Annotated in this window: 98 protein-coding genes, 1 tRNA gene and 1 pseudogene (1 of these 100 running past the window's edge); 22 read left to right on the top strand and 78 right to left on the bottom strand. The window is 34.2% G+C overall.

Annotated elements, in window-relative coordinates:
* The 8 genes from bglX to MQX03_RS15685 form a co-directional block, all read right to left on the bottom strand.
* Window positions 1-1,093 carry the start of a beta-glucosidase BglX gene (gene bglX / locus MQX03_RS15720; RefSeq protein WP_242804190.1) on the bottom strand. Its footprint begins 1,235 nt before the window's first position, so the window shows 1,093 of its 2,328 coding nt (coding positions 1-1,093); it begins with the start codon at window positions 1,091-1,093; its stop codon lies off the left edge, out of view.
* 36 nt (window positions 1,094-1,129) lie between these two features.
* Window positions 1,130-2,329: a hypothetical protein gene (locus tag MQX03_RS15715; protein ID WP_242804188.1), complete on the bottom strand. Its 1,200-nt coding sequence runs from the start codon at window positions 2,327-2,329 to the stop codon at window positions 1,130-1,132.
* A gap of 5 nt (window positions 2,330-2,334) precedes the next feature.
* Complete coding sequence (locus MQX03_RS15710; RefSeq protein WP_242804187.1) at window positions 2,335-3,042, bottom strand: carboxylesterase family protein; 708 nt, start codon at window positions 3,040-3,042, stop codon at window positions 2,335-2,337.
* Between the two features lie 220 nt (window positions 3,043-3,262).
* On the bottom strand, window positions 3,263-4,636 hold the full coding sequence (locus tag MQX03_RS15705; protein ID WP_242804185.1) for a glucoamylase family protein: 1,374 nt from the start codon (window positions 4,634-4,636) through the stop codon (window positions 3,263-3,265).
* A gap of 203 nt (window positions 4,637-4,839) precedes the next feature.
* On the bottom strand, window positions 4,840-6,231 hold the full coding sequence (locus MQX03_RS15700; protein WP_242804183.1) for a glucoamylase family protein: 1,392 nt from the start codon (window positions 6,229-6,231) through the stop codon (window positions 4,840-4,842).
* A gap of 67 nt (window positions 6,232-6,298) precedes the next feature.
* The gene (locus MQX03_RS15695; RefSeq protein WP_242804181.1) at window positions 6,299-7,063 is read right to left on the bottom strand and encodes a LamG domain-containing protein; all 765 of its coding nucleotides are present in this window, start codon (window positions 7,061-7,063) and stop codon (window positions 6,299-6,301) included.
* Between the two features lie 19 nt (window positions 7,064-7,082).
* Window positions 7,083-8,504 (bottom strand): RagB/SusD family nutrient uptake outer membrane protein, encoded by a 1,422-nt coding sequence (locus tag MQX03_RS15690; RefSeq protein ID WP_242804179.1) that lies wholly within the window; start codon window positions 8,502-8,504, stop codon window positions 7,083-7,085.
* Between the two features lie 11 nt (window positions 8,505-8,515).
* Window positions 8,516-11,338 carry a SusC/RagA family TonB-linked outer membrane protein gene (locus MQX03_RS15685; protein WP_242804177.1) on the bottom strand — a complete coding sequence of 941 codons (2,823 nt, stop codon included), beginning with the start codon at window positions 11,336-11,338 and terminating at the stop codon, window positions 8,516-8,518.
* A gap of 437 nt (window positions 11,339-11,775) precedes the next feature.
* Between MQX03_RS15685 and MQX03_RS15680 the strand changes: the two genes are divergently transcribed.
* Both MQX03_RS15680 and MQX03_RS15675 read left to right on the top strand, forming a co-directional pair.
* Window positions 11,776-12,459 (top strand): DUF4197 family protein, encoded by a 684-nt coding sequence (locus MQX03_RS15680; protein WP_242804175.1) that lies wholly within the window; start codon window positions 11,776-11,778, stop codon window positions 12,457-12,459.
* A 38-nt stretch (window positions 12,460-12,497) separates the two neighbouring features.
* The gene (locus MQX03_RS15675) at window positions 12,498-12,803 is read left to right on the top strand and encodes a DUF493 family protein (RefSeq protein WP_242804174.1); all 306 of its coding nucleotides are present in this window, start codon (window positions 12,498-12,500) and stop codon (window positions 12,801-12,803) included.
* A gap of 57 nt (window positions 12,804-12,860) precedes the next feature.
* Here MQX03_RS15675 and MQX03_RS15670 read toward each other — a convergent pair whose 3' ends face one another.
* The 19 genes from MQX03_RS15670 to MQX03_RS15580 all read right to left on the bottom strand — a co-directional run bounded on the left by MQX03_RS15670 (window position 12,861) and on the right by MQX03_RS15580 (window position 36,787).
* Window positions 12,861-13,211 (bottom strand): ArsC/Spx/MgsR family protein, encoded by a 351-nt coding sequence (locus tag MQX03_RS15670; protein WP_129534255.1) that lies wholly within the window; start codon window positions 13,209-13,211, stop codon window positions 12,861-12,863.
* Window positions 13,212-13,295: 84 nt separating this feature from the next.
* Window positions 13,296-13,910 (bottom strand): deoxynucleoside kinase, encoded by a 615-nt coding sequence (locus MQX03_RS15665; protein ID WP_229984379.1) that lies wholly within the window; start codon window positions 13,908-13,910, stop codon window positions 13,296-13,298.
* A 36-nt stretch (window positions 13,911-13,946) separates the two neighbouring features.
* Window positions 13,947-14,852 carry a hypothetical protein gene (locus tag MQX03_RS15660; protein ID WP_242804172.1) on the bottom strand — a complete coding sequence of 302 codons (906 nt, stop codon included), beginning with the start codon at window positions 14,850-14,852 and terminating at the stop codon, window positions 13,947-13,949.
* A gap of 91 nt (window positions 14,853-14,943) precedes the next feature.
* The gene (locus tag MQX03_RS15655) at window positions 14,944-15,969 is read right to left on the bottom strand and encodes a glutaminyl-peptide cyclotransferase (protein ID WP_242804170.1); all 1,026 of its coding nucleotides are present in this window, start codon (window positions 15,967-15,969) and stop codon (window positions 14,944-14,946) included.
* A gap of 37 nt (window positions 15,970-16,006) precedes the next feature.
* A complete protein-coding gene (locus MQX03_RS15650; RefSeq protein ID WP_242804168.1) occupies window positions 16,007-16,387 on the bottom strand; it encodes a VOC family protein in 381 nt (126 codons plus the stop codon).
* Window positions 16,388-16,475: 88 nt separating this feature from the next.
* Window positions 16,476-16,901, bottom strand: coding sequence for an SRPBCC family protein (locus tag MQX03_RS15645; protein WP_242804166.1), 426 nt, complete (start codon window positions 16,899-16,901; stop codon window positions 16,476-16,478).
* Between the two features lie 113 nt (window positions 16,902-17,014).
* Window positions 17,015-18,628, bottom strand: a complete 1,614-nt coding sequence (locus MQX03_RS15640; protein ID WP_242804164.1) for a Na+/H+ antiporter — start codon at window positions 18,626-18,628, stop codon at window positions 17,015-17,017.
* Window positions 18,629-18,698: 70 nt separating this feature from the next.
* The gene (locus MQX03_RS15635; RefSeq protein WP_242804163.1) at window positions 18,699-19,703 is read right to left on the bottom strand and encodes a bestrophin family protein; all 1,005 of its coding nucleotides are present in this window, start codon (window positions 19,701-19,703) and stop codon (window positions 18,699-18,701) included.
* A 34-nt stretch (window positions 19,704-19,737) separates the two neighbouring features.
* Window positions 19,738-20,412 carry a DUF2490 domain-containing protein gene (locus MQX03_RS15630; RefSeq protein WP_242804162.1) on the bottom strand — a complete coding sequence of 225 codons (675 nt, stop codon included), beginning with the start codon at window positions 20,410-20,412 and terminating at the stop codon, window positions 19,738-19,740.
* Window positions 20,413-20,527: 115 nt separating this feature from the next.
* Entirely contained in the window at window positions 20,528-20,920 is a 393-nt protein-coding gene (locus MQX03_RS15625) for a DUF1398 domain-containing protein (RefSeq protein WP_242804161.1), read from the bottom strand.
* Between the two features lie 112 nt (window positions 20,921-21,032).
* On the bottom strand, window positions 21,033-21,482 hold the full coding sequence (locus MQX03_RS15620) for a VOC family protein (protein WP_242804160.1): 450 nt from the start codon (window positions 21,480-21,482) through the stop codon (window positions 21,033-21,035).
* 134 nt (window positions 21,483-21,616) lie between these two features.
* On the bottom strand, window positions 21,617-21,988 hold the full coding sequence (locus tag MQX03_RS15615) for a VOC family protein (RefSeq protein ID WP_242804159.1): 372 nt from the start codon (window positions 21,986-21,988) through the stop codon (window positions 21,617-21,619).
* A 247-nt stretch (window positions 21,989-22,235) separates the two neighbouring features.
* Window positions 22,236-22,634: a hypothetical protein gene (locus tag MQX03_RS15610; RefSeq protein WP_242804157.1), complete on the bottom strand. Its 399-nt coding sequence runs from the start codon at window positions 22,632-22,634 to the stop codon at window positions 22,236-22,238.
* 2 nt (window positions 22,635-22,636) lie between these two features.
* The gene (locus MQX03_RS15605) at window positions 22,637-23,107 is read right to left on the bottom strand and encodes a hypothetical protein (RefSeq protein WP_242804155.1); all 471 of its coding nucleotides are present in this window, start codon (window positions 23,105-23,107) and stop codon (window positions 22,637-22,639) included.
* An 8-nt stretch (window positions 23,108-23,115) separates the two neighbouring features.
* Window positions 23,116-23,637, bottom strand: a complete 522-nt coding sequence (locus tag MQX03_RS15600; RefSeq protein WP_242804154.1) for a hypothetical protein — start codon at window positions 23,635-23,637, stop codon at window positions 23,116-23,118.
* 9 nt (window positions 23,638-23,646) lie between these two features.
* The gene (locus MQX03_RS15595) at window positions 23,647-24,102 is read right to left on the bottom strand and encodes a DUF1569 domain-containing protein (protein ID WP_242804153.1); all 456 of its coding nucleotides are present in this window, start codon (window positions 24,100-24,102) and stop codon (window positions 23,647-23,649) included.
* Between the two features lie 93 nt (window positions 24,103-24,195).
* Window positions 24,196-24,489, bottom strand: coding sequence for a hypothetical protein (locus MQX03_RS15590; protein WP_242804152.1), 294 nt, complete (start codon window positions 24,487-24,489; stop codon window positions 24,196-24,198).
* Window positions 24,490-24,817: 328 nt separating this feature from the next.
* A complete protein-coding gene (locus MQX03_RS15585) occupies window positions 24,818-30,745 on the bottom strand; it encodes an alpha-2-macroglobulin family protein (RefSeq protein ID WP_242804151.1) in 5,928 nt (1,975 codons plus the stop codon).
* Between the two features lie 102 nt (window positions 30,746-30,847).
* Entirely contained in the window at window positions 30,848-36,787 is a 5,940-nt protein-coding gene (locus MQX03_RS15580; protein WP_242804150.1) for an alpha-2-macroglobulin family protein, read from the bottom strand.
* A gap of 78 nt (window positions 36,788-36,865) precedes the next feature.
* Here MQX03_RS15580 and MQX03_RS15575 point away from each other — a divergent pair, with 78 nt between their 5' ends.
* Genes MQX03_RS15575 through MQX03_RS15550 form a run of 6 tightly spaced genes read left to right on the top strand, consistent with a single transcriptional unit; the run spans window position 36,866 to window position 40,131 of the window.
* Window positions 36,866-37,567, top strand: a complete 702-nt coding sequence (locus MQX03_RS15575) for a UbiA prenyltransferase family protein (protein ID WP_242804149.1) — start codon at window positions 36,866-36,868, stop codon at window positions 37,565-37,567.
* Window positions 37,568-37,570: 3 nt separating this feature from the next.
* Complete coding sequence (locus tag MQX03_RS15570; protein WP_242804148.1) at window positions 37,571-37,846, top strand: hypothetical protein; 276 nt, start codon at window positions 37,571-37,573, stop codon at window positions 37,844-37,846.
* The gene (locus tag MQX03_RS15565) at window positions 37,834-38,124 is read left to right on the top strand and encodes a type II toxin-antitoxin system RelE/ParE family toxin (RefSeq protein ID WP_242804147.1); all 291 of its coding nucleotides are present in this window, start codon (window positions 37,834-37,836) and stop codon (window positions 38,122-38,124) included. The genes MQX03_RS15570 and MQX03_RS15565 overlap by 13 nt, the downstream gene beginning before the upstream one ends.
* Window positions 38,125-39,204 (top strand): DNA replication/repair protein RecF, encoded by a 1,080-nt coding sequence (gene recF / locus MQX03_RS15560; RefSeq protein WP_242804146.1) that lies wholly within the window; start codon window positions 38,125-38,127, stop codon window positions 39,202-39,204. It begins immediately after the preceding gene.
* Window positions 39,204-39,830, top strand: a complete 627-nt coding sequence (locus MQX03_RS15555; protein WP_242804145.1) for a hypothetical protein — start codon at window positions 39,204-39,206, stop codon at window positions 39,828-39,830. Before recF ends, MQX03_RS15555 begins: the two co-directional genes overlap by 1 nt.
* Window positions 39,831-39,834: 4 nt before the next feature.
* Complete coding sequence (locus tag MQX03_RS15550) at window positions 39,835-40,131, top strand: hypothetical protein (protein WP_242804144.1); 297 nt, start codon at window positions 39,835-39,837, stop codon at window positions 40,129-40,131.
* Here the strand turns inward: MQX03_RS15550 and MQX03_RS15545 are convergent.
* From MQX03_RS15545 to MQX03_RS15535, 3 genes are read right to left on the bottom strand one after another with little or no spacing between them, the layout of a single operon-like run.
* Window positions 40,109-42,142, bottom strand: coding sequence for a site-specific recombinase (locus MQX03_RS15545; protein ID WP_242804143.1), 2,034 nt, complete (start codon window positions 42,140-42,142; stop codon window positions 40,109-40,111). The two genes, MQX03_RS15550 and MQX03_RS15545, sit on opposite strands and share 23 nt — an antisense overlap.
* Before the next feature lie 13 nt (window positions 42,143-42,155).
* Window positions 42,156-42,800, bottom strand: a complete 645-nt coding sequence (gene mtgA / locus MQX03_RS15540) for a monofunctional biosynthetic peptidoglycan transglycosylase (protein WP_242804142.1) — start codon at window positions 42,798-42,800, stop codon at window positions 42,156-42,158.
* A gap of 40 nt (window positions 42,801-42,840) precedes the next feature.
* Complete coding sequence (locus tag MQX03_RS15535) at window positions 42,841-43,887, bottom strand: ABC transporter substrate-binding protein (RefSeq protein ID WP_242804141.1); 1,047 nt, start codon at window positions 43,885-43,887, stop codon at window positions 42,841-42,843.
* 47 nt (window positions 43,888-43,934) lie between these two features.
* Here MQX03_RS15535 and MQX03_RS15530 point away from each other — a divergent pair.
* A tRNA-Arg gene (locus tag MQX03_RS15530) sits at window positions 43,935-44,008 on the top strand.
* Between the two features lie 217 nt (window positions 44,009-44,225).
* Here MQX03_RS15530 and MQX03_RS15525 read toward each other — a convergent pair.
* The 11 genes from MQX03_RS15525 to MQX03_RS15475 form a co-directional block, all read right to left on the bottom strand.
* Complete coding sequence (locus MQX03_RS15525) at window positions 44,226-44,597, bottom strand: helix-turn-helix transcriptional regulator (RefSeq protein ID WP_242804140.1); 372 nt, start codon at window positions 44,595-44,597, stop codon at window positions 44,226-44,228.
* Window positions 44,598-44,861: 264 nt separating this feature from the next.
* Window positions 44,862-45,410 (bottom strand): hypothetical protein, encoded by a 549-nt coding sequence (locus tag MQX03_RS15520; RefSeq protein ID WP_242804138.1) that lies wholly within the window; start codon window positions 45,408-45,410, stop codon window positions 44,862-44,864.
* A gap of 84 nt (window positions 45,411-45,494) precedes the next feature.
* Window positions 45,495-48,746 carry a CshA/CshB family fibrillar adhesin-related protein gene (locus MQX03_RS15515; RefSeq protein ID WP_242804137.1) on the bottom strand — a complete coding sequence of 1,084 codons (3,252 nt, stop codon included), beginning with the start codon at window positions 48,744-48,746 and terminating at the stop codon, window positions 45,495-45,497.
* Between the two features lie 409 nt (window positions 48,747-49,155).
* Entirely contained in the window at window positions 49,156-49,752 is a 597-nt protein-coding gene (locus MQX03_RS15510; protein WP_242804136.1) for a hypothetical protein, read from the bottom strand.
* 583 nt (window positions 49,753-50,335) lie between these two features.
* Complete coding sequence (locus MQX03_RS15505; RefSeq protein ID WP_242804135.1) at window positions 50,336-51,208, bottom strand: aldo/keto reductase; 873 nt, start codon at window positions 51,206-51,208, stop codon at window positions 50,336-50,338.
* Between the two features lie 27 nt (window positions 51,209-51,235).
* On the bottom strand, window positions 51,236-52,111 hold the full coding sequence (locus tag MQX03_RS15500) for an ATP-grasp domain-containing protein (protein ID WP_242804134.1): 876 nt from the start codon (window positions 52,109-52,111) through the stop codon (window positions 51,236-51,238).
* Window positions 52,112-52,314: 203 nt separating this feature from the next.
* Window positions 52,315-53,778 carry a helix-turn-helix transcriptional regulator gene (locus tag MQX03_RS15495; RefSeq protein ID WP_242804133.1) on the bottom strand — a complete coding sequence of 488 codons (1,464 nt, stop codon included), beginning with the start codon at window positions 53,776-53,778 and terminating at the stop codon, window positions 52,315-52,317.
* 78 nt (window positions 53,779-53,856) lie between these two features.
* Complete coding sequence (locus MQX03_RS15490) at window positions 53,857-55,263, bottom strand: MFS transporter (protein ID WP_242804131.1); 1,407 nt, start codon at window positions 55,261-55,263, stop codon at window positions 53,857-53,859.
* 3 nt (window positions 55,264-55,266) lie between these two features.
* Entirely contained in the window at window positions 55,267-55,905 is a 639-nt protein-coding gene (locus MQX03_RS15485; RefSeq protein ID WP_242804130.1) for a uridine kinase family protein, read from the bottom strand.
* A 57-nt stretch (window positions 55,906-55,962) separates the two neighbouring features.
* Window positions 55,963-57,084 carry a glycoside hydrolase 100 family protein gene (locus tag MQX03_RS15480; RefSeq protein WP_242804128.1) on the bottom strand — a complete coding sequence of 374 codons (1,122 nt, stop codon included), beginning with the start codon at window positions 57,082-57,084 and terminating at the stop codon, window positions 55,963-55,965.
* Between the two features lie 108 nt (window positions 57,085-57,192).
* Window positions 57,193-59,610 carry a TonB-dependent receptor gene (locus MQX03_RS15475; protein ID WP_242804126.1) on the bottom strand — a complete coding sequence of 806 codons (2,418 nt, stop codon included), beginning with the start codon at window positions 59,608-59,610 and terminating at the stop codon, window positions 57,193-57,195.
* Between the two features lie 242 nt (window positions 59,611-59,852).
* Between MQX03_RS15475 and MQX03_RS15470 the strand changes: the two genes are divergently transcribed.
* The 4 genes from MQX03_RS15470 to MQX03_RS15455 all read left to right on the top strand — a co-directional run bounded on the left by MQX03_RS15470 (window position 59,853) and on the right by MQX03_RS15455 (window position 66,688).
* Window positions 59,853-60,824 (top strand): LacI family DNA-binding transcriptional regulator, encoded by a 972-nt coding sequence (locus MQX03_RS15470; protein WP_242804124.1) that lies wholly within the window; start codon window positions 59,853-59,855, stop codon window positions 60,822-60,824.
* 275 nt (window positions 60,825-61,099) lie between these two features.
* Window positions 61,100-61,507, top strand: coding sequence for a hydroxyisourate hydrolase (gene uraH, locus MQX03_RS15465; protein ID WP_242804122.1), 408 nt, complete (start codon window positions 61,100-61,102; stop codon window positions 61,505-61,507).
* An 858-nt stretch (window positions 61,508-62,365) separates the two neighbouring features.
* Window positions 62,366-65,353: a DUF6493 family protein gene (locus MQX03_RS15460; protein ID WP_242804120.1), complete on the top strand. Its 2,988-nt coding sequence runs from the start codon at window positions 62,366-62,368 to the stop codon at window positions 65,351-65,353.
* Entirely contained in the window at window positions 65,354-66,688 is a 1,335-nt protein-coding gene (locus tag MQX03_RS15455) for an SWIM zinc finger family protein (RefSeq protein WP_242804118.1), read from the top strand.
* A 177-nt stretch (window positions 66,689-66,865) separates the two neighbouring features.
* Here the strand turns inward: MQX03_RS15455 and MQX03_RS15450 are convergent, their stop codons facing one another.
* The 5 genes from MQX03_RS15450 to MQX03_RS15430 all read right to left on the bottom strand — a co-directional run bounded on the left by MQX03_RS15450 (window position 66,866) and on the right by MQX03_RS15430 (window position 71,820).
* Window positions 66,866-67,075, bottom strand: a complete 210-nt coding sequence (locus MQX03_RS15450; RefSeq protein WP_242804117.1) for an IS3 family transposase — start codon at window positions 67,073-67,075, stop codon at window positions 66,866-66,868.
* Between the two features lie 1,372 nt (window positions 67,076-68,447).
* Window positions 68,448-69,197, bottom strand: coding sequence for a tetratricopeptide repeat protein (locus tag MQX03_RS15445; protein ID WP_242804116.1), 750 nt, complete (start codon window positions 69,195-69,197; stop codon window positions 68,448-68,450).
* A gap of 18 nt (window positions 69,198-69,215) precedes the next feature.
* Window positions 69,216-70,184, bottom strand: a complete 969-nt coding sequence (locus MQX03_RS15440) for a hypothetical protein (RefSeq protein WP_242804115.1) — start codon at window positions 70,182-70,184, stop codon at window positions 69,216-69,218.
* Between the two features lie 192 nt (window positions 70,185-70,376).
* Window positions 70,377-71,291, bottom strand: a complete 915-nt coding sequence (locus MQX03_RS15435; RefSeq protein ID WP_242804114.1) for a hypothetical protein — start codon at window positions 71,289-71,291, stop codon at window positions 70,377-70,379.
* Between the two features lie 313 nt (window positions 71,292-71,604).
* Entirely contained in the window at window positions 71,605-71,820 is a 216-nt protein-coding gene (locus tag MQX03_RS15430; RefSeq protein WP_242804113.1) for a hypothetical protein, read from the bottom strand.
* 78 nt (window positions 71,821-71,898) lie between these two features.
* Here MQX03_RS15430 and MQX03_RS15425 point away from each other — a divergent pair, with 78 nt between their 5' ends.
* Window positions 71,899-72,744: a restriction endonuclease gene (locus MQX03_RS15425; RefSeq protein WP_242804112.1), complete on the top strand. Its 846-nt coding sequence runs from the start codon at window positions 71,899-71,901 to the stop codon at window positions 72,742-72,744.
* 530 nt (window positions 72,745-73,274) lie between these two features.
* Here the strand turns inward: MQX03_RS15425 and MQX03_RS15420 are convergent.
* The 18 genes from MQX03_RS15420 to MQX03_RS15335 form a co-directional block, all read right to left on the bottom strand.
* Window positions 73,275-75,029: a patatin-like phospholipase family protein gene (locus MQX03_RS15420; RefSeq protein WP_242804111.1), complete on the bottom strand. Its 1,755-nt coding sequence runs from the start codon at window positions 75,027-75,029 to the stop codon at window positions 73,275-73,277.
* Window positions 75,030-75,421: 392 nt separating this feature from the next.
* Window positions 75,422-75,697: a hypothetical protein gene (locus MQX03_RS15415; protein WP_242804110.1), complete on the bottom strand. Its 276-nt coding sequence runs from the start codon at window positions 75,695-75,697 to the stop codon at window positions 75,422-75,424.
* Complete coding sequence (locus MQX03_RS15410) at window positions 75,687-76,313, bottom strand: hypothetical protein (RefSeq protein ID WP_242804109.1); 627 nt, start codon at window positions 76,311-76,313, stop codon at window positions 75,687-75,689. The genes MQX03_RS15415 and MQX03_RS15410 overlap by 11 nt, the downstream gene beginning before the upstream one ends.
* Window positions 76,314-77,706: 1,393 nt before the next feature.
* A complete protein-coding gene (locus MQX03_RS15405) occupies window positions 77,707-78,219 on the bottom strand; it encodes a recombinase family protein (protein WP_242804108.1) in 513 nt (170 codons plus the stop codon).
* Window positions 78,220-78,867: 648 nt separating this feature from the next.
* Window positions 78,868-79,017, bottom strand: coding sequence for a hypothetical protein (locus tag MQX03_RS15400; protein ID WP_242804107.1), 150 nt, complete (start codon window positions 79,015-79,017; stop codon window positions 78,868-78,870).
* Window positions 79,018-79,289: 272 nt separating this feature from the next.
* On the bottom strand, window positions 79,290-79,619 hold the full coding sequence (locus tag MQX03_RS15395) for a helix-turn-helix domain-containing protein (protein WP_242804106.1): 330 nt from the start codon (window positions 79,617-79,619) through the stop codon (window positions 79,290-79,292).
* Window positions 79,620-79,885: 266 nt separating this feature from the next.
* The gene (locus tag MQX03_RS15390) at window positions 79,886-80,308 is read right to left on the bottom strand and encodes a transposase (RefSeq protein ID WP_262916944.1); all 423 of its coding nucleotides are present in this window, start codon (window positions 80,306-80,308) and stop codon (window positions 79,886-79,888) included.
* Window positions 80,309-80,435: 127 nt separating this feature from the next.
* Window positions 80,436-81,053, bottom strand: a complete 618-nt coding sequence (locus MQX03_RS15385) for a TMEM175 family protein (RefSeq protein ID WP_242804105.1) — start codon at window positions 81,051-81,053, stop codon at window positions 80,436-80,438.
* Complete coding sequence (locus tag MQX03_RS15380) at window positions 81,043-81,690, bottom strand: hypothetical protein (protein ID WP_242804104.1); 648 nt, start codon at window positions 81,688-81,690, stop codon at window positions 81,043-81,045. The genes MQX03_RS15385 and MQX03_RS15380 overlap by 11 nt, the downstream gene beginning before the upstream one ends.
* Before the next feature lie 7 nt (window positions 81,691-81,697).
* Entirely contained in the window at window positions 81,698-82,015 is a 318-nt protein-coding gene (locus MQX03_RS15375) for a hypothetical protein (RefSeq protein ID WP_242804102.1), read from the bottom strand.
* Between the two features lie 95 nt (window positions 82,016-82,110).
* Window positions 82,111-82,470 carry a DoxX family protein gene (locus tag MQX03_RS15370; protein WP_242804100.1) on the bottom strand — a complete coding sequence of 120 codons (360 nt, stop codon included), beginning with the start codon at window positions 82,468-82,470 and terminating at the stop codon, window positions 82,111-82,113.
* 76 nt (window positions 82,471-82,546) lie between these two features.
* Entirely contained in the window at window positions 82,547-83,305 is a 759-nt protein-coding gene (locus MQX03_RS15365) for an SDR family oxidoreductase (protein WP_242804099.1), read from the bottom strand.
* Between the two features lie 33 nt (window positions 83,306-83,338).
* Window positions 83,339-83,554, bottom strand: coding sequence for a hypothetical protein (locus tag MQX03_RS15360; protein ID WP_242804098.1), 216 nt, complete (start codon window positions 83,552-83,554; stop codon window positions 83,339-83,341).
* 197 nt (window positions 83,555-83,751) lie between these two features.
* Window positions 83,752-83,997: a hypothetical protein gene (locus tag MQX03_RS15355; protein ID WP_242804097.1), complete on the bottom strand. Its 246-nt coding sequence runs from the start codon at window positions 83,995-83,997 to the stop codon at window positions 83,752-83,754.
* A gap of 57 nt (window positions 83,998-84,054) precedes the next feature.
* Complete coding sequence (locus MQX03_RS15350; RefSeq protein WP_242804096.1) at window positions 84,055-84,573, bottom strand: hypothetical protein; 519 nt, start codon at window positions 84,571-84,573, stop codon at window positions 84,055-84,057.
* Window positions 84,574-84,688: 115 nt separating this feature from the next.
* Window positions 84,689-85,420, bottom strand: a complete 732-nt coding sequence (locus tag MQX03_RS15345) for a DNA-binding domain-containing protein (RefSeq protein ID WP_242804095.1) — start codon at window positions 85,418-85,420, stop codon at window positions 84,689-84,691.
* Between the two features lie 141 nt (window positions 85,421-85,561).
* Window positions 85,562-90,745, bottom strand: a complete 5,184-nt coding sequence (locus MQX03_RS15340) for an Ig-like domain-containing protein (RefSeq protein WP_242804094.1) — start codon at window positions 90,743-90,745, stop codon at window positions 85,562-85,564.
* Between the two features lie 392 nt (window positions 90,746-91,137).
* On the bottom strand, window positions 91,138-91,701 hold the full coding sequence (locus tag MQX03_RS15335; protein ID WP_242804093.1) for a hypothetical protein: 564 nt from the start codon (window positions 91,699-91,701) through the stop codon (window positions 91,138-91,140).
* A gap of 414 nt (window positions 91,702-92,115) precedes the next feature.
* On the opposite strand from MQX03_RS15335, the gene MQX03_RS15330 reads away from it, so the two are divergent.
* The 5 genes from MQX03_RS15330 to MQX03_RS15310 all read left to right on the top strand — a co-directional run bounded on the left by MQX03_RS15330 (window position 92,116) and on the right by MQX03_RS15310 (window position 97,815).
* Window positions 92,116-93,717: a response regulator transcription factor gene (locus tag MQX03_RS15330; RefSeq protein WP_242804092.1), complete on the top strand. Its 1,602-nt coding sequence runs from the start codon at window positions 92,116-92,118 to the stop codon at window positions 93,715-93,717.
* A gap of 94 nt (window positions 93,718-93,811) precedes the next feature.
* On the top strand, window positions 93,812-94,273 hold the full coding sequence (locus MQX03_RS15325) for a tetratricopeptide repeat protein (RefSeq protein ID WP_242804090.1): 462 nt from the start codon (window positions 93,812-93,814) through the stop codon (window positions 94,271-94,273).
* Window positions 94,274-94,636: 363 nt separating this feature from the next.
* Complete coding sequence (locus tag MQX03_RS15320) at window positions 94,637-95,728, top strand: thiol-activated cytolysin family protein (protein ID WP_242804089.1); 1,092 nt, start codon at window positions 94,637-94,639, stop codon at window positions 95,726-95,728.
* Window positions 95,728-97,209, top strand: coding sequence for a thiol-activated cytolysin family protein (locus MQX03_RS15315; protein WP_242804088.1), 1,482 nt, complete (start codon window positions 95,728-95,730; stop codon window positions 97,207-97,209). Before MQX03_RS15320 ends, MQX03_RS15315 begins: the two co-directional genes overlap by 1 nt.
* A gap of 9 nt (window positions 97,210-97,218) precedes the next feature.
* On the top strand, window positions 97,219-97,815 hold the full coding sequence (locus MQX03_RS15310) for a hypothetical protein (protein WP_242804087.1): 597 nt from the start codon (window positions 97,219-97,221) through the stop codon (window positions 97,813-97,815).
* Between the two features lie 368 nt (window positions 97,816-98,183).
* On the opposite strand, the pseudogene MQX03_RS15305 reads toward MQX03_RS15310, so the two are convergent.
* The 7 genes and pseudogenes from MQX03_RS15305 to MQX03_RS15275 all read right to left on the bottom strand — a co-directional run.
* Window positions 98,184-99,283, bottom strand: a pseudogene (locus MQX03_RS15305) (IS3 family transposase); the annotation flags it as partial.
* 278 nt (window positions 99,284-99,561) lie between these two features.
* The gene (locus MQX03_RS15300) at window positions 99,562-99,930 is read right to left on the bottom strand and encodes a DCC1-like thiol-disulfide oxidoreductase family protein (RefSeq protein WP_242804086.1); all 369 of its coding nucleotides are present in this window, start codon (window positions 99,928-99,930) and stop codon (window positions 99,562-99,564) included.
* 11 nt (window positions 99,931-99,941) lie between these two features.
* Window positions 99,942-100,802, bottom strand: a complete 861-nt coding sequence (locus tag MQX03_RS15295; protein ID WP_242804085.1) for a GLPGLI family protein — start codon at window positions 100,800-100,802, stop codon at window positions 99,942-99,944.
* Complete coding sequence (locus MQX03_RS15290) at window positions 100,783-101,667, bottom strand: HTTM domain-containing protein (protein WP_242804084.1); 885 nt, start codon at window positions 101,665-101,667, stop codon at window positions 100,783-100,785. The genes MQX03_RS15295 and MQX03_RS15290 overlap by 20 nt, the downstream gene beginning before the upstream one ends.
* Window positions 101,664-102,188, bottom strand: a complete 525-nt coding sequence (locus MQX03_RS15285) for a hypothetical protein (RefSeq protein ID WP_242804083.1) — start codon at window positions 102,186-102,188, stop codon at window positions 101,664-101,666. Before MQX03_RS15285 ends, MQX03_RS15290 begins: the two co-directional genes overlap by 4 nt.
* Window positions 102,189-102,252: 64 nt before the next feature.
* Entirely contained in the window at window positions 102,253-102,540 is a 288-nt protein-coding gene (locus tag MQX03_RS15280) for a hypothetical protein (RefSeq protein ID WP_242804082.1), read from the bottom strand.
* Window positions 102,541-102,769: 229 nt separating this feature from the next.
* A complete protein-coding gene (locus MQX03_RS15275) occupies window positions 102,770-102,994 on the bottom strand; it encodes a hypothetical protein (RefSeq protein ID WP_242804081.1) in 225 nt (74 codons plus the stop codon).
* A 283-nt stretch (window positions 102,995-103,277) separates the two neighbouring features.
* Here MQX03_RS15275 and MQX03_RS15270 point away from each other — a divergent pair, with 283 nt between their 5' ends.
* From MQX03_RS15270 to MQX03_RS15260, 3 genes are all read left to right on the top strand, one after another.
* Entirely contained in the window at window positions 103,278-105,005 is a 1,728-nt protein-coding gene (locus MQX03_RS15270; RefSeq protein WP_242804080.1) for a helix-turn-helix domain-containing protein, read from the top strand.
* Between the two features lie 197 nt (window positions 105,006-105,202).
* The gene (locus MQX03_RS15265) at window positions 105,203-105,349 is read left to right on the top strand and encodes a hypothetical protein (RefSeq protein ID WP_242804079.1); all 147 of its coding nucleotides are present in this window, start codon (window positions 105,203-105,205) and stop codon (window positions 105,347-105,349) included.
* 806 nt (window positions 105,350-106,155) lie between these two features.
* On the top strand, window positions 106,156-106,293 hold the full coding sequence (locus tag MQX03_RS15260; protein ID WP_242804078.1) for a hypothetical protein: 138 nt from the start codon (window positions 106,156-106,158) through the stop codon (window positions 106,291-106,293).
* 4 nt (window positions 106,294-106,297) lie between these two features.
* On the opposite strand, the gene MQX03_RS15255 is transcribed toward MQX03_RS15260, so the two are convergent.
* The 7 genes from MQX03_RS15255 to MQX03_RS15225 form a co-directional block, all read right to left on the bottom strand.
* Window positions 106,298-106,945 carry a response regulator gene (locus MQX03_RS15255; protein WP_262916943.1) on the bottom strand — a complete coding sequence of 216 codons (648 nt, stop codon included), beginning with the start codon at window positions 106,943-106,945 and terminating at the stop codon, window positions 106,298-106,300.
* Window positions 106,946-106,948: 3 nt separating this feature from the next.
* Window positions 106,949-107,554, bottom strand: a complete 606-nt coding sequence (locus MQX03_RS15250) for a sensor histidine kinase (RefSeq protein ID WP_242804076.1) — start codon at window positions 107,552-107,554, stop codon at window positions 106,949-106,951.
* A gap of 154 nt (window positions 107,555-107,708) precedes the next feature.
* Window positions 107,709-109,754, bottom strand: a complete 2,046-nt coding sequence (locus MQX03_RS15245) for a response regulator (protein WP_242804075.1) — start codon at window positions 109,752-109,754, stop codon at window positions 107,709-107,711.
* Between the two features lie 26 nt (window positions 109,755-109,780).
* Complete coding sequence (locus tag MQX03_RS15240) at window positions 109,781-111,208, bottom strand: hypothetical protein (RefSeq protein WP_242804074.1); 1,428 nt, start codon at window positions 111,206-111,208, stop codon at window positions 109,781-109,783.
* A gap of 19 nt (window positions 111,209-111,227) precedes the next feature.
* Window positions 111,228-114,032 (bottom strand): fimbria/pilus outer membrane usher protein, encoded by a 2,805-nt coding sequence (locus MQX03_RS15235; RefSeq protein ID WP_242804073.1) that lies wholly within the window; start codon window positions 114,030-114,032, stop codon window positions 111,228-111,230.
* A gap of 9 nt (window positions 114,033-114,041) precedes the next feature.
* A complete protein-coding gene (locus MQX03_RS15230) occupies window positions 114,042-114,842 on the bottom strand; it encodes a fimbrial biogenesis chaperone (protein WP_242804071.1) in 801 nt (266 codons plus the stop codon).
* 82 nt (window positions 114,843-114,924) lie between these two features.
* On the bottom strand, window positions 114,925-115,343 hold a 419-nt coding region (locus tag MQX03_RS15225; protein WP_242804069.1), incomplete at its 5' end, for a peptidoglycan-binding protein LysM.

Genomic DNA, 115,343 nt, shown 5'->3' with positions numbered 1-115,343 from the left:
ATCCTAAATCATATTTCGCTTCCAGAATTCTTTTTGCGGCTAAATCAATTTCTGCCTGTGTAACTTTTCCTTCAGATAAAGATTTTTTTAATGTGGTTAAAAAACCTTCTCCAACCATATCCATATCAACTCCAGCTTTCAAAGCCAAAGCCGAAACCTGCTGAAGATCTCCCATTCCGTGGTCGACCATTTCGTTGATTCCGGTGTAATCTGTTACCACAAAACCTTTGAATTTCCACTGATTTCTCAGCACTTCAGTCTGCAGCCATCTGTTACCGGTTGCCGGAACTCCGTCAACTTCATTGAACGAAGCCATTACAGAAGCAACTCCTGCATCAACAGCTGCTTTATAGGGTGGAAAATATTCGTTAAACATTCTCACATGGCTCATATCCACGGTATTGTAATCTCTACCGGCTTCACCAGCTCCGTACAATGCAAAGTGTTTTACACACGCTAAAATATTAGTTCCATTTGCTAAATCTTTTCCTTGGTAACCGTAGACCATATTTTTAGAAATTTCACTTCCTAAGTATGGGTCTTCTCCCGAACCTTCAGAAACTCTTCCCCATCTTGGTTCGCGGGAAATGTCTACCATCGGCGAGAACGTCCAGTTGATCCCGTCTGCTGCAGCTTCTCTTGCGGCCACTCTTGCAGATTGCTGAACTAAGTTCATATCCCAAGAAGCGGCTAATCCTAATGGAATCGGGAACGTTGTTTCATATCCATGAATAACATCCATCCCGAAAATCAAAGGAATCTTCAAACGGCTGTTTTCTACCGCAACTTTCTGAACGGCTTTAATTTTTTCAGCACCTTTTATATTGAAAAGTCCACCGACTAATCCTTGTTCAACCTTTTTCCCGATGTCTGAACTTTTAGCCAAACCGGTTGTAAAATCGCCTGAACTTGGTAAATTCAGCTGTCCGATTTTTTCGTCTAAGGTCATTTTAGCCAAAAGCGCATCAACAAAAGCTTTTTTCTTTGCCTGATACTGCGCAGTCTGATAAGACTGAACGGGCTTCGTGACCATTTCCTGTGCCGAAAACATCGGCGCAAGTGCCAAAGTGGCGATTACAATTAACTTTCTCATATATCTATCTTCTTAAATTATATTTTTCTTTTTGTTTTAATCTTTAAAAATTATTTCAACCTTATAGTTGTCTATATTTCCTGTAATTTTATTGTGAACAAAAGATTCTACGGCATTTCCAAATTCATCATACTTTTCAAGTACACAAACATCATTCATACTTATTTTGCCATTTCTGTCTTCTTTTAGTTTTTCAAAATTATATTCTTTACTAAAATACTCAGATTTTATTTTCTTCTCATTTTTTATATGATGAATTGCTTCTAAATCCCCATCATTATACTGATACACTTTGTTTTCGAAATATTCAAGTGTAGAAAGAGATTCAGAATCATCATCATAATCATCCTTTGTTTTACAATAATAATGTCCATAATTAATATTATATCGATCATAATAAACATAATCCTCAATATATGAAGTTAACCGTTCTTTTGAAAAATCTGGTCTATAATATTTTATATCATGGGCAGTCTGATTATCAAATTGATCATATTTAAAAGTTTCGAGATGAATCAATTTCATAATCGGAATTAAATTTTCTTCATTTGAATTTCTTACATATTTTTTAATAAGATCCAACTTATCTTCATGATTATTAAAGTCTACAATTACTAAAGGTCGGTTTTTGTGATCATATCTTTTTATTTGAAAACTCTTTTCATTTGATTTCTCTATGACTAAATCATCTTCATAGTCAAACAATGTTACCTCGGAAAAACCATGTTTAGGGAATTCTTTAACCTTTTTTATTATCCTTCCTAAATTATCATAGTTTGCATTAATAATATAGGAATCCTCATATTCAGCAATTTCAAAAATCAACTTAATCAAATTCTCATTCTGAAAACAATAATTAATATTTACTCCTTCATAATCGAGCCTTATTTCCTGAATTCCGTTTTCTAATATTTGTATTTTCCAATCATTTTCTGACTTAATTTGATAGTTTGCTCTTCCATTATCATTAAAAATATTATTGATACTTATATGCATGGAAGAAATTTCGCCTGATTCAGCATAAACAGTTTTAAAATGATAATTCTGATAGTATTTTAAAACAGATTTAGACCTTTCTTTACTTTCAAAATCAAACTTCTTAACCAATTTTGAGTTTTCGTAAAAAGTTGAAAACAGAAGATTATCATTTTTATAATAATGGATTTCCATCACCTGATCAGATTTCTCTTTAAAAGATCTAGGATGTAAACTATTACAAAAAAAGGTATGAAGCATTGGCATTATTTTTCCTTTCTTTTACTCAGTATCCATTCGTACAAAGCTGGATTTGAATAGGTAGAATCCCAGGAATTATGGTTGTCATTCGGGAAAATCGTCAATTCTGCTGATGGATTGATGGGATGAAGTTTTTGATAAAAACTAAAGGCATTTTCTGGTAAAACAACATCGTCCATCCCGCCGTGGAAGATCTTCATGTTAAGATTTTTGTATTGATGAATGTTGGCGTACATCACTCTATCGGTTGGTGCGCAAACTGAAACAACTGCCGCAAACATTTCGGGATGCTCCATTGCTAATTTTAAAGTTCCCCAACCACCCATTGAAAGTCCGGTAAGATAAATTCTGGAGTCGTCGATTTTATATTTTGCCTGAATTTCTTTGATTAAATGATATACCGTAACGGTGTCCCACCAAGTATTTTCCGGGCATTGCGGCGCTAAAATAGCAACCGGTTCTTTGATTAAATTTTTATAGGTAAAAGGACTGTGTGCTTTTACTTTTTCAAGATCATTTCCTCGTTCACCTGAACCATGCAGAAAAACAACCAACGGGACTTTACCTTTTGTATTTTTAGGATAATCGAGAATGTAGGATATTTTTTCTGTTCGTTTTATGTCTTTACTGAAAGTCGTCTTGACTTCCTGAGCGTGTAAGCTCAAAGAAAACAGAAAAAGAAAAAGTGGTAAATATTTTAATTTAAAATTCATATTTCTTTAGGTTTTGGCTAAAGCCGTTTGATTTTGAATACTTTTTTTAAATAGGATTGCATCCTATTCTCTATTAAATCGTCCCGTTGAGACTCAATATCTAAGAAAAATTAGCCCCGATAGAAGCGACATCCTTTTTTGTTGCAGACGAGTCCCGAAACTTCGGGAGGAGACTGTAACAAAAAAGATATAGCGTATAGCGGGATTAAGCTCCTAAAAACTATTTAATATGATACTTTTCTGATTTGAAACTCAATTTTTTTAATCCCTGCTTGATTTCCGGGGCATTCATAAACAATTTCCATAAAAATCCGGTGCGGTAATTCTCAATCATTGGTGCGATGGTTCCTTGGTCGATTGCCAAATATCGTGGTGTCGTCCAATTGTCATAATGAATCGAAGTAGCATCATAAGGACCTGCAGAACCTATGAACTCTGGTTTTTGTGTATATATAAATTTCAGAAAATCCATTGATTCTTTTGGTGTATATGGAAAACTGCCCAAAGCGGCGGTTGGCGTAATTACCCCATGATCATTTTGTGGAAAATGTGCATTGTAGCCTACTCCACCATCTTTATTTCTTGAATAGCTTGCCGTCAATCCCCAATAGTTCTCGCCATAGCCTTTCCAGTTTTTTGGGTTTTCTACACAATATTTGTAGTCAATAAGTACCTGATTTTTGTTTAAATCGAAATAATTTTTGATTAATTTATCTGATAAATTCGTAGGGTCTAAACCGATGTAAGAATAATGTGCCCAAAATAAGGGACCTCCATATTCTTCGGCTCCGTTGTGCTTTACATACATTGGAAGTCCGTATTTTTCTTTGTCTGAAAGGTAAGTTCCGTTTCTCGTCCAGCCTTTATAATAGGTTTCGGCATCGATGGAGTACGTGGGCGACGAAGCTGCCAGAATGTAGGTAATCAAACATTCATTGTAACCTTGAAGCGGAAAATTCATTTCCCATTGATAGTCGGGTGACCAATGCCAATATAGCACTTTTTCGCCGCCTTTGGTGTACCAGTTCCATTGAATTCCTTTCCAAAGTTCGTCACATTTTTTGGCCAATGCTTTTTCTTCGGCATTTCCGTTTTTGAAGTATTCACGAACCTGAATAATTCCTGTCGTCAGGAAAGCGGTTTCTACTAAATCTCCTCCGTTATCTTTCTTTCCGAATGGAACAGTTTTTCCGGTTTCTCCGTTGATCCAATGCGACCAGGCTCCTTTGTGACGGTCTGCTTTTGCAAGGAAATCCATCATGGTATTTAGCCTTTTTACAGCATCTTTTCGTGAAATAAAACCTCTCTCTACACCCACTAAAATAGTTGCAAGACCAAATCCTGAACCACCCGTTGTGATGACATGCTTATCGTTATCAGGGTAAATATTGTCTTCGTGATAACGCTCTCTTCCCAACATAGAATTGGGCTCTGCGTAATCCCAAAAGTATTTCAAAGCATCTTTCTGAACTTTATCCATCAGCTGCTCATCTGAAATATTACTCTTAACAACTTTGTTTTGAGCGGTCGATGGAGTTGTAGTACAAGAGATTATTGCTAAAGCTATAATTCCTGTAAGTGCTAATTTTTTCATTATTAAATTTTATTTTTGAAAACTTTGTCAAAGATTTTAAACTCTGACAAAGCTGAAATTTAATTCTTTATTTATTTTCTATTCTACATTTTTGAACACAAAGCGCGCAAAGTTTTATTTGAAAAGACCGTTTCAAGTTTCAAAAAGCCGCTCAAACTCATAAAAATAAATATTTTAACTTAGAATTACAAATATTGTCAATGCTAAAATCCGTGTTGTGTAGAATGAAATCCTAATTTTATTAAGCCTTGTTTTACATCTGGAGCGTTCATAAAAAGATTCCACAAAAATTGGTTCTTATGATTCTCAATCATTGGCGAAATTGTTCCTTGATCGATTGCTAAATATCTTGGCGTCACCCAATTGTAATGTACCGAATAAGCATCATAAGGTCCTGCAACACCTACATATTTGCTGTAATTTTCGTTATAAAGAAATCTCAACATATTCATACTTTCTGTCGGTGTATAAGGCATACTTGAAAGTGCTGCTGTCGGTGTGATAACCCCTAAATCATTATTCGGTTGATGTGCAGAATATCCTGTGGAACCATCTGCGTTTCGGGAATAACTTGCCGTAAGACCCCAACTTTTTGCATTATATCCTTGCCATCCTTTTGGATTGGTTACCGAATATTGGTACATTATTTTTGCATGATTCGTCGTTGCATTTCCGTAGTTCACATAATCATCTGTAAGACCTCTTGGATCTAGTCCTAAGAAAGAATAATGTGACCAAAACATCGGCCCCACGCTTCCAACTGCACCATTATGTGCAACAACAAGAGGATTTCCGTAAAGACTTCCTGATGCAGCAACATTTCCGTTGCGTGCCCATCCCTGTGTATAAACGGGCTTGGTTATTGTAAAGGTAGGTGAAGCTGCTGCCATTACATAGGTAATCAAAGTTTCATCAAAACCACGAAGTTCATGATTGATCTCGAAGTTATAATTTGATGACCAATGCCAATGTAAAACATTCTCGCCATTGGTATACCAGCTCCATTCTATTCCCTTGAAAAGGTTGTCAGCTTTTTGTGAAAGCGCAAGTTCCGAAGCATCAGTTGAGTTTTTGAAATATTCTCTTACACAAATTAAGCCCTGGGCAAGAAATGCTGTTTCTACTAAATCTCCGCCATCATCTTTTGGGCTGAAAGGAATAACCTGTCCGTTATTTCCGTTCATCCAATGTGGCCATGCCCCGTGAAATCTGTTGGCATTTTGCAGAAAGTTGAGTGATGTCGTTAATCTTGAAACTGCTTCTGCTTTTGTAACATAACCATTTTTAACACCAACCAAAATTGTCATTAATCCAAAACCAGATCCTCCCGCCGAAACGACGTTAGCATCTTGTCCCGGATTATCGGTATGGTATCTTTCTCTAGCTAGTTTAGAATTGCTTTCGGCGTAATCCCAAAAATATTTTAGAGCATCTTTCTGTACCATCTCTAGGAGCTGGGTGTCAGTGTAGTTGTTTATTGGTGTACTTGGAGTTTCAGAAGTATTTTGATCTGATCCATCTGAATTTGAACAACTTGTCACGATATTGCTTAAGCTGAGAGCGAATAAGAGTATTAAAGATGTTTTTTTGAACATTGAATTTTTTTTAAAGAAAAAAACACTTTATAATATTTTACTATAAAGTGTTTTTTATATAAAGAATCTATTGCATTAAGCTCTGAATCTCAGAAACTGTCAGGACTTTATCAAAAACCCTTAAATCATCCATAAGACTCAGATCAGAATTGTGCCCCCAATAGCTAAATGATGGTGCTCCCGAGCCTACAACCATTGTGCTACTTTTTGAAAAATCAAATGCAGTATAAGAGGCTGTATTTTTCAAGACTCCATCAAAGTAAATTTTTGATTGTGTTGGAGAGATGGTAACTGTAACGTAAACCCAATTTCCATTGACATCTATTTCTGCACCGTCATTCCATGAATCCGCAGTTCCGGTTCCTAAATTCAGTTTTATTCTCTGCTTGGCAGTACCGCCTTCTCTGAAAATTCGTAAACCACCATTTCTATTATCATCGGTATTAATTTCATTATCATTAATGGTGATAATTCCTGATCTGTCTGGTGAAGCGTTTACTTTGTACCAAAAAGCAAAACTGATTCCATTTGAACTGTAAAGACCTTTAACTGGATAAGATATATAAGAATTTGCGGCTCCACTAAAGGAATAGTTACCTTTTTTTGGAATCCCTAAAGTTGTATTTCCTGTTTTCTGAGCTGGTGCACCATTTACAGAATTAAGCAGGTACTTATTTTCGAAGTCAGCATAAAGCTTTTCGCCATCTTTAGGAGTGTAAGTTCCTACATCTGATGGAAAATCCCCCAACTCAGGTCTATCCATATCCTGACAACTCCATATAACAGATGATATAGCAACTGCACCTATTATTTTAAAGATATTTTTTTTCATTTTTTTTTAGAATTAAAAATTAATAATTAGGATTTTGTACTAAAACTCCTCCTGATTGATCAACTGCTGTCTGAGGGAATGGATAATATTTATTTTTATCCTGATAACCTAATGTACCTAAAACGGAAACCGCATCTCCCCAACGTACAAGATCGTAAAATCTTTCACCTTCCATACCAAATTCAACTCTTCTTTCTTGTTTGATCGCAGCTAAAGTAGCAGTAACATTACCCAATCCTGCTCTTGTTCTAATCATATTAAGATAAGTCGTGGCCTTTGCAACATTGCCTGACTGAAGTGCAGCCTCTGAAGCAATTAATAAAACATCTGCATAACGAAGAATTTTAATATTTGTCCAGTGATTTTTATTTTCTCCCTCTAAAGTTCTTCTGCTTGGCACTGTGTAGGCTTTTTTATTCCAATACTTTTGATCTAAGTTAATTGGAAGATTATTACCGAATCCATCATTAGTCCCCTCTTCTAAAATTGTTGCGGCTTTTCTTTTATCACCAGCTTCATAAGCGTTAATCAGATTTGTAGTTGGTACATTAAAACCCCAACCTAAATCCCACGTTCCTGCGCCTCTAATCCCCTGAGATTCCCAATAATTATTACTATAGTTCACACCACCTATTCTTGCAAACTGAATTTCCCATATCGACTCTGTACCGTTATCTGATTCTTCAAAAAACAGCTTATCATAATTAGGATTTAGAGAATAGGCTCCCGAATTAATTACTTCCTCCGCATATTGTAAAGCTTCACTCCAATTTCCTTGATATAGTGCCAGCTTCGCAAGATAAGATTTAGCCATTCCGCTTGTTGCTCTTCCTTCTTGACCTAGCCAACTTACTGGTAACACCGCAGCAGCTGCCAAAAGATCTGCCTTGATTTGGGCATCTACCTGAGCTATTGTTGATTTCGCTTTAATTACATCTTGTGGATTGTTAATTTGATTAGTCACTAAAGGTATTTCACCATAATCCCTTCTTAGGTCAAAAAATAAAAAACCTCTTACTGCCTGAGCCTCTGCCCTATTAATTAAGCTACCATTGTCTGTAAGATTTTGAGATTTAGCAATAATTGCATTACAGTCATAAATTACATTGTAATGTCCTGACCAGTTATCATTTGCTTCCCCTTTCACTTTTGTGTATTGGAAATTATCCATTATGGTTCCCATCTCAGAAGCATCAGTAGCAGAGCTTCCCTTTGCAGCATCATCAGATCTTATACTTTGAAACCAATATCTTGTCCAGTTTGACACTCCCGCCTGTGTTCTTAACTTTGCATACATACCGAACACATCAGCCTGAAGTCCACCTTCTGTAAGATCACCTTCTGTAGACTGTCCTAAAGGTTTCCTGTCTAAAAAGTCGTCACCACAAGAAACGGCACACATTAAGGATAGTGAAACTAATAATATATTTAATTTTTTCATTGAATTTTAATTTAGAATGTTACGTTTACGCCCATAGTTGTTATAATTGGAAGTGGGTAACCTCCATTGTCTACTCCAAACTCAACAGGACTTCCTCCTGCTTCAGGAGTAAATCCTGAGTTATTACCCCAAGTAAATAAGTTTTGAGCATTGATAAAAAGTTTAAGAGATTTAATTTTAAAGTTTTCTAAAACTCCTTTATCAAAACTGTACCCAATCTGTATGTTACGAAGTCTCAAATAGCTTCCGTCCTCAATCATATAAGTCGAATTAAGCTTATTATATCCTGTAGCATCATTAAGTCTAGGTTCCCAATTTGATGTTCCGGCTCCATTCCATCGATCTAATCTTGCAGATCTGTAATTGAACTGAGTAAATGTACTTCCATTACCCCAATTTCTCCAAACTTCATTCCCATATACCCCTTGAAAATCAGCGCTTAAGCTTATTCTTTTATATTCTAAGTTTAAATTAAAAGCATAGGTAAAATCTGGTGTTGGATTTCCGATAATGGTTCTGTCCTGCTCATTAATAACACCATCTCCGTTTACATCTTTATATTTAAGATCTCCTGGAGCATAGTTTCCAAGTGTACTTGGTGTAGAATTTATAATATCAGCATAAGACTGATAAACACCTTCAACCTCATAACCATAGAATGACCCGATTGGAGCCCCTGCACGCGTTATTGATGGACCAGAGAAAAGTTCGTATCCATCCTGATAAACTGATAACACTTTATTTTTCACAGTTGTCAAATTCCCACCAATAGAATATCTGAAATCTTCACCAATTCTGTCATTCCAGTCTAATTTAAATTCAAAACCTTTATTTTCAATTTCTCCCGCATTATCAAAGAAATCCTGAGTATCTGTCTCAACATAAACTAAAAGGTCTTTTGTTCTTTTAGTGTAGTAGTTACCTTCGAAACTCAATCTTTTATTCAAAGTCGAAAATTCTAAGCCCCCTTCATACGTATAAACTTCCTCCCATTTTAAATTAGGATTTGCAACGTAAGCTAAAACTGATGCAGGATAAAACACTTTTGGAACTCCTAAGATTGTTCCACTTCCTGCAACATATCCAGGATAATTTGGATATCTTACCGGAGCATATTCGTTCCCTAATTTACCAGCAGAACCTTTAATTTTCAAATAATCAAAAATATTCTGATCAGCCATAAAGTTTTCTTTAGAAATTTCCCAAGCTGCTCCTACCGCCCAGAAGTTTTGGTATTGATTAGGATTATCATTACTAAAGGCTGAAGAACCATCTCTACGAAAAGATGCATTAAACATGTACTTTCCGCCATAATTATATAACAATCTTCCGAAATAAGAAACGTTAGCCTTATCCCAAGGGAATGTATTTGTTTTTTGTAATGTCGCAGGATCTGCAAAAGAGTTATTTATATACCAGAAACGTTTATCCCAAGGAATTGCCTGACCTTTGGCAGATTGGCTAACCCTAACTTCAAGTTCATTATTCTTCTCATCGATAGTTTCAAAACCAACCATTGCTGTAATATCATGCTTTCCAAATTTATTACTATAAGTAAGCAATTGATTCTGCTGAAGTCTTCTATAATCAGTATTTGATTCTCTTACACTTGTAAGATTGATTCCTGAAAGTCTTGTAGTTGCTCCTGTTTCCGGAACATATATATCGAAAATAGGATTGTATTGTCTTTGTTTATTAAATTCAAAGTTCCCTAAGAAAGTAGTTCTGAACGTAAAATTTTTCAAAAACTTAATTTCTCCATAAATGTTTCCGATCAAATTATGTCTTCTTGAAATCAATGTATTTGCTTTGCCTTGCGTTTCAACTAACAAATTTCCTAACTGAGCTGCACCCATTTCGTTAGGCAACTGATTGTACATTCCAAGTTCTTCATTATAAGGTGAAGCAATCGGCGTAGTATTCAAAGCTGCACCATATCCTAATGTTCTAGGTAAGTTGTATTGTAATGCACTAATGTTAACCCCTACTTTAATATTATCATTGATTTTGAACTCATCATTAATGTTTAAAGTAATTTTTTTCTGCTTTTCACTTTCTATAATTCCTTCTTCATACAGATAACCTAATCCCAAATAGAATTTATTCTTCTCTGAACCGACATTAAAGCTCAGGTTATTGTTTACAATGGCTGCACCGTCATTGGTTATCAGATCAACCCAGTCTGTATTTGAATTAAATACATTATAATATTGATAAGGTGCTAATCCCTGATTAGCTCTTTGCTCATCAAATAAAGTTCTGAACTGTTGCCCATTGGTCATATCAGGCTTATTTCCAAGAAATTTCGCTCCATAAGATGAATTGAAATTAATTGTAGTTCCAGATTTTCCTTTTTTTGTTGTTACAATGATAACACCATTTGCTCCTTTATTACCGAAAATAGCTAAAGAAGAAGCATCTTTTAAGACTTCCATTGATTCAATATCATTTGGATTAACGAAGTCTAAATTATCGGCAAAAATCCCATCAACAACATAGAGAGGTCTGGTATTATATCTACTCACAGTTCCACGAATCCTAACATCTGGAGCTGCTCCCAATTGGCCCTGATTCACTACTGAGAGACCAGCCACTTTACCCTGCAAAGAATTAATAGGATTAGCATTCGGTTTATCTGCAACTTCAGAACCTGAAACTCTAGATATTGATCCCGTAAGATCTCTTTTCTTCGCAGTTCCATATCCAATCATTACAACCTCCTCTATTTTCTGCTCTTTTGGAAGAGAGTCTTGAGGAGTAACCTGCCCGTTGACGTTCATACCGAAGTAGAGAACAGCAATCAGACAAGAATACTTTAAATTAGTTTGTTTCATATAGTTTAATTTTATCTTGTATAAATCAAATGTGTGAAATCGCCTTTTGGTATTATCTTCATTTCGTAAAAGAGGATTTTTTCAAAAATATAAAAAATATCAAATGATGTTAAATTTAGTTAAATAATTTATTAATTAACGCTTAAATTACGAAATATGTTAAAATAAATTAAATTTTAATATATTTTACAACATTATATTTTAATATAAATGAATATTTCATATTGAAGCAAAGCGATTTTCATTGCAAAAAACAACCAAAAAGCACTTCTAATGTCTCATTTTAATACAATCTTAAATTTTGAATTTAAAAATTTATTATTCATGTAATATTGGGAGAATTTTCAAAACTGTAATTATCGTGTGGTAAATTTTTGTTAAACACGCAATTGTCTTTACCTTTGGTGCAGTATTTGACAAGGTTAAAAAAATTGAAAATGAAAAAATATATGATAGCCATTGCATTGGTTTTAGGAACAGGTGCAGTGATCAATACAAGTTTGCAGTCTTGTTCTACTTTGGCAACTTCAGATTTAGGATTAGCAGTGATTAAAAGAGTTTTATTAGGCGGAATTAATAAAGGAATGAATATCTATGGCAACAAAGAAGCATTTCTTCAAAACAATCTGGTTGACAAAGCATTGCCAAAGCAATTACGTGACATCAATACCACTTTAGAAAAAATCGCTCCGGCATTGGTTGCCAAAGAAAGAGAATACATTGCTGATGCTGCAGTTTACACGGTAAATATATCAAGACCAATCCTTGAAAGTGCAGTGAACAGCTTAAATGCTCAGGATGTCACAAGAATTATTCAAGGTGAAAAAGGAACAGCTACTTTAATTTTAAAGGAAAAAACTTCTCAGCAACTCGTTGCAGCAATCGCTCCAAAAGTTGAGCAGGAATTGAATAAATATGGGATTGTGAAAACCATTAACACCGCGTTATCAGGAAGCAATCTTTTAGGTAGTCTTTTAGGCGGCGGAAATAACAACAGTAACGTCAATGCAGGCGGATTGAGTATGTTGGCTTCTGAGCAGATTGTGAACGGATTATTCAACATCATTGAAGATCACGAGAAGCAAAATTCAGCTTCGCTTTTAGGACCTCTTGGAAAATAAATAAATTTTCGTTATATTTATATAAATAAGTAGAAATAATGGACATACTACAAGGAAATCAGCACGCAAATCCTGAAGAATTTTACATATCATTAAAAGAAAAACTAGAAGGTCACCACGATTTTCCTGAAGATTATCTTTTTAAATTTATTATTCCCACGGATGATGCAAAGCTTACAGAAATATACAAAGTTTTTGATGGTATCAAATTTACTTTGGGTAACCGTGAAAGCAAAAATGGCAAGTACACAGCCTGCAATATCAACGCATTTGTTTTGGATGCAGATCAGGTAGTAAGAATTTATAAAGAAGTCGCCAGAATAGAAGATGTTATCTTATTATAAAACAAGAAAGTCAGCAATCGCTGACTTTTTTTATGACTAATAGTTAATATACATAGATTATTGCTCAATAAAAAATTTCACATTCTCCACCGGTCTTCCGAGCATCGCAACAGAACCTTTAATGAGAATCGGCCTTTGTATTAGAGATGGATTTTCTGACAAAATCTGCAGCCATTCATCCTCTGTGAAATCTTTTCCTGCGTATTTTTCCAGATATAACTTTTCTTCTTTTCTGATGATGTGAGAAACATTTTCATTCAGTTTTTTCAAAACCGTTTTGAGTTCCAAAACACTAAGCGGATCTTCTATAATGTTGATGATTTCAAACGGAACTCCGTTTTCGTCCAAATACTCAAGTACGGCATTTGATTTTGAGCAATTTCCGTTATGAAGAACTTTTACCAACATTTTTATTTAATTTAAATCTTTCAGGTGTAAAACAAATTTAGCACCAAAAAAGACAAGTAATTGTTATTTAATATGAATTTAAGGTTAAAATAAACCGTTCAATTCTGTTTCTATTTTTTCTAAAATCAATCCGAAATCTTCGGGCTTTTCTACAAAATCAAGATCATCAACTTCTATGATAAGCAATTTGCCTTCGGTGTAATTTGTAATCCATTTTTCGTATTTCTGATTCAGTTTAGAAAGATATTCAATACTGATTGAGGCTTCATATTCTCTTCCTCGCTTGTAAATTTTCTTTACTAAGTTTGGCACATCAGATTTCAGATAAATCAACAAATCTGGAGCCGAAACAAAGGTTTTCATCAAATCAAAAAGAGATGAATAGTTTTTATAATCTCTGTCTGACAAAAGCTTCATATCGTTCAGGTTTTCTGCAAAAATATGGGCATCTTCATAAATTGTACGATCCTGAATAATATTTTTCCCGCTGTCTCTTATTTCTTTTACCTGACGGAATCTGCTTCCCAAAAAATAAACCTGAAGTGCAAAACTCCACTTGCTCATATCTGCGTAAAAATCTTCCAAATAAGGATTGTGGTCTACATCCTCAAACTGCGCATCCCAGCCATAATGCTTTGCCAACATCGTCGTCAGCGTAGTCTTTCCTGCTCCAATATTTCCTGTAACTGCAATGTGCATATTCCTTCTTCTATTTATTTTTAAACTTTATCTTCTTTAAAACCCCAATTCCTGAATTTCTTCTAAAAGTTTCAGCATATCTGGTTGTTCAGATTGCTCTTTCATTAATTCATCCACTGTTTTTTCCGTATCGTTTTTCGGAGTTTCAGGAGCTGTTTGTTTTTTAGAATCCTTTTGGTTTTCCAAGTTGTAAAGATAAAGTTTGTTGCCTTTGATTTCAAAATAAGCGAGCGAATTTTTTTCCACAATTTGCACATCGGGATCTTCGAATATTTTGACCAATTCTTTATCCGGAATATATTTAAAAACAGAACTTTTAGCCACAATTAAAATAAACTCGTTTTCCCTTCTCAATCTTTTGCCGTTTTCAACAGGAGCTTCATAAAGTTTTTCAAATTTTAAATTATAAATTCTGAATTGATTTTTCGTTAAAATATAGACCTTGTTTTCGTACACCAAAAGATCAATCAGATCATCAAAACTGGCATCAAAAGGATATGAATTGATGGTTGTATCATTTCTGAAATTATATTGAAGAAGCCGTTTTGTGCTTTCATCCAGCAGCCAAATCTGTTGTAGATCTTCTGCGTAAGCATGTTTGATAAAGGTAAATTTCTGTTTGAAGTCTATTTTTTGAATTTCATTTAAATTCTGATCGACAAATTTCATTTCCTGAGCATTTTCAGAAAAAAGGGCGATACTCAAAGGGTTTTGAACACCCTGAACTCTGAATGGGACTGTAAACATCAATTTACCAAGCTGTTTACCAACAGAATCGTATTTTGTGAAACTAAAATCTTTGTTTTTGTAGAGATAAATATTTCCGTAATCATCAGCGAATAAATCTCGTACTTCTTTGATTCTGAGTGTATCAAAAGGAAGAACTCTCTGTGCAGAAAATGTACAGAAAATGAAGATGAATAAGGCTGTGAATATTTTCAAAAAAACTTTTTTACCAACGATAGCGCTCCAGAGGAACGCTACCAATTTACATACTTTATTTTATTTAAAAGAAATTGAGAATAATTTAAAATTATTTAATCTCAACTTCATAAATTTTCGGCCAGTTTTTACCTGTAATCACCATATTATCTCCTTTAAAAGCAATTCCGTTTAATACATTTTCTGTATTAGCTTTTGTGTACTGATCGGCAATTTGAGAAAAATCAAATTTACCAACCACTTCACCGTTTGCGGGATTGATTTTAAGAATAATATTTTTATGCCATACATTTGAGTAGATGAATCCTTTATGATACTCAAGTTCGTTAATCTGATCATAAACCTCAGAATTTCCGGCTACAGAAATAAATTTTTCCATTTTTGAGGGATCATTTGGATTTAGGAAATATATGTTTTTTGTACCATCTGAAACTATCAGATATTTTCCATCAGTCGTCATTCCCCAACCTTCACCAATTACATTTGGATAAGCAAATTCGCTGATCAGTTCAAAAGAGTTTTTATCATAAATAAAACCCTTTTTATCTCTATAAGTCAGCTGATATATTTTATTTCCAAGACTTGAAATTCCTTCAGAAAAAACATTATCCGGTTGTTTCGCTTCTTTTATAACCGCTTCACTTCCTAGATCATATTTCATAAATTTTGAAGCACCTTCCTGCCCTACACTTTCATAGACCGTATTCCCTTCCATATAGAACCCTTCTGTGAAACTTTTAGGATCGTGAGGATATTCTGCGACCAAAGTATAACTCATCTTCATTTCAGGATTTTTCGCAAAAACATTGATAGTTGCATCCTGCGTCAAAACCTCACCACCTTTTGTTTTGATGTTAAAAGTGACCGCATTATCTCCGAGGGTAAAATATTTAGAATCTACCACCAGACTTGAAGTTTCTTTGTCTCCAAAACTGATGCTGATGGTTTCTGCGTTATCTAAAACTTCTTTTGGAAGATCAAGTTTATCACCAAAATGATATCCTTTCGCCTCCATCGAGTTGTTATAATCTACTAATGAATTCAGTATCTCCTTATCTTTGTTACAAGATACGAACAGTAAAAGTGCTGCGAAGCCTGTAATTATTTTATTTTTCATTCTAATTTCTAAAATATTTCTCCAAAAATAGCAAAATTTATTCCTCTTTACTAATTTCGTCGACAGCTTGCCCAAATTGTAATATATATCCGTTGTTATCAAAGATTGCAAACTCACGCATTCCCCATTCAAAAGTTTCTATTTTATAGCAAATTTTTGTGATTGTATTCAAATCTTTCCAAAGTTCATCTACATCATCAATATTAAAATAAAAAGAACCTGAAAAGCATATATTATTGGCATTTCCATGTTCATTAGGTAAAGTGAGCATGATCTGCACTTTGTTTTTCATCAAAAAAGCCCAATGCGCTTCGATGTTGGCATCAACGAGCGAAAAACCCAAAATATGAGTATAAAATCCGATAGATTCCTCCAAATTTTTGGTCCAAATAACAGGCATCAGAGAATGAAATTTCATATTTAAATCATTATATTTTTTTTAGGCAATAAGTTATTACCTTATTTCATTTGTGTTATCAATCAAAGTAATCATGGTGATTTCATTATTAATTTTCCAGATATAATTTAAGACTTTGTCCGATGATTTCGTTCCAACCCTGGGTAAAACTTTCTTTAGCAAATCCCTCGCCTAAATCTTTCAACTTTTCAGTTCCTTCATGAGTTAATGTCACAAAAGTTCCGTTTGCATCAGACTCTAAATCCCAAGTCACAAAAGTTTTTTCATCAGAAAAATTGGGATAAAACCACGAGTGTTTCAATTTTTGATTTGGAATAGCTTCAATGATCTCAATCGTATGAAGATATTTTTTTTCTTCACCCGGCTCATAAAAATTAAAAGACTGTCCAACTTCGGCTTCAAAATCTGCAATATCAAAATACCATGATGGCAATTCGTTTTTATCAGTCAATGCTTTCCAAACTCTTTCAATGGGCGCGTTGATTTTCTTTTTGATAATGATTGAATTTTCCATATAAATGTTTTTAATGAATTTTTGTCCTAACTTTTATTTTAATGCAAAGTTCAATTAGATTTTTTCAAATTAAACCAATATAATTTAACCAAATCCTCAAGAGAAACAATGATTTAAGAGTGACTAAATCCTGTAATTTTAGCTTCATCAAAATCCAGCTGCATTTCAATCGTTCTCATCACATGATCGTCGAATATTTTATCACGCTTCATACGGTGAAGTTCGTTTCTCTGCGCCTGAATAACCTGCCTCAAAACATCTTTATTTTCGTTCATTGCGGATGCATAATCTACTGCAGAGCCCATGCATTGTGCTTTGTCAGCAATTAACTTCATTTCATTTTCCAGCTTGTAAATTTGATGTCTCACGAGACTATTGCTTTCAGATAATTCAGAAAAATCTGTAGTCAATTTCTGAAGTGCTGTCTCTTTTAATTTTTTCAGTAAAATTGCTTCCTGTTTTTCTTCCGGCAATTCGCTTCCGGCATCATCAACTTTTAAAAATTTTAAAATTGGCGAAAGCATCAAACCTTGCCCTACTAAAGTTATCAAAATTATTACGAAAGTCACGAATAAAATAATATTACGATGCGGAAGTGCTTCCCCGTTTGGTAAAAACGCAGGAATGGAAAGCGCTGCAGCTAATGAAACGACTCCTCGCATCGCTGCAAAACTAATGATAAACGGTTCTCGCCAATCGGGTTTTGGATTTTCTGACCTTAATTTTTTTGATAAAAACCACGGAAAATACATCACACTGTAACTGTAAACCAATCTGGTCAGAATAATCGCTCCACCGATTACAATACTGTAAAATATTCCTTCTGAAATGGTGTAGTCTTTCATTGCAGCGACTACAATCGGTAATTCAAGACCAATTAAGATGAAGATAATAGTATTCATCAAGAAAATTAGAACACTCCATACATTGCCCGACTGAATTCTTGAGGTATGACTGAGATAGCAATGCGAATTGTATGACATCAGTAATCCGCCTGCCACAACTGCTAACACCCCGGAAAAATGAAAATGCTCTGCACCGACATACATGATGTAAGGTACAATTAATGTAATTACGGTATCGATATTTGAATTCGAAGGAATTAACCTAAGAAAAAATCCGAAAAGGAATCCAAAGGCGACTCCAATTGCGATTCCGCCCACTGCCATAATGAAGAAATCACCTATCGCATCTCTCCAGATGAACTGTCCGGATATCACTGCAGCTAGGGCAAATTTAAATACAATTAAACTCGATGCATCATTAATCAAACTTTCGCCTTCCAAAATACTGGTGATCTTCTTTGGAATTTTCATGTGTTTTAAAACAGACGTTGCCGCAACTGCATCTGGAGGAGAGTTTACACCACCTAACAAAAATCCCATCGCTACCGTCAAGCCAGGAATTATTGATGATGAAAGGTAAGCAACGACCACTGAGGTCAGAAACACCAACCCGAAAGCCATAGAAAAAATCTGCTTTCTCCATTTATGAAAATCTTGCCACGAGGTGAACCATGCGGCTTCAAATAAAATAGGAGGCAGGAAAATCAGAAAGACTAAATCCGGCTCAATTTCTATGTGCGGCATTCCCGGCACCAGACTGATGATTAATCCGGCAATCACCAGAAAAATAGGATACGCTACTTTCAGCTTCTGCCCTATCATCACGAGGATCATTACAGACAATAAGACTGCAATGGATATGGTAACGTAAGTATGGATCATGGATTTTTTATTTTAATTTTTATTACTAAAAATGAACTTCATTTGAGTTTGGAGATTAACTCATAGCTCTTTATAATACAATTTGGTTGATCGGAGTAATTGCCGGCGGAAGATCACTCTCATCCAGCATATCTCTCATATCAATCTCTATCGTACGGCTTATTTGCGTAATCGGAACGTCATTCGGGCTTCCTTCAAAAGGATTTACAGAAGCTTCTCCTACGCTGTCTAAAGTATGAAAACACCAAGTCACCAAAAGAGAAAACGGAATATTAAACCACAAAGTGTAGTTCTCAAGAGCTGTTCCATCACCCATTTTTGCAAATTCTTTTACCAAACCGAAAGGCACAAAAACGATGAATAAAATCAAAAGATATGTCGTAATGGAAGAGAAGTTCCTCGGATATGGAAAATTCTTAATTCTTTCTGCTTTACCCTGATCATCAGTAAATTTCACCAATTGTTGATTGATTTGCGACCATTGGAAATCGTTGATTTCACCATTTGCATAAGCCTCAGAAAGCTCTTTACTTTGCAAAGCCATCAATTGTGTTGCACGGTTTTTTTTGCTTAAAATATATTTCAGCTCGTCTTCTGCGAGATATTTTTTCAGTTCATCTTCTATTTTAAATGTCCTTTCCTGAATTTCATATTTTTTCGCATATTCCTCAAACTGAGCGACATTCATACTTTCCCATGCTCTCGGTTCTCTCAACTGAAAACGAAGTGCCGTCAACCAAGCATAATGACGTTCAAACATTGCTTTTACTTTAACCGGATTTTTACCCGATAATGAATCTCTTAAAATATACCCGAAACTCCTGCTATCATTAATAATTGCTCCGTAAATCTGTCTGGCTTCCCAAAGACGGCTGTAACTCGCATTATTTTTAAATCCGACAATAAAAGCAACTGCAGTACCCATAATTGCGATTGGCTGCCACGGAAACGAAAGAAAGGTAAATCCAAAATAATATAAAAGCGTGGGAATTATTGCTAAAATCAATAGAATATAGATACTTCTTTTAGTCCAAACTATAAATTCTATGGCGCTGAATCTTTTTCCTGAATGCATTTGTTTAGTTTTTGTGTTTTAAAGGTATTCAATTTTAATTTCTTGTGAACGGAATATTGTTGTAAAAACCAATCTGTATTTGTCCTCGGTTTTTGTTTTCCTGAATCTGATTCATGTAGCCCGCTTCGATTCTCATATTTTTGTTGATAACGAATCCTAAAGCACCATAAACACGATTTCTATCGAAAACCGGACTATCTAAATGCAGAAAAATCTCATTATAGGCAGAAACATACAGAGTTTTTGGAAGCATTTCTTTATTGGTAACAGGAATATTTAAACCCAATAAATAACGGAATCTCATTCTGAAATCATCCTGTAAAAAACGTTCTTCCAAACGGTAACGATGCTGAAGATTGAATCTTCCAAATTTCTGTTTAGTAATGTACTGCTGGAAAATACGGTGTTCGATATTCTCAGTTTTTTCACCTTTAACGTAAGGCTGACTCAAAATAAAACCGTAACCTAGTAAAATATTGTTGTTGTTTTCGGTTAAATCATACCCAATTCCGGTACGGATGAGAAGTTGCTCTAAATCACCGATTCCATCAAAATTACGGTATTGAATTTCATTATGGAAATTCAGTTTTTTACTGATTTTATTATTTCCGAAATACATATACCATGCCCCAAGACTATTATCTTGTGCAAAAGAATATGCTGAAATACTTATAAAAAAAAATAGCGTCAACTGCCTGAAAACCTTCATGTCTTACTTCTTTATTATTACTATCTATCGAAATATCAAATTTAATATTTTAAATCAATAATAACAAATAATAAATCTAAGTTTATAAAATTCTCAGGCAGGAGATAAGTTGAGATTAAGAAGGAACTTTTTCTACTAAAATATCTTTTCCTTTTTTGTCAAAATAAGTGCAGGTCATATCATTCAAATCCATTTTCCAGCCTTCTACTCCATTTTCTGCGCAGTCGTTGCAGAATGTCATGTAATCTGTGCCGCCTTGCTGATGAAGTTTTAACTGAATTTTAAAATTTTCAAGATTCAAGTTTTCTAAAATTTGCAAAACGTCATATTTACTTCCAGTTTTTGCTGAATGATTTTCTGTATCGAAATATTCTGTGTTCCCGTCTGAAACATAAGCCGTGTAATGTGAAACACCAAGATTTTTTATAGCCTGAATGTATTTAGGAAAATCTGCTCCGCTTTTTACTTTTTGGTGTTCTGCTTTGATTTCTTCAATTGTGAATTTCATTTGTTTGTATTTAATTATAAAAAATTTAGGAGAGCAAATATATTTAAAATGAAAACCGACAAATTGACTTGTCGGTTATTTTTTACTATTTATCGTATTTAAAAAATAAATATTAAGGATGTTGCTGCATTTTCGCAGGATCGTCATAATTAACCATCCAATTGATGCCAAACTGATCGGCAAACATCCCGAAATATGCACCCCAGAAAGTATCTGCAAGAGGCATAGTAACTTGTCCGCCCTTAGATAATCCGTTGAATAATTTATCTGCTTCTTCTTTAGAATCTGCATTAATTGAAACTGAAAAATTGTTTCCCACTTTTAGACTTGAAGCCCATTCTCCACCTGTATCGCTTCCCATTAATACTGTTTCTTTAGAAATCGGAAGGGTAACATGCATGATTTTGTCTTTTTCTTCTTCAGGCATTTCTTTTCCTTCCTGCGGAGGCATTTCGCCAAAAGTTCCGATGTATGGAAATTCACCGCCAAAGACTGATTTGTAAAATTCAAATGCCTGTCTGCAATTTCCGTTGAATGTAAGATAAACGTTTACTGTTGCCATAATTTTTATTTAAAAGTTTTTGTGTTTATTATTTTTGGTTGATAGTTGATAGTTGATAGTTGATAGTTGATAGTTGATAGTAAAAATATGTTATTCCATTACTTATTAATCATTACCCCATTACTTATTTTTAATTATCTGTGTTGGTCTATTAAAATCATATTTCCGTCAGGGTCTTTCAGGAAAATATGTTCGGGGCCGGAAGTTGTTTCGTCGGCTTCTTTTTCTAATGCAACATGATGTTCTTTCAGATGTTTCTGAATTTCTCTTACATCATCAAAGGCTTCGAGATTTTGAGCGTTCTCGTCCCAACCCGGATTGAAAGTCAGCATATTTCCGTCAAACATTGCCTGGAAAAGACCAATCAATGTACTGTCGTTTTTCATGATCAAATAATTGCTTTCCATACTTCCACCCATTTGGGTGAAGCCTAGTTTTTCATAAAAATCTTTAGACTTTTCTAAATCCTTCACACTTAAGCTGATGGAGAATGCTCCTAATTTCATATTTTGATGTTTTTTTGTTTGTATGTTGAATTAATTTAAACGCAAAGCTCGCAAAGTTTTTTTAACTACTAGCTATTTTTAAGTTCGCAAAACGAAGTTTCGCCGATTCAAATAAATAATTTTAGATTGAGGCAAAGGCATTTGACTACGTCGAATCTTCGATTTCACTTATTAAAGAACACAAAGTTGTCACTTGTATCGTTTAAACTTAATGATTGAAAACATTTTGTCTCATTTACGGTAAAACCTATTTTTTGCTTAAAGCCAATTTATATCCTGCTAAAACCAATCCCCAAACCAAGATTCCTAAAACCCAAAACCAGATTGGAGTTGGCAAAACAACCATATTGTAAATTGTGAAAGAAAGGAAAATAAGTCCGCAAATAATTGCTGCTGTAGGTTTTCCGTTTTTTGCAATTTTTGTAGAAATAAAACCCGAAACCAAAGCTCCCAAAGCATATCCCACAATAACCATAAACTTGCCCAAGAATGGTAAATTTTCAATATATGATTTAAAAGCTTCCATATCATTCGCCTTCATCCCGGCAGAATACGGATGCAAAATATGATTAAGTGTTTCTACTCCCCAAACGCAAACAGAACCGGCGATAATTCCTGCAATAACTCCTAAAATGACTCTTAACATGATTATTGGTTTTTTAAATTAGTTTTAAAATCTAAAGTTCCGTCATAGCTTTTCCAGTTTCCTGTAAATTCGATGTTGGGATTTTCAATTTTTTCTGTTTTCTTGTTCCATTGAAATGTATACACAAATTTTCCTGTGAAAATACCTGAATGTTTTCCTTTATTCTCTTCAACCAGCTCATAATCGCCAAAAACAACTCCTTTTTTCTTACCGTCTTTGTATTTGGTGATCGTTAATTTACCTTCATATTTCGATGTATTATTATCAACCACAGAATATCCTGAAACAAAATATTCCTGATCATTTTTTTTGTTCTGTTCAGAAATTTCTATTTTCAGTTTAATGGTTTCATTTTCATTGCCAATCGTTCCGATGTAGGGTTTTGACTGATTCAGCCAAATATTTGAAATATTGGGCATTTGAGCAAAAACAAAATTGGATGCGAGAACGAGAATAAGTAAAAGTTTTTTCATTATAGTTTTTATTTAAATATCACTTTGGAAATGTCGGTATGATAAAAATTAGCAAACCAAAAATCCGTCTTTTTACCGGTTTCAAAATTTTCAAACACTCCTTTAAAGGTTGTATTGGAAAGTTTGCGGATGCTATTCATTTCTTTTGTCGTCTGAATTCGAAACTTACCTTTAAAAACACCATCATCAATATCTGGCTGAGTTCCGTTTAATTGAAAATCACCGAAAACCAACATTAGATCGGGTGAATCTTTTACATTAAATACATAATTAAAAGTGAGTTTCCCTGAACACGTCAAAATTTTCCCATTTAATGTGTAGACTCCTTTTACCATATAATTTTCCGGTTTTTTGGAATCCTTTAAAACTGATAAAAATTTGACATCTATTTTCCCAGCATTCATTTCACCTTCAAAACCCAATTTTTCATTAAGAATTATTTTGCTAAAATCTTTATCTTTTAAAGGAAAATCATTAGACTGAGCATAGAAAATAAAAAATGGAAACAGTAAAAATAAAATTGTTTTCATCTTAAAATACTAAACTCCAAACTGAGATAAATGGTGATTCAAATGTTTTGCAAACATATTGTTCCATTCGTCTGACTTTAATTTTCCGAAAGAAAACGATTCTTTCTCATGAAACGCTGATGCTCCCAATTGTTGTGTTTTTTGGATAAAACCAATTAATCTTTTTTTCTCATCATCAAAATTTCTTCTTCCTGTGATTACAAACTGCGGTGCCGTTGGAGAATCTCTTGGATAAGCTTTATCACCAACCACTTTAGACTTCACAAATGATTTTAGGATAAATTTTGCGATGGCTCCCGGTTTTTTATGCTTTTCCGGTTCATAAACCATTTCGTAAGTGATGCAACAGTGCGCCAACATCTGATCAACCGTCATTCTGCCCCACAAACCGTGTGTATCTTCCACTAAATTATTTATTCTATTGATATAATTCTGAGCGTCTTTCGCATCAAATACGTTTTCCATAGCTTATTAAATTGTATATGAACAAATATATCAGTTTTTTTGTTTGCATAAATTAATTATTACAAAACCATTTTGTTTTTTTTCTCTAACGCATCAATCTTTCATTCGATCCAAAACAAGTCGTGCAAATTTCCCTGAACCAAAAGCCATAAGATTTTTCGAAAAGAAATCTTTAAGAACAGCAGAATCATATTTTGAAATTAAAAAATCGACAAGTAAAACATCATCCTTCTGTAAAATTCCCCAAAAAGCTCTAGTTTTAAAGCTGTTCAAGAATTTATTTTTATCATAGAGAAAATGTTTTTCAGAATAGTTATTGATAACAGATGCAGGAATATTTTCACCTAAAACCTCAATCATTTTTTTATAATTTTTTTCGTAATCCAAAATTTTAAAATATAATTCTGAATTTCTGGAATCTCCAAAGAATGAACCTAGTGCTCCACAGGCTCTAAAGACTTTGCGAGCAAATCAACAATTTTTTTCACATCCTGCGCCGTAAGATTTTTCTTCCTCGTCTACAAAACAGACAAACTGATTCTTTTTTCCTTCCTCAAATTCTCTTACTGCAAGTTTCTTGGCTTTATTAATTTGTTGCTTTGCAAACTGCGCTTCTATATCTAAAAATTGAACATTAAGATGCTTTTTTCAAATATAAAAAAAATGGTTTCAGAAATTTCTGAAACCATTTAAAATCCTAAAAAATAAATCGTGATTATTCCGCAACTTGCAACTTTCTTCCTTCAGAATGCGCATTCATTTGTGGTGCGTAATAATTCTGCATAGTCGCAATTCCGCCGGAGAAATCACCTGAAGCATTGGCCACCAAATCGTAATCAAAAACATAATTTCCTTTCGGCATATTTTGTATGTAAAAATTGGTACTTGCATCTTTCGTTGCTTGATAATAACCCAAATTATTCTTCCAATGATATGTGGAAATCACATCGATTGGTTCAAAACCTGCAGCACGCATATCTTTCAAATGTACATACTGCATTGGTCTGTCCGTATTCAAAATCATTCTGATGGTGACTACATCTCCTACTTTCACAGGAGAATTTTCTGTAATTTTCACCAATTGATCTCCATTTTCAGTTTTTACTTTTTTATAAAATTCTTTAGTGATGGAAATATAAGATTCCGAAGATTTTATTTTATCTAGATCTTCATAATATTGCCAGAAAATTCCACCTTGCGCAATTCCAGGTCCAGGTTTAGAAACCGTAACTGTTGCCAAAGATTGATCTACTACCTCAGATTTTACGGTTTTTTTAATGTAGCCTGTTGAAGTTTTATCTAACTTATTTGAAGAATTAAAATCAATAATATTTTTTCCTCCCCAAATTACCGTTGCTTTATCTGCTTCATCTGCTGTCCAAGATTTTCCAGAATTCATGAAAATATAAATAATTTCTGCCGTTGCACGGGAAGTTCCCCAAGAATTCACTTCTTTCTGTGTTGCCAACCAGATTTTAGCTTCTTCTATAAAGTTTTGATCTTGCGGCGTCAGTTTTGCCACTGCTTCTATCGCTCCTGCATGGTTTACAGTTTTAGAATTGTACCATCCCCAATCGCTGAAATTTTGTTTCCAATAAAGCCCTTGCGTTTCGGTATCTGTAGAAGTTTCTTTCAAATAATTCAAGATTTTTTTTGATTCATTCTTCATTCCGTAATCATCAAAAAGCAATGCTACACGATGGATTCCGAAGAAGGTAAAATCCGTAAATCTCGCTACTTTACCTTTTTCCATTACTTGTTTTTTTATCATTGCGCCTTTTCCGCTTAGCGGATATTCTTTTTCCCAGAAATTCCGGCTGTACAAATAGTCTATTGCAAAATTACTCCAAGGATTATCTTTCTCATCATCCCATTTTGATTCAATATAATTATCTAGATAGCTGATTAATCTGGAAACCATTTTATTTTGCCCAGATTGATACTCTGCCATATTTCCTTTTAACCAACCATTTATTTTACCCAAATTATTTAAAATATAAATGGAATTGTAATACGAACTTTCATAACCAGGAAGCCACGGAAATCCACCATCACTGTTTTGATATCTTAATAATCTATCCCAATCTTCATTAATGGATTTCCTCATTTTGTTGGCATCAAACAGTCTTGCAACACGCTTCATTTGGTCTTCTTCATTTTCAGATTCTAAAACCCAAGGCGTTTCTTCCAGAAGCAATTGTTTCAATTCCTGGTTTTTCTCCAGATTGCTTTTCATCAAATCATTATCTTGATATTCATTGAAGATTTTCTCCATTTTAGGATTTGCTTTGAAAATTTCTGCAGCAACTACATCTGCAAACCAAGCATTGAAAACACCATCTGAACTTATATTCAGATAAGCATTCAAATCTGGTAAGGCAAAAATAATTTCCCAAACAGGATTCGTAGAAAGTTCTAAAGTATTGGAATAATTGACAATGCTTTTCGAAGTAGTTTCTTTTAAATTTTTAATCGTAAAAGTTTTGGTTTGCCCTTCTTTCACGAAAATTGGTTGTGTATCTGTAACCAGCATTCTGTTTGGTAAAACTGCAACTGAACTTTGCTCACCATCTGAAAAAGTTCCTGCTTTCGCCAAAATTCTCAAGATAATTGCTGAAGATTTACCATAAGGAGTTTTCAATTTCCAACTAACGACATTGCTGCTTTTAGTTTTTAAATTAAAATTTTGTTTAGAATCGATTATTTCATACCGGGAAGTAATATCTTCATTGGTAAAAGCATCCAAAATTTGTAAAGTTGCTTCCCCATTCAAATCAGTTTCCAGCAAACTTGAGATTTTAGATTGCAAAACCAATTCGTCGCCTTCACGTAAAAATCTTGGATAATTTGGAGTGACAGAAAAATCTTTTTGGGTAATCACATCTTTCTCCAAAGTGGCTGCTCTTCCATCTTTGGTGTGTGCAAGAAACATCATTTTCCATTTCGTTAATGCCTCTGGTCCTTCAAACTCAAAAGAAACATTTCCATCTCTGTCCGTTACCAAATTTGGATAGAAAAAAGCGGTTTCGTTCAGATTTTTCCGAATTTCTATTTTCTCTTCTGCTTTTAGTTCTTCTGGCTTTTTATCTGTATCAGGATCTCCTTGTTCTTTTTTATCAAATCTGGAACTGTCTTTCATAGAACTGCTGACTTCTGCAACTGCGGAGTGTCTTGGTTTTGGGCAACCATTATATTCTGACATACCCGGAACAGTTGGACAAGCGTCTTCATAATCTAAAACTCCATCACCATCTGTATCATTTGAAGAGAGAAAATTATATTCCTTCAAAAGTTCATTGAAAAAATTGATACTGAACCAATTGAAATCTGGTTGGTATGGAAAAGGGAAATTGAGATGTTTTGGATATTTGGTATCGTAAATTTCCTTTAAAAATGAAGGATTGCTGTAGTCTTTAAATTGATAAAATGGTCTATAGATCTTTTGCCAATCATATTTATTTACTGCAAACTTGTCTAAAGATTTATCATACATATTCGCAAGAACTTCTGCTACAATTTTTTCTTTTTGATCTCCAGAGACCTTGATACTCCACTTTTCTTTGGAATTCGGTTCTATTTTATCTCGGAAAGAGGTTACTTCTATTTTTATTGGAATTTCATCTGCTTTAATGTTGATTACGTCATATTCATTCTGCAAATCATTGAAGCCTACCACACCAATCTGATAATTCAGTTTTATGATGTCTTTATCCTTTGGAATTTCTACTTCATATTTTAAAACTCCTTGTCGGAATTTTTTAATTTCTGTAGTCGTTTTTCCATTTCCATCTTGTATATAAATAGTCCCAATAGCGTTTGGAATAGCGCTGTAAGCATACATTGAAACTTTTTCTCCTCTTGCAAAATCTCCTTTTTGTTTCATTAATTTCAAAAATGGAAACTGATTTTTTCCTAATTTTCTTTTGTTCCACACTTCAAATGTTTGCACAGATTTTATAGTGTCTTTATCTTCGATATTAGAAAGTACCAATTCATAATAAGCTGGGTGTAATTTTCCCAAATTTAGTTTTGCATCGGAAGTGTTTTTGGATAAAACTTTTTCTTTTTTCCAATTTTTTTGTGCTTCATTCTCATCATAAAGATCGTGTGGAAATTTATTCAAAAATTCTTCTTTGGATAATTTTGGAAGATTTTGAACCGCACTTTTAAAATTATTTCTAATGATTCTTGCAGGTTCTTTTAACTTATATAATTCTACGTTATAAGTTTTATGTAAAATCTGGTCGTTGTAATTTTTCATTTTCACATCAGCAATTACCTCTTCCGAATTAAAAACTTCTCCAATTTTTCCCACTTCTATGTAATGAGAAACAGTTGCGACTTTTACATCGATTTTTTCGCTTTGGGTTTCGCCGGAAATATCAGTGACGGAAGCATTCACTTCATAATTATCGATCTGAATTCCTTCTATTTTTTCATCTTTTTTTAAATCTACTTTTATAGTAAACTCTCCTTTTTCATTGGTTTTTGCTTTTCCAATAATAGAATTTTCAGCAGTATAAACTTGTGGATACCACCAGAAATACCTCCAGCGAATATTTTGTTTCTTGATTTCATATTTTACATCTACATCTCCCAGCGGAACACCAGAATATGAAGTCGCCTTCCCGGTAAGTTCGATGGTTTTTCCGTATTTGTATTCCTCTTTTAAATCATCAAAAATAATTTCAAATTTGGGTCTTTTGTATTCTTCAACTGCAAAATATTTGCTACTGTCATAAGGATAAGTATTTACTTGAATTCTAAATTGACCATTTAATAAACCTTTTGGTAAAATAAAACTTCCCTGTACAGAACCGAATTCATTGGTTTTTAATTGTTGCTTTGATACTTCCTTACTATTTGCATCATATAGTGCTACTTCAATAGGAAGATTGGGAACCACAATATCTCTTTTCTCCCCTTCTTTGGTTAAAATAACCTTGAACAAAACAGTTTGTTCAGGCCGATAAATGGCTCTATCTAAAAATATTTGAGAAATTTCTCGGTTATAGTTTTCATATCTATTATAATCATAAGCTGCATATAAACTAGTGTCGCTTGTTTCGGGATTTTGAAGGATAAATGATTGAAAATATCCATCGTAATTTCTAGAATTTAATTCAGCAATACTAAAAGAACCGTCTTTTCCTGTCTTCAAAAAACAACTTCTTGCTACACCATCGTAAAACTCATTTGTAGGAAAAATATCCACCCGATCTTGTTTATTGGCATTTCCATTATCACTTTTCACCCATTGATATTCAAGCTGTGGTTTATCTTTATTTAATATTACAATTCTGGCATCTGAAACAAAAAACATGATAAATTGTTCCCCTTTTTCAAAATTATTATATCGTAAATAATACACTCCTCTTTCTAAAGGTTTCAAATCTATAGAAGTTTTCTTTGTAAGAAAATCTTGTAAATTGGGAAGTGAAATGTTTTCAGTTCTTATTAATTTAGATTCAATTTTTTTATCAATTTGAACGTAACCTTGATTATAATAGTTAATATTAATCCCATAAGTCTCAATATTATTGATATATTTCAAATTTTTAGTCAGTTCTTCTATTTTGAAAACTTCCAATTTTAATTGCGAAACATTGGAGTGCTCTACAACCAAATGAATGGGTTTTTCAGGTTCAATATTGAGTTGATATTGTAGTTTTATTGAAGGTTGTGTAATCGTATTTTCTAAATTGATGATATTATTTAGAAATTTGGAATTGGGGAAATCAGATTTGGTTTTTCTAAGAAGCTCTACTGCACGTTTCTTCTCATTTTTACCATTTAAAAGATTGGCAATATCAAAAGTGATGAAAATTTTGTAATCACCATTAATATTAGAGTTTAAAAGCGTTTCCAGTTCTGGTAATTTATCTTTTATTAAATTTTTCGATGCTTTAAAATTAATTTTTTGATGCTGAAAATATAATTTAGAATTACCCGAATTGTTTTCGATTAATTGATCATAAAGCGAAACAATTTTCGCATTATTTACTTCCTGTTCATCGTTGGTGAAGATATAATCACTTCTTAAATACGTAATATATTGATTGGTTTTCCATTCATAAAGCGTGTTGTAAAATTGAAAATCTCGCTCGCCTTCAAAAATTGCTGAATATTTTTCGAGTTTTATATTTTTAAATTCATTGTTTTTTGTTTCGAAATAGGCAAATTCTTTAGTAAAGAAATTCTTAAAATCTAATTTTGTCCATAATTCTATTTCAGAAAGTTTACCATTATCACTATTTGTTCTCTGTGCGATTCTCCAAGAATTCTGCTGAAAGTAATCATTCACAAATTCCATTTTAAGCACTTGAAAAAGATATAAATTATCGCCCTTTAAGAATTTTTCTGTTTTATCAATTTTTGCAAAAAACACCGAAGACAAATCATTTTTCACATCGTCTTTGGTATCTTTTGTAATCGCAAATTCCGCTTTCAAAGACCGAATCAATTGAGCGTCATTTCCATCTTTTATTGCCTGCTTTTGAATTTCCAGAATAATTGGCAAACTAGATTTGTAGAAACCTTCGCTATAACTTTCTGCAACTTTCTTCCATTTTGTTTCGTAGAAACTTTGGGAAAATGCAGTGTAGGAAATGAGTACTGAAAATATAATTAATAATTTTTTCATGCTTTGTATTTAAAATTCGTAAAGAATCCCATAAATCTAATCAAAATATTTCACAAAAAAAACGACAGAAAACTGCCGTTTTACATTTGAATTTATATGTGATTATTCCACAATTTCCACATTGGAACCTTTTGTGTGAGCATTCATCTGCGGCGCATAATAGTTTTGTATGGTTGTAATTCCGTTTGAGAATTTTCCGGATGCGTTCGCTACAAAGTCATATTCAAACACATATTTTCCTTTCGGCATATACTGAATATAGAAATTGGTAGACGCATCTTTTGTCGACTGATAATATCCCAAATTATTTTTCCATTGATAACCTGAAATGACATCTACAGGCTCAAATCCTGCAGCTCGCATATCTTTGATATGGATAAATTCCATTGCTCTGTCAGTATTTAAAACCATTCTTACGGTTACTTTATCACCAACTTTCAAAGGAGTTTCAGGAGATATTTTTTGCAATTCTTCACCATTGACGGTTTTGATTTTTTTATACAATTCTTTCGTTATGGATATGTAATTCTCAGAAGATTTTATTTTATCTAAATCTTCATAATACTGCCAGAATAATCCGCCCTGAACAATTCCTGCGCCTGGTTTTGTAACGGTTACCATGGCTAAATTTTTATCTAAAACATCGGTTTTCAAAGTAGATTTCACATAACCTGTCGCCTGAGTTTCCGGTTTTAATTCTTTTCCGCCCCAAACGATGGTTGCTTTGTCGCTGTCTGCTGACGTCCATGATTTTCCTGAATTTAAAATCGTAAAAATCACTTCCGAAGTTCCTCTTGAACTTCCCCAAGAATTGACTTCTTTCTGCGTGATTAACCAAATTTTCATGTCTTCGATAAATTTCTGATCATTTGGTTTCAATTTATTGAAAGTTTCCAAAGCTCCTGCATGATTCACTACTTTAGAACTAAACCAACCCCAATCATCAAGGTTTTGTTTCCAGTAGATGCCTTGTGTTTTTGAATCTACTGAAGTTTCTTTTAAATAATTTAATAGTTTATCAGAAACATCTTTCAAGCCATAATCGTTCATCAACAAAGCTAAACGATGCAATCCGAAAAATGTAAAATCAGTGATTTTCGTTGTTTTGGCTTTTTGTTTTACCAAAGATTTTAAGGTTGCTCCTTTTTCTTTTAACGGATATTGTTTCTCCCAATAGTTTCGGGTGTCGAGATAGTCTAAAGTCCAATTGTTGATGACGTTTTCTTTCTTGACATCATTATATTTATTGATTTCATTATCAACATATTGAACCAATTTCGCCACCAATTCTTTTTGTTCTGAACTTTGATAATCTTTCACATTATCTTTTAACCAAACGTTGATTTTTCCTAAATTTTTAAGAATATACAACGACGTTCCATAAGAACTAGGATATCCTTGATACCAAGAAAAACCACCATCAGGGTTTTGCAGTTTTTTGAAATCATCCCAATCCTGGTTGATTGAATTTTTCATGGTATTGGCATCAAACAACAATGCCAGTTTCTTTATCTGCTCTTCTTCATTTTTACTTTCCAAAACCCACGGAGTTTCATCAAGTAATAACTGTTTCAGCTCCTGATTTTTTTCAAGATTTGAATTTAATAATCCTTTGCTCTGATATTCTTCAAAGACCGTTTTCAATTTCGGATTGGCTCTAAAAATTTCAGAAGCCAAAACATCTGCAAACCATTTGTTGAAAATAACATCTGCAGAATTATTCTGATCATTTTTAAGACTTGGAAGCGCAAACATAATCTCCCAAATCGGGTTCGTCGTCAACTCCAAAGTATTTGATAAATTCGATAAGGTCGTTGAATTGGTATTTTTAAGGTTTTCTAAAACAAAAGTTTTTGTTTCGCCTTCTTTCACAAAAATTGGCAAAGCGTCTGTAACCAACATTCTGTTTGGAAGAACAGCGATTGCTTTTTGTTCGCCATCAGAATATTGTCCTGCTTTTGCAACGACTTTCAGAATAATTGATGAAACGTTATTCGGAACTTTTACTTTCCAGGTTAACGCTGAATTTTCGTTTTCATCTAATGAGAAAGATTGTTCTTTATTATAACCGGAAACTGCAGTCAACGAACTCAACCCAAATTTCTCAGAAATATCTTCGTTTGTGAAAGCATCAAGAATCTGCAGTTGTGCAGAACCGCTTAACTTTTTGCTGGTTAAATTGGATAATTTTGATTGCAAATTTAATTCATCTCCTTCTCTCAAAAATCTCGGATAGTTTGGAGCAACCGAAAATTCTTTCTGCGTCACCACTTCTTTTTCCAGAGTTGCTGCTCTTGCGTCTTTTGTATGAGCTAAGAACATCAATTTCCATTTTGTAAGAGCTTCCGGAGAAGTAAATTCGAAGTTGACGTTTCCGTCGGAATCGGTTTTTAAATCTGGATAGAAGAAGGCGGTTTCGTTTAGATTTTGACGGATTCCAATGTTATCCAAATCGTTTTCTGCAAGCGGTGGAGTTTCTATTTTTGGAGCTTTCATTGATTCAGGAACAACATTTTGAACTACTTCAATTTTGTCCTCAGCGACTGCTTTCATTTTCACTGCGTTCGCCCTAGCTCCACCTGTTGGTGGAGGGGGTGGTGGAGAGTATGCAGCTGATTTCACACCTTCCTGAACTGAAAGACCTGCAACTTCGCCTTGCAAAGAATTTAGAAAACTATAGCGATCAAACCAATTAAACTGTGGAACATCCACATATTTCCCATCAAAATATTCCATCCTACTTTGAAAGTATTTTTCTTCAAGATTTTCACGGATTGTATAAGAGCTTGTTATAGAGTAAGGTCTGTACAAATTTTGCCAAGCAAAAGTATTCACCGCAAACTGATCCAAAGACATGTCATACATATTGGCTAAAACTTCAGCATAGATTTTTTCTCTGTCATTTCCTGAAATTTTCACCGTCCATTTTTCTTTAGAATTCGGTTCTAATTTATCTCTAAACGTCACCGTCTCTATTTTCAATGGCTGTTCGGTATCTTTTATCTTTAAATTAACCGTTTCCGTCTGCACATCATTGAAAGCAACAACCTGAAACTGAACATTTAAATTCGTAACGCTTTTTTCTTTAGGAACATCAACCGTATATTCTAAAATTCCATTTTTAAATTTCTGAACTTCGGAAATTGTTTTTCCCGAACCATCCTGTACAAAAACATTAACCAAAGCATCGGGAATTGCAGAATACACATAAATTTTTGCTTTCTCTCCCCTTGAAAATTCATCTTTTGGTTCTAGAACAGTCAGAAAAGTTTTCTGATTCGGTTTTAAGGATTTTTTATCCCAAACACTGAAATTCTGAGTTGATTTTATGGTGTCTTTACCTTCGATATTATACAATTCTAACTGATAATCTCCAGCTTCTAATTTTCCTAAATCGAGGTTAGCTGGTTGTTTTACATTGTCAGTTACTGACTGTTGTGTTTTTTCAAAAACGATTGTTGATTTCCAGTTCTTAACTTCGTCATTTTTATCATACAAATCATGTGGAAACTTGCTGATAAATTCTTCTTTTGAAAACTTCGGAAGATTTTGAATCTCGGATTTGAATTGATCTCTAAAAATCCTGTTCGGAGTTTCCAGCTTTGAAAGTTTTACCTGATACGATTTTTTTAGATTTTGTTCGTTGTAGTTTTTAGTTTCAACTTTCAACTTTACATTTTCATCTGCGAAAATGTTTTTAATCTCATCAGCTTTGATATAATGAGAAATTGAGGCAACTTTCAGATTGGTGTTTGTCGTTTGTGTTTCTCCATTGATGTCTGTTGCCGAAGCACTGATCTGGTAATTATCAATCTGAATTCCTTCTAATTTTTCATCTTTTTTAAGATTTAATTTTATGGTAAACTCTCCTTTTTCATTGGTTTTTGCTTCACCTAAAATTGAGTTCTCATTATCGTTATCGTTTGGATACCATGGAAAATATCTCCAACGGATATTTTGTTTTTTGATTTCGTAATTAACGTTTGTATTGCTCAATGCAACACCGGAAAACATCATTGCCTTTCCTTTCAGCTCGATAGTTTGTCCGTATTTATATTCATCTTTTACAGGCTCGAAAGTCACTTCAAATTTTGGGCGTTTGTATTCTTCAACCTGAAAATATTTATAGCCATTTGAATTCCCATCAGTTGAAATGGTAAAATTCCCGTTCAGTTTTCCTTTTGGCAAAACAAAACTTCCATGATAAGAACCAAATTCATTCGTAGTAAAATCCTGAAATGAAACCTCCTGATTATTGGTGTCTTTTAAAGTTATTTTTTGCTTTAAATTAGATACAACCGATTCTATCTCTTTTTCAATTCTCGTATTGATTACTTTAAAATAAACGGTTTGTCCCGGTCTGTAAATGGCTCTGTCTATAAAAATCTGAGCTTTTGTAAGCGTTTGTTTGTTGGGATTATAATCTTCAGCATTTCCTCGATTGCCATACACTTCCATAATCTGAAAGTCATTCGTTTTCGGTTGCTGAATTAAAAATGTTCTGTAGTAATCTGTACTTGTGGTATTCGGAAATTTGAAAACTCCTTTTTCGTCAGTTTTACCTGCAATTTTATTTAAAGTTTTGTTTTGTACAAATTCATGAAAAGTCAGATTTTCATTATTAATTGGTTTCCCATTTTCAGCATTGACCAATTTCAACTCATTAGAAAGTTGATTTCTATCATTTTTAGATTGATAGATAATCTTATGATTTGAAACTAAAAAATAGAAATTCTGATTGTTATTTTCATCATCGCTTTTTGCTCCTGAAACCTGATATTCTGCAACGTAAATCCCTGATGAAAGTGGTTTAATTTCCAATGACGTTTTGTGAAGCTGATAATCTTGAGGATCATTCAACTGGAAAATTTCTTTTCTCACCAACGTTTTTTTCACTTTAGAATACGCATCGTTATAAGGATTTCTTGAATATTGCATGAATGACTGATAATTATCTTTCACTTCATAAATATTCACTGAAAATTCTTTGACATTTTTAAACTCCGCAACCAAATGAATAGGTTTATCCGGCTGGGTTTGCTGTTCATATTTTATACTTAAAAAAGGATTAACAATCTGATTTTCTTTATTTTTAATATTTTCAATGAAAGGAGATTTCGGATATTGTGTTTTCGCCTGATTTCCAATTGCTAAAGCTTCTTTTTGTTTATTTTTAATGATCAGTTCATTCATGATTTCTTCCATCACAAGAACTTTGTAATCGCCATCAATATTAGATTTAACTAAATTTTGAAGTTGCTCTAATTTATCTTTACATTGAGTAAACTGGCAATTCTCAGATAACTTCTGATGCATAAAGTACAACTTTGCATTTCCTGAATTCTGAGCGATTAGTTCATCAAAAATTGTATTGATTGTATTTCTGTTTTCGGTCAGTTCATTCTTTGTGAACAATCCATTATCCGATAAAAAACTCACTTTTTTTAACGAGTACCAATCCAGCAAAGTCGGGAAATATGCAATATCATTCGTATTAGTAAAAGCATCTTTATACTTTGCAAAAGACACTTTTTTCATTGGTTGGCTTTGTTGGTCAAGCTCTTTAAGATTTTTGCTTAAATAGTTTTTAAAATCAAGCTTACTCCATGTTTCAATTTGCGAAACATCCTGAGAATTCATGTTCGTTCTTCCGTTAATCTGCCAAGAATGCTCATTATAATAATCGAACATAAAACCGGATAACAAAACTTTATACACCAAAAGATCATCCCCTTTCAGGTTCTTTTCTGCATTTTGAAGTTTTACAAAAAATTTTGAAGCCGAATCATTTTTATCATCATCTGAAGTCTGATTCACAATACTAAATTCCGCTTTCAAAGAACGGATTAATTGCAGAGCATTATTTTCTTTCATGGCGTGATTTTGTATGTCTAAAATAGTAGGCAGAGTAGATTTAAAATTTCCTTTACCCGTACTTTCTTGTACTTTTTTCCATTGCTGATCATAATAGTTTTGCGAAAAAACCAATGAAAAACTCAACAACAAAAGGAATAGGAACAAAATCTTTGAATATCTTTGCATAAGTGTTATTTTTACTAAATGAATTGCTTAAAAGTACTGAAAAAAACTGTTATCGACAGTCAAATTTTTGTCTCTTTAATGGGAACTTTTTTCGCAGTATTTTTCATGTTTGAGCAAAATACATTCCGTTTTCCTTGTGTGCTTTTGATATTTATCACGTATTTCAGCGGATATCTTTATACAAAGTATCAAAACACAAAATATTTTTACAAAATTTTCTTGCTGAATGTTATTACAGGAATTATTTCTGCCGCTTTAATCATCTTTAATCATAACGAAATACGTCTGGTAAAATGGTGTATCATTGTAGTTTTAGGATTACTTTACAATAGTTTTTTTCTGGAAACCTATATCCGCAAGATTCCTTTACTGAAAGTATTTTATGTAGGCTTGGTTTGGGCATTGGTTAATTCATGGCTTACTTTACCTGAATTTAATGTACCTATATTTTTCATCAGTTTCTTTTTTGTAACAGCGCTTGTTTTACCTTTTGATATCCGGGATATGAAAAGCGATACCGTTCGGACCTTTCCGAAATTAATTGGAGTTCAGAACACTAAATATTTAGCTTACATATTGGTTTTCGTTTCAGCAGTTTCATCTGTCTTTTATCTCAAAACACAATTTTCCATTAGCTTTTTCCTGAACTCAATCTTTACTTTTATTCTCATCTATTTTTCTGAGAATTCTAACAGAGATTCCTATTATTCTTTTTGGGTAGAATCTTGCTCTGGATTACCATTTTTGTTTTGGATTATTTATCTTTACTTAAAATTTTGAGCGATGGATGATATGAATGAACTTAAATTAAAACTGATTCAGAAAATAATTGGAGTTGATGACATTAGAATTCTTATAAAAATAGAAGAAAACCTTTCAGAATTTCAACAACTCACAAAGCAAAATCTTGTGAATGAAGACGTAGCAATATATCAGTCAAAAATTCATTTCACTCAACATCAAATACAAATGCTTGAAGAAGCTGAAAAAGATATTGAAAATGGAAATTTCCACTATGATGAAGAAGTCAGAAAAATGACTGAAGAATGGCTGAAATAATTTGGTCGTCTAAAGCTGTATCAGATAAAAAGGAAATTCTTGAGTTTTGGATTTTGAGAAATAAATCAAATATATACAGTAAGAAATTAAACGTTCTGATTGAAGAAAAACTTAAACAAATTTCAGAAAACCCTAGCTCAGGAATCATTACGAATATAGATAATATAAGAGCCATTTTAGTAGAAAACTATTACATTCACTATTCTATAAAACAAGATAAAATTCTAATTTTAAGAATTTGGGACGTTAGGCAAAATCCAGAACATTTCACTTTATAAATGATCATCAACAAACTCACCCTTTACAATTTTAAAAACCATTCTGAAAAAAAGTTTGAGTTTTCACCACAAATCAACTGTTTTGTGGGAAATAACGGTGCCGGAAAAACCAATATTCTCGATGCTCTACACTACCTTTCTGTAGGAAAAAGCTTCTTGGGAAATACTGATACCAACAACATTAAAAAAGACGAAGATTTTTTTACGATTGATGCTGAAATTCAAAACGATGACAGCGAAGATATCATCAAAATCTCCCAACCAAAAGAAGCGAAAAAAGTCATTAAAAAAAATGACAAAAGCTACGATCGAATGGCAGATCACATTGGTTATTTACCTAGTGTCATGATCTCTCCCTACGATTCAAATCTGATTTCAGATTCCGGGGAAAGTCGCAGGAAGTTTTTGGATTCTATGATTTCTCAGACTGATTCGGGATATCTTTTTGATTTAATTCAATACCAAAAAACCATACAGCAGAGAAACGCTTTGCTCAAATATTTTGCAAAAAACAGAACTTGGGATAAAGATTCATTGGAAATTTATGACGATCCGATTACAAAATCCGGAACAAAAATTTTTGAAAAAAGACAAGAATTCGTCGCTAAACTCAATCCAATCGTTCAGAATTTTTATCAGATTATCTCCGGTGGAAAAGAAACTGTTTCAGTTATTTATGAATCCCATTTATTGGAAGAATCATTTGAAAATTTATTAAAAGATAGTTTGGAACGCGACAGAATGCTTACCTATACTTCGAAAGGAATTCACAAAGATGATTTGCTTTTTGAAATGGATGCTATTCTTATTAAAAAAATCGGTTCGCAGGGACAGCAGAAATCGTTTTTAATTTCATTAAAATTAGCTCAAATGAGTCTGATAAAAGAACTTACCGGAAAAACACCAATTCTCTTATTGGATGATATTTTTGATAAACTTGATGACACTCGTGTTGCTCAGTTGATAAAATTGGTTAATCAGGAAAATTTCGGGCAGATTTTTATTACAGATACGCATAGAGAACGTACGGAAAATGTGGTTAAGAAAATCAATGAAGAAAGTATAATATTTGAACTGTGATGAACAATTTTTTAGCTACAATATTTTGTTTTATTTTTTCTTTTTCTTTTAGTCAGAAGAAAAAAATACAACCTCCACCAGGAATTTCATATAATAATATCAATAAAGGTTTTAAACCTGAAACTTTTAATAATCGCATTAAAAATTTTCCTTTCAATAAAACTTCAAAAGTTAAACTTATTTCCTACAATTTAGATTTTAAGAAAGAACCTATTTACACACCCCCTCATCCTGATGATTCAATAGCAATTAAAAATTATTACAACAGAAAAATTCCTGCTAAATTATCTGATATTTTATATGCAGAAAACTTAAATGGGATTCAGCAACAAAAAAGTTTAAACTTGATAGAAATTCAAAAGCTTTCAAATATAATATTCAATGAATGTGACAAGTATTCAAGTGGATTAATAAGTTCAAGTGGATGTTATTTTCCTAGAAATGCAGTTCTTTTCTATGATGAAAATGATAAAATTTTTGCTCAATTTGAGATATGTTTTCAGTGTGATGGATTTGAGTCACAACCTAAAAAATTATTTGAAGAAAATATGCGCTGTCAAAGTATTTATGGTATGTTGGAAAGTTTTTTTAATAAATTGGGCATAAAAACTCAATATACAGAGTAAGGTAATGAAAAGAAATAAAAAACGCGAATTTCAATCCTCTGAATTGGTGAAATCTTTTGCAAGAATCTATGGTTTTGAAGATAAATTAGTGGCTTTTGAGATTAAAGATTTTCTTGAAGAATATCTTTATGAAAGTTTATTTAATGAAATTGAAAGCGTAAATATTGAAGATAAAATAATCATTATTAAAATTGATTCTCCGCTCTTGAAAAATGATTTTAAAATGAGAAAAAGCTTTTACCTCAAAAAGTTTCAGGATAAATTTGGGGAAGAGAAATTTACTGATCTTCAGATTTTGTAGGAATTGTATTTTGCATCATATTAGACGTTTTATGATCAAAAGTAGAACGCAACGGTATGAAGAACTTCAATGGGTTTTTCAAGAAATATTTAAAAATCTCTTTATAAATCTCACTAACCTCACCAAAATTCAACTTTCGTGATCTAAATGCCAAAAACATAGACAAACTGAAACTCACCAAAAAGTTGAAGAATCCAATGATAAAAACCGTAAGCAACGCCAACCAAAACGTGTAAGAATCTACACTAAAATCTTTCCCATACAAACCTAATGCAAAATTTCCTGCAGCAAAAGTAATGTGGCGGATATCGAGATCTAATCCGAAAAACAAACCGATAGGCGCCGTAGCTCCAAGGAAGACACCGAACCAGAAATTGGAAACAATTCCTGCCCAATTTTTCGCATAATATTTTGAAAGGCTTTTAGCAAATTTTGCCCCAAAAACTCTTTTAATCGACTGGTTTTTTGCAATTCTATCCGGAATTTGAAAAAAGATTGAATTATTCCCAATATTCCCGGAAATAATCCCTGAAATGAAAAGATAAAAACCTGCAATACTCGCATGGAGAATGGCTTTAGAATTAAATGGATCTAAATCTTTCAATAATTTTTCTGATTTTTCAACCGCCAGATTTTGAGAGAAAAACACATCTAATCCATAAATAATTGCCATCGCAACCGGAAAAGCCAATAAAACGTTCCCGACAAATGCAATAAATTGGCTTCTGAATAATTTGGAAACCAAATCAGCAAATTCGGTATTATTTCTTTTCGAATTTCCCTGTTCAGAAAGAACTTTAGTCATCGTTGCAGCGGTCATTGCTGGTTGTTTTGTTGCTAATGTAAAACCCATCAGGTAAATCATCACAAATCCCATTGCGTAATTTAATGAGTACAAAAATGCATGGAAAAAGTCGCTTCCCGGCATGAAACCGTATAACATTTTTAAAACACACAACGCCCCAACTATGATCCCTCCACCACTCGCTTTGTAGAACATTTTCATGTATTGCTTGCGGTTGGATGTAATGTAATGACTTCCCGTTTCGGCAGTATGATTTGTAATGAGATGAGAAATCATTCTCGTGCTGTCGTTGAAAAGTTCAGAGATGTTATTTTTATGAGATTTATAACTCAAGACATTAAACATCAATTGTTTAGATTTAATAATAACATCTGCGTCATTATCAATCACCAACAATTGTACAATCTCATAAATTCTTTGGGTCTGCTGACGAATTTTTAAAAGAGCCTGATTAATTTTCCCCGAAATTCCGTACTTCGATGAATTTTTAAATGCGATATTGACAAAATCAAGGCATTGTTCCGTGTAAATTTTAATCTGTTTGTATCTGCTGTCTTTAGAAGTTAGTTGGATGTCAGGATTGATTTTAAACTCTTCAGCCAACGTTTCAAGTTCTTTTTGTAATGCTAAAAATGGGTTGTCAAAATTCCTGTATTCGGGAGCCATTCTCACGACCTCAACATCCAATGCCATCCCGGTAACACGCCAAGAGAGAATATTCATCGAGAAAATAAGTTCTCTTTTGACTTTTGGTTTTTGAATGAAATCTGAAATTCCTAAAATCCTTAAAAACTCATCCATCTCATTTTCCGGAAGATTATGGAGGTATTCGAGATCTTTTTTGGGTCTGAAACTGATATTGTCGACCATGTACCAAACCGTTTTTTCATTCTCTACGGGAGGCAAAACTTTATTAAGAATTCGTTTTTTTAATTCAGGAAAAAAGGCATTTTCAGATAAAATATTAGCCTCAGTTAAGGATAAATTGAAAGGTCTGCCTTCGAAAATGTTGCTGATATAGTATTTGAAATGATCAGTTATAGCAGGATTTGCCTTAAAATAATTGAGAACGTCGGTAAAATCGGCTTTCTTTATGCTCTCAAGAAACTCTGCAAAAGGCTCCAGAGAAAGGGTTTCATTCTTAAAAGAAAAATATTTTTTAAGAACAGATTCAAAATTTTTTGTACTTGAACTGAGAAATTTCATTAGTACAAAGATACTATTTCAAACTTACATTTCTCATTTGTCTCAAGATCCAGTTATGTTTCTTTCTCAAATACGCCGAAGGGTTTTTCGGATCATATTTTTTCGGGTTTGGCAAAACTGCTGCAATCCAAGCTGCATCTGAAGCGGAAAGATCCTTTGAAGATTTTCCGAAATAATATTGTGCAGCCGCCTCAACCCCGAAAACACCCTGCCCCATTTCAATAGAATTCAGATATCTTTCCAAAATAATATCTTTAGACCAAACTTTTTCGATGATGAAAGTATACATTGCCTCCAAGCCTTTTCTGATCCAGCTTCTGCCTTGCCAAAGAAAAACATTTTTTGCTGTTTGTTGAGAAATTGTACTTCCGCCACGAATTTTTTTGCCTTTTTCATTGTTTTTCATAGCCTTTTCAATCGCTGTATAATCGAAACCATTATGGTTAAAAAACTTCTGATCTTCTGATGCGATTACGGCTTTTTTCACATTACTTCCCATTTCGTCGTAAGAAATGTAATCACGATTCAGCTTTCCATACTCGAAAAGTCCACCAATTTGTGTAATAGTGATGGGTGGATTAAAAAACCTCCCCCAGATGATAAATACTACGTTCAGAATAAGAACGATGAAAATGAATTGTTTTATTTTCTTCCACATAAGCTAAAAAACTACTGCAAAAATATAAAATTCCTGAGACCTATTGTAATTCTTTCATGTAAGTCAGCTGATAATCGGGCAAAAGCTCTGGGTGTAAGATCTTTATATAATCTTTCAGAATAAGATCAGAGCGCACTACTCCGGTTTCAAAAAAATCATTGGCTTTTTGCTTTTCTTTTGCATTCACGCCATAAATTTTCCCCTTATTAAAAACTTCAAGTTTACCGTAAAAAGGATTGATATTTAATAACTCTTGTTTTGAAAGATGATTGCCTACATTTACCCAGTATTGAGTTTGCTTTGATTTTGCATAGACCTCTTCAAAGCTCATAGTTACCGCTTTTTCTTCAGTATTTTCTTTAAGAATATAATCAGCATTAGCATCAGCAATATAATTTGCGGTAAACGTTTTTCCGCCTGGTAAATACCAAATATCACCATACATTTCGTTTGCTAAAACTTTCGGTTGTGATTTTGACGTTAAAGCTAACTTTTTTAATTCGTTATAATTTTTCTCAATCTCTGAATATTTTTTTTCTGCTAATTCTTCTTTTCCAAATAGTTTCCCGAAAAGTTTAAGGTAAGCAGTTTTCTCCAATGGTTTCTGTTCCATATATTCATCTAAGAATATAACCTGAATTCCGTTGTTTTTCAGGAGTTGATAGGTATTATCGAAACTTGCAATATAGTTGGTGAAAATCGCATCAGGCTTTAGAGAAATGATTTTTTCAACATCATACTTTTGTTCGTTTCCGACGTTTTGAATTTTCCCTTGAACAATTAAATCATTAATTTTTTGAGAATAAATATATTCAGGGCTAGAAACCCCAATCACCGTGTTTTCCGCTCCAATCTCAGAAATAAACCCTAGTAGACTTGAGTTCAGAAGAATAACTTTTTTAAACGGAAGCTGATTATTTTTAAAATTATATTTAAATTTTCCTGATTCTAAGTGCAGATTTCCCTGATCTTCTCTAAAATTCAGTTTTGAAGATAAAGAAACAACATCTGATGATGATATTTTTGTCTCTTGTTTACAGGAGATTACCGATAAAAACGCAATAATAAATAAAAATTTCAGTTTCATCTTTCAAAGAAACTAAAAAAGTCTTATATTTGCAAACCTTTAAACAAGGCCTCGTGGCGCAACTGAATAGCGCATCTGATTACGGCTCAGAAGGTTACAGGTTTGAATCCTGTCGAGGTCACTAACAGCCAAACGGCGCCACTTGAAGACAAGTGGCGCCATTTTGTTATTTGAATCAGAATAAATCAGATTAATACTTTTTAATGTTCAAATAAATTTATCCTAGAATTCATAATACATTAACCAATCATATTTTTAACAAAAAACTCTACTTTTGAGTGTTCTTAAGAAGGGTGAGATTACAGATTATATACCATTTACATTTTTGTTACAAAAATCTAAAGTTTATACATCCAAATATTAATATCCTGATCAGAGGGAATACTCAATTTTTTCCTCAATCTATATTTCTTCATCTGTATTGTTTTTGGTGTAACAAAAGTATAGTTTGCAATTTCTTTGGAAGAAAAATTGAGACGGAGATAAGCGCAAAATATGAGCTCAGTATTATTAATTTCAGGATAAATTTCAGTAATTTTATTACAGAAATGAGGATAAACATCTTGAAAACGCGCTAAAAAATTAGGAGAATTCGCCTTTGCTAGGCTAACAATTGCTTCAAATGAAGAATCGATTTCATTTTCTAACCTATCAATATCATCTTGTTTCTCAGAAAACAGATCTTTTTTATTACTATTATTACTCTTCATAGTTTCTAGAAATTTTTATCCAATTAAATAACAAAACCTGTTAGCATTAAAAAAAATAGTATACTTGATGACCTGCTATCTCTTTAGTTTTATTACTGAAAATTTCATTAGCGAATATTTTAAGAATATTTCGCTCTATTGCACTAATATTGCGGATTACTTTTAAATTATTTTAAGATTTTTGTCTATCTCTAGTACATCATCTGACTTTTCAGACATTTCATTATGTTAGATGTGCGTTATCAAAAAATTAAACAATTATCATTAAGGCTTCCAAAATGTCCAATTCGTGCCATTATATACAGCTAATTGTCTGTTAGTGGTATCGTAAGCAATCATTCCTGTTGTGGGATTTTTTATATTCAGATGAGGCAGTGCTACTTTCGGTAAAATCATTGCCTTGTCAATGTCAGTCAAAACCAATATACCGGGTGTGGTATCTGTTGCTGAACTTGTCCCTATCGCCACTTTTGCGCCGGGAAGATCTGTTTTACTAGTTTGTAATGTTATATCTACTGCTCCGTTTGTATCCACAGAAATATCAACCCAGGATCCTGATTTCTTGTATTTGACCTTCTTATCGGAACTGTCGAATATAAGAGTTCCATCTACAATAATTTCAGATCCTGTATATCCTGTAATGAAAGGTGCAGAATTACTTGCTGCATTCGTCCAGGGTAAAACGAGACCTTTGTTTCCTGTTCCAAATTCTAATGAAACAGAGTTATTTGTAACCATACTTTTCCCAATCGCTACTTGTGAAAAAACATTGGCGGAGATAAATAAAACGGTTGATATGAATATTTTTTTCATTTTTTTTGATTTATAAAAGTTAGTATTTTATAACAGCTTTGTCAAAGTTTTGATCTTTGACAAAGTTTTACTAAGATTAATCACTTATTGAGGACAAGTTTGGGTAGCCATACAATGCCAGGCGTAAGTTGTCCCACCATCGTTAGAAGTATAAACCTTCAGACAGTTGTTGGTGGTATCATATACCATCATTCCTTCTATTGGGCTTGTAATTACCAGTGTTGTTCCATCTGCTGCGACAGGTAAATTACTCGCATTGAATTTAACCCTATTGAGGACAAATCCTTTCGTCTTAGCTTCTAGGACAGTCCAAGCGCTTTGTCTTACCATTGGCCAGTTTTCGCTTTCAGCCCCAGCTCTTCCTAGAGCTGTGATACCGTGTTTGGTCGGATATGTATTGGCTGTATCTAATATGCCCGGCTTGTAACAAGTTGAAGAACACTGCGAACTTACAGCTCCATTTTGAGAATCTCCGATCGTTTGTCCCGCACCTGCAATGGTAGGAACTCCAATAGTTGTGGCAGTACTGCCTACGGTATTACCTAAATTTTGAGTGACTGGCGTAGTTGAAGTTCCTGTATAACTTCCTCCAGAATTCCCTCCAGGCATTCCAGAATTTACTAAATTCGAAGCCGTAAATGCAGATTCTCCTTCTATTGCATCTGAACAACCATCTCCGTCACTATCTAAATCTAAGTAACTAGGGACACCATCATTATCATTATCACAAAATACCCTTACAGCAAAGCCAATAGCTTGTTGCGATAGATTAGTCATCTCAACACTGGCATTTATTGTAAAATCATAACCCGATGTTACATATAGTGCATTAACATTGGTATTCTCGGTGAGTAAATAAGTAAGCGTATTGGTTCCTTCACCAGTAATATTACCGGGTATTGATCCCGTTCCTGTCTTCTCAAGCAAGCTAAAATTAGATCCGGAAGTAACATATTTGACCTTTTCTGTGGAAAGAAAATTATTTGAAGTCTCAGAATCAAATACTACGATATCAACAGGGTAAATCACAGAACCCTTAGTTGCAGTTATCTTAAAATTGAAATTATTTGTAGATGTAACATTTGAAGGAGTAAAAAAGACCTCTTTAAAATTTGTGCCGTTGACATTATAATATCTCCCAATCATCTGGCTCGGTCCGTTCCATGTTAAGATATCGTTAGCTATCATGGTACTGTTCGCCGTAGAATTATATCCGGACACAGTTGCTGTGTAGGTAATGCCATTAAAGACCACTGACCTTGTAGCTGAAGGAGAAGCATTACTCAACGTAACACCAGACCAGTCAAAAAAGAGCAACTGATTGGTAAAAGCCGGAGCAGTAGCCGGTGAATTTGTAGCCGGAAATACTCCATTCGGAGGAGTAGTTTGATCACAATACATCTCTAAAGTATCTAAAATCCCATCATTATCGTCATCTAAATCTGAAGTATCAGCAACCCCATCCCCATCAGAATCTACTGCAACTACAAAAGTTACGCTTGCAGTACTACAAGATGCACCTGTAATAGCATCAGGATCTTTATCACAAATTTTATAAATATAAGTATAGGTTCCCGGAGGAACTGTTGCAGGAATTGTAACTGATCCGTTACCTGCAAGATCTACTATTGCATTAGACGGCGTCCACAACTCATATAAAAACTGAACAGAATTGGGTGGTAAAAGTGCTATATTATTTCCATTATAAGTATCGTTGTTAAATATAGAAGGTAATGTTCCACCAACTCCTGCGATAATCGGAGTTGATGAATAATCATCATTTACTGCACAAATAGGAGCATTGACCGTTACTTCTCTGGTTGGCGAATAGCAAGGTCCTGTCGAATCATAAAAAGCTGCATACAATTTTACTGTTCCTGAAATTGCAGTAGCTGTTACTTTGTTTGCATCAGTAGCTGCAGCACCGGTATGCCAAGTGATGGTATTTCCCGGAGGAGTATTGGATGCTGTAAGCGTCGTTAAATTTGCCGTTAAACTTCCACAAGGAATAGTATAAGAGAATAGGACATTTGAATATTGTGTAGTAGCATTAATAGCTGGTGAGGAACTCCCTGCAGTACAACTGTTAATACCATAACGTAATCCTGTAACATTCGTCGTACCGATTGTAAGATTTATAGTACCATTATTTGCTCCATCGCTTGTAAAAGGAGAAGTCCCTGTTGCGCTTTCGCCAACTGTCAGCCAATTTGCAGGTAACTCTTTTAGAGGAGCAGCACTCCCAATAAAAGCCGTATTTTTACTAAGCTCTAATCGATACGTATCTCCTTCCATCACAAATCCGGTTGGGATGGTAAATGCTCCTGTAGTAATATTTACCGCTGCTGAATACACTAAATTATTAGTACTGTTGATTACATTTACATAAGTTCCCCCTGCATTGGTGGCTGTACCTTCTATGGTAGATGAACCTGTAGTATCTCTATAAACGTTGCCTGAAATACCTGGTGAAGCAAATGGCATTAAAGCATTAAACACGCCAAGACCATTGACAACATTTCCAGTACCTGATCTGGAAATAGTTACGGTAGGATTGCCAACAATAGCATTTCTATGTCCTACAATATGCGCTATACCATCATGCTCATTTGGCGCAACAGAAGCAGCATTTGTAGTTACATTATCAATCCTATTTGTCTGATCAACCGTCCAGCCTGTAGAAAGAGATAAGTTGGTTTGTTGAGTAATACCCCCGTGCACCATATACATAATTTCAGCTGTTGTCCTTCCTAGTGGCGCAGTCAAGGCTGATACCGAAGAAGAAGCACCAATATCAAAAGGTGCAAATATATATTGAAGACTTTTCACATTTTCATACACTGAAATAATAAATGAGATTTCATCATTTGCGGTTTGTGGTGTTCCAAGGTTTGGAAATGTTATGGATACAGTACCTGTCGTATTATCTGGTATTTTATAAGTATATGCCATCCCATTCCAAACTTGAAGTATAGTCGTGGAATTTGTAGAGGAATTTAGATTTTGGTGATAACCACCCACAGCAGTTGCTGCAATTCCATTAACTACTGTGTTCCAATAACTAATTGCGTCATAAATATCGTTTGCACCATTATTCGTAAAAAGATTAGTTCCGCTTGGGTTATATCTTTCACCACTCATGGTGATGACCATTATTCTATTTTTATTGGTTATTCCGTTAGGGAGGGTAAAATTAATTGTAGGATTTCCCGTAGCTCCGCTTCCCTTTGCTGAAAATTTTGCAGACCCTACATAAGCAGGAGCCGGAAGTTGCGCATATATACAGCCCGATATTACGGCCAATACTATTGCTAAAAATTGTTTAAGTTTTATCATTTGTTTAAAATTTAATTGTAAAGTCAGCTGATCATTTACCAACTTAGTATTGTGAAAGAATTCTATTTGTAGAGAATCTTTAAGATTATGGAGAGATTCATTAATTGACATTAATAAATTTATCATCTGAATCTTTTTAGTAAAATGTCGAGACTAATTGTGATTAAAAATCAGCAAATAATAGTCATCTTTTTTTCACCATTTGAAGTTAAAATTTTTAAGATTATTTTTTTCGTTAAAATTTTTTTGCTTTAATTTTATATTAAATTAGTTAGAAACAGAGGCATTTCTCCATTCGAAGACATAGATACATGACAAATCATTTTCAAATTTTCGTTTAAAAATTATTGATGAAATTTTTCAAGATGCAAACAAATAATAATTTGCAATATGACTAATTTTATGAGTGTTATATGATAAGAGAATTTGGTGGTCTTATAGAATATCTACCACAAGAAAAACAACTGAAAAGTACAGGATCTTGATAGATTATTTTGTAAATCTCACTATCTAAATCGATTTTGAAATCATTAATTTTATAATTGATGGTTGCTTTTGAAAAAGATGATCCCCGGTTTTCTGAAAAAACAACATCTTTATTTTCATGATGAGAAAATTTCCTTGAATTTCTTGGTGGATTTTTATACGCTAAAGAATTATTATTCTGGCAGCCCTTAATTCTTTTTGTTAAATTTTTGTCTTTTGCGCTAACAATTTTTTTTGATTGATCTTTTAGATCATGTCTTTCAGAATTAATTCCAGGAACCTTCGAAATATAAATAATCGTTCCTTCAGAAATAAAAATTTCTGGAACAGCACCAACTTTTTCGATACTGTCCTGATTCAATGAAATTATGTTAGCATTTTCAAATGCTTCTACATTGTAAACTGAAGTGTTTTCATAAATTACAACCTGTCCATGCTGATTATTTTCAGTAAGAATTTTATTTGAATCATTGTTTTTAGCTGAAAGATAAATACCAACAAATAATAACAAGTATGTCATCTTTTTTAAGACAACATTCATGGCAGGAATTATTTTAAAGTAGTGATAAAACAAAAGTGTTTTTTTAAATAAAAATATTACTGCCAAACTAGTAAATTCTTATTCTTCAGACCAAAAAAACACACACTACACAGATACTCAAAAACAACAACCAATTAATAATCAAAGCATTAAATTACACATCGGAAACTATTAACCAAAAATGATATCTCATTTATTTTATCTAATCGTATAAATTGCACGAATAAACTAGTAATTGTAAATAGAATTTTCACCCAAATTACAGCGTTGTAAAGATTATTGTCTAAAATGATATTTACAGAAAGATTCGAATGTTTATAGTTGGATTAGTATAGCAATTTACAGCATGATAATTAATTTTAAGACTTGTAATTGTTGAGGTATTCACCATGTCTGTATAACCCTATTTTGAAAGCCTTATCTGTAAAAAAAGAATCATCAAATTTATAATTATGATAATATTCTCAATATCTTTTTTACAATAGCTTGAGCATATTTTGGTCAAGCTATTGTAATGAGAACATGTGACAAAAACTAAAAAAATTGATATTTATATTAAAAATCAAGGAACTGGTACGCCAGCACTTTCTGTCCAGAGTGCAAACCAGTCTTGCAACTCCATGTCAACAGTTGTTGCTTTTATCAAATTGATAATTCTTGAAGGGTCTGCTGTACCGCAAACAGGTAAAATTCCTGCCGGATGCTTTAAAATCCATGCAAGAAGTATGACATCAACCGGAACATCATATTTTATTGAAAAACTTGTAGCAATTCTTTTTACACGATTCGCCTGTTCGTTATCTTTTTTAAAAACAGTTCCCAAAGGAGACCAACACATCGGTGTGATTTTATGTGTTTGCATATAATCTAAACTACCATTAAGCATTGCTTCAAGATGCGTGACGGAAAATTCAATTTGATTATAACTAATTTTAGTTTTGGTTTGAATTAAATCAGTTTGTAATGGGGTAAAATTTGACACTCCAAAATCAATAATTTTTCCATCCTGTTTAAGTTTTTCAACCGCCTCTGCAATTTCATCCGGTTTCATTAACGGACTTGGCCTATGCAAAAGAAGTAAGTCTATATAATCGGTCTGTAAGTTCCGCAATGTCTGTTCTACAGACCAAATGATGTAAGATGTAGAATAATCATAGTGTTTTATTGAATTATTTCTATTGTCAGATTGCATCTGAATGCCACACTTCGAAATCATTTGTATTTTTTCTCTGTCGATTTTACTTTCATTAAATGCCTTTCCAAAAGTATTTTCGGTAGTGTAGTCACCGTAAATATCTGCATGGTCAAAAGTGGTAATGTTGTTTTCTAAACAGCAATTTATCAATTCAACCATTTGATTGGTGTTGCAGTTTTTCCCCCAGACACCCCATGTCATGGTTCCGGCAATAATTTTTGAAAATGGTATTTTATTCATGCTTTAGTTTTAGCAAAAGTATTTAAGTTAAGAAGTTAAATTCATAAGTGCTTGATGATATTGCTCCAGTCTTTCCTTTTGAGAATTAAAAAACAGATAAGGTTCTATTAACTCCAGCTCCATCAAGAATAATACATCATCTATTATAACCACATCTACACGCGCATACAATGTACCGCTTGCAAATTTCTTTACATATTTTTGTGCCTGCAGGATATGTTCCGATTTTGGCTCAGGATAAAGAATACTTCCTCCATGATGGTGTTGAACACGGAAATCTCCTTGCTTTGGAACTTTAAGCGCACAGTGGCTATACATGCCGTTAAAAAAGATAAAAGACCATTCGCCTTTTGAAATTTCTTTGATAAATGGCTGAACCATATATTCTTCTTCTAATAAAAGCTGATTGATGGTATGAGATTGTTTTAAAATATTTTCTGCATCAAGAACAATCGTGTTTTTAGCACTTGCACTTACGCAAGGCTTTATCACGATTTTGTCTGTATTTAATTGTCTGAAAAGCGACTGATCTGTTAGTAATTGTGTTCCTTTTTTTAAATAAATTGAAGGAATAACAGGCAAACCTGTTTTAGAAACTTCATCCAAATAATGTTTGTTGCTGTTCCATTTAATAATATCTATTGGATTAAGCATTTTTAATCCAATAGATTGTATTTTGTCTAACCAAGCGTAAAATAGTGAAATATTTTCGTGATAATCCCAAGGTGATTTAATGAGAACAATATCATAATTTTTCCAATTGATTGTATTGTCATTCCAGACTACAAAATCAATTTCTAATCCTTTTTCCTGTAAGAAAAATAATAGCTCACTATCTTCGTCATTACTTATACCTGTTGAGTATTTTTCCTTTAATTCATAACCAATATAGGCGATTTTCATTTTTATTTATTTTGATGATTTTATATTTTTTGCTTTTTTAATATTTCGAAAAAAGCTTTTGTTTGATAACAGCTGTTTCTCTTCGGACATAGAAGTAATTTACTAATGTGAGTGTTTTAAGTAAAAAATATCCTTCTTTATATTTTCTACATACTTGAAGATAGCTTTTTGTTACTAATTCCATTATAAAAGAAGAATAAAATCTACAAATTATTGATCCAAATATAGATGTCATCTTCAGAAGGAATATTAAGTTTTTTCCTTAATCTATATTTTCTCATTTGTATTGTTTTCGGAGTGACGAAAATGAAATTTGCGATATCTTTTGTAGAAAAGTTTAAGCGTATATAAGCACAGAATTCTAATTCAGAATTTTGAATACCTGGATAGATGTTTATTATTTTCTGGCCGAACTCAGGATAAACTTCGAGAAACCGAGATAAGAAAGTTGGATCATTATTTTTTGCCAAAAGAACCACCTCATCAAAAGCTAGATTGATTTTACCCTCAAGTTCTGAAATTTCAGATTGTTTTTTGTTCAAGATCAAACGCTTTTCGTCAGAACGCTTTTTGGCGTAATATCCCAGAAGCAATATTATAATCACTATAAATGCAATAATCATTATCAGAAATCTAGAATGCTCAGCTTTACTAATGATCTGCTGATCTTTCTCTTTGATGATATTATTATAAGCCTTTTTAACGTTCATATCATCCAAAGAATTGAGACTGTCACTGACCTTTGTATACTTTTTCAGGTAATTGTTGGCAGTTTTCAAATTTCCTTTTTTTTCAGAGATGAGGTATTTTCTTTTATAGCCCTCTTTAAGAAGTTCAGCAGATTCCGATTTTTCTGCTTTTTTTAAAAGGATATCATTAGATTTCTCTGCTTCATTAAGTTTTCCCTGCAAAAGATAGATAGACGATAGTTGTCTCGGAACATTTGGGTTCTTACTGTCTTCCGGGATATGAGTCGGTACCTGAGATCTGGACTTATTCAAATAAAAGTCTGATGAATCCTTCTTTCCTATCAAATCATAGTAAGATGCTAGCGCAACAGAAGCCTTTCCCAGTAGCACATTCATACTGACATCTCTATTACTGTAAGAACTTAAGTTTGTATAAACTTTTTTCATGTAGTACGATGCTGAATCCATATTCCTTTTTTTCAGTCCGTACAATGATGCCATATCGTTGTATGCTATGTTTTCGTGGTAAATAGATTGTCTTTCATCTTTAAGGTTCTTTGCAGATAAGATCATCTTCTTATAATATTTGATGGCATCATTATCGTACCCAATCATATTGTTATTTAAACCAAGTATTTGGTAGATCTTAATCTTTAAAAGCAAATGTTCATTATCGATGTCTTCTTTTTCAGCTAATTTGGCGAACTGTGTACTTTTACTGAAATCCCTGCTATTGAAGGCAATTTTAGACTTGCCATAATAACCATAAGCATTTCCATATGCATAACTGATCTTTGATGATTCACTAACGATTTCATCCATTAGCTGAAGATATTCATCTTTATTTTCCGGTGCCGTCAATTTTCTGGAACTGACAATTTTAATATCGACCTCCTCTTTTGTTTGAGAATATATATATTCTGAAAAACAAAGAAATAAGATAAGTAATAGATTTTTTTGAGCGATTTGTAAATTCACTATTGTTTATAATTATTATGATTGTATTTTTAATGTTTATTCATTCCACCTTTTTAGTGTTTTACAAAATTATTTAAATTAATAATGCAAGTTAATTTTCTTCACCTTAATTAAGGTTACTGAAAGTGAAGCCAATAGAAATAAAACTCCAGCCGAAATAATTGCGTTTGAAGGATTACTCCCCAGAAAATTCTTGTAGATAAAACCAAATGAAACAGTCTGTATTAACATCGGGATAACAATCATCATATTGATAACCCCCATATATACACCTCTTTTTTCTGATGGTATTGATGGAGAAACCATCGAATAAGGCAGTCCCATCATTGCAGCCCAGCCAATTCCAAATAAAACCATCGGTAATAATATTAAATATTCACTGTTGATGAAAGGTAAGATCAGCAAGGATATTCCAGTAGCAAAAAGACAAAAAACATACACGTTTTTGGAGGAATATTTTAGTGCAAAAGGGATCAACAACAATGCTGAGATCATCGTAATAAAATTATAAAAACCATTCATAAGTCCTGTCTGGCCTACAGCTGTTTCTACCAAATGAAGAATGTTTTTAGCCCAGGACATATCATTCTGTGATACTGAAAGTCCATTTTTTGAAAGCTCTATAAAATGATTTGCCTTCTGTTCATCATCCTCAGAAACATGATACAAAGTCTGCTTAATCATTGGCGTTACAAACTGCCAGTAACAGAAAAGTGCATACCATTGAAATAAATAGACCAAAGCCAACTGCCAAAGTATTTTAGGCATTTTTATAATAGCCGTAAAAATATCAACGAAAGGTGTAAAAACCGTATCTTTTTCTTTCTCTGCTTTTAGCTTAATCAGTTCTTCTTCGGTAGGAGGAATTTCCGGAGTTTTATAAACTGACCATACCACGGATGCAATCGAACAGAAAGATCCCAGAAAAAATGAATAATAAACCCATGCAGGTATCCCTCCGGCTTCAGAACTTCCTCCAAAATATTTCTGAAAAACAAACAGAGATAGATTAGCCAAAGTAATTCCGCCCCCGACGAACAAACTCTGCATCTGAAAACCATAGGTCTGCTGTTCTTCAGGAAGTTTGTCCCCGATAAAAGCTCTGTAAGGCTCCATTGCAGTATTGTTTGCGGCATCTAAAATCCATAATAATCCGACTGCCATCCATATCGAAGAACTAAATGGAAAAATAAACAATGCCAGACTGCAAAATACAGCACCAAGCAGAAAAAAAGGTTTCCGCCGTCCCCACTTCACGCTCCAGGTCTTATCACTGATGGCTCCGATGAGTGGCTGAATCAGCAATCCTGTAACAGGACCTGCCAGATTGAGGATAGGTAGCTGATCTGCATGAGCTCCCAAAAAGGAATATAAAGGATTTACAGCGGTCTGCTGAAGCCCAAAACTGTACTGAATCCCGAAGAACCCGACATTCATATTCCAGATCTGCCAAAAACTGAGCTTAGGAATTATTTTCTTATTCATGATTTATGGCTTTACAATTTGGTAATTTTTTCCAAGCACGACATCTGCTTTTTCTTTAAATTGAAGAATGATCTGATGCTCAATATCCAGAACCTTCTCAACAAAATCACTCTGCTCATCACGGTTTCTTTTCATTCGGTTTTCATGAGTATCCTTATAATTGCGATCGATGAAAATACTGAAATCAAAGTCCTCAATGCTCAATATATAAGTTCCTTCAATAATTAGAACCTGAACATCTTCAATATCCAAAATTTCCTGAGAAACAGAGTTATTCTGATAATGCACCAAAGGCTTTTTTATCGAAGAACTCCCTTTTTTAAAATCGTTTATATTTTCTTCAATCAAATCTAACTGAACTTCATGTATTCCCACATTGTCAAAACTTTTCTGACGGTTCTCATGATTAGTTTTCGGTGGGAGCTTGTAGTAATCATCCATTTGGATGACTAAACTTTTTATCCCATTTTCTTGCAAAACCTTTTTTAAAGCAAATGCGGTAACCGATTTTCCACTACCACTTTCTCCGCAGATCCCAACTGCCCATTTTTTGGCGTGAATGTCATTTTGTTTTAAAATTTCGTAAATATTTTCAGCGGTAGTCAAATGCTTCTCCTCCAAATTAATTACATCTCCAATCATCTTTTAATCTGTTTTAAAAATAAATAGTTTTTGTTTACAATCAATCAATTTTCATCATTATATCTTCATCAAAAGATATCCTGACGCTGAAAAGCATAACTGATCTGTTCCTGAAGGGATCAACTGATCTGTTGAATAATATTCTCTGAAACCTGAACCTTTCTCCGTCAGAAGCTTATCGTATTGACTTACAATTTTCAAAGGAATTTCGCTATAACCTCTTTTCTTCAATCCCAAACAAAGCCAGCCAAGATAAATTGGCCAAGAACCTCCGTTATGGAATTGATACGGATGGTTTTTGAAGTCATAGCTGTAATTGTTTTCCAATAAATTCCAGTCAGCATCCTTTGGAAAAATGATTGGATAAAAAACAGGAAGCATCCAATGTTTAAACTCTTCACTCAATTTTTCTAAAAAATGAGTAAACCCATCCATATCTACATCAAATCCAAGAAAGATCGCTAAAGCATTACCCGCAAGATCAAATCGTTCATCATAGCCGTTGGCGTTTAGGGATGCCCATAAGTAAGGTTTTTCTTTGGCTTTCTGATAGGCAGTTGGATGATATTTGCTTTCATCAGAACTATTCATTCTGAAATTATTTTCTATCAGTTTTTTTGTTGATTCAGTAAGAGATCTCAGATTTTCATCTTCGTATACTTCCGCTGCATTTTTAAAAGCCCAATAACGAAGAACATTGTCATACAAAACGTAACCTGATGTAACATATTCATCTGCCCAGTTTCCGCCCAACGGACTGTAAAGAAGACCTCGCTGATTAAATTCCCATGTTTTCAGACATGAGAACGCTTGGTATATTTTCTGCTTCAAAGTTTCTTTTAATACTTCATCTTTAGAATAAATAATATATTCACAAGCTCCAATAATCCACCAGACGGTTGCATCTGTTCTCCCGACAAGTGTCCCATAACTTGCTTTATCACCATAAACATTCGAAGGAATCTGCCCGTTTTTTGCCTGATGATCTGCAAGGGTTTTTATTGATTTTTCCAAACCATCGACAATCATTTGGTTTTTGATCAAAATGCCGGTAATTCCGGTCATCATAGAATCTCGCGACCACACTCTTGCGTAGTTATCTTTTTTCTCAGACGAAGCAAGAATTCCCTGATCTGAAATCGCATTTTCTATAACTCTTAAGGCTTTTTCTGTAAACATATCAGTATTGAATATCGTTAAAGAAACTAACAGCAAATGATGCCGTTAGTTTCCGTATAAAATTATTTTAGTTTAAATCAGTAATCATTAAATTATAATGATTCATCATTAAAAATCAAACTTTACACTTGCTCCAAAAGTTCTTCCGGTAAGTGTTCTTGCTCTGATGATTCCGTTTGTTCCCTGCAAAGTTCCTTCTTCTGCTTCTGTGATTGCCAAAGCATTAAAGACATTATTGGCATTTACATTAAGGGTAAGGTTTTTTAGTAATTTGTAAGAAACATAAGGATTTACAATGATATATCCAGGCATTATCAGTTTGTTATTATCCTGAGTAAACGCTTTTGTAGATCCTACTGCGAAGAAACCGAAACTCAGGTTTTCAACATTCACATTCGGGTTGAAAGAATACATTACTTTCGGCGTTCTTCTCGGCATATTTCCGATGATGGTTTTATCAATTGCGTTTTTGATTTCAGCATCTGTATAAGTTAAACCCGCTTTGATGTCAAAGTTTTTATTGATCTTATAGAATCCGTCAAGCTCAAATCCAAAAGATTCATATTTGTTTTCTGTTCTCAGCTGTGTTGTCGCTTCGTAATTTGCCTCAATTGTTCTTGCCTGAAACAAAGTCGTATTAAGGAAGTAGTTTGAACCTCTCAATTTGTAACCTACTTCAATCTGATTCAATTTATTAACTTTCACCGCATCTAAAGCAGGATCATCATTATTCGTGTAATTGTATCCAGCAAAAAGAATTCTGTCGGCAGAAGCACTTCCACCCTGGCTTACTCTTGCAAAAACTGCATTACGTGAATTTAAAGCGTAGTTAGCTCCAAATGAGTATCCGAAAATACCGTATTTATAATCGACTGGAACAGTTCCGTTTACAACCTCAACTGCTAATTCAGGTGTTTCGAAAGTTCCATTTTGATTAATATCGATTGCTCTTGTAGTATTTTGCGTCCCTGAAAAACTTCCTGACACATTTCCAAAATCATATCTTGCTCCAATATCCAAAGTTAATTTTTCAATCGGATTGATTTCTACCTGAGCATGTGGAGCGATCACTGAGTATTTGGTGTCATAAATTCTATTCACTCCTCCAAAAGCAGGAACACCATAGTTAAGAAGTCCGTTATCTGTAATTTTATTTCCTGTACCGCTTATAATATCCACCAATTTTGCATTATTATCAGACACTTCCATCAAATAAGTATTCCAGTTCCATGAAAGGTTGATATTTTGCGAACTGTTGTAGACACCTGCATTTATTTTAGCCTTACTCCATTTTTTGCTGATATTGACATCACTGAAAAAATTGTTCAAATTATTCAATGTAGTATTGAACAGAACCGTTTTCATATATTTTGCATTGCTGTCAACGGCAGTATTTGTTCCTGCATACACTGCACTTCCATATCCTGCTACAGATTCCAAAATTTCAGATTTACTGCCGACAGATGCTGGAAAAGGAGCTAAAAACTGACCGTCATTTGCAGCGTATCGTGCTTTTGCATCCATTTTCCAACCAGAACCGAAATCATAATTGAATTCCAATCCAACTGTTTTAGAGACTGAATGCATTCCATCACGGATATCACTTTTTAGTATCTGTCCGTTTGCACCAAGCGTAACATCATTTTTAAAATTGGAAGACTGCAGAGCACCTGTTAAGATGTCATAATTGTTCAGAGAGCTGTAGTCTGGATTTGAATCTGATCCTAAAACTGCTACAGGCATCGGCATATAAGCTGCAGTACGATCATCAAGGTATTTACCATAAATTCTGACACTTCCCTTTTCGAATTTCTTTAATAAAGATAAACGGAACTGTCCTCCGTTATTAGAAGTATATCCTGTTTTACGAGGACCGTCACCGCCTCTGTAGAATCCACCTACACCAATATAAAAATCTTTACTAAGCGCTGTTCCGTAGTCGATATCTGTCCTGAAATTTTTATAATTTAATCCTACTTGCTGAGTGATACTCCCTCCTTCTTTTTCGCCTGTTTTCGTAATAAAGTTGATGATCCCTGCCGGTGAGTTTGACGCGAAAACAGATGCGGAACCACCTCTTAATGCTTCAACACGAGACACGAAAGAATCAAATCTTGTAAACTGGTCTTGTGTTCCAAAAGCTATATCTCCAAACTGCATCACCGGAAGACCGTCTTCCTGAATCAATAAATATCTTGAACCTCCCGCAGAAACCGGAACACCTCTCACGGTAATATTTGAATTTCCCTCTCCTCCAGAAGACTCAGCACGAATTCCGGGAATTGTTCTAAAAATTTCAGCCGTAGTTCTTGGGGCTGAATTAATAATATCAGCTGATTTCAAAGTAGAGATTGATGTACTTGTTTTAATAGAAGCTTTTGGATTTGAATTTCCTGTGATGACAACCTCATCGATCGTTTTACTTCTTGGCGATATGGTGTCGGTTACCGTAGACTGAGAAAACATGAATGCTGCCATATTCATCGTTCCGAAAATCAGTAATTTCTTTATTACCTGTGATTCCATAATTTTTTTGAGTTTTTTGTTATGTCTCAAAAGTATTTTTTTTAGGACATCAAAAAAGGGATTTAAACAGATTGTTAACGAATGGAAAATATCAAACGTTTGCGCAAACGTTTGCGGTTAATAACTTTTATAAAAATTAACTTTTATTTAACAACAATAACATACTTATTTAACATTTATTAACAAAAACAGATTCGAAAAATATGTTTAATTTATCCCTATAATTGATGTCAAACCTAAAAATGAGAAGAACTACCATAAAAGATCTTGCTGAAATGCTTCAAATTAGCACGTCAACAGTATCAAGAGCACTGAAGGATCATCCTGACATCAGCAATGCCGTGAAAATGAAAGTAAAAGAGGCCGCTGAAACCTTTAATTACATTCCTAATGATTTTGCCGTAAATTTTAGAAAGAAATCCTCAAAAGTTATCGGTCTTATTGTTCCTGAAATAACAATGTTCTTCATACCATCGATCATCAACGGCATTTCGTCAGTATTAAACAAGGAAGGCTATCATTTTTTCATACTATCATCAAACGATTCTTTTGAAACTGAAAAAGAACATCTGGAAACCTGCATTAATTCTAGAGTAGACGGTATTTTAATTTCCATGACCAATGAAACAAAGGATAGTGAGCATTTAAAAAAACTGAAGGAAATGGAAATTTCGGCTATCATTTTTGATAAAACCGTTCCTCAAAACATTTTCCAATCTGTTATTTTTGATAATGTTAGAAATGCTGAATTATGCGCCGACAAATTAATTGATCATGGATGCAAAAATATACTTGCGATCTTTGGTGATGAAAATTTAGAAATTACACAAAGCAGATTGGTTTCATTTGAAAGCCGGATAAAGCAATTTCCTGAAATTACATTGAACATTATTTATTGCAAATCTGCCGATTTGGTGAAAGAAAAATTAGACCTTTTACTGGATGATGATTCTATCGATGGTTTTTTTGCCATGAGTGATGAAACACTGATGGGTTTACACAGCTCATTGATTAAAAGAAGCCTAAACAATACTAACAGAAAAGTGGTTGCGATAAGTGAAGGTACTTTACCAAAATATCTTGATGAAACATATGAATATCAAATAAATGATGGATATCAAATGGGAACGTTTGCTGCGACCCAATTACTCACTTCTATAAAAAAAGAAGCATCGGGAACTCATGAAACTGAAACTACAATACACCAAATTTAGCTTGCATACTAATAAGAAATTTTCATTTGTTGGAAATATTTCTCAGTCGATTTCAATAAATCAGCCAACAATGTTTGGAATTTTTCGGAAGTAATATGATTTATCCGATAGTATCTCTTAAGCAAATTACAATCGACGACTTTCGAGAGATTTGGCTTCATTTTTGACAACGAAAAGACAATCAATTTTTAGAGCACAAAAAAGACTTTGATAACTTTTATGCTTTAATTTTCATCAATAATCAGTACAATCATTCAAATACAATCGATTTTAAAATGAAAACATTTCTCTTTACACTACTACTCTCAATATTTTCAACAGGAATTTTTGCTCAAAGCAAAAAATATCAGCTTTCGAGTCACATTTTGGATATTTCTAAAGGTGCTCCCGCTTCGGGAGTCTCTATAAAATTGGAAAAGTATAACGAGAAATCAAAATTGTGGAGTTTTGTTGAAGAAAAAATTACAGATTCAAACGGAAGAATTTCAGATTTTCTGGCTTTAGATCAATCTAATTTAGGTATTTACAAACTAACCTATTTTACGAGCCCTTACTTTAAAAATAATAATGTAGAAAGCTTTTATCCCTTTATAGAAGTCGTATTCCAAATCAAGGATAACAATCATTATCATGTCCCCATCACACTTTCTGCCTATGGATACTCTACTTACAGAGGAAATTAATGTAAAACAAATTAACTAAATGATTTTTTATAATTGAAATTAGCTCTTAATTATAACTTTGTTAATCCGTTCCGAAATAAGTTCCATAAAAGTGAATATCCATCTGCACCAGAGCACAATTAATAAACAATTCCTGCTTTTCAAAAGCCTTAGATGAAAAGTTTCAACTTCTGCTAAAGAGCAAGCTAAAATCTGACGAAACGCCCATAAAAGCCTGCAAGTAATTTAGATGACGATATAGAATTAGAAATCACATGAAGATCTTAAATAAAAAATGATTCTTAGTTTTGTCGAAAATGTTAAACCTAAGATTTGCAAACATAAACAGATAGTTTAGAAATTTTTTCTAAATCTTCCACCAAATATCGTGATATATATTCGGCTATGGATACAAGACAAGCGCAGCTAATTAAAGACTTCTTATTCCAATGTAGTTTGTTATTCATTTTTAAAACTGGATTGCAATAAAGTTTACAATATCATAAACTAAAAGAAATTATTTGATAAAAATGAGTTTTGTAATTCTTGTTTAATTTGGCCCAATTTAACCAAATCATCTATAAAAGTGTTTGAAGATACGCTCGTGGAGGTCACAGACACTGCCAAATGGCGCCAACTAAAGACAGTTGGCGTCATTTTTTTAAGTGCATTATCCCACTACTCTTAAAAATATTCAATTCAAGCATTCGAGTTTTTTAATTCTTCATTTTTTTAAGCAAAGGAATATAAGAACTGTGTCCTAATAAAGTTAGCAACTCGAATCCTACATTTGAGCCAAATCGGGAACTTTTAGATTTTAAGTGGATGAAAGTTATCATTTTTTTTTATCTATATTTAGTCGCCAATTAATTATTATATATGTACAAGCGCTTACAATACACTGATGATACATCTGACAAATTCTGGCAGATAGAAGTAACAGGGAATTCACATACGGTAACTTTTGGGAGAAGCGGTGCTTCCGGGCAGGCCAAAATCAAAACTTTTGATACCGATGAAGCCTGTCTTGCCGATGCAGGGAAACTGGTAAATGAAAAAATAAAAAAAGGATATTCGGAAAACGGGGCGGCAAAGGAGGTGCCAACAGCCAAAGCCTCAACTGCGGCAAAGGCTTCTGCTAAAGAAGCGAAAGAAAACATCTCCAGGGAATTAAAAGTGCTCATCGGTGAAACTAATTATGACGGCATTATACCTTTTCTTGAAAAATATGCAAAAGAGCATAAGGATTTGCTTAAAAAAGAAATAAAGACATACTCAGGTTGGCTGGGTACCGACGAAAATGAAGTAGCCTCCTGTGTTGCATTTGCTGTTTTCGAACTTTCGGATACCCGCAACTGGGAAAAGCTGGCGGATGCTTTACGCTCCTATCACAAGCTTGATGAAGTCAAAAAAGCGTTGGATTGGGCAAAACCGGCATGGATAGGAGGATACCTTTTACAGCATTTTAGGCAATGGCAGCGAGATGGCAGGAGTATATTCTTTCATTATAACCACTTGAGAAAGCTTGAAGAATGGGGGCATGTGAAACATGATCCCGAATTGTTCGCGCTATATCTCAGCATCTATTCGGATGGGCTGAATTATATCTGCACTGATGAAGTAGCCCGTGAGCGGGATCTTCCTTTGCTGTTTGAATACGAAACCAGTCTCCATACCACCTGGATTTACAAAGAGAGTGATGCTGCCGCTGCCTGGCCTAAAGATCTTTCCGTTTTTTGGGATGTTGCTTTTTGGCGTTTGCTCGAAGAAGGAAAATTAGATAAAGAACTCCTGCTTATCCGTGTGCTCGGGGTACAGACAAAGAACTGGCACAACCACCTGAAAGCTTACTTAAGGAAAGTCTTGTTAAGGTCCGAGCTGGAAAAAGAGATGGTGATAAAGCACCAGACGCTGTTCCTGCCCCTGCTGCATTCGGAACAAAGCTCCATCGTTAATTTCACTATTGACTCGTTAAAGCCCTATTTCGGTGAAAAAGATTTTGACCTTGATGAATTCCTCAACTGGGCAGAACCTGTTTTTATGCGTGCCGAAATGAAGGGAGGCGTTAAAGCGCTGCTTATCCAGCTGGATGCTGCGATCACAAAGAAAGCGGAACTGAAAGACAGGATATGCGGCCTTGTAGCCGATGTATTCATTATCCCTGACCTTCAGCTTCAGGAAAGGGCTTCCGTCTTTTTGCTGAAACATGGAAAAGATGCAGAAGTTCGCGAAAAACTGGCGATGTATGCTTCGCAAATGCTGGGAAAAGTTGCCAACGACCTGAAACCATTGATGGGCCGGGATGCATCGGGAGAAGAACCAGTAGCAGTGTCTGACGACAACGAAGAATATATCTTCAGTCCTATTGCGGTTAAAAGGCTAAGCGAAAAAATTGTTTATCCCGAAACATGGAGCGACATCCTTTTTCATATGGGGAAAACAGTTAAGTCAGACAACACCATCGACCTCGAGATTATGTTGCAAAGTTGGGTAGGTAAAAGAGACCTTTTCCCACCGGATTATAAAGAGCAGTCAGAGCCTTACATAAAGCAGCTGCATAAATACAGGTCGGAATCATGGCACCGTAATTTTTCCGAAGAGTTTATCCCTTTCCTTAAAAAAGAGGATAAGGTCTATAAGTATAAACGATTTAATGACAACGCTACATATAACATCCATATGTGTTCAGATCTTGTTATACTGGCACAGCAAAGGATTTGCAATAAATTATCCCTGCCTTTTCTCAGCGCACCAACGTACCAGCCTTTCTGGGTTGACCCAGTGGTTTTGGCCGAAAGGATCATTGCATACGAAAAGGCAGCCCAAAAAATCGACCTTGCAGATCTTGCCATTGCACTCAGCAGGATGCCGAGGGAAAATATACAGGAGGCTACCAAAAAACTACCTGAAATACAGGATGATGATATCAGGGAGCTATTGAATTACGCTTTAGGAAATACAGATAACATACAGGTTGTAAAAGATCGTGATTGGGCCGGTTTGTGGGCATTGGTGGCAAGGACACATCAGCAGAATGCAGTTTTCAATGAGTTCTCGGCATCGTTTGGCGATGTCCCATTTATGGCAGAACCTTATAGACCGGGACTTCAAACGAAAGGTAAATACAGGGGGAATTATAACGCTAAATTAGGAGATTACAAAAAAACGGATTACCTGGCTGACATCCTCGATATTCCGTTCCCGAAACGTACTGATGTACCTTATACGTTTATTTACGGGAAAGACACTTATATGAGGGAGGAAAATGGAGCGTGGTATATCAATGGTTCCGATGTAACATTTATGTACAGCCTGATGCCCCAGAATCCAGAGGCGTTGGCGTTGTTCCTCGCCTCGATCTTCAATAAGGATGAGGAATTCGATTACCGGCCAACTCCTGTCCTGCTCCATCACATGCTGGACAGCTTTTACAGGCTCGACCCAGGTTCGGTTATCTATCTGGCCACCTCGATCTTCAATAAGAATAAAAATACGAGGGCTATAGCCGGCGAAGTATTGATCCGGAGCATAGAGGAAAACCGCCTGCCAATAGATGATATGGGTTCAAAGCTTGGGATGCTTATCAACAGGCATTATGCCCCGGCTAACAGGATGCTGAGTATTCTGGAATCTACAAAGGATATTTCACGCAAACACAACGATGCATTGTTCCAACTATTGGAATACATACTTCCTGAAATCAAGCTTTCGGACAATATGCCGGGCAACGTCAAAAAGATACTGGAATTGTATTACGACCTGAAGCACAAACTGAACAAGCCTATAGGTCCGTCAGTAGAAGTAGCTTTAAATGAACTGCAAAGCCTGAAAATACTGCAACCGATTATCAATAAGATAAAAAAATAAATGGATTTAGCTGACTTAGATATTGAATACCGGGGGCAATCCTCATTGACAAGCACAGGCGGCTTTAATCAGTTGGTGCTGTCCCACCAGTCGGAAATTCCGGAGGATAACAACATCCCCTGCTTTTTCTGGGGAACCATAACGGAGCCTTTTTTGACGTCGAGGTGCCTGCTTGCCTTGTCAAAAGTGGTACGCTCATCGTTTACCCCTATACCGCCCCGGTTACTCGACCCGATCGTTTCAGCAGGGACGGGCCAGCTACGGTTTGAAGGGTTTTCCTCCTGTAATGGTGTTTATGCCCGCCTGGATTTGCTAGAAGATGCTATCAACGGCGAATTCATTGCCAGCGGCACAACCAATGTGGATTTTAATGAGCCGATGTTGAATGGCCTGAACGCTGTTAAAAAAGAAGAAAAAATGATATTGGGCGTGGGCAGTAAAAATGTGTCCATAAGCACCGGAAAAGGAACCGTAACCGAAAAAAAGGTAACACTTCCTACACGATGGATCAAGGGGCTCACGAGCGTGCAGTTGTACCTTGCTGATATGGAGGAAAAATTCACACTTAACAAGATCCAGATCGTTCAATTGTTCCAAAGCATCCCTAAAGGCACGACGAAAGGGGCATTTTATTTGACCCAACGTGCCAATAAATACATATGGTCGCCGGTTGAAAGCAAAGACGCCATCCGTTTTGGAGGCGTTGCTCGTTTGCGCCTGCTGGATGGCATTGCCACCTATTTTCAAAACATGTCCATTTACCAGTCAAAAGGCGGGGAAAGTGTAGCAATAGTGGCAGATTTGGGGGAAATGAGGTTCACCCTGGCCTTATCGCCAGATAATTACAGAGGCTTTTCAGGAGAAGGCAACGTGCTGAAAAACATGGCCCTTAATGTGTCTGAAACATGGGTACGGGCTATGGACAGCCTGCTGAAATCTAATGAGCAATTTGACCTAACAATGCTTTCTATAGAGCACGATATTCCATTTGATACAATGGATAACCTAACGTCTTCACTCTCTTCCATTGGATTGTTGGGCTATGACCTGCACGATCGTCGGCATTATTACCGCCGCCTTCCTTTCAAAGCAGAACGTATCCTATCGCTCAATCCGCGCTTAAAGAATGCAAAAAAGCTGATTGATGAGAACGCGGTGGTCTTCATAAGCAAAGAGCCCGGTAATATTGAAGCAAGGGTTGAAGGCACAAATGTAAAGCATACGGTGATTATCAAAGACGAACTGTCAAAGTGCACCTGCGACTGGTTTACCAATCATCAGGACAAACGCGGGTTGTGCAAGCATATTCTGGCTGTGAAAATATTGGTTGCTTAGAGTCGGTTCGATGCATGGGTACTGGAATGGTAACAACACTGCTTTTGACGGCTGTAGCCTTCCTGAGGGCAAAAAGCAACCTCATTTTAGGACGAAAAACCCTTGACGTACTTTAGCAATTCCAAGTCGACCTAAAAGCAATATTTTCAAATGCAGAAATAGTTGTACTTTCTCAATCTAAAGGCAACGATTCTGAGAATGCGGTTTCGGGAACGCCAGAAGAGGATATAAAATGTGAGTGTTGTAAAATGTTTCTATGTATTCAAACACAGAGTTTTTAGCATGATCTCTAGTTTCATATTTATTTTCATAGACAAGTTCGGTTTTCAGAGTTTTGAAAAAGCTCTCCGCTACAGCATTGTCATAACAATTTCCCTTTCCACTCATGCTTCGGATAATGTTTTTTCCGACTATTGATGTAAATTCTGTACACGCATACTGTATCCCTCTATCTGAATGGAAAATCAAGCTATCATGATCCTATAAAGGACGATGGAGTCTTGCCATCTTTAAGGCAGCAATACTGGTGTCCTGAGCCTTCCTCGTCTCACTTAATGACCAGCCGATAACTGGAGTTGCTAACTTTGTTAGGACACAATTCTTATCCTCTTTACCTTTAAGAGTACGAAAAAGATCAGAAAAAATTACAATTTAGAGTTTAAGATTGGGGCAGTATCTTTAAGCGAGCAGCGAGGCAATGTATCCTCGGTAGCTGAAGATTGGGGTAATGAAAATAATATATCTTTCCAAAACTTAATTGAAAACAAAAATAGTAGAATAATTCATATAAACACCTTTGAAATTAATTATGATTAACAACAAACGCAAAAGCAGATACCGTTACAAACTGATTATTCCGATATACATTATTATTTTTAACCAGAATGAATCTTTTATAATTTCTATGAACAATTGTAAATTTTTATACAAGCTTAATTCTACTGTTAGAAAATTGCTTATGAACATGAGGTGCATAAGTGAAAATAACTTATAGACAATAAAAATCTAATCTTTTGGTTTAGCGAAGAAAATCGTAAGAGAATTAAATTACAATATACTTAAATGTATCATTTTTTTTTACAGAAAAAATCAATCTTACTTTCTATGAATAGTAAAACTGATTGTAAGACAATCGAAGTAAAATAAAGTCAAACTTTGTCAATTTTCGATTGTTTAAAATTATATTGCAAAAATTTATAACTAAAATATATTGGATGTCAAAAAAGGGATTGTTAATTCCTGTTCAATTTGGCTTAAACGGATCAAATCATCAACAAAAGTGTTTGAAGATACGCTCGTAAAGGTCACTTAATGAGACAACTATTTATTAGTTGTCTCTTTTTTTATAGACATAACAAATTATTTATCAAACTGTTAACGTTCGATATTTTATGGTTTGAATTTTTTCAGTTGAAATCTTTAGACTATCTAAAATATACAGTCTAAAAGTGCTACATCAGAGATTTCATCGGCATTTAAGTATGGTTTGAAATCCCATCAAGGTTCTAGTATTTTTTTTCTCTTTTGGTTAATTATAACTTTTTGATACTAAATATAGCAATTCTAATATGATTTTAGTTTCTTTCCGATTTACCTTCAACTCTAGTACAGAATAATAATTGCTTTTACTTCTTATAAATTTGTAAGTTTACCTGATAAAATCATTATAAAAACATCAGTTTTACTGCTTTATATTAATAACCAGTTTAATTATAAACATCTAGTATTTTTGACTTGGTACATTCAAATATATAGTTACCTAAAAATATTTGCCTTCATATATAATTTTTAAAGCCTCTGCTTCTTCCTTTTTTCCTAATTTAATGTAAAGACTATATAAAGTATCTAAGGTTTCGCGGAATGGCTTTGTATTGTAAATCTTAAGATTGTCAGCAATTTTTAGAGCTGCTATTTGATTCGCTACAGACTCTTCATGCTTTTTTTCAAGGAAAAGACTTATGGATAAATTATTTAATATACTTAGTAAATAAGCGTCATTTTTATATTTCTGATCTTGTGCTTGATGCATTCGGACCGCTAATTTAAATTGGGCACTAGCATTTTCATAATTTCCTGAACGTTGATATGCTAATCCCAAGGCATTACTCGCTGCAGCTGCAGAAGGATCGTTTTTCATATCATATTTTTCACGAATAATGTGCATTTCTTTTAATAATTTTAGAGCTTCTTCAAAACGATCGTTTTGAGAATGGATTATGCTTAAATTTGTCATTGCATTAACTAACGGATGAAGTGCTAATGGTAAATTTTTCTGCAATATCTCAATAGCAGCATAAGAAAGTTCTATTCCGCGATCATCGTCACCTTTCCTGAAAAAAGACATCGCAGAATTCATATGTATAATTCCTAAAATCGGGTCATTCCCTGGTAAATAGGCCGTTGCTCTTAGATCCAAATCTTGCCATTTTAAAAAAGTATCCTGATTTCCAAGCAACATATTATCTACATTAAGAACTTCATTTTCCAAATGAAGTAATGGCTGATACAAATTCTGACGATATGGTTCTTATATTGAATCTAAAATAGATATACCGTACTTATAAAATCGCAAAGAAGTCGAGGGTGTTGTCAAAAATCCTTCTTTAAATCTTCCAATTAACCAAGCAAGAAAGAACATACAGCTTTGAAAGGGTGCATTTTCTTTACGTTGTCTATAAATACTTGCTTCTTGAATCATGCGGTGTATTCTGATCTTATTTTTATCTCTCTCCAACCATCCCTTTTGCGAAAGCTTGTTAGCCATGTTTAAAAAATAAAGAGTATTCTCCTTTTTATTATTAGAACCTGCCATATCAATTAAATCCCTCAAGTCAATTTCCGAAGGAAGTAAAGCAAAAAAGTCAAGTAAATAACGCTCTTCGTTGGTAATATCAGAAAGTTCAAAAGTTTTCTGTAAAAAAGAGAAAAGTTGGACATTCCCCGCTGTATCTTCAAGCTCAATATCAATTTCAAGCTCGAAATTATCCAATTCCTGATTTTTTAAATAATCAATAAAATTTTGAAGATTTAAATCCAAGCTATTCTGAATCGTTTTTGCAACGAGCTCTATTAATAAAGTATTGTAGCCTACCAAAGTAAAAAATTCTGATAGAGTTGATTTATCCACCGGGTCAGAAACATGCTTCGCAAATATTTGTTTCACAACATCAAAACCTAAGACGGGTAATTTATATGCTGCGAAATTTTTTAAAACTATACGTGAACTAGCTAATATGTTCCAGGATCGAATCATGCGCAGCTGGCCTAACAATGCCTCATCATTATTGGCATTATCGATTAGCATTAAATTATTGCCAGGAATCTGATTAAGAGCGAGAACAAATTTATTTAGCAGATCTTCATTAGATAAATCCTTAATTTCAATTCTTAAGTTACCACAAAGGACATCGTTTAATTTTATACTTTCGAACAAATTTAATTCTGCATTTAACCAGATTATATGATCATAATTATCATAATATTTCTGTAAATACAATTTTGAAACAGTAGATTTTCCTGTTCCGCCAACACCATTAATAGAAATATGTTTTTTTTCTGAAAGTAATCTATCTAACTCTTCAATTTCAATATCTCGGGGTACTAAATCTACCGTATTACATGTTGGGTTTAGAGTTAAATCTTTTGGTAGGTTTACAGAAAACTGCCAATTATTAACTTTATTATCAAGTTATTTCAGCTTTTCCGCATGAAATACTTGCTCCTTTTTCAGACTTTGTATCTGTATGTAAATTGGCTCCAATTCTTCACGGAAAAGTATGCTGACCCGCTCATCAATCTTATTTTCGAATTCGGCATCAGTGCTTTTAAGAAGCTCTTTCATTATAGAACAATTCAATTCTCTATCTGCTACTACTACGTTTTGCGAGCGACGATAGATTTCAGAAAGTAAAACGTTCATGATCACAATTGGTGACCTCTTTGCGAAAACCCTGTTTTCAAGCAATTGCTGAATTTCTTTTACTAAGGTTTCAATTGATATTTCAGGACGCTGATCAGAAAAACACCAACTAATTGATCCCACAAAAGATAATAGATTTTTGTTATTAAGCTCCAGCAATAATTGATTGTATGCACCATTAACTTCACCTGCCCTATCACTATTTTTTTTAATATTCTTCAGCTTATTTCCTCTGGCCTTTTTTATTTCATCAGACAATATATGCTCGATACGTCTGTTACACTGATCCTTAAGATCACCGTCAGCTAATGGATAATTTTCAATCCAATTTTTTAAAAGCTTTTCTTTTTTTATTATCCCTGTATTCGTTTCGAAAACAAATTTTACACAAACATTATTTTTTTGCTCACGCAGGAAGTTTAAAAAGAAAATATACAATGCATTTTTTATCTCCTTAGAGTTTAAACTAAAAGAACTACTGTAACACTTTAATTGAGTAAAAACCAATTCTTCACCTGACTCCCGAATATCATCACCTACTTCAGAGTGAAGAATTTTACCGTTATTCTCAATAAAGTTCTGTACCCATTTTTTGAGAAGATTTAAATATTGAAAATAAAATCCGCGGTTAGTAGCAATTGCATCCCGATTTGTGTAAACTAGTTTTATAGCATTGTCATCCATCAAAATTGAATAATTTTAATTTTTAGCCTTAGGTATGGAATTTCTAAATTTAGAGTTTTAAGACAATAATAGCAAAATTCATATTCTATTATCTCTAAAAATATAAGAAAAAAAATACAATAATTCTTTGAGTATATATTTAAAAAAGATTTCCCAATACAAAGCCAACAATAAAAGTCAAAATTGCTGCATTTATAACTTTAGTATAATTGTTTCTGTTCCGCTCTGTTTCAATGCTCAATAGAAGAGTTTTTTATGCTTTTTTCTATAAATCCTCTTAAAGTATGAACCTCATTATTCTCAATTTTTGTCCTCAACAAAGAAGAAATTCGTACTCATATTGAGGTATATCTGATTCAGAGAACAAAATATCGTAATAATAATTACCATATGCCTTCCCGCCACCAAACGAATATCTGCCTTTTATGTATATCAAATTTATCGTTGCGTTGAGCTTCAATGAATTGCTGAAAAGCCCCATTACAGATGATGGCGAATAAGTTTGATATGTGGTTTCTGACGGCTGCATATTTACAATACATTATGAAACAAAGTTATTATATTTGAGTAAAAACAAAATAACCCTGTTAGCGAATATTAAAAACTGATGGAAGAAAAGAATAATCTCGATTGGAAACTTTATGAAGACATTACAAAATACATTTATGAAACTTTAGGAAAGCAATACAATATTACCATTGAAGGATACGGACACAGTTGTAAGATTATCGGTGCATCCGGTGTGTCTCATCAGATCGATGTACTAACATCGGAATCCGATGGATTGAAAACCTATCAAACAGCTATCGAATGTAAATATTTGAAGAAAAAAGTGGATAAAGATGTCGTGATGAAACTTCGTTCAATAATGGATGACTGTAACATTCAGCGCGGAATTATTGTCTCAAGGAGCGGTTTTACTCCAGATGCAAAAAAATTTGCAGAGCATAAAGCTGTTAAAATCGTCCAGTTAAGAGAAGTATCCGAAAAAGATCAGGACATACAGAAAGAAGTCAAAATAGCAGATATTGATTTTTTCATTCATACTACCATACACAGACCTCAGATTACAAAGATCATCGGAAAAACGATCGATAATCAGGATTTGTTATTACTTGAACAAAATCAATACTCTATCTTGTTAAAGAATGAAAATGGAAATCAAATCAGATTTCTCGATCTCATAATGGAATTTAAAGATTTTTTGCACGGCCAGACGCCTTTTAAAATTTCTTCTAAATCTTATGCATATCAAGGTTATAAACTTGAGATAGACGAAGCGAAATATGATATTGAAAACATATCATTCACAGGATTGTTGACAATTATAGATAATCACCAGAAAACAGTTTTTTCGTTGATTGATCATGTTTGGCTCATTATGGAACAGATATTTGAAAATCAAATATTTGTCATCTCCGATTATGGTCTGATCATTCATAACAAAATCTGATCGTTTTGAGAATTTTACTTGTAAATTAAAACGAAGGGAGAAGAGCTATTGGATTATCGTCACGACCTGACTAGAAAATATTTGATATCAGATGGGTTACATTTTTGTAAAAAAAGACAATAAACAAAAATATTGCTTATTGCCTCAAAAAATATTGGTGAGGATATTTTATCGTAAGCTCCACCCCATTTATAAATATTCGCCGCTTGTATACTAATTGTCTGTGCCTGAAAATTTTTTATTAGTTGAAGGAAGGATCATTACACAAAATTCTGTCTGTCTCATCAACCAACAACATTTCGAAAATTAGTAACACTACAGGAAGTTTTTCTATACAATTTATTTTTACTAAGCAAAATTAAATCATTTCTCCTACTCGCCCATTCACTAAAAAGTTCAAATTTTTGTTCTAATTAGCTCAATTTAAATAATTGTTTTCGTGAATTTTTTAGTAATAAATAAGAATGTTAAACATATATCAAGATGTACAGCAATCATTCAGGGTTCAAGTATTTCGACATTTCATCTTTCTATTGATTAATTTGATAGTCGTTAAGTAACCAATAGGGATCATCCTTAAATTTAGCATATTGTGCAATCAACTTTTGCTGGAAATCATTCCAAACTGTTTGATATGGCTCATCTGAGAAGCGTAAGGACCAACGGAGCAAGTTATAGCATGTTGTGAATTGTCCTGCAGCCACGATTGCCTCTGGTTGGTGCTGTGCCCTGTGGTTTGCATCATACCAAAGCGTTGTCTCCATTTTAGTAGCAAGATCAGCAATTTTGATCATGGCTTCTGATGGTTCCATAAAACTCATAGGATCAACCATCGTATCGTCTACCTTAATTTTTAATCCATTTTTTGTCCAAACTTCCTTATGCAAGTCAATATCACGCTGCTTTTTATTCTTACTGCTTAGCAGATAAACCGCATTCATAACCGAAAACTGACCCCAAAATTTGAGATTCTTTGCAGCAGGGCCATCCGGACTAGCTGCTCCTTTAGTATCTCCAACAGGAGTAACTCGCCGAAATAATCCGGCATACGAGGATCTTCTAATTTTTTTTAAAAAGATTACAGCAGCCATTTCCCCAGTGGAAGTGAGACGAGCATAAATCTCTTGAGCAAGAATACTAACATCTATGTGCATAAAAAACCACATATGCTTTAAAATAAGTAAAGTGGCCGTTGAATGCTCGACCGTAGCTCTATTTTTAAGTACCATTAACTTAGCTAAAATAATAGCAAGTATTGTACTTAAAGCACCGGTAATCCCAATAACGGCATAAGAAAGTCCTTTGCAAAAACCGAAAACAGCTCCTAAAATACCTGAAGCCAAAAATAAAAAGTTTAACATCACATAAAAAAATAAGCTTCGTTTACCAAACCAGCCAGGTTTGCCCTGAGAGGGATACCGATAACCGTTGGTATAATTGCTACTTACATCACATGTCATATAAAGATCATAACCGAAACTGTTTTTTCTTTCCAGTCGGGTTTCAGCATTCATAAATGAATCTATTCCCTGATTATCATCTATACCACCGTCCATCAAAGGAAAGAGATCCGAGGACTTTTTTTCATTGTTAACATACCTGTTATCCATAAATACGGCATCCTTTAAAACTTCTTTATCCAACCCCTCATAGCTGAAATCCTTTGGATAAACAAAAGGTTCAAAACCTACTGGGAAACACGATGAACAAGCGAGAATATCACCTAATTTAATTTTCTTGAAATCATCGTCAGAGACTACATGAATAAAGGCATTCCCTATGTCTCCTGTATTTTGAAAACGAAAGGACATTCCATTCTGAAATTCAGTGGAATTTGCACAAATACCAGGAATCCCCCCATCTTCCCATAAAATTCCAAACTTTTCACCTTTAAAAATTTTAATATCATAAACTATTGAGAAAGCATTAATTAGATTTCTTGACTTATCTGGACGTAAACTCCACTCTGTTGCAGACCGCATGATTTCGAATACCTGATTAACGAGATTTTCCCCATAAAGCACGTCACTTATCATCCATCTGAAATAATCTTTGAATAGTACATTCTTTCGCTTTGCGACTGAGTAGGAAAGCAAAGTAATAGTTCCGCCTGAGGCCGAAGAAGCAAACTTAACCATATCTACAAAAGGACGATCTTCAAATTCTAACTGCTCCAAGTAAGACAGGCAACCCAAAGAAAAAGAAGCGGCACGGAATCCGCCACCTGAGAAACTCAATGCTATATTTTCAGGTTTCTTAGGGTTAATAGACTGATAGTTTTTCATGATATTTTAGTTTTTGTATTAGTACTTAAATATAATAAATACAAATAGAAAGCATATTGAAGTATAGGCCTAAATTGCAACCCTAAAAAACCTCACTATTTTAGCATTTAATCATTCACTTTACTCTTTCTCAAAAGCAATGAAGTTTTCAAAAATTTTGATTACATATAGATTACTGTTCCATCAATCAGAAATTATATCGATCTAAAACCAACAAAATCCAAAAGCTTGGAATTGCAAACTACGAAACCATCGCTAAATCTAAAGAATACAGAATTAAAATTCTCATATTTATATTCTCCAAGAAAATCTTCCTCAACACCTCTCGCAATTCCTAGGAGTGACTTAAGTCTATTGATTGTAATTCCCACGAATTTGTAATTGGAATATCGTCAATAATACGTATCATCGTAAAGTGACACTATTTCTTCATCCTGTAACATAGATATTCCTTCTATTTTAAAAACTGGAACTTCATATTTTTTATTTTTGGATAATTTGTCCTCTGAAAGTAGTGAATATCCAATAAAATTTAAAAATGTTTTGGACAAGAGCCGTTCGTAATGCGCTAATTTAATCAATTGACCCAAACTCCCCTCACGGTATATATCTCCTGGCAGCTCAGGATCTTCAATATATAACACTGAATTTGGCATCTTATTCTTCATTAGCGATTGCCAATTCCGTAATATAACCTTTGACCTTGGTAGGTCTTCCGCCTATTTTCACCTCCACTCTACCAAATTGCTCACGCCAAATATCAAACTTGCTATTATCAAATGCTATTGGTTTTCTGCTTCCTTTAGCTTCTGCTAAGCAAGGAGTATCATAATTATCCATAAACAGGAAGTCCGGTGTATCACCTTCTTGAGTTCTTTCAATCGATATGTGAGCATATTCAGCAGGAAGTTTTCTTCCTAATAAGGTGCCAACATTTGCCATGTAAATTGAACCAAAAGTCTTTTCGACAAAATACCTACACATTACCTGCCCTAAAACTCGCGAATTTTCCTTTCTCGGATCTTTTGAAGCACCTGGATGCCCCTGCTTAAATTTAAATTCTCTAACATTATCCATCAGATAGTTTAATGCAGGGAATTGCCCATAGAAACTCACATGTGTTTCTGTGTCATCAAATTCTTCCAGTAAAAATTTAGCACAAAGCTCTTCAAGATCAATTTCGACTTTATCTTCAAAGGCTTTTTTTACTGTATTATAAATGAAATTCCCACTAAAATCATCTTGGAATTTGTTCACCTCCAGTTTAATGTCTCTCTTATTCATGGTTATCAATTAATACTATTTTTGATGAATATATACAATTAATGTAATAGTGTTGCCTGTGCTGAAGATAAGATTATTGATATGAAAAGATCAAACTTTTCCAATATATTTTGGTCTATTTATTTTCGTTAATATTTTTTTTCTTCCAACATGTATTAATTACCTTCCATTTAACCTATCAGACCATAATGTAAATTACTATAAAATTGACTTATTTTTGTATTGATATTATCTCAAATTATCCTAACTAATATTCATCACGAACACTCCACAAAAAGCACCGACTTTAAATAAGTTTACCGAAGAACTAGAAAACTTATTAAAAAAAGAATTGGGGGGTCAGTAAATTTTAGAGGTATATATTATCAAATATTATATGTATCTTATTTAATACTTAAAGGACCTTCCGAAAAATCAATAACAATGGAGGACATTGAAGATATTGACTTAAATACGTCTCAAAATATTCTTTATGGTCAACTATATATATTCAGGTTAAATCATCTGTAAATAAAATGGAAGCCGGAAGTTTTTGGGATTTAGGAGTATTACAAAATTTCGCTGAAACTTTTGAAATTAATTCTAACTGCAAGTTTAAAAATCACAACTAAAAAAATTAAATTCTAAATTCGGAATTTCTAAATCCTTTTAATTTGGCTCAAACGAATTAAATCATCAACAAAAGAGTTTGAATAGACACTCGTCAAGACTTAAAGAGACAACTATTTATTAGTTGTCTCTTTTTTTATAGACATAATAAATTATTTATCAAACTGTTACAGCCTGATTTTGTATGGTTTGAATTTTTTCACTTGAAATCTCAGATATGTCTAAAATATACAGACTAAAAGTGCTACATCAGAGATTTCATCGGCATTGAGGCGTGGTTTGAAATCCCATTAAGGTTCTAATATTTTTTCTCCTTTGGTTTATTATAACTTTTTGATACTAAATATAGTAATTCTAATATAATTTTAGCTTCCTTTTCATTTACCTGAACTCCATTCTTGGCCAGAATAATAATTGCTTGTTCTACTGAAACATTCCTATCAATGAAATTCATTTTTCTTATTGTTTTTTCGATGAGTTTTTGCTGATAATATTTTTGAAAATGCTGGATTTAAATCTAAAGAAAGATCTCCTGTTTTATAATCAATATCAATCGGAGGAATAAGATTCACAAGATATTTTTTATCCTGGATATCAAACTCGGAAAATTTTTGAAAAAACTTCAACTAATGCTTTATCCTCTATTTTATTCTTTCTATCAATCGCACTTAATTTAAGAACAGTATCATGCGCCTCCTTCTTAAGATTTTTAATATTGACCTGATTTTCTTTTTTTAATTCATTATAGTCGTCAATCTTCAATACTCCCGCAATAAATAATTTTCTACCTCGAGAAAGAGTCAACCACTCCTCTCTCTATTAATTTTTGAGTGTACAAATAACTTGCTTTCTGAGTTTTTATATTCTGATCTTCTAAAACATTCTTAAATAATTCAATTGAACTATTTGATAAGACTAATTCTTGAAGCCTATTTTGATAGCAATCATTAAGAAAAATAGCATTGATTCTTATCCCGCAGCCATGATGACAAAAATAATAGGGATATTGTTTTGATCTGCCTTGTACAAAACATCCAGTCAGTTTTTGATTACAAATAGGACATATCAAGAAACCTCTCAGAAAAAATACTCCTCTTAAGTCTTCTTTTCTACCTGTAGTTTTTATTTTTGTACTAATTAAAGATTGAACCTGATAAAATAATGATTCCGATATCAGGGGTTCGTGTAAACCTTTTATCATTTGTTCTTCATCAGAATCCTCTTGTTCACGTAAGGAGTATCCTTTTCTTTTTTGTTCGTCCGTACTTACACGGACGTATAAATAGGCTGACTTCATATAATTAATATTTTTAAGTATATAAAATGATAAACAAATCTGTCTATCCCGGATCAAAGTAAAAACCGAGTTTAGAACAATCCTTTCTTACGAAAGACAATTTATAATTAGTGTAGCAACTTAAAAAGCAGCCTGTTATTTATCACAGCAATGTCTTAAAACCTAGATAGCATTCTTAATTTATATTTATTTTTAGCAATTAAAATAAAATCAAGCATTAATATACTGATTGAGAATAATTTTTCTCTTCATAAAGTGGAATCTCGGGAAGCTCTATTTTCGTTGATTGTTCTTGAATATTTTGTTCAATCTTAAATCTTATTTCTTCGACCTTATCACTAGGAAATATCTCTAATAAAATTTGTTCATCATAGTACTAAACTGATTACTAGTCAACTTAACGGAAAAAATATCGAATTATGAAAGAGCTCCAAATACTAAAAAGTATCATACATTTAACTCGTCTTTTATATAATTAATTATAAAATCCCGATTTGGTACATTTGCTACGACCTCAAAAATTAAACTGAATGCGAACTTTCTCGCTCGCTTACAAAATAAGAAGCAGATTCAAAACAGAAAAGATACCTGAGTTTTCTCAAGTTTTAAAGTGACTTCCAGTAATATGGAGTTTGAAAAGGCCCGCAATTATGAATTGATCCTTAACTGGCTCCACAACAAAATCAACCAAAGCCCGTTTCTACTGCTTGGTTTTTCCGAATAGAAACTTGCTAGATCAGCAACCCAATCGTTTTCCGCTGCAAACTGTTGCCAAACGAAGCCTTCTTGCAGGATCATTTGTCTCCGTTTTATTTTTCTAGGTTTTATTCTTTCTGAAATCAAATTTATCTCCTCAGAATTTAGAGGAAGGTAATTTTTTAAATATTCAATTAATGGTTGTATCATCAACTTTTTGATAATTGATTAAGATGGATATTTATAACAATCACCGATTTACAAATATTATAAAACGAACTAAAAAAAGATCCCGATATAGATATAGAAGATTTGTGATTCTCTATTAAAAAATCTAATGCGTAATATACAATATAAATCAATGTATATATTAACTAATCAGTTTTTATATAGAGTTTCTTCCATTTAGTTAAGCTATTTCTGCTCACATCGAAGTGGTGTGCCAACTGACTATTATTGAGTTGATTTTTCTTCTGATAATCCAATATTTTAAGAATATCGAATTCATTGTAGGAACGATGCTTTTGATTAAAACTCTTCGTTTCTGGATTTTCTTTAACATTAAAAATCAAAGCATTAAGTCTAATTATATCAAAAGTAGATAATTTATTTTTTTTAAAAATAGAATCGCATTCCTTTTTCTTTTCAGGATATTTTTTGGTAAGCATATCCGTGTATATTCTTCTGTAATCTGGGTTGGCCATAGCTTTTTTATATCAAATTTGAGATTTTGTATTCTGGAGTTTCCCCCTCATAGTAGAAAAGGTTTCTATATTCAATACCGAAACAATACTCAGAACTATATCAATAACTTTCTTTTCTTCAAAAATAAAGATAATTTCGTCCTAGAAAATTCCCCAACGATGTTTGTAGTAAAACCATATTTCAGTATCGGAATTTTTAGAAGCTTTCCTCAATGTTTTTTCTAGATCTTTTTGAGATTTGTGGAGATATTTTGTAACCAAAGATTTTATTTTTTGTATTTGTCTATCCATTTGTATAAAGTAGTTTTTGGAATTCTGTATCTTTCTATTACATCATTTTTAGTCAATTCTCCATATTCAATTTGCTCAAGGATAAAATCTATCAGTTCTTTGGTGTAGATATTCTTTCTAAATTGTGGTAGTTTTGATTTTTTTGTTTCTGCCTTCCCAACTACTGTAGCTGATGGCGCATATAAAATTAAATACTGTGTGTATAGCCTAAAAAAATCATACTCCAGGAGCTTACTCCAGCGCAGTTCCGCATCAAGGCTTTTGGACTGGTACATATTAGTTACATCTTCTTCTGAACATTTCAAAAAATTACGGATCCGCGAGATTTTTACGTTGTTTTCCAATACACTCTGCTGAATCAATGAATCAATATGAATGTCTTTAAAATTAATTCCCATTTTTGTGTTTTTTATTTTCGGAGAATCGATTATAATTTCTGTGAATCTTTTTAATTTCTTATGAAAAAGAATCCTTGTTGATATGGGTAAAGCAATGATTATATTACATCAAATCATCACTCTTTAATTATTTGCCTTTTCTATTAAAAAAAGCAAAAGCATAATTCAGCTGAATGGCTATGATGACACCAATTCCCAGATAAGGATTTAGAAAGCCTAACAGTGCTCCAATTAAGTATAGAGATTGCGAGACAATGATTCTTCTTCTAATAGCACCTGAGATATTTTGTTTAGCATCCTCATCTATAAAACCATTTTTCTCTGCATAGCTCCAACTAATGTAAAGGATAAGACCTAAGAGAAAAATATTAAGCCAATATATTCCTATGGCAAAAGGATGGCTGATATAGTCTCCTAAAAATGCTGTCGTAAAAGGAAGAACGGAAACAAATAAAAGGAAGAGCAAAGTAATCCAGCTGAGATTCCTGTCACTTTTTTTGATGTGTTCAAACTGCGCAGACTGCCCCATCCAGAAAATACCTGCCGTCATAAAACTCAGAAAGTACACCAAAAATTTGGGCATCAATTTTATAAAAGCAGCAATCAGTTCTTTGTCATCACCTTCTATTTCCGGCACTTTTATTTCGAGAACCAACAGTGTCATTGCAACACCAAAAACAGCATCGCTTATAGCTATTAATCTGCCAGTATCTTTTCCGGCAATTTTGTTGTAATTATTTTTCATTCGGTTTTGTAAGATTAAGGTTGATAAAAGGTCCAACATTGAATTCGGTATCGTGATGCCTATGTTCTTCTAGTGTACCAGCAACTCCTATTGTAAGCCTCGAGTTGTATTTCGCACCCAGTTTCAGCGTTTGTAAACTGAACTGATGACCGTCTTTATAATTAATTGCCGTACGCATTTCTGCACTTGTAAACAGTCTCCATTTTTCAGACAACTTTGGCAGGTAATTCCCTATGATTAATAGTTGTCCGTCCGGATCTTTTGTAACTGCACTTGTAAGATTGGCATAGACCAAAAATTCTTCATTTTCTATAAAATACTGCAATCCAAGTCTTGCACTGAACGGATAAGATGATGAAGCATAAGTCCCGGCTGTAACACCTAAGTTTTTCGCAAAGTTGTATGATACTGTATTGAAATTGATAAATGCAGGATGTTCCGTCTTATAATCGTGAAGAAACATTTCTGTTCTGGAAAATACAGTCCATTTCTGTTTTTCGTCTATTGTGCTTAAAAAGAAAAATTCAGCATTTTGGCCCTTACTTCCGGAAAAAGCATCTACATAAATCTGAGATTGCGCTTTGGATTGATAGAAAGAAAGAAATAGAAATCCCGCTAATAGTATATTTTTGATCATATTACAATTAATTAGCTTGTCCAATATCTAAACGGTCAAATTTCCCATCGGCATTTTGATGAAACTTGAAGAACACCCTGAACGTTCCCCAATTTCCTGCTTTGAAATTTCCGTAAATATCTTTACCCTCGTTTTCTACTTTATCTATAGTGATAAATTTTTCGCTTCCTAAAGCTTTTGCAAAGAAATTTTTGAAATCTACCTTGTTGCCATCATCCGTCATTACAGGATTCTCTGTAAAGTAAGCGTACCATATTTTATCTCCTGACTCTAATGCTTCTATGGCTTTTTTTACATTATTATTTGTTATATTATCTAAATTCATTGTTTGTTGTTTTTGATTATTAATTTTTTTAACGTCTGTTTTCTGAGCACAGGCTGTAATGAAAAAACAAGTTATCAGAATGGAGAACAAATTTTTCATAAAGATGTCCCAGCTTTAAAAGGGTATTGTAAATAAATGATTACCAAATTAATCATTAAAAAAGGCAGCTCAATCACAACACCTTTTAAATCTCTATCCAGAAGATGGAAACATATGATCAGTAAAATCCCTGCTGCCATCAGAAAATTACCACAGACAAATGTCTTCGGAAAAAGAATCATAATAGCTGCAATTATTGTAATTGCACCATTTATTGCCAAGCCGGTTTTGTTATATCCCCATTTCCCAAACATATCCAGCATCTCCTGCCTTCCGGAAAACATAGCATAACCTTGCTTAGTTCCCATAAATACTGCAATGAGAATCAGTATAGAATTGATTATTCTTAATATCATTTGTCTGAATTTTAAAGAAGAAAAATGGATAATCGACTTTAATATTAAAGCCAATTATCCATCATTTTTAAATTGATTATCGTGTGGTATAACCTCCGTTAGCAAAAATAGTCTGCCCAGTGATCCACCAGCCTTCTGTTACAAGAAATTCCACCAAAGGTGCAATATCTTTGATATCTGTAAGCCCACCTAAAGCAGCAGCAGATTTGTGATATGCAACGGCATCATCGTTCTCTTGTCCGTAGAAAAATGGCGTATCCATTGGTCCCGGCGCAACTGCAGTCACAGAGATCCCTCTGGCTCCGAATTCTTTGGAAGCGGCTCTTGTAAAATGCTCTACTGGCGCTTTTGCACCTGCATAAGTAGAATATAGCCCTGTATAAGCTGCTAATAATGATGTTACGATCGTACAGATTTTACCGTGATCGTTCACTTTTTTTCCAGCTTCCTGTAGAAAGAAGTAAGCCGATTTAGAATTAACGCCAAACATTACATCATACTCCGCCTCTGTAGTTTCTGTAAACGGTTTCTTAAGTACCATTCCCACAGTGTTTATTGCAATATCAATTCGTCCGAATTTTGCAATGGCCTCATCAAAGAACTTGGTAATATTCTCTACTTCTGTAAGATCTCCTTGAAACAAGAATGCTTCGGCTCCCAAAGCTTGTACTTCAGCCAAAGTATTTTCACTTTCTGCTCGGGAGTTTTCGCTGTTGTAATGGATGGCCAGTTTTGCGCCTTTTGCAGCAAAATTCTTACTTAATAGTCCTCCTAGGTTTTTACCTCCTCCAGCAATTAAAACCACCTTTCCTTTTAGATCTTGTTGTGTTGACATAATACTTTTTTATTTATGGTTAAACTTTATTTTTTAGATTCCTATGTAGAAATCTCTCAATTTTCCTTTATAAAAAAACAAATACAATCTTTGTTTGTACAAGCCAAAAAAGTTAGATCGGAGTGTATAGATTAATTCTTCTCCGTAGCAAACTTCAGACTCACCAAAGATTTTTACAATCTCGTCTTTAGAACAACCTATATACTTTTCTAAGTCATCCTCTTCTGGTAGAAAGTTTTGAGAGATCATTGTATGCTATTTTTTTTAAATTTGATTAAATTGTGTATTGGTTTTTCATTTTTGTCTTTTAAAAAAACACCGCTCATCGCACAGAAATGAAGACTTACCACGATGATGCTTTTAGTAAAAAATCCTCGGCAAATATTACAGACTTCACCAGACACAAAAAGGAAAAGAGGGTTTGCCGAGGCTGATGATTTAATTTTTCAAGATACAGTTCTGGCTTTTTTAAACAAACCATCGAAAGTTACAATTGTATCTACAAAATCGTTCTCATCAAAACTAACATAGACTTTTCTTCTTAAAAAAAACAAAACTTTTGTGTAGTAAACAACAATACCTTTCTCCTCAATGATATAATCATTTCCTAAAATTGCAGAAATTTCTTGATGTGTTTTCCCTATCAATCTTGTGTTTTGTGAGGCAACAATACTCTTCTTTTTTATTTTCATAATACTTTATCTAGTTTCGCCTGTTGGTAAGACCAAGAATTTTTTCATAATCCTAATCTATGGTTTCCAAAAACTCCAGACAGTACCGTTATAGACGGCAAGCTGTCTCTTTGTAGTATCATAAACCATCATTCCAGATGCAGGATTGATGATATTAAGATGAGGACTAGCTACTCTTGGCAGGATCATCGCTTTGTCTACATCAGAAAGAACCAGTATCCCGTTTGTTGTGTCTGTTGCGCCATTGGTCCCTATCACGGTTTTAGCAGTAGCCAGCTCGGTCTTGGACTGCTGGATAGCAATATCTGATTTTCCGGTGGTATCTACTGAGAGGTCGAACCAGCTGTTGTCTTTCAGATATTTTACTTTATGATCTGTATTGTCAAAAATGACAGAACCATTTTCTGTGATAGCAGATTTATCTTCGATGTAAGGCAGGATGATTCCTTTTTTGTCGGCATCAGAAAATTCCAAAGAAACCGACGAATTGGTGACTGTAGTCTTTCCTATTGCGACTTGGGATTTTGCAGTGGTAATAGCTGCAAAAAGAATGGTGGTTAGAATTATTTTTTTCATTGTGTGTTTTGAAATCAAAATTAATTATTGTCAAAGATTGTATTGTCCGCTCGAACAAAGGCCTATTGCCCGAGCGGACAACACACCGTTGTCTGCCCGAACAATGGACTTTTGTCTACACGACATTTAATATTTTATCGAATTGGGCTGTTCTTGGTTCTTTTAATAAAGACCCTACAGCAAACTGTGTCACTACTTCCAAGGCATAAGTTCCTGCAGGAAGCGCAGGGATGACAACAATTAACTCCGATGGATTGTTGACAACCACATCATTTGCTTCTACCTGCATACGGGCATTGGTTGTAGTATTTACGAAGTATATACCATTAGCAGAGTTGTCTCCTGCTACTTTTATCTTGTTGCCTGCAATTTTCAAGTTTCGCTCGGGTGTAAGAAGATCGTTCACAGTACCACTTTTCACATCCATTACCTGCAAGATGACAGACGATGCATCTACAACACCCAAAATACTGATCTCAATATTTGGAATTTCTGCTCTCAGCTTTTCTCCTTGGTTGAATTGGAACAGTATGCTATGCTTTTGGCTGTTGAAAGTCTCAGTTGGGCTGTCAAACACACCCCGGATCTGGGTACCTGCTGTGAAATATCCTGTGTTTACAGAATACCCATCGCATAGTTGGTACGCCATTTCTTTCAGGAAAAGATCTGTTGCATGTTCCATAGCAGATGATGAAACGTCCGCCCCACCACGGCTGACCGCGGCCTCGCAGATTTGTTTTACATTTAATGACCTTTCACTTACAGTACGAGCGATGAAATCGTTAGGGTTGTCTTTAGTTAAAACGTTATCATAGAGATAAGCTTTGATTTTGTGTAAGATTGGCATATTGGTCTTTTTTTAAATTTAATAATACTAAGCTTTGGAAAACTTAGCCTCAAATTATACTTGTATCTTGATTTTTTTTTGAGTATGAGGCAGGATTTCCTTTAAAATTGTGGAAATCCTGTTCTCATATTCTGAAAATTATTAATCCGGACACGCCTGGGTTGCTATGCAGTGCCAAGCCATAGCTGTGTCTCCTTCTTTCAGCGTGTACATCTTCATACATTTGTTGGTAGTATCATACACCATCATTCCTTCCACAAAGTTGGCAGCTGGAATTCCGATTGTATTTCCTGATGCATCAAATGCAACTCTGTTTGGTACAAAACCTTTGGTTTTAGATTCTAATGCGATCCAGCCTCCCTTTCTTACCATCGGCCAGTTATCTGCTTGGTCTGCTCCTGCTCTGTTTAAAGAAGTGATACCCATCTTGGTGTCTAATACAGTACCTAAGGTAATACCCGGTTTGTAGCAGAATACCACATCATTAGCGAGCCCAAAATTAATATTGCATCTGCTTCCAAATCCTGATATTGATATAGGATAATCTGTTTGCGGAGCTGCAGGTAAAGTCTGAAGCATACCTGTAGGAAGCGGCTGTGCCAATGCTGCAATGTAATGCACCGTTGGTATAGACTGTACCCTAACATTATCAATATAAAAATAGTCTCCGGCTATTCCTGATGTGCTGAAACGAACTGTCATTCCCGCTCCAACAACTGAAGAAGGAATATTGTAGCTTTTTGTTCCTGAGCTGAATCCTGTAATACTATGCATTGAGCCCAATTCTGTCCAGGGTCCCGTACTTGATGATCCAACTTCAACAGTAAGCTTTTCAGTCGGAAGCCCGTCCATGTTCTCGGTTCTGAAATCAAATGATAATATCCCATTGTTCAAAGGCGTACTTACCGTTCTCTTTATTGCTACTGTAGCATCTCCTGTGAAACGAAGCTCACCAGTCACTATTCTGATGTTACCTGCTGTCGGAGATGTCGTTTCTCCTTCTTCTATCCAGTTTCCTGACCAGCCTGATGTTCCGGTACCTGTGCTATAGTTTCCTGTAAAATTCTCAGATGCTTGTGTGGTAGCTGCTGGAGTATCTACGTGGAAAACATAGGTTCCGTCTGCACCCGTAGCAATACTTTGAAGCGGAGTTGCTTCAGAAGGATCTAAAATTCCGTTTCCGTTAGTATCAGTGTAAAGGTTAACCGTATGCTGATATCCACTTTCGTTAAGGTCTAAAGCTCCGTTTTTATTCCCGTCTTCAAATATTTTCCCTGATATGATATGCTTCCATTCTACAGGAAGACAGCCTACGTTTACAGTTACCACAGCGGTATCACATAATGTTCCCGCCTGATTGCATATCTGGTAGGTAAATACGTCTGTTCCTGAAAATCCATTGTTAGGCGTATAGGTAACAGTACCATCATAATTAACGACTACAGTTCCGTTTGCCGGTGATGAGGTAATGGTAAGGTTTGAAGGATCAATAACACCCACATCATTGTTCAGTACAGGGATGATTACCGGTATATTCGGAAAGGTGGTTGCATTATCGTCATTTGCAAATACGGTAAAATCCATACATTGAGGATCCAATGTAAATCCTACGTCAAGGGTAGTTGCCCCACTAGCAAGAGCAACAGCAGCATCCTGCCCGTACACTGCAGAAATTGGGGTTCCATCACAGGTAAAGAAAGACATTCCTCCGTTTCCTGCGCTAATACCAACTTTTTGAGACTGTAAAGCAGAAAGAGGGTATGCTATATCATATTTTAAGCCGCAAGGACTTGTAGAACCTGTACCCGTCATTATATTGCCAGTATATTTTACATACACAGTAGTAGTTTCAGTTGGAGTTACCCAAACCGGATTGGCCAATCCAGAGGAAGCCACTCCCGGAGCCCAGGCTGTACTTGCAAAATTGGTCAACTGATGTTCCGGGATCATATTGAATGCCCAGTCATAAGAAGAGCCGTTGCTGTCAGCATCAATTACCGTAACAGCTGTGTAGCTTTTACCATTTGTACTTTTAAACTTATATCCTGTCTGCTGGTTCATTTCCATAGAAGTATATCCATTGGCAGGGATGGTTAAAGTTCCGCTGTTTCCTAAACCATTACTCCAGTTTATGGTAATCGGTTCACCCAAGCTGTTATTGAAAACTGCATATACAGGCGCTGCAGTATTGGTCGTATGAACCGGTGAATAATAGGTATCACCATAGTATTTACCTGGTAATACAGGGATGTTTCGGGTTCCATAGGCATCAATTCCCCCGAAAACCAAATCTACTCCTACAGGCTTATTACTTGTAATTACTGCACCCGATTTTATATCGTCCGCATTATTGGTATCTGCCGGATAAGATCCCGTAGTAGTAGATGCCGTTCCGTCATAAAACCATACCTGCCCTTCTGCCAATGTAGGAGAAGTAACATCCACCGTACCATTCCTGTCATAATCCAGAGATACTACCGTACCATTTTCCGCGGCACGTACAAAGACGCCTACATAGCGAAAAGCACTTGTGGTAATATTAGGGTTGGAAAGTGTTTCGATATTTTCTCCAAAAGGAATCACAAATAACTCTCCGAAACGATTTACATCTATGACATTTGTTTTCACATTCTGTACGTTAAAGGTTTCGCTGGTTCCCGTAACTTTAGAAATGGTTAGCATTTTGGTGGAGTAAATCTTATCCCGGCCGTCATATTGCTTTGGCGTTGCCGTGGTGGTCATTCCACCTCCTGTTCTGTAATTATATGTATTATCTATGGTAACGATTGCTCCTTCAGGAATAATATCTGTAGGATATCCCGGTGCAGTTCCGTTAGCTGTATCACCATCTCCCCAAACTTCCGTAGTAGATTGTGTTCTGGTTCCTGCTTCTGCTTCATACCCGTCTTCCCAATGGTCATAGTAAATAACAGTACCCGTATAATTGGCTTTTACACTAATAATGGTGTGTACATTATTGGTATTGTTTGAAGTAGTGCTTCCTGCACTTTTTAAAGATTGTCTCAACTGATCTTGATTTTCCGGGAAAGGAAGATAATAGGTGTGCGGTAAACTTGCAGTAGTACAAGAATTGCTTCCGTCATCAATGATGGTTACTGTTACCGTTGCCTGGGAGCATTCTCCTGCGGGAGCATTACATACCTGATAGACAAAGGTATCTGTTCCTGCAAAATTACCATTCGGTAAATATGTCACTATGCCTCCTGCACCAATCTGTACAGTACCATTCGCCGGTTGTGTAGCAATAGTTAAAGTATTAGGATCAGGATTACAAAGGTCGTTTGCCAAGACATTGATGGCCAATGGGGTTGCCGCTTCTCCTGTAGCAGCATCTGCTAGTGCATGTACCCCTGCCGTATTCACAACAAAATTAGAAGAGGATGTAGTTCCGCACCCGGCTGCTGTTGCGGTAATTGTTGATGTTCCGCTCCAGTTGGCAGCATAAGTTACCTCACCCGTGGCAGGGTTGATAGTTGGTTGTGTGCCTGTACCTGTATTGGAAATACTGTACGTGATACTGTCTGCATTGCTAGATATGGCTGTGTAAGTTATTATACCAGCAGCTGTACATCTTTGGGTAGATAAAGCCACGTTAAATACCGGAGCAGCCGGCGTTGCAGCTGTGGTTACAGTATGCGTAGCTGTTTCCGGTGTTCCGCAGCCACCTGTAGCAGTTGCTGTGATAGTTGCTGTACCCGACCAGCCTGCGTTATAGGTAACAGCACCTGTAGTTGTATTAATAGTACCAGCGGCAGCAGGCGCTAAGCTGTATGAAACAGTTCCACCAGAAGACGTAGCAGTGTAGGTTTGTGTACCTGCACCCTGACATCTGTTGGTGGGCAATCCTGCACTGAATACCGGTGCTCCTGCAGTAGTCATAGCATTGGCACCGCAAACATTAACCGGTGCTGTGGTATAATAATAAGGTACTCTTGCTACATTGACAGTACTAGAACCATCACCTGCATTGCCATAATACTGGTTACCAGCGAAGCCAAAATTTTGTGTACATTGACGAATCACAATAGTGAAATCTGAGCCAGATTCTACTGCGAGGAACTTGTCAATATTTGGACTTCCAGGGTTAAGATAATCACCACTCGAGCGGAGTTTATTTTGATAATTGCGACCCCAATTATATAGTTGCCCGCTGGTGGTAAGTACATTGATTGAAGGGTAAGAAGCACCATGTTCCATAGGGGAAATCCATTGGATATTATTCATCTCAGAACCCGCTGCAGCAGTGGATTTAGGCTGCACCCAGTTTGTTCTTTCGGTAGTTGTCCAGTCTCCCAGCTGCCTAAGGTCATTGTAACCCAAAGCATACAGGCTGCCATTTGTATACAATACATAATAAGTAGGAAAAGTACCTGTCATTCCTATCATTTTGATTGTGCCTGCAGGATTCGGTAAAGTCATTTGAGTAGCCCTGGTTCTGGATGTATAGGCAGTACCATCTCCCAAGTAGGTATAACTTCCCCAGGTCCAAAGGGTGCCATCAGAACGTAAAGCCATCATAGATCCATAAGTCCCCCTCATGGCAATTACATTATCCAAAGTTGGATTGCCAGGTTCATTGGTCGTTACCCGATTCCAGCTATTATTGCCAGTTGTCAATCCCGCTCCGGCAACCCTATAATTATTAGTTATAGACTTATTAGCGAGTACATAAGCTTCTCCGGTACAGGTCAACAATCCTAGATGAGTAGAAGTACCAAAAAGGCTTTTAACCTGCTGTGGCGTTACCGTTCCGGGCAGGCCATAAGTGTTGGCGTCGTCGATATTTAACTTTTCCAGAGCATTAGTCGGCTTAATTGTTGGCGAAAAAAGGTCTCCCGTAGTTCCCCCATAGGCTCCCCCGTATAAGCCTTGTGTAGTCAATATCGCTATCTGGTCATCCCCCATAGTAGCTTTCAGCACATTACCCTGCAGCACCGGATAATTGGTGCTGTTAATAATTAAAGGGCTGAGAACATCGGTAGATCCGCTACTATTCCCCATAGTTGCTGCATATCCCCATATTTTAAAAGTACCATCGGACTCTTTTATTATGGTTTTAGCGTGACCAGAAATAATATTATCATACTCAATATTAGCCGCATCATTGTTGGAGTTGAGCCCGTAATTGCTGTTGCAACCCGTTGTGCACTGTGCCTGCACAACGGACGGGATACCTGCAAAGAGTAGAACTGTGAGTAATAATGCTGTTTGGGAAATAACCCCATTTTTACGCCGAAATAGATTAAGCGTAATAAAAAGGAGATTTGTGACTCCTTTATTTGTGCTTTTTAAAGGTTTTATCATTATAGTGTTTTTATATTTTCATCATTAAGCCGTCAAGATTATTGCCCCTCCCCAGGCCTGTAATAACCAAATAAGGAAAGTGAAAATAGTCGTGTAGCGTTTGAACAGAGAGATAGTTACATCTCAAACTTTAAGATTGAGTAAGTGTCGTAACCCTAAGAATGTGGGTCAGGATATAAGCGGCTTAACTTAGTTAGCTGCTTTTCTCATAAAAAGAAGGGAAATTCATCATTTGTGTTTTATTTGTTTTGTGTTTTAATCATCATATCAGAAGAAAAAGTAGATTTCGTAGCAAATACAAAATACTGTTCGCATCTATGACCAATTGTATTGGTTTGTCAATGTATCTCAAATCAATTTTAAGACTATAGTGACACAAAGAACAATTTTATTTACAGAAAAACAGGCGGAGGCCGGGTGCAAATGGCACCAGGTATTATTTCCAGAGTGTGAAAAAGGGAGGATTGGAATGTTGTCCCGCAATCTTCCCCTGAATTTAAATATGAAATTGTGTTTTTATTATTAATAGCCAATGAAGCTTTATAGTTCTGCGTCAGCGGCAATATCATAGTATTTTTTCCAACACCGGTACTGAAAAAGCTACTTGGCGTAAATGGTAATGCCTGAAACATGGCTTTTGGTTCTTCCGCTTTTATAGTTTGCAGATTTTCCTTTTTTTTGACAAAGATTTTGGAGCGTGCAGGCGTAGGCTTCTCTTTTTTTCTTGAGACAATGTGCTTGTCTGGAATAATAATTTCCGCGCTATTGAAAACCACAGTACCTTCTGCAATGTATATATTGACAGAAGAATGATATTGCATACTATCTTTATTAGGAGGAATCTCACTCCCATCATCGGCAAATACAGAAAATGAGAAAAGGAAAGCAAAAAAACATAGAAATCTTCCTGTAGAGTCTACAGGAAAAATTCTAATATCTTTTATAATTTTTCTCATCACTTGAGCTTTTGTTATTATTAACTATTTGTATTTTTAAAGAATTATTTGTGATATTTGTTTCCTGAAGTCTTTTGTTAAGCTTCTTATAAAAATATAGCAGGAAATTGCTTTGAAGAATATCTTTGTTGAAATTTCCGTTTCTATACTGGCTGCAATTTTACAGGTATATAATGAGGCTCAAAAGAAATAGATGTTTGGTTTTCTGGAATTATGAACACTATTTTGTGTGAATTTTTAGTTAAAACTCAGGTTAGAATTGGATTAAAAAAAAAGAAGAAAAAAGAAACATATTACATTTAAAATCAAATCATTATAATTTTTTATAGACATATGTAATTCTGTAATTAATAACAAGAGAATTATAGAACTAAAAACAATAATTTATAAATTCACGCCTTTAAAAAAAACACAATGCATCGATTTCTATTATTTTTATTGTTTTTATTATTCCTGCCAGCCAACGCACAGGATGCTATTGGTACGGAAAAGAAGGTTGATATCTTATTAGATAAAGTAAAAAAATTAAATCAACAAGATAAATACGATGATGTAGTTGCAACGCTGCAAAAGGCTATTGACTTGTCAGAAGCTGCAGGCTATGATAAGGGAACCATTACGGGAAGACAAGAGCTTCTGGTTTTCTACGCAGAGCAATCCAACAATGAAAAGGTGATTGAATCCAGTCTGGAGTTAGAAAAGCTGGCATTAAAATTAAAAGATTATAAAGTACTTTCCACCCTTTGTAAAACCCGCGCTATTGCTTATGAAAATTTAGGTTTAAATGATAAAGCAGCAGAAGAATACAATCTTTCTGTAAAATACGCCAATCTAATTCCAGATGAGGATCAGAAATTCTATAATCTATCGCTTGCGTACTATAATATGGGTGTTTTCTACCAAGATAATTCTAAAAAATCTTTGTATTATCTGAAAAAAGCACTGGAGGAAATAAAAAAGGTCAAAGGCAATACAGCTAGCGTTTCTTTACAAAAAAAAGAAGATATGATAATCTCCTGTAATATGAATGTGGGAATCTTCTACTTTGATTCCAAAAATCCATTAAGAAATGAAAGTCTTGCAGAAGCTTATATGACCAAAGCTTTGGGTATTATTGAAAAGAGTAAATTCGATATTGATAAAAGCACCCAAATAGATTTGTTTGCTGCACTTACAGAGTTATATCTGCGGAAAAAAGAATACAAAAAAGCTGTACAATACGGTGAAAGTGCACTTGCTATGGAAAAAAGCAACAGAATGATCTATAACAGAAGAGTAACTTATATGGTACTGGCCAAAGCTTATATTAGATTGGGAGAGCCGGAAGCTTCTACCAAATACCTTGGACTTTTTACAAAAATTAATGACAGTATTAATTCTGCAGAAAAGAAAGCTGTGGAAAAGCCAATAAAGCAAATCATCTCTGAAAAGGAAAAGATGATAGATATAAAATTGAACATCCTCATCGTGGTGTTTGTTTTATTGATAACATTAGGCATATTACTCTGGTCCAGAAGGGAAAAAAGACTTCATCAAAAATATGAACTGGTAATCAAAAAACTTGAAGAACCAAAAGAGCAGATTGAAACTAATAGTAATGAAAATGAATCAGCTGAAAAAGCACCTCAAAAGTCTATACAGATTGCAGACGAAACTGTTGTAGCCTTGCTATCTAAACTGGAAAAATTTGAAAAATCCAATAAGTTTACGAAGCAGGAGATTAATTTTGCATATCTAACAAACTATCTGAATACCAACTCTAAATATCTTTCTGAAATACTAAAGCAACATAAGGGAAAATCTTTTAGCCAATATATCAATGATTTGAGAATTGACTACATTATGAATTTGCTCTACAATGACCCTAGATATAGGGAATATAAAATAAGTTACCTTGCCGAGGTTTCCGGGTTTGCCTCTCGTGTTTCATTTACTCTTGAGTTTAAAAAGATTACGGGGATTAACCCTTCCTACTTTATTGAAACCCTTAAAAAAGAAAAATCAGTAATGTCTTAGGAATTAGTTTAGTGCTTAAGGGCATTTTTATTCTGACTCATTCACTAATTTGCGTCTTGGAATCTTATATCTTGAACGAGCAGACAATGGAAATTTGGAAAAAGCAGAAAAACATCTTCGAAAGGCATTTGCTATCTATGAAAATAAGAAGTATAAAACGCCAGTTGATAATAGAATTATGATGCTAAATCAAATGAGCTGGCTATATCTGGAAAAGAAAGAGTATATAAAATCTATCGACTTTTCTAAACGTGCATTGGAAATAGAAAAACAATATCCTGACCCTTATCATAGAATGGAGTCCTTTGAGTTCTTGGCCAGTTTTTATTTAGAAACCGGAGAGAAGGAACAATCAAAGTTCTACATGGATAAGTACACCCTTTTAAAAGACAGTTTAAACCTTGCCGATAAAGAGACAGCAAATGTCTCTATGAAAGAAATGGTATCTGAGGTCAATGATGACCATAACAAAACGGCAATCAAATTTAAGAAAGCCTCGCAAAAAAAGGTGTTTTTTTATACTTATGGTTCACAAAACCTTAGAATAAATATTTAGATTCATACTATATGGTCTACAATAAAGCTTATAAATTTTTATTAATTCGATTGGTATTTCAAAAAAAACACATCATATACCTAATGTTAAATCATAGCCGTTGAAACATCTTTAAAACCTAGAATTTTCTCGGTTTATGGTGAACCTAAATTATTTTAAAATATTTATTTTTTAATGGTTTTTAGAAAATTAAAACAGCGACTTGTCTTTTCGTTTGTAAAATTTGTCAATTCTTTATTCGCCAATTGAAATCTGTCTAAAATTCACAATTTAACAATCACCCCTCAGTGATGTTAAGGGCTTTTTTGCTTGTGTGGTTTACATTTAAAATATACATTTGTCGCTCCAAAAGGAAATATTATTATGAAAAAAATTATGATGCCACTAGCTCTAGTAGGCCTTTTAAGCTTGTCCGTTACATCTTGTAACGATGATCTAAATTCTGAAGCTAATCAGAAATTTCAAAATGAAGTGATAAAAAATTCATCTTCTAGGGGTATTAATCCGGTAGTTGTCTTACCTTCAAAAAATTTAAATTACGATGAAGTTTCTGTAGATGGAAAGATGGTTACATCCAACGCAAAAACAAGTACTGTAACTTTGAATAGTGATCAAATGGTTGTAACTGCACCCAATAAAACATTTATCGGAGGCGTTTACAATTCGACAACTTTAGATAACCTCTCTTACACGCCGATCACTTATCCTACAAAACCGATCACCGTTTCCTATTCTTTTCCTTCAGCTTATGTCGTTGATCAAATTCAAAAGCCTTCACTTTCAAGTATGAGAGCTTCGATATTTAAAGCAATGAATGATGCTAATTTCAGCGGTCAGCAAATTCTTTCATTCGACTACAATATTAAGCAGTTTTCTTATTACAGTGAATTAAAGATTGCTTTTGGAGCAAATGTAAACATCGGAGGAATTTTTAATATTGATATTAGTGGAAGTAATAATAAGGTTAAAAAAAATACCGGAATATTTGCTAAGTTCACACAGAAGAATTTTACTATTGATATGGATATACCTGATAACGGGAATATTTTTAAAAATGAATCAGATTTAGGTCTTGCTACACCGAATAATCCGGTTTATATCAATTCAATTACATACGGAAGATTAGGAGTGATATCATTGGAATCAGACTATTCATATAACGAAACAGCTTTTGCATTAAAGGCAGCCTTAAACGCAAAAATGGTTAACGGATCTTTGAGTATTGATGTTCAAAGTAAAAAAATTCTTGAAGAATCTGATCTGACAGTTTACATCTTAGGAGGAGTGGGATCTGATGCAGTACAGGTTGTTACCGGCTATGAAGGTTTTATCAATTTTATTGTTAGCGGAGGACAGTTTACTGCTCAAGCTCCTGGAGTGCCTATTTATTTCTCAGCTTCTCATGCAGGAGACAACTCTGTATATTATACCACATTTACAGTAGAAAAAGATTAATGAAAAAATTTTTATGTGTAATGGCAGTCTCAATGGCTGCCTTACAAAGTTGTGCAACAGATTCTCTGAACCGAGATAGTGAACATGTTTTGGAAAGAGCTTCACAACAGGTTATTGATATAACATCATACGGTACATACCCGTCGTTTTTAAAGAACAAAAGCAATAAGACAAATTCTATCTTTGAAAAAACAGATGAAGAAGAATTTACTGAAACAAAGGAATTCGAATCTTCACAATCTGTAGTTCTTCCTAATTTAGCAATGTATATTTTTCCAGGATCGCTTTTAAAAGGTAATTCAATTCAAAACTTGGATTTTAAACCTATTACTGCTTCAGTAAAGCCAGTAACCGTCTCTCTGTCGATTCCTGCAATTAATAAGAAAACGGCTTTCACTATGAATAATCCTTCTCTTTCGGCTACCAGACAGTTCGTGCAGGACTATCTTCAGACAGCTGACTTTACTCAGAATGGAACATTAAGTTATAGTATTGAACAATTTACATCTTATGACGAATTGAAGGTTGCATTTGGTTCAAACGTAAATACAAGATCACTTTTTGGGAAAAATTCATCATCCACAAATATTGAAGAGGGAATGATTTCAAAGAGAACCGGTTTTTATGTTAAGTTTTATCAAACATCTTTTACCTTAGATATGGATCTTCCCAATGGTTCTTTGGTCAATGATATCAATTTAGATACCGGAGGTGTTGAACCGGTATATGTAAGTTCAATATCTTATGGACGTATGGGAGTACTTTCTATTGAAACAAATGAGCTTACTGAGACGGCAAGAACTATTTTGAACGAAAGCTTTAGTAAATTATTTGTTAATGGACAAAGCACACTTACTCAAGAAGAGAAAAACTTTCTTGATGGGGCAGATTTTAACCTTTATCTAATTGGAGGAAGTGGTGTGACGGCAGTACAGTCATTCCAGGGATATCAATCATTTGTAAATCATGTGGCCAAAGGATCATTTTCTAAAAGTCAACCGGGAGTACCAATCTTTTGTTCATATTCTTATTTAAATGATAATTCCCAAGTAAAGACAACGTTTAAATATGACATCAGAAAACCTCCCGTATACGTACGTATGGCACATGAGAATATGGTAAGCAGTGGACGTAATAAAAATGTAGATCTAAAGCTTTATTTTTATTCCAGCCATAGTCATACTAACATGATAGCGCCTCCAAGTATTAAGTTTACTATTGAAAAGAAATTAAAAAAGGGAGTCAAAGGTGGTGGACCAACTTCTAATAGTTGGAATTATACAGAAACTGTAGAACAAATCACACTTCAGAATGCAGGCTTAAATACGGGAATGAGTATTCCTAATCAGCCATACTATCGCGTTGATGGCGTCTGTGTACCAAGAGGAAGATTTCCGTGTGAATTTGTAGCTAACTACAATGAAGACTACACTTATAAATTGCTTCCAAGTACTAACAATACATATATTATAATTGATTAATTTTATCCTATGAAAATATATTTGTATTTAATAATTGCAGTTTTCACATGTATGGCGTGTGGAAATGATGATAATGAAGCTACGACAAATCCTCCAGTTTCCTCTTCAAAGCTTAGTCTGTCCTTTAAAAATTATATTGTAAATAATATAAATTTATTTAAAGGACCTTCAGGCAACTCAATGAATGTTAATGAAAGTTATATTCAGAATTATTGGACTCTTTACAAGGAACCTTCATGGAAAAAAGTAGAAATTAATCTTGAAGAGATGAGTTTGAAATTAATTACGGAAACAACTGCAGATCTGAAATACAATATTTCGTTAAAGCAGGATTCTGTTTTCATCAAAGAAAACAATAATACTGAATACTTGGGAAATTTTGATAAAAATACATCTTCTTTGAAAATAAAAAGAGTATTTAAATATGTGAAAAAAGTACCTGCAGATAATTCTCAATCTTTGTTTGTTTCAAAAACAACAGGGTTTGGAATTGCTAACTACAGCAATATTTTCCCTTCATCCACATTTAGTAGCCCAAGTAATATGACTCAAATTGGGGATGAAGTTTTTTGGGCTAATGTGACATATAATTATAGTTTAAATTAAAAAATGATTAATAAGCCCACATGAAACTGTAAAATTGTTCTACGATTAATCATTATAAAAAGACCGTTTTCAAAATTTTGAGAATGGTCTTTTTATATAAATGTTTATATTTTAAACAAAATTTTAAATTTTAAAACTAAGATCATAAAATCTTTAAGAGTTAGCTGATAAGAGAAAGAAACAACGCAGGATTGCAATCTGCAATAGCGAGAGGATAACAAATTTCAATATATACAACAAATTACTAACGCTCCAATGAACTTGCAACTATTTTTGAGACAAAATTTATATACTCTTTATGCTACATTTTTAGATTGATTAGACATTAAATTTTGATACTCTCTTATGGTTAAATTTCCTAATGCTCAATGCCTTCTCTGGGTGTTGTAAAATGTTTCTATATATTCAAACACAGAGTTTTTGGCTTGATCTCTAGTTTCATATTTATTTTGATAGACAAGCTCTATTTTCAGAGTTTTAAAAAAACTCTCCGCTACAGCATTGTTATAGCAATTTCCTTTTCCACTCATACTTCGGGTAATGTTTTTTCCGACTATTGACGTAAATTCTGTGCACGCATACTGTATCCCTCTGTCTGAATAGAAAATTAAATTGTCATGCTATTGTAAAGGACGGTGAAGTCGTGCCATTTTCAAGGCAGCAATACTTGTATCTTGAGTCTTCATCGTCTCACTCAATGACCAGCCTATAACCTTTCTGTCAAACAGATCAATGACCGTCGTGAGGTACAGCCAACCTTGACCTGTACGGATATAGGTAATATTAGACACCCAGACCTCTTTGCTATTTTTAACCTGAAAATTTTGATTCAGATAATTCTTTACAACAGCGTATCGGTGAGAAGAGTTGGTGGTTTTCTTAATTTTTTTCTTCACGATACTTCTAAGGTCACGTTCTCTCATCAGTTTGGCAACAAAAGGACGTGAGGTTCTCATTCCCTTTGCTTCCAGTTCTCTGGTTATTCGCGGACTTCAATATCAGCCACGACTCCAATGATAAATACTGAAGATTTCTGAAGATAAAATAGCTCTTCTTTCTGCTCGTTTGGTAGATTTCCCTTTCTTCCAATGATAGAAGCTGCTCCTGCTCACCTTTAATACCTCACACATCTTCCCGACAGGAAACACATTAGCGTGTTCTTTGATAAATTTATATCTTACCCGTCTCTCTTGGAGAAGATGCCTACCGCCTTTTTTAAGATGTCACGTTCTAGCCTTGCTTCTTCAAGCTCCTTGCAAAGTCTCAACAGCTCTTCTCTTATGGGATTGGAGGGAATTTGTTTTTCCTTTGTAAGCTTACCTTCTTTGTGAAGCTTTCTCCAATTAACTAAACTTTCTTTGCAAATCCCCAATTCTTGAGCTACTAAGGATACATTGCCTCGCTGTTCACTTAAGGATACTGCTTGGATCTTAAACTCTAAACTGTAATTTTTTCTGATCTTTTTCATACTCTTAAAGTTAAAGAGTATAAGAATTGTGTCCTAACAAAGTTAGCAACTTCACAGATAATCAGATAAAGCTTTTTCTACAATAACTTTTAAAGTTAAAAAGGAAACCCTTATTTGATCATCTTTCATTGTTGATTTATTTTGATAAGTAAAGAAGCCTCCCTCTAAAGAAAGGCTCTTTCATTTATAATAGATAAGTGTTTTAAAAAAATTAGTTTCTTAGCGATAAGGAAGAAACTCTATCAACATCGCAATCAGATTCATTAATATTCCGTCCATTACTTATATTTTACTTCGCAACTGTCCTCTGAACAATGAAACGGTATGATCTGTCTGTTTACTGCAAGATGAAGGTATAGATACTGACCCAGTTGAGATAAATCCAGCAACCAAAACAGAGGTATAAAAAACCAACAGATCGGTATTCTTAAAAAGATTAGAAACAAGGTTTTGTAACCATAATTCCACTGTCCATTGTAAGATGCCATCTGTTTTTCTGCGAGAGTTTTATCAATTCCAAACGCTTCGTTAATGTGCTGAAGATTGCGTAATTGTTTTATTTCAATAACTTTCAACCAATCCAATTTAGAGATCTGTTGAGCAAATCGTGTACAGTTTGGACAATAATTGTCATAGTAGATTTTCATTTTACAACAAATCATTTACACGAGGGGGTTATCTCTATGGGATTATCAAAATAACCTAATCTTATTTTCTCTCTTTTATCATAAGAAGCTTTTACGTCCTTATTATTCACATCCTGTCCGTCAATAACAAATGTAGTCTCTGCAGTATTCAAATTTTCAAAAATCATTGAAGGCTGGTTTTTATATTTACTCCAAAACAAACTCCATTTTTTATAAGTAAGATTCACAGTGTTATAACTGAAATTTCTTTCTTCAAGATTATTAACTTCTTTTGTGACTCCCTTAATTTCAAAAGTGTAATCCAATTCATCATCATATATTTTTAAAATAAGCCCTGGAAGCCCTCCAAATTTATAGGGACCTTCAGGAAATGGAATTTCTGTGGTGTAAAAAGCTGTCCAATTTCTACCACCAAAATTTAGTTTTGCTCTTTTAACAGAATATCCAAAAATTTTCGGTTCAGTACTGTTTAACAATTTCCAGTTAAGGGATTGGTAACAGTTGGTTATATAGACATTAGTAAACAGCTTCTCTTCTAAAGAAATACTTTTATTTGCTCTGTCTTTAATAATTATGGATGAAAATTTGGCATCAGTTCTGTCATCAGGCAACCGCAGGTTACCTTTTTGGTTTTTAAAATACTCCTTAACAATAGTAGTTTGTAAAGAATCTCTTCTGAAATTTTCCAAAGACTGAAAGGAGGCTGTATTTTCTTTATTAATAACCAAAGCACAAAGTTCCTTGTTAAAATTTGAATCTTTTTTGTCTGCTTTCCATTTCATTTCATAGATCACTTTATACTGTGCAAAAAATAATGAGTTTGTTGCAAGTAAAAAGATTAATAATATATTTTTAGTTGTTTTTGTCTTCATAATAATCAAAATAATAAGAAGTTAAATTCCAGGTGATCATAATAGCTGAGAAAAAGAATAGATTAAAACAAATAATTATTCCTACATGCATTCCTATGGTCAGGCAAAGCCAGATTTTTCTCGTACGATTCATGTTAATAAATACGGGATAAAGTATTTCGGTCAGTATTGTGCACCATCCTACCAGTGTATAAAATAAAGGATGAGAGACATAAGTACCTAAATCTACAAAATGATTAAAATTAGGTAAATGCACAGCCTTCCATACTGACTCTCCATTCCACCAGTTAAAACCTAATATTTTATCAAATCCTGAGAAGAAATAAGCAATACATAAATGAGCCTGAATTAATCTTTTACAAAGAGATAATGATTGATCCGGTATAAATTTTAACGAGCCTGGAAAATATTTTTTTTGCAAAGAATAATAAGAACTTGTCGGAAAAATAAAAATATAGAATAATGACATCGTTGTAAAAAAATCTGCACCGTAATGTAGAAGTGTACCATACTTAATGAAAGATATCTGTAATATGATAAGTAACAGGGAACTTATTCTGCTAAAAAAACCTAGTATTATACTTACAGACAAAACAACGTACAGAATCTTAAAAATTAATATTGAAAGGTGATAGGAGAAAAATTTATTTAAAAAGGCTAAAATGTCGTCAATTGTGATAATGTTATATTTCCCATATAAATTCTGTAGGTCTGTTGGTACAATGCTTTTATCGGTATATAATAATTCAAAATCCTGCCAGCAGGATAAAAAATGAAGCATAACAATCAGCCCTATTGCAATTCTAAAGAAAACGACAAAATTCTCAGAGAATTTTTGATTGGCGAAGGCAAGGATTTTATTCATTTTATACTATCAACTTTAATTAAATTTTCATCATTATTTTTTTTAAAATCTTTTAGGCTTGGATAGTCATATAAGTAAACAAATGTTTCAAATTCTGAATTGTATTTTTTTTCAAAATATTTATTGATCTGTTTTAAAACAATGTGATTTACTTTTATTTTTTCTTTGTCGTCGGCTATGTTTTTAAGAAAAATATCATTGACGCTTAAAAATCTTAATTTTCCTTCGGTTGTTTCAAGTAAATCTGAAGAATAATATGTTTTATTTTCTTTTTTATCAGTACTTAATATTATGAAATTGCTTGATACATTTGGGGCGAAAAAACCATAACCAGTATCAAATCCCAAGTATGATGTCAAAGTGTTTTCATAACCTTTTTGGGGAGACAGCGTTTTAATTATGTCTGGTTCTTCATACTTGTAAAATTCACAGAATGCAGAACAGGTCGAAGTTATACCCATTAAAATTACTTTTATAATAATCAGGATATAAACAGACGCTTCAATGTATATTCTTTTCATAATTACAAGTTTTTCAAAAAGAAAAGTTGGACTGAAAAGTCAGCCCAACTCTTCAATTTACATTTTACTGATATTTTGCAATAACTTTTTCAACTTCAGCTCTTTCCGCAACTGCATTTGGAAAAGTTCTGTTCTTAGTCTCACAAGTTCTTGATGAAGAATATCTATCACAATATGTCCATCCCGCAATTTTTTCACTTAAAAATTTCATGTCTTTCTTTGAAATTTTTCTTGTGTCTTTAACTGTGATCACATTTCCTTTAACCTCAATGATGTCTTCATTTTTGTTTCCAGTAAATGACATAAGCGACATAACAACAACTCCGCTTGCTAATAAAATTACTTTTTTCATAATAAAAATTTGGCATTCCCTATTGTTTTTAAGAAGCAAAGCCGGGAACTTTTACCTTGCTCATGGTTAAAAATTTTAATTTATTTAAAATCTATATCATTTGCATTGGCCACTACAAAATTCAATAGAATGATAAATCTTCTGACCACATTCAAAGATGGATTAAGCCATCACATGTTCCTAATAACTTGAATACTATTTCTCAAACCTAATAGCATTTGAAATGCTTCTACCACTCAAACTTATCTTTTGGTGGTGGATGTTTTTCATCCTTTCCGACAGTAAGGCTATCTTGTGATTTTGCCTTTTGCTCCACATTTAAAGTATTTGTTTTTTTGTATACTTCTGTAGAAAAGTTAGACTCTGTAACCGAAGTCAATTCTTCCGCTTCTCTACAGCTTGTTACTGAAAATATAATGGCATTAATTGCCAATAAAGAGATAAACTTTTTCATTTTTTTTGCTTTTGAAGTTTATCCCGGTACCAGGATTATCTGTCTGAATTCTGAAAACAAATTTATCTGCAGTAATGTTATTTAACAAAACAAGTATGTTTCAATATGAAAAACTGCTAAATCGTAACGTACCAATTTGGAAACTTTCTATTTTAATACATTTAAATGCCTGAAAACAAAATATTTAAATATTTTTATTTTTTTTAATATACCTGCTCTTTTTTTTAAAATTATAAATGATTTTAATTATTTTTGAACTTTCACAAAATATGATAAAGGCCGAATGTTAATAAAAAAATGGATTTTTAGTCTATTTTGTTTCTTTTTAATCTTTTCTTATGGGAAAGTAAATGGGCAAAGTATTTATGAGGAGCTGAGAAACGTCTATGATAGCTATGAAAAGAATGATAAGGGAGCTTTACCTTATGTCGCCAGGTATATAACGAAAGCCCGACAGGAAAAGAACTTTGCTGAACTCAAACAAGGCTACGAGGACTACTCCTATTATTCCTCTGAAAAAAAAATAAAATTACAGTATGCAGACAGTGCTGTTACTGCAGCACAAAAATCCGAAGATCATGAATTGATGTCTTCAGCGCATTTGTATAAAGGCAGTATTTATTATTTTTATTTTAAAAACTACAATGCGGCTTTGGACGAATCTCTGAAAGCATATCATTATTCAAAAAATATAGAAAATGAATATTTGAGATTTAAGGTGATATACCAAATGGGTTTAGTAAAAAGTTATCTTGGATATTATCATGAAGCCGTTGCTCATTTTAATGAATGTATATCCTATTTTGAGCCAAAAACCAATGAAAAAAGTTATCCAAGCCAGATTTATAATGACACTAAGGGTTATTTAAACAGTCTTCATCAGGCAATAGTGTGTTATCAGCATCTTAAAAATTATAAAACTGCTGATTCCTTAACTGTCGTCGGAATGCGATTCACAGGACAGTCTGAGGACTTCGTTAAAGAAAAAACTTATTTTTTAAAGAGCAGAGGTATTTCCGACTATTATTTTAAGAGATACGGATCATCAATCGAAAACCTTAGTCATTCATTGCCGGTACTGTTAAAAAATGATGAAGTATATTGGATTTCCGTTGCTGAATTCTACATTGGCAAGAGTCTGTTAAAAACAGGAAAAGAAAATCAAGCTGTAAAGCAGTTTGAAAAAGTCGATTCCATATTTAAAAAAAGGGAATTCTTTTTTCCTGAGTTACAGGAAAATTATGAACTGCTGATCTATTACCATCAAAAAAATAAAAATGAGAACAAGGAATTATCGTACACAAAAGATTTGCTTAAAGTAGATAATATTTTGAAGAAAGACTTTCCCAATTTATCTTCAAAAATTCACAGGGGTTATGACAATGAAATTCTATCAGAAGCGAAATCCAAATTAGAAGCTAAAAGCAGATGGGGAATCGGAGCTATTATTATATTGGTATTAGCTGTTATTATTTTATCTGTAAGAATAAGGTCGTACTATAACCACACTAAGGAAATCAAAATAAAATATGCTGAACTTGAAGTAAAACTGCAGCAGAATTTACAGCTGGTTGATATTCCTTATAAAAATATATCTCTACAATCAAAAAATACTTTGAGTGAAGAAGTCTTTTTGGATATTCAGACAAAATTGAAAATTTTTGAAGAAAATAAAGGTTTCACAGAAAGTGGTCTTACAATAGAACAACTTGCAGAAGCTTTTAAAACCAACAAGTACTATCTTTCTCAATATATTAATGATATTACAGGAATGAATTTCAGCAAATACATATCTGCTTTACGGATTAATTATATTACTCAGCTAATGTTTGATCAGCCACAGTATTTACGTCTCAAAGTTCAGAGCTTAGCTGAGGAATGCGGAATTGCATCCAGAGCAAATTTCTCTAATCTTTTTCAGGAAATAAATGGTTTGCGTCCGGCTGATTTTATAAAACAGAGAAAAATAGAATTGGAGCAACAGGAAAATGCTTCTGTATTATCCTCTTAATTTTCCGGATTGATGCAACTTTGTAATAATGCAGACAACTTCATTCTACAAAAAACTTTACATTTAAATGTACTTAGTGAGGGAAGATTACATATCTACTGATTATTATTGTGCTTATGTTGAAAGAAAAATTTTCTATTCAATAGAGATCAGAAAAATAATTTACATCTCATAGTCCCAAACCATATTCAAGCATTATGGGGAAATCTAAATCCATAAGAAGCCAGATATTGACAAACAGTACTGTATACCATCCTATTGAAAAACAATTACATTCAACGAGTAACTTTGCAGAAGAAATCAACGATAAAACAGTTGACATTCAAATTCCGCAGGAAGAATAAGATGACGTTTTCAGAAGTACTCTAGATTTTGAGGAAGAGGAGGAAGAATGGAGTCAATATCAAATTTTCTATAATGACATCGGTTCAGCCACAGGGGTAACCTTTGAAGAATTAATTTCCATAGAGATATTTTTAAAACATCAAAATTTAGAATTATCTCAAAAGGAAAAAGCGGCAGGTGTTGTTCAGAAAATACATGGAACCGAATTGATGGATTTGATATCGAAAATTTTACTTAACAATAATTTTCAAACTATTTTTAACACTATATAACTATAATTACATTTTTTTTAGAATTTTTAGGCATTCTTATTGCTTCAAATAGAAAAGATTCTCATGTTTAATTTGAGTTTTCATGGTTATTAGTTTTCACCTGGTTTCGGCCAGGTTTTTTTTATGTCAATATTGATAATATTTTGTTAAATATTGGACTAATATTATAGATTGGCTGTATCCTTATAGAAGTGTTTTGCCAACGAATAAATAAGATTAAAATTGTCAGAATGATTTATTCAATTTTTCAATCATGTACTTTCAAAAATAAAACTTAACTAATAAGGGTTGATTAGCTATTTTTTTCAGCCTCAAACTGCCTCCACAAGAAATTCTTTACTCTGCAAATAGTATTTTATAAAAACACTAAGTAATTCACTGTTTCACGCACGAGAAGAAAAAACTTCCCAACCTATTAAAGCCAAGTAAACTCTTCTAAAGTCATACTCTGATTCCACATCAATATACCCTACACCTTTGTCTCCAAAGCACACATACTGTGGGTAATGCTAATAATTTAATCTGTTTACATTATGGAAAAACAAAGAAAAAAGCTTCTGATTTCAGCATTGGCTTTATTAATGACCATCCCTTTATCAGCGCAGGGAAAAGGAACTGCCGGAATCAACGAAGCCACTCAAATGGTCACCTCCTATTTCGAAATAATATAAATGTTTAATGATTATATAATCTTAGTATCTCTACCAATTCAGGTATGGATCGTATTTTCAGCTTCTCAAACAGCCTGTTTTTGTAAGTGCTAACCGTAGATGAGTGGAGATTCAATTGATTGGAAAGTTCTTTGAGGGGAATACCTTCTGCAAGCTTATTAGCAATTTGCAATTCGCGATCTGAGAGAGATTCAAGAGTTGTTTTTTTTGCTGGACCATTTAATGATTCTAAAAAAATCGCTTCTTTTACGTCGTCACTAATATATCGACCAGTGGTGAGTATCGCACTTAAAGCGGTCTCAATTACTGCAGTTGAACTCTGCTTACTAAGGTATCCATCAGCACCCATCTTTAAATAACGGATTGCGTACAAATCTTCATCCTGAGAAGAAAAGATAAGAATTTTTAGTTGGGGTTTGTGAATTTTGATGTAATCTATTGCTTCCTGAATAGAACCATTGGGCATATTGACGTCCATGATTGCCAAGTCAAGTTCTTCTTTCAAAATTACTTTATACAGCGATTTAAAATCTTCTACTTCAGAAATTATAGCATTGGGTCTGAGCTTTTTAATAGTTTGTATTAAACCCATTCTGACGATCCCATGATCATCTGCTACAATAATTCGCTCGTTCTTTTTTTTATTGTTCATTCTTTAAATTTTTGGTAAAAAGATAGAAACTGTAGTACCTTTATTTTCTGAGGAAATAATTTTTATGTTTCCGTGCAGCAAGGATACAAAATTTTTAACAATTTTTAAACTTAACCCTACTCCTATTTCACCCGCAGTACCACTGAACACTGGATTGCCATAATTAAATATTCCTTCTAAATACTTTTCACCAATTCCTGTACCGAAGTCGACAATGGAAATTACATCCTCGCTATTGCCTGTAAAGTACTGGAGGTAAACACCTTGCCCCTGCAAAGAATATTTAACTGCATTGTTAAGAATTTTGTCTAAAACATATTCTAGCAACACGCGATCGGTATGGATGTATGAATTGGTATCTCCTTTAAAATAAAATTTAATGTTTTTTTCTTTTAATTTAGCAGCGTAATTTTCTTCTAAATGGTGAAAAAGATCCATCACCATGATTTTCACAGGTTTAATATTAAATTCCCCATATTGCGTTTTTAACCAAGCGGTGCTGTCCTGAACGGTTTGCAAATTTTTTTGAGCATCACTTTTTACTTGTGGCAATAACTTAAAAAAATCTTCCTCTCCTATTGTTTTTTGCTCCACCGCTTCTGTAAGCATGAGAAAATTTCCGAATATTTCTTTTGAATCATGAGCCAATATCGAAATTAATCCGTTCTTAAAATTGATTTCTTGTTCAAGTCTTTCTATTTTTAATTGCAGTTCGTTGATTTGGTCATTCATAAAATTATTATCAATGTGCAAAGGTATCTAATTATTTCCCCTTCATTTCTATTCCTGACCATTTTTTAATCATATCAGAGAGAGTTTTTTTTAATAAAGGTTTGGTTAAAAAGTCAGACATTCCGGCTTGGAAACATTTTTCTTTTTCTCCGGGAAGACTCCCTGCGGTTAACGCAATAATAGGGATTTCAATATTGCTTTCCATTGCTCTTATCTTTCGAGTGGCTTCAATGCCATTGAGATGCGGCATTTGAATGTCCATTAAAATAAGATCAGGACTTTCTATTTGATATTTTTCTACTGCTTCAGCTCCATCTTTTGCATCGATGATCAAAGCTTGAGGAAGAATGTCCTTTAAATAAGTTTTGGTAAGAAGCAGGTTGATCGCATTATCTTCAGCAATTAAGATTTTTATATCATGTTTACTACCTTCCGTTGTGACATTTTTTATTTTATCTGATTTTTTATTTTCAGAATTCTTTAAGGTAGACAAAACCTGATACATCTGTTTCATTCGAATCGGTTTTACAAGTCTATTTTCTATTTCCAATTCTTCACATGCATCCTGTAAATTGCTATCATCGGATGAACTGTACAAAACAATGTAAGGTGCTGCATGACTAGTTTCCGGAAAAATATTTCTCATTTTTCTGATAGTTTCAATTCCATCCATAATCGGCATATGATAATCCATAATAATCACATCGAATTCTGGTTTGTCCATTATTAAAAGTAAAGCTTTCAGCCCACTATCGCATTCCTCAACTTCGATATTTTTTCTTTCCAAAATTCTTTTCAGGATTTTCCGATTGTTTTCATTATCGTCCACAATCAAAACTTTCTTAATATCGGTTAAACTTAAATCATATTCCTCTTCCTGAGTATCAAATTGAATATCAAAGAAAAAATCACTACCCTTTCCTTGTTCACTTTCTAATTTTATGGTACTTCCGGCAAGTGCTAAGATTTGGTTCGAAATCCTTAATCCTAGACCAGTGCCTCCATATCTTTTAGTAATACCGCCATCTTCCTGGGAAAATGCATTGAAAATTTCTGCCTGTTTATCCTTATCAATTCCGATACCTGTATCGCGAACCCCAAATCGGATGAGTTTTTTTCCTTCTCCTAATTCATTTAAAACTTTAACATATAATACAATTTCGCCTTCTTCGGTAAATTTTAAAGCATTGCTCAAAAGATTGACCAAAACCCGTTTTAAGCGCATCTCATCAGTCCAGATATATCTAGGAATGGTATCGTCAATATCAATAAGCATTTCTAAGTGCTTTTTATTATTACCGTACGAAACAATATTGAAGGCTTCTGAAACCAGTTCTTCGATCTCTACTTTATCAAGGTTTAACTGAAGTTTTTGCTTCTCTAATTTTGAAAAATCCAAAATATCGTTGATTATACTGTATAGGGACACACCGGATTGGTTGACAATATCCAGATACTGCCTCTGCGTTTCGTCGAGGTTTGTTTCCAGAAGGAGTTCTGTAAAGCCGATAATACCATTTAACGGAGTTCTTATCTCATGACTCATATTGGCTACGAACTCCGATTTCAAAACATAAGCTTTTTCTGCTAATTCTTTTGCCGCTAAGATTTCATTCTCCATCTTTATTCTTTCGGTAATATCCACTGCATTAGCCAAATACCATTTTGACGCTTGGTTCAGTATCTTATCGACTAACTCTTTCTCTGCTTTATCTAAATTTTTCTCTTTCCTGTCAAATAAATTTAAATGAGCGATAAAATTGTCCTCAAGGCCAGGGATGGGATAACTTCTATGAAATTTAAATTCCGAGTTCTTAAACTCATAAATCGAAGTCTGATCATCCAAAAGAAAGTGAGGATTCTGAGGATAAATCTGATTAGGGGAAGCATCACTGGAAGCGATAATATAAACTTGGTCTTCCGAGCTAATACTCATGGTACAAAGTTCCATGTCGGTCATCTTAGCAGCTGCGAACACTAAGAAATCAAAAACATCAGCATATTTTTTTTCGAATGCCTTTAATTTATCAATATCTCGCTGATCCGTCGATTGATTATTGCTATCAAAGTGATCCATAGGAAGAGTTTTTTTAGAAAGTATGGTTAAATTGCCGTAAAGCTATAATAAACATTGATAGAGTAAGTTGTATTTTCCTTCCCTACCAAACTTTGTGCACCCGCAGGTGGTATGGTGTATCTTACGTCCAGTTCCCTGTCCAAAACCGGTGTTCCGTTAAAGAGTATTTTTTGGGGAGTTTTGGATAAAGAAGCATTTACAGAACTTCCATCAACGCCAATTTGTAAGATGTTGGAATTGATATTCGTCTGGACACCTCCTTTTTTGAAGTAATTTTCGTCTGATTTTACATACAGTTCAAAACTCTCATTATTGGACAATATAATTTGGTTTGGAATTATTTGTGACTGACCATTGGTGTAATGGGCAGCTGTATTAAAATTGAAGTTTACATTTCGCCCTGAGCTGGGGATGGTAATCTCCGACCTAGGAAGCACCTTTAACTGAACAGCAGTATTTTGAAGACTGTTAATTGAATTATCTGTACTTCTGGCATTAAGGTTCAATTCAAATGTATAAGTTCCGGCTTCAAAAAAATTGTTCTTAAAATCATCTGCAGATACGTAAAGCTCTGGGATGAAGCTGTTTCTGTTTCCTGCTACAACATTTAAATTACCAGCTGAAAAATTCTGAAAACTGGCTGATAGAGCTTTAGTCGTGAGAGCAGGTCCATTGCTGCCCAATTTAATGCTGGCTATATTTCTGGTCCCCGGAACACCTTTAGAAGACGTGAATTGAACAGTATTGGAAGCAGCTTTCGCCCAAAAATTAAAATCGACCGTATGTGCAATTTCTGTATTTCCTAGATCCCATACCCGCGTGTTTGTACTGCGATAATCATTCAAAGAAGATATTTCTATATATTTCGTTAAAGATGATGTGAGCCATCTGATAGATGAAGGAATAACTAAAATCGTTTTAAAATTACGTGGCGTGAAATCATTATAATTTTGACTGATATCCATGGAATAATTCCCGGCTCTGTAAGCATTGGCTGCAAATTGAGCAGCTGGTATTTTAAAGGTAAAATTGATATTTCCCTTGTTGAATCCGCCTCCGAAAATAATAGACCCGGGCGGTTCAAACCATCTTAGAGCACTTGTACTGAACGACTGAAAACCGGGTAAAGAACCTGAAAATCCGTTAGATGGAAGCTGCCCGCCCATACTTTCTAATTGCCACAGAAGATTAGAGCTGGGTAAAGTAAATGATGATGAAGAGTGAGTAAAAGTTGGTCCGGACGTAGAGGTAAATGTTGGAGCTACTGGCGCTAATCCAAAAAAGGTATAATCCCAGTTTGTTCTATTGGCGTTTGTCATTAACCTTGTAGGTACTGAGGTAAATTCAACCCTGTTAAAAATATTATTTTCAGGGATAGACAGGTACACGTCCTGAGCTTTCGTGACTGATGATCCACAGCACACGGTAAAAATTCCTATTAAAAAAAAACTCATCGTTTTCATATCTCTAAATTTAAAACTTTTTCACCTTAATGGTTGTGTCTTTCTTCTTATATTCAAAAATAACGGTTGCTGAGTAACCTTCTTTTGTCACCTGAATAGTTTGGTTTGGTTGTGTATAGCTGTATTTGTCATTTTCAATATAGAGGTCGTATTTTCCATCTTTCAGGAAAAACTCAAACTCGTTTTTTTGGTTAACCACAGCGGTATGGATCACGCCATCTTCACCTTTTGCATACACTACTATTCCGGTTACATCCGTTTCCAAAACATCGTAGGTTTGTTTAATCTCTGTTAATTTTCCACTTACCATGATGTTTTTTACCAGACCCACCTTGCGGTTGATATTTTTATCTACCATAATTACAGGATCCATCATCAATCGTGCACCAGCACTTTCGTTTACCTTCAGCGTGTAAATACCTTCAGGCACATTCTGAAAAACTACTTTTCCGTTTTTATCTGTCAGTGCAACAAAATTGTCCAGTTTCACTATTTCATTTGCAAGAACAGATTCACCCGCTTCCAGAAGTCCATTGAAATTTTTATCTTCAAATAGCTGGAACGTCACTTTATGATTTCCAAGAGCCGTTGCTGCAGTAAAATATTTTTTAATTCCCACTCTGAACTGGTAATAACTCCCACTGCTTGCATATTCAGCCGTAGATTTATATCCTGAAAGATTAAAATAACCTGTGCTAGACCAGGAAGGCGAAATCTTATATTCCAGATTACCACTCACATTGGTGTTTAAGTTTTTGTAAAGTTCTGAATAGAAAGTTCCGGCTGAAAAAGATCCAATCAGATTATTACCAAGCATCTGGAAATTATACGAGGCATATACATTGTAGTTGGCGAAATCACGGTCTACATCGTAATAAGAATTTAAATCAAAGACAGTGATCGCGTTCCATTGGGCTGTTCCGTTGAGGGAAAAGGATTTATACCTGTAAGACAATGTTGTTTTCAGACTGTTGAACCAATCGGCTTTATTTTTATCTTTTGAATAAGAATATTCTGCAGACCAATTCAATCCGTGAGCACCCAATGTGGTACTTATGTTAGCCTCCATCCGGTAAGAGAAAAGTTCCTGCGATGTGTAAAAGTTGGCTGTTTTTTGCCTTTCCACCTTTGGAGACAATAGAAAATTCCACTTCTTTGAAGAAAACTGGTAACCTGATCCCAAAGATTCTGTACTGTTGAAATAATAACGCAAATTAGCGGTATTCCCAGTTTGGATAGGCGCATTCTGGAAACTCAGGAACTCAGGATCTACCTGCGAATTCTGGTATTGTATAAAAGCACGCTGTGAAGCAGAGAATTGACGACCGATACGTTGATTTGAGAAAAAAGATCCCCTTTTGATCCCTGCATAACTACTTGTGGCAAAGGTATTAACGGATTGTATATCCCATTTCCCCATTTTCCCGTCATAATTGGCTCCCATTGTAGCTCCTACGTTTTCATCTTTGTTCGAAAGTCCTTTTTCGTGGCTCAAACCTGCCTCAGTGCGGATTGTATGTTTATCGTTAATTAAAAATGATGATACTGCGTTCGTAACCTGTGTATCCACATTAAAGCGCGGATCATGGTCGAATAGATAGGATACTTTTCCGTTGAATGATTTAGAATTCCCAAAACCATATTTTGCACCTACCATCGTAGATCCTTGTGTTTGTTGGAAATAAGTACCAGAAAGGTTGTAATTATTTTCCAACGCAAGAATTTCAATCTGATTATTATCACCAAATTTGGTAGAAACTTTACCACCTCTCCCGAAAACCGGGTAATCGTAATCGTTACTATTAACATTTCCTACCCGTAATACTGTATTTTTTCTCTCAAGTTCCAGCCAGGTATCATACAGGTTATAAAGGCCGTCTTCATGATAGTAATCTGCACCTAAATTGAAACGTGATTTCAAATTTTCAGTCACTCGAAACGCTGTATTTCCTCTCAATTGAAGAAAATTGAAACCCGAACTGTTTTCGTTATAGCTAAGTTCCGCAAAATTACTTCCGCTCACCGCTTCGTTTCCTCGGGCAATTTGTCTGTTGTTCGATAAAATAACTAAGTGTAGCGTGTTGCTTCCCACGATTTCGTTATTAATCAGGTCTGTGGCGGTTGCATTAATATTAAATTCCGGAAAAAGCGTATTCTGTTTTCTGACCACAATTTTGATCTCAACTGTTTGTTTTTCTAAACCTTCAAGAGATACGGTCTGTTGTTTTGGCATCATTTCCAAACCATCAGGAATGGATTGCAAATCAATCTTAACGGTTCTTTTACTATAACCTTGGTTTTCTACAGTCAGCAGAATTGAGGAGTCAGGCGCAGAAGGATTAATGAAATTTTCGTATGCTGCCGTATAAATCGCAATGTTTTTGTTCTCGTCTTTTTCAACAAAGAACGAGGCACTTTCAGTTCTGGTGACCGTTGTGGTGGTGTATGAAACCTGGAATTGGATCTCATTGGATCTCAGTTTCATAAAATCCACGTTGGCGATCAGTTTCACAGGAAGATTTTTAGTCTGACCCGCACCTAAGGTAAAGCTATTTTTGGGATAGAAAAGTAAACCCGGATAATTTTCCGAAGGCATGATATTCTGAATGGTAATTTCTTCAGAACCTTTATTTTCAATGACCAGGAAATTAGTAAAAGTAGAACCCTTTTCAACAGCTATACTTTCATTTTCAAAACGGATTTCGATATCCTTCTTTTCCTGCGCAAAGGCTAGCGAAAAGTGCAGAAGAACAAATACAAAAAATAAGATTGTTCTTCTTAGGATTGATATCGATATACTTTTTTGTGGTTTCAAGACTTAATTTTAAAATTTAAAGTTTTTTTCGCCTATGCGTAAATCATTGGATCCTGCCATTTTGATAATAGCCACGCCAAGAAAGTTCCCTGAAATATTCTCTGGTAAAGAGAATTGAACAACCTGATTGGTATTGGGAAGCATGGAAATGGAAATTGCGGGTAATTTTATTTCCTTACCACTGTCTGTATCGGTGAGTTCAAACTCAACGGTGGCATCATTGATGGTATTTCCATCGTTCTGGATGCTTACTGCAACTTTTCTGTTTGCTGCATTCTCATTACTCACCTCTGATATATTGGTAATATCCAAACTTTTTGTTTGGTTTCCAGACGGTGTATAAAAGATATGAAGTCCAACCTCAAATAAGGTAATAATACCAATCCCATTTTGAATACGTGCCTGATCTGCCTGCTGAGGAAGTTGGGTAAAAAACAACATACTGTTTGTAACAGCGGACTTTGATGCGTTTGCGGGAATCTGCATGGTTACTACAATCTCCTTTGTACTTTTCGCTGGAACTGTTACAGAGTTTTCTAAGGTGGACACCCAAGCGGCATTGGAAGTTTTTGAACTGCCTGCATCAAGATAAACCTTATTTCCGTCTTCTTCTCTAACCCAATCTTTATAGTTGAGATTAAAAACATAATCCTTATCCGAACTGTTTTGAAGCGTGACTGTCTGTGTCACTTTTTCTCCCGGATTACCGGTGAAAAACAAGCGTGTAGGCGACATAGAGATACTTTGTGCCAGAAGTGAAGAAGACCCTGTGAGGATAAAGAAAATGAAAAGGTAAATAAACTTGCGCATGGTGTAAATTGTTTAAAAATAAAAGATTCCCAAAACTACTGAAAACGTAACTAAAGGAACCTTTACAAACTAAAAAAATTTATTATAAAGCAGTTGCGGTATAAGTTACTGTTTGTGTATAAGTTCCAGCTGGCTTACCTAAAATTTTATTAGAAGATGATTGCGCTGCAGGGATTGTGTAGTCCAAATTCAACGTTAATGCACTTCCAAGTGGAGCATTTGCAACTAAAGTTTGGTCAGTTGCAGATAAAACTACAGCACTTTTTGTTCCGCCCATTGTTCCGGCAGCCGCAGCAGCTTTGATTGTTAAAACATCTACAGGGATTAAGTTGGTTCCATTCATGAAATTAGCACCCCCTGCTTTTACTTTAACATTAAAGTTCTTCGTTGAAGTAACTTTCAAAGAGTTGGCTTTAGTAATCGTTTGATCAGAGTTATAGTCTGCTGCAGTAACATAGTTAAAATCAACCGTATTACCAATTGCTGTACTTCCGGCGTCGA

The sequence above is a fragment of the Chryseobacterium aahli genome (assembly GCF_022699665.1).
GTDB lineage: Bacteria > Bacteroidota > Bacteroidia > Flavobacteriales > Weeksellaceae > Chryseobacterium > Chryseobacterium aahli.
The sequence above is the reverse complement of the archived record's forward strand: the minus strand, read 5'-3'. Positions and strand labels throughout refer to the sequence as shown.

Coding starts and splice junctions, on each gene's coding strand:
- MQX03_RS15715 (WP_242804188.1), bottom strand. CDS start 2,329: ATGCTTCATACCTTTTTTTGTAATAGTTTACATCCTAGATCTTTTAAA.
- MQX03_RS15710 (WP_242804187.1), bottom strand. CDS start 3,042: ATGAATTTTAAATTAAAATATTTACCACTTTTTCTTTTTCTGTTTTCT.
- MQX03_RS15705 (WP_242804185.1), bottom strand. CDS start 4,636: ATGAAAAAATTAGCACTTACAGGAATTATAGCTTTAGCAATAATCTCT.
- MQX03_RS15700 (WP_242804183.1), bottom strand. CDS start 6,231: ATGTTCAAAAAAACATCTTTAATACTCTTATTCGCTCTCAGCTTAAGC.
- MQX03_RS15695 (WP_242804181.1), bottom strand. CDS start 7,063: ATGAAAAAAAATATCTTTAAAATAATAGGTGCAGTTGCTATATCATCT.
- MQX03_RS15690 (WP_242804179.1), bottom strand. CDS start 8,504: ATGAAAAAATTAAATATATTATTAGTTTCACTATCCTTAATGTGTGCC.
- MQX03_RS15685 (WP_242804177.1), bottom strand. CDS start 11,338: ATGAAACAAACTAATTTAAAGTATTCTTGTCTGATTGCTGTTCTCTAC.
- MQX03_RS15680 (WP_242804175.1), top strand. CDS start 11,776: ATGAAAAAATATATGATAGCCATTGCATTGGTTTTAGGAACAGGTGCA.
- MQX03_RS15675 (WP_242804174.1), top strand. CDS start 12,498: ATGGACATACTACAAGGAAATCAGCACGCAAATCCTGAAGAATTTTAC.
- MQX03_RS15670 (WP_129534255.1), bottom strand. CDS start 13,211: ATGTTGGTAAAAGTTCTTCATAACGGAAATTGCTCAAAATCAAATGCC.
- MQX03_RS15665 (WP_229984379.1), bottom strand. CDS start 13,910: ATGCACATTGCAGTTACAGGAAATATTGGAGCAGGAAAGACTACGCTG.
- MQX03_RS15655 (WP_242804170.1), bottom strand. CDS start 15,969: ATGAAAAATAAAATAATTACAGGCTTCGCAGCACTTTTACTGTTCGTA.
- MQX03_RS15650 (WP_242804168.1), bottom strand. CDS start 16,387: ATGAAATTTCATTCTCTGATGCCTGTTATTTGGACCAAAAATTTGGAG.
- MQX03_RS15645 (WP_242804166.1), bottom strand. CDS start 16,901: ATGGAAAATTCAATCATTATCAAAAAGAAAATCAACGCGCCCATTGAA.
- MQX03_RS15640 (WP_242804164.1), bottom strand. CDS start 18,628: ATGATCCATACTTACGTTACCATATCCATTGCAGTCTTATTGTCTGTA.
- MQX03_RS15635 (WP_242804163.1), bottom strand. CDS start 19,703: ATGCATTCAGGAAAAAGATTCAGCGCCATAGAATTTATAGTTTGGACT.
- MQX03_RS15630 (WP_242804162.1), bottom strand. CDS start 20,412: ATGAAGGTTTTCAGGCAGTTGACGCTATTTTTTTTTATAAGTATTTCA.
- MQX03_RS15625 (WP_242804161.1), bottom strand. CDS start 20,920: ATGAAATTCACAATTGAAGAAATCAAAGCAGAACACCAAAAAGTAAAA.
- MQX03_RS15620 (WP_242804160.1), bottom strand. CDS start 21,482: ATGGCAACAGTAAACGTTTATCTTACATTCAACGGAAATTGCAGACAG.
- MQX03_RS15615 (WP_242804159.1), bottom strand. CDS start 21,988: ATGAAATTAGGAGCATTCTCCATCAGCTTAAGTGTGAAGGATTTAGAA.
- MQX03_RS15610 (WP_242804157.1), bottom strand. CDS start 22,634: ATGTTAAGAGTCATTTTAGGAGTTATTGCAGGAATTATCGCCGGTTCT.
- MQX03_RS15605 (WP_242804155.1), bottom strand. CDS start 23,107: ATGAAAAAACTTTTACTTATTCTCGTTCTCGCATCCAATTTTGTTTTT.
- MQX03_RS15600 (WP_242804154.1), bottom strand. CDS start 23,637: ATGAAAACAATTTTATTTTTACTGTTTCCATTTTTTATTTTCTATGCT.
- MQX03_RS15595 (WP_242804153.1), bottom strand. CDS start 24,102: ATGGAAAACGTATTTGATGCGAAAGACGCTCAGAATTATATCAATAGA.
- MQX03_RS15585 (WP_242804151.1), bottom strand. CDS start 30,745: ATGAAAAAATTATTAATTATATTTTCAGTACTCATTTCCTACACTGCA.
- MQX03_RS15580 (WP_242804150.1), bottom strand. CDS start 36,787: ATGCAAAGATATTCAAAGATTTTGTTCCTATTCCTTTTGTTGTTGAGT.
- MQX03_RS15575 (WP_242804149.1), top strand. CDS start 36,866: ATGGGAACTTTTTTCGCAGTATTTTTCATGTTTGAGCAAAATACATTC.
- MQX03_RS15570 (WP_242804148.1), top strand. CDS start 37,571: ATGGATGATATGAATGAACTTAAATTAAAACTGATTCAGAAAATAATT.
- MQX03_RS15565 (WP_242804147.1), top strand. CDS start 37,834: ATGGCTGAAATAATTTGGTCGTCTAAAGCTGTATCAGATAAAAAGGAA.
- recF (WP_242804146.1), top strand. CDS start 38,125: ATGATCATCAACAAACTCACCCTTTACAATTTTAAAAACCATTCTGAA.
- MQX03_RS15555 (WP_242804145.1), top strand. CDS start 39,204: ATGAACAATTTTTTAGCTACAATATTTTGTTTTATTTTTTCTTTTTCT.
- MQX03_RS15550 (WP_242804144.1), top strand. CDS start 39,835: ATGAAAAGAAATAAAAAACGCGAATTTCAATCCTCTGAATTGGTGAAA.
- MQX03_RS15545 (WP_242804143.1), bottom strand. CDS start 42,142: ATGAAATTTCTCAGTTCAAGTACAAAAAATTTTGAATCTGTTCTTAAA.
- mtgA (WP_242804142.1), bottom strand. CDS start 42,800: ATGTGGAAGAAAATAAAACAATTCATTTTCATCGTTCTTATTCTGAAC.
- MQX03_RS15535 (WP_242804141.1), bottom strand. CDS start 43,887: ATGAAACTGAAATTTTTATTTATTATTGCGTTTTTATCGGTAATCTCC.
- MQX03_RS15525 (WP_242804140.1), bottom strand. CDS start 44,597: ATGAAGAGTAATAATAGTAATAAAAAAGATCTGTTTTCTGAGAAACAA.
- MQX03_RS15520 (WP_242804138.1), bottom strand. CDS start 45,410: ATGAAAAAAATATTCATATCAACCGTTTTATTTATCTCCGCCAATGTT.
- MQX03_RS15515 (WP_242804137.1), bottom strand. CDS start 48,746: ATGATAAAACTTAAACAATTTTTAGCAATAGTATTGGCCGTAATATCG.
- MQX03_RS15510 (WP_242804136.1), bottom strand. CDS start 49,752: ATGACATACTTGTTATTATTTGTTGGTATTTATCTTTCAGCTAAAAAC.
- MQX03_RS15505 (WP_242804135.1), bottom strand. CDS start 51,208: ATGAATAAAATACCATTTTCAAAAATTATTGCCGGAACCATGACATGG.
- MQX03_RS15500 (WP_242804134.1), bottom strand. CDS start 52,111: ATGAAAATCGCCTATATTGGTTATGAATTAAAGGAAAAATACTCAACA.
- MQX03_RS15490 (WP_242804131.1), bottom strand. CDS start 55,263: ATGAATAAGAAAATAATTCCTAAGCTCAGTTTTTGGCAGATCTGGAAT.
- MQX03_RS15485 (WP_242804130.1), bottom strand. CDS start 55,905: ATGATTGGAGATGTAATTAATTTGGAGGAGAAGCATTTGACTACCGCT.
- MQX03_RS15480 (WP_242804128.1), bottom strand. CDS start 57,084: ATGTTTACAGAAAAAGCCTTAAGAGTTATAGAAAATGCGATTTCAGAT.
- MQX03_RS15475 (WP_242804126.1), bottom strand. CDS start 59,610: ATGGAATCACAGGTAATAAAGAAATTACTGATTTTCGGAACGATGAAT.
- MQX03_RS15470 (WP_242804124.1), top strand. CDS start 59,853: ATGAGAAGAACTACCATAAAAGATCTTGCTGAAATGCTTCAAATTAGC.
- uraH (WP_242804122.1), top strand. CDS start 61,100: ATGAAAACATTTCTCTTTACACTACTACTCTCAATATTTTCAACAGGA.
- MQX03_RS15460 (WP_242804120.1), top strand. CDS start 62,366: ATGTACAAGCGCTTACAATACACTGATGATACATCTGACAAATTCTGG.
- MQX03_RS15455 (WP_242804118.1), top strand. CDS start 65,354: ATGGATTTAGCTGACTTAGATATTGAATACCGGGGGCAATCCTCATTG.
- MQX03_RS15450 (WP_242804117.1), bottom strand. CDS start 67,075: ATGAGTGGAAAGGGAAATTGTTATGACAATGCTGTAGCGGAGAGCTTT.
- MQX03_RS15435 (WP_242804114.1), bottom strand. CDS start 71,291: ATGGATGACAATGCTATAAAACTAGTTTACACAAATCGGGATGCAATT.
- MQX03_RS15430 (WP_242804113.1), bottom strand. CDS start 71,820: ATGCAGCCGTCAGAAACCACATATCAAACTTATTCGCCATCATCTGTA.
- MQX03_RS15425 (WP_242804112.1), top strand. CDS start 71,899: ATGGAAGAAAAGAATAATCTCGATTGGAAACTTTATGAAGACATTACA.
- MQX03_RS15420 (WP_242804111.1), bottom strand. CDS start 75,029: ATGAAAAACTATCAGTCTATTAACCCTAAGAAACCTGAAAATATAGCA.
- MQX03_RS15415 (WP_242804110.1), bottom strand. CDS start 75,697: ATGAAGAATAAGATGCCAAATTCAGTGTTATATATTGAAGATCCTGAG.
- MQX03_RS15410 (WP_242804109.1), bottom strand. CDS start 76,313: ATGAATAAGAGAGACATTAAACTGGAGGTGAACAAATTCCAAGATGAT.
- MQX03_RS15405 (WP_242804108.1), bottom strand. CDS start 78,219: ATGAAGTCAGCCTATTTATACGTCCGTGTAAGTACGGACGAACAAAAA.
- MQX03_RS15400 (WP_242804107.1), bottom strand. CDS start 79,017: ATGATCCTGCAAGAAGGCTTCGTTTGGCAACAGTTTGCAGCGGAAAAC.
- MQX03_RS15395 (WP_242804106.1), bottom strand. CDS start 79,619: ATGGCCAACCCAGATTACAGAAGAATATACACGGATATGCTTACCAAA.
- MQX03_RS15390 (WP_262916944.1), bottom strand. CDS start 80,308: ATGGGAATTAATTTTAAAGACATTCATATTGATTCATTGATTCAGCAG.
- MQX03_RS15385 (WP_242804105.1), bottom strand. CDS start 81,053: ATGAAAAATAATTACAACAAAATTGCCGGAAAAGATACTGGCAGATTA.
- MQX03_RS15380 (WP_242804104.1), bottom strand. CDS start 81,690: ATGATCAAAAATATACTATTAGCGGGATTTCTATTTCTTTCTTTCTAT.
- MQX03_RS15375 (WP_242804102.1), bottom strand. CDS start 82,015: ATGAATTTAGATAATATAACAAATAATAATGTAAAAAAAGCCATAGAA.
- MQX03_RS15370 (WP_242804100.1), bottom strand. CDS start 82,470: ATGATATTAAGAATAATCAATTCTATACTGATTCTCATTGCAGTATTT.
- MQX03_RS15365 (WP_242804099.1), bottom strand. CDS start 83,305: ATGTCAACACAACAAGATCTAAAAGGAAAGGTGGTTTTAATTGCTGGA.
- MQX03_RS15360 (WP_242804098.1), bottom strand. CDS start 83,554: ATGATCTCTCAAAACTTTCTACCAGAAGAGGATGACTTAGAAAAGTAT.
- MQX03_RS15355 (WP_242804097.1), bottom strand. CDS start 83,997: ATGAAAATAAAAAAGAAGAGTATTGTTGCCTCACAAAACACAAGATTG.
- MQX03_RS15350 (WP_242804096.1), bottom strand. CDS start 84,573: ATGAAAAAAATAATTCTAACCACCATTCTTTTTGCAGCTATTACCACT.
- MQX03_RS15345 (WP_242804095.1), bottom strand. CDS start 85,420: ATGCCAATCTTACACAAAATCAAAGCTTATCTCTATGATAACGTTTTA.
- MQX03_RS15340 (WP_242804094.1), bottom strand. CDS start 90,745: ATGATAAAACCTTTAAAAAGCACAAATAAAGGAGTCACAAATCTCCTT.
- MQX03_RS15335 (WP_242804093.1), bottom strand. CDS start 91,701: ATGAGAAAAATTATAAAAGATATTAGAATTTTTCCTGTAGACTCTACA.
- MQX03_RS15330 (WP_242804092.1), top strand. CDS start 92,116: ATGCATCGATTTCTATTATTTTTATTGTTTTTATTATTCCTGCCAGCC.
- MQX03_RS15320 (WP_242804089.1), top strand. CDS start 94,637: ATGAAAAAAATTATGATGCCACTAGCTCTAGTAGGCCTTTTAAGCTTG.
- MQX03_RS15315 (WP_242804088.1), top strand. CDS start 95,728: ATGAAAAAATTTTTATGTGTAATGGCAGTCTCAATGGCTGCCTTACAA.
- MQX03_RS15310 (WP_242804087.1), top strand. CDS start 97,219: ATGAAAATATATTTGTATTTAATAATTGCAGTTTTCACATGTATGGCG.
- MQX03_RS15300 (WP_242804086.1), bottom strand. CDS start 99,930: ATGAAAATCTACTATGACAATTATTGTCCAAACTGTACACGATTTGCT.
- MQX03_RS15295 (WP_242804085.1), bottom strand. CDS start 100,802: ATGAAGACAAAAACAACTAAAAATATATTATTAATCTTTTTACTTGCA.
- MQX03_RS15290 (WP_242804084.1), bottom strand. CDS start 101,667: ATGAATAAAATCCTTGCCTTCGCCAATCAAAAATTCTCTGAGAATTTT.
- MQX03_RS15285 (WP_242804083.1), bottom strand. CDS start 102,188: ATGAAAAGAATATACATTGAAGCGTCTGTTTATATCCTGATTATTATA.
- MQX03_RS15280 (WP_242804082.1), bottom strand. CDS start 102,540: ATGAAAAAAGTAATTTTATTAGCAAGCGGAGTTGTTGTTATGTCGCTT.
- MQX03_RS15275 (WP_242804081.1), bottom strand. CDS start 102,994: ATGAAAAAGTTTATCTCTTTATTGGCAATTAATGCCATTATATTTTCA.
- MQX03_RS15270 (WP_242804080.1), top strand. CDS start 103,278: ATGTTAATAAAAAAATGGATTTTTAGTCTATTTTGTTTCTTTTTAATC.
- MQX03_RS15265 (WP_242804079.1), top strand. CDS start 105,203: ATGGGGAAATCTAAATCCATAAGAAGCCAGATATTGACAAACAGTACT.
- MQX03_RS15260 (WP_242804078.1), top strand. CDS start 106,156: ATGGAAAAACAAAGAAAAAAGCTTCTGATTTCAGCATTGGCTTTATTA.
- MQX03_RS15255 (WP_262916943.1), bottom strand. CDS start 106,945: ATGAACAATAAAAAAAAGAACGAGCGAATTATTGTAGCAGATGATCAT.
- MQX03_RS15250 (WP_242804076.1), bottom strand. CDS start 107,554: ATGCTTACAGAAGCGGTGGAGCAAAAAACAATAGGAGAGGAAGATTTT.
- MQX03_RS15245 (WP_242804075.1), bottom strand. CDS start 109,754: ATGGATCACTTTGATAGCAATAATCAATCGACGGATCAGCGAGATATT.
- MQX03_RS15240 (WP_242804074.1), bottom strand. CDS start 111,208: ATGAGTTTTTTTTTAATAGGAATTTTTACCGTGTGCTGTGGATCATCA.
- MQX03_RS15230 (WP_242804071.1), bottom strand. CDS start 114,842: ATGCGCAAGTTTATTTACCTTTTCATTTTCTTTATCCTCACAGGGTCT.